The 112,302-nt window shown below is 71.6% G+C and carries 105 protein-coding genes, 1 tRNA gene, 1 pseudogene and 1 riboswitch (1 of these 108 running past the window's edge); of the genes and pseudogenes, 58 read left to right on the plus strand and 49 right to left on the minus strand.

The features are described 5' to 3' along the window. Positions 1-14 precede the first annotated feature (14 nt). A complete protein-coding gene (locus N4G70_RS20215; RefSeq protein ID WP_261714081.1) occupies positions 15-986 on the minus strand; it encodes a zinc-binding dehydrogenase in 972 nt (323 codons plus the stop codon). A gap of 263 nt (positions 987-1,249) precedes the next feature. Here N4G70_RS20215 and N4G70_RS20220 point away from each other — a divergent pair, with 263 nt between their 5' ends. From N4G70_RS20220 to N4G70_RS20235, 4 genes are all read left to right on the plus strand, one after another. Then, positions 1,250-1,636: a hypothetical protein gene (locus N4G70_RS20220; protein WP_261714082.1), complete on the plus strand. Its 387-nt coding sequence runs from the start codon at positions 1,250-1,252 to the stop codon at positions 1,634-1,636. Positions 1,637-1,762: 126 nt separating this feature from the next. After that, positions 1,763-2,176, plus strand: a complete 414-nt coding sequence (locus tag N4G70_RS20225; RefSeq protein WP_261714083.1) for a helix-turn-helix domain-containing protein — start codon at positions 1,763-1,765, stop codon at positions 2,174-2,176. A 23-nt stretch (positions 2,177-2,199) separates the two neighbouring features. After that, entirely contained in the window at positions 2,200-2,811 is a 612-nt protein-coding gene (locus tag N4G70_RS20230) for a hypothetical protein (RefSeq protein ID WP_261714084.1), read from the plus strand. 145 nt (positions 2,812-2,956) lie between these two features. Next, positions 2,957-3,301, plus strand: a complete 345-nt coding sequence (locus N4G70_RS20235; protein ID WP_261714085.1) for a DUF2516 family protein — start codon at positions 2,957-2,959, stop codon at positions 3,299-3,301. 43 nt (positions 3,302-3,344) lie between these two features. Here the strand turns inward: N4G70_RS20235 and N4G70_RS20240 are convergent, their stop codons facing one another. The 3 genes from N4G70_RS20240 to N4G70_RS20250 all read right to left on the minus strand — a co-directional run bounded on the left by N4G70_RS20240 (position 3,345) and on the right by N4G70_RS20250 (position 7,117). Beyond that, complete coding sequence (locus N4G70_RS20240) at positions 3,345-4,595, minus strand: PP2C family protein-serine/threonine phosphatase (RefSeq protein WP_261714086.1); 1,251 nt, start codon at positions 4,593-4,595, stop codon at positions 3,345-3,347. A 250-nt stretch (positions 4,596-4,845) separates the two neighbouring features. Beyond that, positions 4,846-5,904 carry an NlpC/P60 family protein gene (locus N4G70_RS20245; protein ID WP_261714087.1) on the minus strand — a complete coding sequence of 353 codons (1,059 nt, stop codon included), beginning with the start codon at positions 5,902-5,904 and terminating at the stop codon, positions 4,846-4,848. 400 nt (positions 5,905-6,304) lie between these two features. Continuing rightward, positions 6,305-7,117, minus strand: a complete 813-nt coding sequence (locus tag N4G70_RS20250; protein WP_261714088.1) for a class I SAM-dependent methyltransferase — start codon at positions 7,115-7,117, stop codon at positions 6,305-6,307. A 254-nt stretch (positions 7,118-7,371) separates the two neighbouring features. Between N4G70_RS20250 and mshA the strand changes: the two genes are divergently transcribed. After that, positions 7,372-8,715: a D-inositol-3-phosphate glycosyltransferase gene (mshA, locus tag N4G70_RS20255; RefSeq protein ID WP_261714089.1), complete on the plus strand. Its 1,344-nt coding sequence runs from the start codon at positions 7,372-7,374 to the stop codon at positions 8,713-8,715. 134 nt (positions 8,716-8,849) lie between these two features. Continuing rightward, on the plus strand, positions 8,850-9,338 hold the full coding sequence (locus tag N4G70_RS20260; RefSeq protein WP_261714090.1) for a YbjN domain-containing protein: 489 nt from the start codon (positions 8,850-8,852) through the stop codon (positions 9,336-9,338). Between the two features lie 24 nt (positions 9,339-9,362). Here N4G70_RS20260 and N4G70_RS20265 read toward each other — a convergent pair whose 3' ends face one another. Beyond that, positions 9,363-10,643: an MFS transporter gene (locus N4G70_RS20265; RefSeq protein WP_261714091.1), complete on the minus strand. Its 1,281-nt coding sequence runs from the start codon at positions 10,641-10,643 to the stop codon at positions 9,363-9,365. 212 nt (positions 10,644-10,855) lie between these two features. Between N4G70_RS20265 and N4G70_RS20270 the strand changes: the two genes are divergently transcribed. Both N4G70_RS20270 and N4G70_RS20275 read left to right on the plus strand, forming a co-directional pair. Next, positions 10,856-11,617 carry a phosphoglyceromutase gene (locus N4G70_RS20270; RefSeq protein WP_261714092.1) on the plus strand — a complete coding sequence of 254 codons (762 nt, stop codon included), beginning with the start codon at positions 10,856-10,858 and terminating at the stop codon, positions 11,615-11,617. A gap of 324 nt (positions 11,618-11,941) precedes the next feature. Continuing rightward, positions 11,942-12,352, plus strand: coding sequence for a hypothetical protein (locus N4G70_RS20275; protein WP_261714093.1), 411 nt, complete (start codon positions 11,942-11,944; stop codon positions 12,350-12,352). A 390-nt stretch (positions 12,353-12,742) separates the two neighbouring features. On the opposite strand, the gene phoU is transcribed toward N4G70_RS20275, so the two are convergent. Next, complete coding sequence (phoU, locus tag N4G70_RS20280; protein WP_261714094.1) at positions 12,743-13,420, minus strand: phosphate signaling complex protein PhoU; 678 nt, start codon at positions 13,418-13,420, stop codon at positions 12,743-12,745. Positions 13,421-13,619: 199 nt separating this feature from the next. Between phoU and N4G70_RS20285 the strand changes: the two genes are divergently transcribed. Together N4G70_RS20285 and N4G70_RS20290 are read left to right on the plus strand one after the other, a co-directional pair. Next, positions 13,620-14,900 carry a cell wall metabolism sensor histidine kinase WalK gene (locus N4G70_RS20285; protein WP_261714095.1) on the plus strand — a complete coding sequence of 427 codons (1,281 nt, stop codon included), beginning with the start codon at positions 13,620-13,622 and terminating at the stop codon, positions 14,898-14,900. Next, positions 14,897-15,577 carry a response regulator transcription factor gene (locus N4G70_RS20290; RefSeq protein WP_017242433.1) on the plus strand — a complete coding sequence of 227 codons (681 nt, stop codon included), beginning with the start codon at positions 14,897-14,899 and terminating at the stop codon, positions 15,575-15,577. Before N4G70_RS20285 ends, N4G70_RS20290 begins: the two co-directional genes overlap by 4 nt. Before the next feature lie 118 nt (positions 15,578-15,695). On the opposite strand, the gene N4G70_RS20295 is transcribed toward N4G70_RS20290, so the two are convergent. Beyond that, complete coding sequence (locus tag N4G70_RS20295; protein ID WP_261714096.1) at positions 15,696-16,364, minus strand: DUF461 domain-containing protein; 669 nt, start codon at positions 16,362-16,364, stop codon at positions 15,696-15,698. 614 nt (positions 16,365-16,978) lie between these two features. Here N4G70_RS20295 and N4G70_RS20300 point away from each other — a divergent pair. The 7 genes from N4G70_RS20300 to N4G70_RS20330 all read left to right on the plus strand — a co-directional run bounded on the left by N4G70_RS20300 (position 16,979) and on the right by N4G70_RS20330 (position 23,593). Then, positions 16,979-17,461, plus strand: coding sequence for a CarD family transcriptional regulator (locus N4G70_RS20300; protein WP_120722213.1), 483 nt, complete (start codon positions 16,979-16,981; stop codon positions 17,459-17,461). A gap of 265 nt (positions 17,462-17,726) precedes the next feature. Then, positions 17,727-18,488 (plus strand): 2-C-methyl-D-erythritol 4-phosphate cytidylyltransferase, encoded by a 762-nt coding sequence (gene ispD / locus N4G70_RS20305; protein WP_261714097.1) that lies wholly within the window; start codon positions 17,727-17,729, stop codon positions 18,486-18,488. Continuing rightward, the gene (gene ispF, locus N4G70_RS20310; RefSeq protein ID WP_261714098.1) at positions 18,478-19,011 is read left to right on the plus strand and encodes a 2-C-methyl-D-erythritol 2,4-cyclodiphosphate synthase; all 534 of its coding nucleotides are present in this window, start codon (positions 18,478-18,480) and stop codon (positions 19,009-19,011) included. Before ispD ends, ispF begins: the two co-directional genes overlap by 11 nt. Positions 19,012-19,077: 66 nt before the next feature. Beyond that, a complete protein-coding gene (locus N4G70_RS20315; protein WP_261714099.1) occupies positions 19,078-19,482 on the plus strand; it encodes a PPOX class F420-dependent oxidoreductase in 405 nt (134 codons plus the stop codon). A gap of 80 nt (positions 19,483-19,562) precedes the next feature. Then, positions 19,563-20,960 (plus strand): cysteine--tRNA ligase, encoded by a 1,398-nt coding sequence (cysS, locus tag N4G70_RS20320; RefSeq protein ID WP_261714100.1) that lies wholly within the window; start codon positions 19,563-19,565, stop codon positions 20,958-20,960. A 107-nt stretch (positions 20,961-21,067) separates the two neighbouring features. Next, positions 21,068-22,024: a 23S rRNA (guanosine(2251)-2'-O)-methyltransferase RlmB gene (rlmB, locus tag N4G70_RS20325; RefSeq protein WP_120722210.1), complete on the plus strand. Its 957-nt coding sequence runs from the start codon at positions 21,068-21,070 to the stop codon at positions 22,022-22,024. Positions 22,025-22,099: 75 nt separating this feature from the next. Beyond that, positions 22,100-23,593, plus strand: coding sequence for a DoxX family membrane protein (locus N4G70_RS20330; RefSeq protein ID WP_261714101.1), 1,494 nt, complete (start codon positions 22,100-22,102; stop codon positions 23,591-23,593). A 433-nt stretch (positions 23,594-24,026) separates the two neighbouring features. Here the strand turns inward: N4G70_RS20330 and N4G70_RS20335 are convergent, their stop codons facing one another. The 3 genes from N4G70_RS20335 to N4G70_RS20345 form a co-directional block, all read right to left on the minus strand. Next, positions 24,027-24,758 (minus strand): nucleotidyltransferase family protein, encoded by a 732-nt coding sequence (locus N4G70_RS20335; protein WP_261714102.1) that lies wholly within the window; start codon positions 24,756-24,758, stop codon positions 24,027-24,029. A gap of 33 nt (positions 24,759-24,791) precedes the next feature. Continuing rightward, a complete protein-coding gene (locus N4G70_RS20340) occupies positions 24,792-25,199 on the minus strand; it encodes a hypothetical protein (RefSeq protein ID WP_053728175.1) in 408 nt (135 codons plus the stop codon). Between the two features lie 210 nt (positions 25,200-25,409). Continuing rightward, positions 25,410-26,546: an ABC transporter ATP-binding protein gene (locus tag N4G70_RS20345; RefSeq protein ID WP_261714103.1), complete on the minus strand. Its 1,137-nt coding sequence runs from the start codon at positions 26,544-26,546 to the stop codon at positions 25,410-25,412. A 231-nt stretch (positions 26,547-26,777) separates the two neighbouring features. Here N4G70_RS20345 and N4G70_RS20350 point away from each other — a divergent pair. The 3 genes from N4G70_RS20350 to N4G70_RS20360 all read left to right on the plus strand — a co-directional run bounded on the left by N4G70_RS20350 (position 26,778) and on the right by N4G70_RS20360 (position 29,666). Next, a tRNA-Thr gene (locus N4G70_RS20350) sits at positions 26,778-26,851 on the plus strand. Between the two features lie 146 nt (positions 26,852-26,997). Then, on the plus strand, positions 26,998-27,411 hold the full coding sequence (locus N4G70_RS20355) for a hypothetical protein (protein WP_261714104.1): 414 nt from the start codon (positions 26,998-27,000) through the stop codon (positions 27,409-27,411). A gap of 116 nt (positions 27,412-27,527) precedes the next feature. Then, positions 27,528-29,666 carry a restriction endonuclease gene (locus N4G70_RS20360; RefSeq protein ID WP_261714105.1) on the plus strand — a complete coding sequence of 713 codons (2,139 nt, stop codon included), beginning with the start codon at positions 27,528-27,530 and terminating at the stop codon, positions 29,664-29,666. 583 nt (positions 29,667-30,249) lie between these two features. Here the strand turns inward: N4G70_RS20360 and N4G70_RS20365 are convergent. After that, complete coding sequence (locus tag N4G70_RS20365; RefSeq protein ID WP_261714106.1) at positions 30,250-31,638, minus strand: FAD-binding oxidoreductase; 1,389 nt, start codon at positions 31,636-31,638, stop codon at positions 30,250-30,252. Between the two features lie 191 nt (positions 31,639-31,829). On the opposite strand from N4G70_RS20365, the gene N4G70_RS20370 reads away from it, so the two are divergent. Beyond that, on the plus strand, positions 31,830-32,597 hold the full coding sequence (locus N4G70_RS20370) for a DsbA family protein (protein ID WP_261714107.1): 768 nt from the start codon (positions 31,830-31,832) through the stop codon (positions 32,595-32,597). Positions 32,598-32,638: 41 nt separating this feature from the next. On the opposite strand, the pseudogene N4G70_RS20375 reads toward N4G70_RS20370, so the two are convergent. Next, positions 32,639-33,295: pseudogene (locus N4G70_RS20375) on the minus strand (rhomboid-like protein); the annotation flags it as partial. 217 nt (positions 33,296-33,512) lie between these two features. Here N4G70_RS20375 and N4G70_RS20380 point away from each other — a divergent pair. After that, a complete protein-coding gene (locus N4G70_RS20380; protein WP_261714108.1) occupies positions 33,513-33,992 on the plus strand; it encodes a GNAT family N-acetyltransferase in 480 nt (159 codons plus the stop codon). 139 nt (positions 33,993-34,131) lie between these two features. Then, a complete protein-coding gene (locus N4G70_RS20385; RefSeq protein ID WP_261714109.1) occupies positions 34,132-34,815 on the plus strand; it encodes a pentapeptide repeat-containing protein in 684 nt (227 codons plus the stop codon). Between the two features lie 9 nt (positions 34,816-34,824). Here the strand turns inward: N4G70_RS20385 and N4G70_RS20390 are convergent, their stop codons facing one another. The 3 genes from N4G70_RS20390 to N4G70_RS20400 all read right to left on the minus strand — a co-directional run bounded on the left by N4G70_RS20390 (position 34,825) and on the right by N4G70_RS20400 (position 38,116). Then, the gene (locus tag N4G70_RS20390) at positions 34,825-35,325 is read right to left on the minus strand and encodes a hypothetical protein (RefSeq protein WP_261714110.1); all 501 of its coding nucleotides are present in this window, start codon (positions 35,323-35,325) and stop codon (positions 34,825-34,827) included. A gap of 740 nt (positions 35,326-36,065) precedes the next feature. Next, entirely contained in the window at positions 36,066-36,710 is a 645-nt protein-coding gene (locus N4G70_RS20395) for a response regulator transcription factor (protein WP_261714111.1), read from the minus strand. Further along, on the minus strand, positions 36,707-38,116 hold the full coding sequence (locus tag N4G70_RS20400) for a sensor histidine kinase (RefSeq protein ID WP_261714112.1): 1,410 nt from the start codon (positions 38,114-38,116) through the stop codon (positions 36,707-36,709). The genes N4G70_RS20395 and N4G70_RS20400 overlap by 4 nt, the downstream gene beginning before the upstream one ends. A 379-nt stretch (positions 38,117-38,495) precedes the next feature. On the opposite strand from N4G70_RS20400, the gene N4G70_RS20405 reads away from it, so the two are divergent. Both N4G70_RS20405 and N4G70_RS20410 read left to right on the plus strand, forming a co-directional pair. Next, entirely contained in the window at positions 38,496-39,017 is a 522-nt protein-coding gene (locus N4G70_RS20405) for a heme-binding protein (protein WP_261714251.1), read from the plus strand. 140 nt (positions 39,018-39,157) lie between these two features. Further along, entirely contained in the window at positions 39,158-40,597 is a 1,440-nt protein-coding gene (locus tag N4G70_RS20410) for a M1 family metallopeptidase (protein WP_399036170.1), read from the plus strand. 34 nt (positions 40,598-40,631) lie between these two features. Here N4G70_RS20410 and N4G70_RS20415 read toward each other — a convergent pair whose 3' ends face one another. Both N4G70_RS20415 and N4G70_RS20420 read right to left on the minus strand, forming a co-directional pair. Further along, the gene (locus tag N4G70_RS20415) at positions 40,632-42,134 is read right to left on the minus strand and encodes a M4 family metallopeptidase (protein ID WP_261714253.1); all 1,503 of its coding nucleotides are present in this window, start codon (positions 42,132-42,134) and stop codon (positions 40,632-40,634) included. A gap of 508 nt (positions 42,135-42,642) precedes the next feature. Beyond that, positions 42,643-43,218, minus strand: a complete 576-nt coding sequence (locus tag N4G70_RS20420) for a TerD family protein (protein ID WP_261714113.1) — start codon at positions 43,216-43,218, stop codon at positions 42,643-42,645. Between the two features lie 177 nt (positions 43,219-43,395). Here N4G70_RS20420 and arfB point away from each other — a divergent pair, with 177 nt between their 5' ends. Next, on the plus strand, positions 43,396-43,830 hold the full coding sequence (arfB, locus tag N4G70_RS20425) for an alternative ribosome rescue aminoacyl-tRNA hydrolase ArfB (RefSeq protein WP_261714254.1): 435 nt from the start codon (positions 43,396-43,398) through the stop codon (positions 43,828-43,830). Positions 43,831-43,939: 109 nt separating this feature from the next. Here the strand turns inward: arfB and N4G70_RS20430 are convergent, their stop codons facing one another. Then, positions 43,940-44,506 carry a flavin reductase family protein gene (locus N4G70_RS20430; protein ID WP_261714114.1) on the minus strand — a complete coding sequence of 189 codons (567 nt, stop codon included), beginning with the start codon at positions 44,504-44,506 and terminating at the stop codon, positions 43,940-43,942. Positions 44,507-44,914: 408 nt separating this feature from the next. Here N4G70_RS20430 and cdgB point away from each other — a divergent pair, with 408 nt between their 5' ends. Beyond that, positions 44,915-46,588: a diguanylate cyclase CdgB gene (cdgB, locus tag N4G70_RS20435; RefSeq protein WP_261714115.1), complete on the plus strand. Its 1,674-nt coding sequence runs from the start codon at positions 44,915-44,917 to the stop codon at positions 46,586-46,588. Between the two features lie 110 nt (positions 46,589-46,698). After that, positions 46,699-47,703, plus strand: a complete 1,005-nt coding sequence (locus N4G70_RS20440) for a CBM35 domain-containing protein (protein ID WP_261714116.1) — start codon at positions 46,699-46,701, stop codon at positions 47,701-47,703. A gap of 99 nt (positions 47,704-47,802) precedes the next feature. On the opposite strand, the gene N4G70_RS20445 is transcribed toward N4G70_RS20440, so the two are convergent. The 3 genes from N4G70_RS20445 to N4G70_RS20455 all read right to left on the minus strand — a co-directional run bounded on the left by N4G70_RS20445 (position 47,803) and on the right by N4G70_RS20455 (position 50,974). Continuing rightward, positions 47,803-48,723 (minus strand): 1-phosphofructokinase family hexose kinase, encoded by a 921-nt coding sequence (locus tag N4G70_RS20445; RefSeq protein WP_261714117.1) that lies wholly within the window; start codon positions 48,721-48,723, stop codon positions 47,803-47,805. Positions 48,724-48,800: 77 nt separating this feature from the next. Further along, a complete protein-coding gene (gene nagA / locus N4G70_RS20450; protein ID WP_261714118.1) occupies positions 48,801-49,946 on the minus strand; it encodes an N-acetylglucosamine-6-phosphate deacetylase in 1,146 nt (381 codons plus the stop codon). Further along, the gene (locus N4G70_RS20455) at positions 49,946-50,974 is read right to left on the minus strand and encodes an ROK family protein (protein WP_261714119.1); all 1,029 of its coding nucleotides are present in this window, start codon (positions 50,972-50,974) and stop codon (positions 49,946-49,948) included. The genes nagA and N4G70_RS20455 overlap by 1 nt, the downstream gene beginning before the upstream one ends. Positions 50,975-51,257: 283 nt before the next feature. Between N4G70_RS20455 and N4G70_RS20460 the strand changes: the two genes are divergently transcribed. From N4G70_RS20460 to otsB, 3 genes are all read left to right on the plus strand, one after another. Then, complete coding sequence (locus N4G70_RS20460) at positions 51,258-52,475, plus strand: extracellular solute-binding protein (RefSeq protein ID WP_261714120.1); 1,218 nt, start codon at positions 51,258-51,260, stop codon at positions 52,473-52,475. A 583-nt stretch (positions 52,476-53,058) separates the two neighbouring features. After that, positions 53,059-53,292 carry a DUF3263 domain-containing protein gene (locus N4G70_RS20465; RefSeq protein ID WP_261714121.1) on the plus strand — a complete coding sequence of 78 codons (234 nt, stop codon included), beginning with the start codon at positions 53,059-53,061 and terminating at the stop codon, positions 53,290-53,292. Positions 53,293-53,370: 78 nt separating this feature from the next. Continuing rightward, positions 53,371-54,210: a trehalose-phosphatase gene (otsB, locus tag N4G70_RS20470; protein WP_261714122.1), complete on the plus strand. Its 840-nt coding sequence runs from the start codon at positions 53,371-53,373 to the stop codon at positions 54,208-54,210. Positions 54,211-54,730: 520 nt separating this feature from the next. Here the strand turns inward: otsB and N4G70_RS20475 are convergent. Together N4G70_RS20475 and N4G70_RS20480 are read right to left on the minus strand one after the other, a co-directional pair. Then, entirely contained in the window at positions 54,731-56,251 is a 1,521-nt protein-coding gene (locus N4G70_RS20475; protein WP_261714123.1) for a trehalose-6-phosphate synthase, read from the minus strand. 182 nt (positions 56,252-56,433) lie between these two features. Continuing rightward, complete coding sequence (locus N4G70_RS20480; protein WP_261714124.1) at positions 56,434-57,480, minus strand: glucosyl-3-phosphoglycerate synthase; 1,047 nt, start codon at positions 57,478-57,480, stop codon at positions 56,434-56,436. A gap of 133 nt (positions 57,481-57,613) precedes the next feature. Beyond that, positions 57,614-57,760: riboswitch (SAM riboswitch) on the plus strand. Between the two features lie 17 nt (positions 57,761-57,777). Between N4G70_RS20480 and thrC the strand changes: the two genes are divergently transcribed. The 8 genes from thrC to mycP all read left to right on the plus strand — a co-directional run bounded on the left by thrC (position 57,778) and on the right by mycP (position 66,758). Then, the gene (gene thrC / locus N4G70_RS20485; RefSeq protein ID WP_399036180.1) at positions 57,778-59,130 is read left to right on the plus strand and encodes a threonine synthase; all 1,353 of its coding nucleotides are present in this window, start codon (positions 57,778-57,780) and stop codon (positions 59,128-59,130) included. A 96-nt stretch (positions 59,131-59,226) separates the two neighbouring features. Beyond that, the gene (locus N4G70_RS20490; RefSeq protein ID WP_119103018.1) at positions 59,227-59,502 is read left to right on the plus strand and encodes a MoaD/ThiS family protein; all 276 of its coding nucleotides are present in this window, start codon (positions 59,227-59,229) and stop codon (positions 59,500-59,502) included. Positions 59,503-59,904: 402 nt separating this feature from the next. Further along, positions 59,905-60,108, plus strand: a complete 204-nt coding sequence (locus tag N4G70_RS20495; protein ID WP_005315736.1) for a cold-shock protein — start codon at positions 59,905-59,907, stop codon at positions 60,106-60,108. Positions 60,109-60,734: 626 nt separating this feature from the next. After that, positions 60,735-62,357 (plus strand): chaperonin GroEL, encoded by a 1,623-nt coding sequence (gene groL / locus N4G70_RS20500; protein WP_120722186.1) that lies wholly within the window; start codon positions 60,735-60,737, stop codon positions 62,355-62,357. A gap of 265 nt (positions 62,358-62,622) precedes the next feature. Continuing rightward, positions 62,623-63,390 (plus strand): DUF4097 family beta strand repeat-containing protein, encoded by a 768-nt coding sequence (locus N4G70_RS20505; protein WP_261714125.1) that lies wholly within the window; start codon positions 62,623-62,625, stop codon positions 63,388-63,390. 127 nt (positions 63,391-63,517) lie between these two features. Continuing rightward, complete coding sequence (locus N4G70_RS20510; protein WP_261714126.1) at positions 63,518-64,027, plus strand: hypothetical protein; 510 nt, start codon at positions 63,518-63,520, stop codon at positions 64,025-64,027. Further along, complete coding sequence (locus N4G70_RS20515) at positions 64,027-65,511, plus strand: translation initiation factor IF-2 (protein ID WP_261714127.1); 1,485 nt, start codon at positions 64,027-64,029, stop codon at positions 65,509-65,511. The genes N4G70_RS20510 and N4G70_RS20515 overlap by 1 nt, the downstream gene beginning before the upstream one ends. 29 nt (positions 65,512-65,540) lie before the next feature. Continuing rightward, positions 65,541-66,758 carry a type VII secretion-associated serine protease mycosin gene (gene mycP, locus N4G70_RS20520; protein ID WP_261714128.1) on the plus strand — a complete coding sequence of 406 codons (1,218 nt, stop codon included), beginning with the start codon at positions 65,541-65,543 and terminating at the stop codon, positions 66,756-66,758. Positions 66,759-66,766: 8 nt separating this feature from the next. Here mycP and N4G70_RS20525 read toward each other — a convergent pair whose 3' ends face one another. From N4G70_RS20525 to N4G70_RS20540, 4 genes are all read right to left on the minus strand, one after another. Beyond that, positions 66,767-67,345 carry a Uma2 family endonuclease gene (locus N4G70_RS20525; protein WP_261714129.1) on the minus strand — a complete coding sequence of 193 codons (579 nt, stop codon included), beginning with the start codon at positions 67,343-67,345 and terminating at the stop codon, positions 66,767-66,769. A gap of 56 nt (positions 67,346-67,401) precedes the next feature. Continuing rightward, entirely contained in the window at positions 67,402-68,307 is a 906-nt protein-coding gene (locus N4G70_RS20530) for a hypothetical protein (protein WP_399036187.1), read from the minus strand. Between the two features lie 328 nt (positions 68,308-68,635). After that, positions 68,636-68,971 carry a DUF397 domain-containing protein gene (locus N4G70_RS20535; protein ID WP_261714130.1) on the minus strand — a complete coding sequence of 112 codons (336 nt, stop codon included), beginning with the start codon at positions 68,969-68,971 and terminating at the stop codon, positions 68,636-68,638. Beyond that, positions 68,955-69,794: a helix-turn-helix transcriptional regulator gene (locus N4G70_RS20540; RefSeq protein WP_261714131.1), complete on the minus strand. Its 840-nt coding sequence runs from the start codon at positions 69,792-69,794 to the stop codon at positions 68,955-68,957. The genes N4G70_RS20535 and N4G70_RS20540 overlap by 17 nt, the downstream gene beginning before the upstream one ends. 115 nt (positions 69,795-69,909) lie before the next feature. On the opposite strand from N4G70_RS20540, the gene N4G70_RS20545 reads away from it, so the two are divergent. Continuing rightward, entirely contained in the window at positions 69,910-70,182 is a 273-nt protein-coding gene (locus N4G70_RS20545) for a hypothetical protein (protein WP_261714132.1), read from the plus strand. Here N4G70_RS20545 and N4G70_RS20550 read toward each other — a convergent pair. Next, positions 70,179-72,485 carry a hypothetical protein gene (locus N4G70_RS20550; protein WP_261714133.1) on the minus strand — a complete coding sequence of 769 codons (2,307 nt, stop codon included), beginning with the start codon at positions 72,483-72,485 and terminating at the stop codon, positions 70,179-70,181. The two genes, N4G70_RS20545 and N4G70_RS20550, sit on opposite strands and share 4 nt — an antisense overlap. Positions 72,486-72,702: 217 nt before the next feature. Here N4G70_RS20550 and N4G70_RS20555 point away from each other — a divergent pair, with 217 nt between their 5' ends. Further along, positions 72,703-73,191, plus strand: a complete 489-nt coding sequence (locus N4G70_RS20555; protein WP_261714134.1) for a hypothetical protein — start codon at positions 72,703-72,705, stop codon at positions 73,189-73,191. A 42-nt stretch (positions 73,192-73,233) separates the two neighbouring features. On the opposite strand, the gene N4G70_RS20560 is transcribed toward N4G70_RS20555, so the two are convergent. The 6 genes from N4G70_RS20560 to N4G70_RS20585 all read right to left on the minus strand — a co-directional run bounded on the left by N4G70_RS20560 (position 73,234) and on the right by N4G70_RS20585 (position 79,411). Beyond that, the gene (locus N4G70_RS20560) at positions 73,234-73,992 is read right to left on the minus strand and encodes a trypsin-like serine protease (protein ID WP_261714135.1); all 759 of its coding nucleotides are present in this window, start codon (positions 73,990-73,992) and stop codon (positions 73,234-73,236) included. A 164-nt stretch (positions 73,993-74,156) separates the two neighbouring features. Beyond that, positions 74,157-74,687 carry a hypothetical protein gene (locus tag N4G70_RS20565; RefSeq protein ID WP_261714136.1) on the minus strand — a complete coding sequence of 177 codons (531 nt, stop codon included), beginning with the start codon at positions 74,685-74,687 and terminating at the stop codon, positions 74,157-74,159. A gap of 104 nt (positions 74,688-74,791) precedes the next feature. Next, on the minus strand, positions 74,792-76,654 hold the full coding sequence (locus N4G70_RS20570; RefSeq protein WP_261714137.1) for an alpha/beta hydrolase family protein: 1,863 nt from the start codon (positions 76,652-76,654) through the stop codon (positions 74,792-74,794). A gap of 4 nt (positions 76,655-76,658) precedes the next feature. Continuing rightward, positions 76,659-77,093 (minus strand): hypothetical protein, encoded by a 435-nt coding sequence (locus tag N4G70_RS20575; protein WP_261714138.1) that lies wholly within the window; start codon positions 77,091-77,093, stop codon positions 76,659-76,661. 376 nt (positions 77,094-77,469) lie between these two features. Continuing rightward, positions 77,470-78,399: an N-acetylmuramic acid 6-phosphate etherase gene (gene murQ, locus N4G70_RS20580; protein ID WP_261714139.1), complete on the minus strand. Its 930-nt coding sequence runs from the start codon at positions 78,397-78,399 to the stop codon at positions 77,470-77,472. Positions 78,400-78,493: 94 nt separating this feature from the next. Beyond that, positions 78,494-79,411, minus strand: a complete 918-nt coding sequence (locus N4G70_RS20585) for a MurR/RpiR family transcriptional regulator (protein ID WP_261714140.1) — start codon at positions 79,409-79,411, stop codon at positions 78,494-78,496. A gap of 105 nt (positions 79,412-79,516) precedes the next feature. Here N4G70_RS20585 and N4G70_RS20590 point away from each other — a divergent pair, with 105 nt between their 5' ends. The 3 genes from N4G70_RS20590 (at position 79,517) to N4G70_RS20600 (ending at position 80,754) form a co-directional block, all read left to right on the plus strand. Next, entirely contained in the window at positions 79,517-79,921 is a 405-nt protein-coding gene (locus N4G70_RS20590; RefSeq protein WP_261714141.1) for a hypothetical protein, read from the plus strand. Next, positions 79,918-80,184 (plus strand): DUF4031 domain-containing protein, encoded by a 267-nt coding sequence (locus N4G70_RS20595; RefSeq protein WP_261714142.1) that lies wholly within the window; start codon positions 79,918-79,920, stop codon positions 80,182-80,184. The genes N4G70_RS20590 and N4G70_RS20595 overlap by 4 nt, the downstream gene beginning before the upstream one ends. A gap of 366 nt (positions 80,185-80,550) precedes the next feature. Beyond that, positions 80,551-80,754 (plus strand): cold-shock protein, encoded by a 204-nt coding sequence (locus N4G70_RS20600; protein ID WP_053724154.1) that lies wholly within the window; start codon positions 80,551-80,553, stop codon positions 80,752-80,754. 155 nt (positions 80,755-80,909) lie between these two features. On the opposite strand, the gene N4G70_RS20605 is transcribed toward N4G70_RS20600, so the two are convergent. From N4G70_RS20605 to N4G70_RS20615, 3 genes are all read right to left on the minus strand, one after another. After that, positions 80,910-82,115: a Cmx/CmrA family chloramphenicol efflux MFS transporter gene (locus N4G70_RS20605; RefSeq protein WP_261714143.1), complete on the minus strand. Its 1,206-nt coding sequence runs from the start codon at positions 82,113-82,115 to the stop codon at positions 80,910-80,912. Between the two features lie 487 nt (positions 82,116-82,602). Then, on the minus strand, positions 82,603-83,118 hold the full coding sequence (locus N4G70_RS20610) for a GNAT family N-acetyltransferase (protein WP_261714144.1): 516 nt from the start codon (positions 83,116-83,118) through the stop codon (positions 82,603-82,605). A 46-nt stretch (positions 83,119-83,164) separates the two neighbouring features. Further along, positions 83,165-83,812, minus strand: a complete 648-nt coding sequence (locus N4G70_RS20615; protein WP_261714145.1) for a hypothetical protein — start codon at positions 83,810-83,812, stop codon at positions 83,165-83,167. Positions 83,813-84,487: 675 nt separating this feature from the next. Between N4G70_RS20615 and N4G70_RS20620 the strand changes: the two genes are divergently transcribed. Next, the gene (locus N4G70_RS20620; protein ID WP_261714146.1) at positions 84,488-85,366 is read left to right on the plus strand and encodes a sigma-70 family RNA polymerase sigma factor; all 879 of its coding nucleotides are present in this window, start codon (positions 84,488-84,490) and stop codon (positions 85,364-85,366) included. A 149-nt stretch (positions 85,367-85,515) separates the two neighbouring features. Here the strand turns inward: N4G70_RS20620 and N4G70_RS20625 are convergent, their stop codons facing one another. Continuing rightward, a complete protein-coding gene (locus N4G70_RS20625) occupies positions 85,516-87,819 on the minus strand; it encodes a cation-translocating P-type ATPase (RefSeq protein ID WP_261714147.1) in 2,304 nt (767 codons plus the stop codon). Between the two features lie 233 nt (positions 87,820-88,052). On the opposite strand from N4G70_RS20625, the gene N4G70_RS20630 reads away from it, so the two are divergent. Together N4G70_RS20630 and N4G70_RS20635 are read left to right on the plus strand one after the other, a co-directional pair. Next, positions 88,053-88,961 (plus strand): hypothetical protein, encoded by a 909-nt coding sequence (locus N4G70_RS20630; RefSeq protein WP_261714257.1) that lies wholly within the window; start codon positions 88,053-88,055, stop codon positions 88,959-88,961. A gap of 66 nt (positions 88,962-89,027) precedes the next feature. After that, a complete protein-coding gene (locus N4G70_RS20635; protein WP_261714148.1) occupies positions 89,028-89,717 on the plus strand; it encodes a copper homeostasis protein CutC in 690 nt (229 codons plus the stop codon). A gap of 62 nt (positions 89,718-89,779) precedes the next feature. Here N4G70_RS20635 and N4G70_RS20640 read toward each other — a convergent pair whose 3' ends face one another. Then, complete coding sequence (locus tag N4G70_RS20640; RefSeq protein WP_261714149.1) at positions 89,780-90,247, minus strand: ATP-binding protein; 468 nt, start codon at positions 90,245-90,247, stop codon at positions 89,780-89,782. Positions 90,248-90,416: 169 nt separating this feature from the next. Here N4G70_RS20640 and N4G70_RS20645 point away from each other — a divergent pair, with 169 nt between their 5' ends. Continuing rightward, complete coding sequence (locus N4G70_RS20645) at positions 90,417-91,379, plus strand: helix-turn-helix transcriptional regulator (protein WP_261714150.1); 963 nt, start codon at positions 90,417-90,419, stop codon at positions 91,377-91,379. Continuing rightward, positions 91,376-91,684: a DUF397 domain-containing protein gene (locus N4G70_RS20650; protein ID WP_261714151.1), complete on the plus strand. Its 309-nt coding sequence runs from the start codon at positions 91,376-91,378 to the stop codon at positions 91,682-91,684. The genes N4G70_RS20645 and N4G70_RS20650 overlap by 4 nt, the downstream gene beginning before the upstream one ends. Here N4G70_RS20650 and N4G70_RS20655 read toward each other — a convergent pair. After that, the gene (locus N4G70_RS20655; RefSeq protein ID WP_261714152.1) at positions 91,621-92,817 is read right to left on the minus strand and encodes an MFS transporter; all 1,197 of its coding nucleotides are present in this window, start codon (positions 92,815-92,817) and stop codon (positions 91,621-91,623) included. The genes N4G70_RS20650 and N4G70_RS20655 overlap by 64 nt on opposite strands. Positions 92,818-92,952: 135 nt before the next feature. Here N4G70_RS20655 and N4G70_RS20660 point away from each other — a divergent pair, with 135 nt between their 5' ends. After that, complete coding sequence (locus N4G70_RS20660; protein WP_261714153.1) at positions 92,953-93,309, plus strand: helix-turn-helix transcriptional regulator; 357 nt, start codon at positions 92,953-92,955, stop codon at positions 93,307-93,309. On the opposite strand, the gene N4G70_RS20665 is transcribed toward N4G70_RS20660, so the two are convergent. Beyond that, positions 93,306-95,288, minus strand: coding sequence for an ATP-binding domain-containing protein (locus N4G70_RS20665; RefSeq protein ID WP_261714258.1), 1,983 nt, complete (start codon positions 95,286-95,288; stop codon positions 93,306-93,308). The genes N4G70_RS20660 and N4G70_RS20665 overlap by 4 nt on opposite strands. Before the next feature lie 668 nt (positions 95,289-95,956). After that, a complete protein-coding gene (locus N4G70_RS20670) occupies positions 95,957-96,862 on the minus strand; it encodes a sigma-70 family RNA polymerase sigma factor (protein WP_261714154.1) in 906 nt (301 codons plus the stop codon). A gap of 261 nt (positions 96,863-97,123) precedes the next feature. Here N4G70_RS20670 and N4G70_RS20675 point away from each other — a divergent pair, with 261 nt between their 5' ends. Then, positions 97,124-97,330 carry a hypothetical protein gene (locus N4G70_RS20675; protein ID WP_261714155.1) on the plus strand — a complete coding sequence of 69 codons (207 nt, stop codon included), beginning with the start codon at positions 97,124-97,126 and terminating at the stop codon, positions 97,328-97,330. Positions 97,331-97,378: 48 nt separating this feature from the next. After that, the gene (locus N4G70_RS20680; protein WP_261714156.1) at positions 97,379-98,605 is read left to right on the plus strand and encodes a glycosyltransferase 87 family protein; all 1,227 of its coding nucleotides are present in this window, start codon (positions 97,379-97,381) and stop codon (positions 98,603-98,605) included. Here N4G70_RS20680 and N4G70_RS20685 read toward each other — a convergent pair. Continuing rightward, entirely contained in the window at positions 98,563-100,206 is a 1,644-nt protein-coding gene (locus tag N4G70_RS20685; RefSeq protein WP_388730189.1) for a DNA repair helicase XPB, read from the minus strand. The genes N4G70_RS20680 and N4G70_RS20685 overlap by 43 nt on opposite strands. Positions 100,207-100,435: 229 nt before the next feature. On the opposite strand from N4G70_RS20685, the gene N4G70_RS20690 reads away from it, so the two are divergent. Both N4G70_RS20690 and N4G70_RS20695 read left to right on the plus strand, forming a co-directional pair. Beyond that, a complete protein-coding gene (locus tag N4G70_RS20690) occupies positions 100,436-100,687 on the plus strand; it encodes a hypothetical protein (protein ID WP_261714260.1) in 252 nt (83 codons plus the stop codon). 41 nt (positions 100,688-100,728) lie between these two features. Continuing rightward, positions 100,729-101,922, plus strand: a complete 1,194-nt coding sequence (locus N4G70_RS20695) for a flotillin family protein (protein ID WP_261714157.1) — start codon at positions 100,729-100,731, stop codon at positions 101,920-101,922. A 328-nt stretch (positions 101,923-102,250) separates the two neighbouring features. On the opposite strand, the gene N4G70_RS20700 is transcribed toward N4G70_RS20695, so the two are convergent. After that, on the minus strand, positions 102,251-104,884 hold the full coding sequence (locus tag N4G70_RS20700; protein ID WP_261714158.1) for a helicase C-terminal domain-containing protein: 2,634 nt from the start codon (positions 104,882-104,884) through the stop codon (positions 102,251-102,253). A gap of 202 nt (positions 104,885-105,086) precedes the next feature. Here N4G70_RS20700 and N4G70_RS20705 point away from each other — a divergent pair, with 202 nt between their 5' ends. Both N4G70_RS20705 and N4G70_RS20710 read left to right on the plus strand, forming a co-directional pair. Beyond that, the gene (locus N4G70_RS20705; RefSeq protein WP_261714159.1) at positions 105,087-106,208 is read left to right on the plus strand and encodes a hypothetical protein; all 1,122 of its coding nucleotides are present in this window, start codon (positions 105,087-105,089) and stop codon (positions 106,206-106,208) included. 397 nt (positions 106,209-106,605) lie between these two features. Further along, positions 106,606-107,229, plus strand: coding sequence for an HAD family hydrolase (locus N4G70_RS20710; protein ID WP_261714160.1), 624 nt, complete (start codon positions 106,606-106,608; stop codon positions 107,227-107,229). 59 nt (positions 107,230-107,288) lie between these two features. Here N4G70_RS20710 and N4G70_RS20715 read toward each other — a convergent pair whose 3' ends face one another. After that, entirely contained in the window at positions 107,289-107,543 is a 255-nt protein-coding gene (locus tag N4G70_RS20715) for a hypothetical protein (RefSeq protein WP_261714161.1), read from the minus strand. Positions 107,544-107,711: 168 nt separating this feature from the next. On the opposite strand from N4G70_RS20715, the gene N4G70_RS37045 reads away from it, so the two are divergent. Beyond that, entirely contained in the window at positions 107,712-108,095 is a 384-nt protein-coding gene (locus N4G70_RS37045; protein WP_315904273.1) for a cold-shock protein, read from the plus strand. Positions 108,096-108,145: 50 nt separating this feature from the next. Here the strand turns inward: N4G70_RS37045 and N4G70_RS20725 are convergent, their stop codons facing one another. The 4 genes from N4G70_RS20725 to N4G70_RS20740 form a co-directional block, all read right to left on the minus strand. Then, positions 108,146-109,123 (minus strand): 1,4-dihydroxy-6-naphthoate synthase, encoded by a 978-nt coding sequence (locus tag N4G70_RS20725; protein WP_399036216.1) that lies wholly within the window; start codon positions 109,121-109,123, stop codon positions 108,146-108,148. Then, entirely contained in the window at positions 109,113-109,844 is a 732-nt protein-coding gene (locus N4G70_RS20730) for a futalosine hydrolase (RefSeq protein WP_261714162.1), read from the minus strand. The genes N4G70_RS20725 and N4G70_RS20730 overlap by 11 nt, the downstream gene beginning before the upstream one ends. Before the next feature lie 17 nt (positions 109,845-109,861). Next, positions 109,862-110,356, minus strand: a complete 495-nt coding sequence (locus N4G70_RS20735; protein ID WP_261714163.1) for a DUF2771 domain-containing protein — start codon at positions 110,354-110,356, stop codon at positions 109,862-109,864. Between the two features lie 129 nt (positions 110,357-110,485). Then, entirely contained in the window at positions 110,486-111,841 is a 1,356-nt protein-coding gene (locus N4G70_RS20740) for an MFS transporter (RefSeq protein WP_261714164.1), read from the minus strand. A 338-nt stretch (positions 111,842-112,179) separates the two neighbouring features. Between N4G70_RS20740 and N4G70_RS20745 the strand changes: the two genes are divergently transcribed. Continuing rightward, positions 112,180-112,302: the beginning of a DUF3027 domain-containing protein gene (locus N4G70_RS20745; RefSeq protein ID WP_261714165.1), read on the plus strand. Its footprint extends 789 nt past the window's final position; only the first 123 of its 912 coding nucleotides appear in the window; it begins with the start codon at positions 112,180-112,182; its stop codon lies beyond the right edge, outside the window.

Here is a 112,302-nt window from a genome sequence, read left to right on the forward strand (position 1 = left end):
GGCCCGCCCGGCGATCACGGGGTGAGCAGCACCTTTCCGACCAGGCCGCGTCCCTCGATGGCGCGGTGGGCGTCGGCGGCGCGGGCCAGCGGGAACACCCCGCCGATCACCGGGCGCAGCCGGCCGGCCGCCGCCTCGCGCAGGGCCCGGTCGAGGAGCGCGGTGCGGCGCTCGGCCGTGACCTGGATGTCGCCGATGCCGAGCAGGGCGATGTCGCGGCGCCGGGCCTCGTCGGGGTCGACGGCGGCGAAGCCGGTGCCGGAGGGGGCGCCGTGCGCGGAGAAGCGTCCGCCGTCGGCCGTCAACGCGAAGGCGTCCCGGCCGAGTTGGCCGCCGACGCCGTCCAGGACCAGATCGGCGCCGCCCTCTCCCAGCGCGGCCCGCGCGCGCCGCCCCCACTCCTGCTCGCCCGCGTCGATGACGAGATCGGCCCCCAACTTCCGCACCAGCGCGGTCTTTTCGGGCCCGCGCGCCACGCCCGCCACCCGCGCGCCGAGCCCGTGCGCCAACTGGACGAGCAGGGTGCCCATGCCGCCCGAGGCGCCGGTGATCAGTACGGTCTCGCCCGGCTTGAGCGCGGTGTTCTCCAGGAGCGCGAGGGCGGTCACCGCGTCGTGGACGAGCGAGGCCGCTTCACGCGGGCCGACGCCGTCGGGGACCGGGGAGAGCCGCGCGGCGGGTGCCGTCACGAGCTCGGCATAGGTGTCGTCGATGCCGGACACGGCCACCCGGCGGCCGACCCAGGCCGCGTCCACGCCGGGTCCGGCGGCGGCGACCGTGCCGGAGACGCCGCCGCCGGGCACATAGGGCGGCTCGATGCCGAAGAACTCGCGGAAGCCTCCGGCGCGGATCTGGGTCTGCACGAAGAGGGTGTCGATGTGGTCCACCGCCACGACGACCTCGCCGGCCCCGGCGACCGGGTCCACCACCTCCACCGGCACCAGTACCTCGGGCCCGCCGAACTCCCGCACCTGTGCGACACGCATGACAGCCACCGTTCCCACCCGTTGTCCGCGCCGGTGCGCGGCCGATGGCCCGAGTCTTCAACCCGAAGCGCACTTGAGGTCAAGGGTGATTCGAGGGGGCCGCGATTTTCCACGACCCTGCCGGTCGGCGGGCACGCGTCGGGGCGGGGGTGGGAGTGCGTGCGGCTGCGCCCCTCGGCGCAGGGGGCGTAACCCATGATCACGCGCGGCGTTGTGTCGGCGGGGACCGCCCGGCTCCCGCCGACACACGTGAGGGCACCGTCATGCACGAGATCACCCGAAGAATGGCCACCGGAGCGGCGGTGGCCGCGACCGCACTGAGCTGCGTGATCGTCGCGGGGCCGCCCGCGGCGGCGTCCGGCAAATGGTGCAACAACGCGGTCTGCATCGAGACCTACGACAACGGCGACTACCTGGGCCGGGTGGAGGTCTCGGTGATCAACACCAACCAGCCGCACCGCATCCACGCCCGCGTGTGGACCACGAACGGGTGGAGCGCGAACACGAAGGTGGAGGACGTCTCGAAGTTCCGCACCTACCGCGACCAGGCCTACCCCCAACGCCACTTCCCCCCGGGCACCCGCCTGTGCGCGGAGGGCTTCCGGGGCGGGGAGAGCGTTGGGCTGCCTTGCGTGACGATCACGGCGTAGGGGGGAGGAGCGGGGGCCGTGGCCTTGGCTGCTGAGCCGGGCTCCCGGCCCCCCCTCCGGGTGGCGTGGCACACTTTTGCAAGCGGGCGCTTGCAAAAGTTAGCAAGGGGGGTGCACCATCGGGGCATGGCATCGCTCAACGTCGGCAATCTCGGCGAGTTCCTGCGCGAGCAGCGGCGCACCGCGCAGCTTTCGCTGCGGCAGCTCGCCGATGCCGCCGGGGTGTCCAATCCGTATCTGAGCCAGATCGAGCGCGGGCTGCGCAAGCCGAGTGCGGACATCTTGCAGCAGCTCGCGAAGGCGCTGCGGATCTCGGCCGAGACGCTGTACGTACAGGCCGGGATTCTCGACGAGCGGTCTCCCGAGGCCGCCGGGACGCGCAGCGTGATTCTTGCCGACCCCTCGCTCAGTGAGCGTCAGAAGCAGGTTCTGCTCCAGATCTACGAGTCCTTCCGCAAGGAGAACGGGCTCGACGACGACACGGACACCGACAGCGCCGCCGACGGCAGTGATGCCGACCACCCTCAAGCGAGCAACTGAGTAACTGATCCGGGAGGACAGACATGGCCATCACCGATGACCTGCGCAAGACCCTCACCGACCCCACCCCCCTCTACTTCCTCGCCGGGACGGCGGACCTCGCGGGGCAGCAGGCCAAGAAGGTGCCGGCGCTGATCGAGAAGATCCAGGCCGAGGCGCCCGAGCGCATCGAGGCCGTGCGCCGTACCGACCCGAAGGTCGTGCAGGAGAAGGCCGCCGCTCGCGTCAAGGAGGTCCAGACCGCCGTCACGACCCGCGCCACCGATCTCCTGGGCGCCATCGACGGCGACTTCAAGAAGCTGGGTGAGAACGCCCAGGACCTGGCGCTGCGCGGGGTCGGCGTCCTCGCCGAGTACGCCGTCAAGGCGCGCGAGGGCTACGACTCCGTCGCCGAGCACGGCCAGGAGGTCGTCAGGCAGTGGCGCGGTGAGGCCGCCGACGAGATCGTCGAGATCGCCGGCGCCGTCGAGGGCGACGCCCCGGCCAAGGACGTTCCGGCCCAGGCCGAGCCCGTCGAGTCCGTCGAGTCCGTCGAGCCCGTCGTGGGCGCGGACGCGGCCGACCAGCCCGCCGCCAAGAAGACTGCCCCGCGCAAGGCCCCGGCGAAGAAGCCGACCGCCAAGTCCGCGGAGTAGCGTTCGCCGGGCGTCCCCCAGCGACGCGCTGAGCCATCCCGCGGTGCGGGCACTTCCGGGGTGCCCGCGCCGTTGGACCAGTACCGTGGCCGCGAGCGCTCTCGGGGCTCATCACTCATCAGGACTTATCTAGGCGGTGCACGGCATGTTGCTCACGGGATTCAGCCTCTTCACCTCGCTGCTCAATCTCGCGATGCTCGTCATCGCCGTCGTGGCGTTCGTCTTCGCCGTCATCGCCCGCGAGGACGCGTACCGCGCGGCCGGCAAGCAGACCAAGCCGTTCTGGCTGATCATCCTCGGCATCACGGTCGTGGTGAACCTGGTCGTGCCGGTCCTGTTCCTCCAGCTCGCCGGGCTCGTCGCCTCGATCGTGTTCATGGTGGACGTACGGCCCGCGCTGCGGCAGGTCTCCGGCGGTGGCCGGGGTGGCCGCCGCGGCGGCGGCTCCAGCAGTGACGGTCCTTACGGGCCCTACAACGGCGGGCGTTAACCCCTGCCACCCGGGGCGGCGGCCCCCGGAGAGCCGGTCCTCCTCAGGCGGGCCGGCTCTCCGGGCGTTTGCGCTCCAGGAGGACCACCGCCACGTCGTCCGTCAGCTCGCCCCCGTTGAGTTCGCGGGCCCGGGTCACGGCCGCCTCCAGCAGGGCCTCGCCGCGCAGCCCCGACGCGAGCTGATCGTTGATCATGTCCAGCATGCCGTCCTGGCCGAGCCGCCGGCTGCCCTCGCCGGTGCGGCCCTCGATCAGGCCGTCGGTGTACATCAACAGGCCCCATTCGCGGCCGAGTTCGACCTGCCGGCGCGGCCAGCGGGCCCGGGGCAGCAGACCCAGGGCCGGGCCGCTGTTCTCGTACGGGAGCAACTGGGCCCGGCCGTTCAGCGCGATCAACGGCGAGGGGTGGCCCGCGAGGCAGAGGCCGGCCCGGCGGCCGTCGGGCGCGATGTCCACCGTACACAGCGTCGCGAATATCTCCTCGCTGTCCCTCTCGTGCTCCAGGACCTGCTGAAGGGTGGAGAGCAGCTCGTCCCCGCACAGGCCCGCGAGCGTCAACGCCCGCCAGGCGATGCGGAGTTCGACCCCGAGGGCCGCCTCGTCGGGGCCGTGGCCGCAGACGTCGCCGATCATCGCGTGGACGGTTCCGTCGGGGGTGCGCACCGTGTCGTAGAAGTCGCCGCCGAGCAGCGCGCGCGAGCGGCCGGGCCGGTAGCGGGCCGCGAAACGCAGGTCCGAGCCGTCAAGGAGCGGCGTCGGGAGCAGCCCGCGCTCCAGGCGGGCGTTCTCCTGGGCGCGCAGCCGCGACTCCGCCAGCTTGTACTGGGCGGTGTCCGCGCGCTTGCGCTCCACCGCGTACCGGATGGCGCGGCTCAGCAGCCTGCCGTCCAGCTCGTCGCGGAACAGATAGTCCTGCGCGCCCACCCGGACCGCCTCCGCCGCCCGCTCGGCGTGCGTGGACGGGGTGAGGGCCAGCACGGCGTGGCGCGGGGCGAGGCGGAGCAGATGGCGCAGTGCCGCGAGCTCGTCGTCGGGGTCCCGGCCGGGCAGCGCCAGGTCCAGGAGGATGCAGTGGATGTCGTCGGTGAGCAGCCGCTCGGCCTCGGTGAGGTTGCGGGCGGTCCGGATGCGGACCCGGGTGCCGGCCTCGTCGAGCAGCTCGTGCACGGTGAAGGTGCCCGCCGGGTCGTCCTCGATGACCAGCAGATTGAGCGGGCCGTCGACGGCGCCGCCCGTCTGGGCCTCCGGGGCGGCGCGCTGGTGCGGTACGGGTACGTGCTGGGATGCGGGCATCGTCGGTTCCGGAATCCTTCCCTCCCCCCGAGGGTGCGGATGGAGCGCCGGTCGGCGCCCCACCAGCCGGGACCCTAGCCTCATCCACCGGCGCGGCGGAATGGCGATGGGTCGTTCATCACTGAACCCCGGTTGGCATATGCCTCATGCCCGATTTGTCGGGGCCCCAGGAAGTTGCGGAGTGCCCGTCGCGACGGCTCGGAGGCGCCCCCGCACGCCCGGGCGCTCCCGCGAGGCAGGGGCGTACGGGCTACTTGTCCGGCCGCACGACCCCGAGGATCGGCATGGAACCCGCTCCGGTGATCGTCACGGTCCGGCCGGGCCGCGGGGCGTGCACGATCGCGCCGTCGCCGATGTACATCCCGACATGGGTGGCGTCGGCGAAGTAGATGACGAGGTCGCCGGGGCGCATGTCCTTGATCGCCACGTGCGGCAGTCGCGCCCACTGCTCCTGCGAGGTGCGCGGGACGGGGTGCCCGGCCGCGAGCCAGGCCTGGGAGGTGAGCCCCGAACAGTCGAAGGTGTCGGGACCCGCGGCGCCCCAGATGTACTTCTTGCCGATCTGGTCGGTGACGAACTTCACGGCCTTCCTGCCCTGCTCGCTCGCGCTGCCGTTGATGTCCTTCAGGACGCCGGTGCTCAGCCAGGCCGTCTGCGAGTCGAACTCCTTCTTGCGCTCCAGCTCGGCCAGGCGCTCGCGCTCCTGCTCCTTGAGCTGGGACTGGAGCTTCTCGGCCGCCGCGATCTTCTCGGTGATGTCCTTCTTCGCGGCTTCCTTCTTGACCCGGTTGGCCTCCAGGTTCTTCCACTGGGCGGTGGCGTCCGCGCTGTACGCCGCCAAGTCGGCCTGGGTTCTGTTCAGTTCGCCGAGCAGGCCCTGGGCCGCCTGCTGGCCCTGGCGCAGCGCGCCGGCACCGTCCAGGAAGCCCTCGGGGTCGCCGCTGAGCATCATCTGCGCGCCGGGCGGAAGGCCGCCGTTGCGGTACTGCATGCGCGCGGTTGCGCCCGCCTGGTCCTTCAAGCGCTTGATCTTCTCCTGGCCCTTCACGATGTCCTGGGCCAGCCGCACGATCTGCGCGGACTGCTCCTTGGTCTGTTCCTCGGCGAGGTTGTACGCGTCGGTGGCCGCGGCCGCCCGGCGGTACAGGTCGTCGATCTGCCTGCTCACCTCGTCCAGCGTCCTGGGCCGGTCCGGCGCCGTGGTCGACGGCGTCGGCACCGGATCGGCGAACGCCGTGCCCGGAGCGGCCACCGCGGTCAAGGCGCACACCAGGGCGATGGCGATCGCCAAACGTCGCGTCTTCGGCACTGAGAACTCCCCCTCCAGTCAGCTCCGGCCCCACACCGGAAACACCGGGCCCTTCGCCCGGATCGCCGGACCCCGCGCCCGGACCACCGGGCACCTCGCCCGGAACGCCGGTCACTTCGCAGGTGATTTACCGTCAGTAACATCACACAGTGACCGCGATGCTGCCACGCCCGCCGCCAAAACGACAGGGGCGCCAAGGCACCGGACGGGGCACATCCCCTTGCGTGTGCCGCCCTCCGTCCCCTCCCGTCTGACGAACCTCGCCCTCCACGCGTTCCAGCCGCCACGGGAGTTCACTCGTTGGACGACGCGCGCAAGCCTGCTCGGGTCGGGGCGGAAGCTCTCGGTGTGCCGCCTGCCAGGGTGGGACGCGGGCCTCGGCCGCACGGCGGCCCGGCCCTCAACGAGGCGCCAGCGCCGACCAGTTGACCGTGACCTCGCCCTGCCGCCAGCGCCGTACGCCGTCCACGACGGGCCAGTCCGCCGCCAGTTCCCGTACGGACTTGATCCAGCGCTGGCGTGCGCCGAGCGAGGCGTAGGGGGCGGACGCCGCCCAGGCCCGGTCGAAGTCGCGCAGGAAGGAGTGGACCGGCTCACCCGGAACGTTGCGGTGGATCAGCGCCTTGGGCAGGCGTTCGGCCAGGTCGGAGGGGCGCTCCAGGGAGCCGAGCCGGGTCGCGAAGGTCACCGTGCGGGGGCCGTCCGGGCCGAGCGCGACCCAGACGTGGCGTCGGCCGATCTCGTCGCAGGTGCCCTCGACGAGCAGTCCGCCGGGCGCGAGCCGTGCGCACAGCCGCGCCCAGACGGCCGCCACCTCGGCCTCGTCGTACTGGCGCAGTACGTTCGCCGCGCGGATCAGCAGCGGCGGTTCGGCCAGCGGCACCTCGAAGCCGCCGTGCCGGAAGACCAGGCCCTCGCGTTCGTACGGTTTGGCCGCGGCCACCCGGGCGGGCTCGATCTCGATGCCGACCACCGAGACGGCGGGGGCGGTGGTGCGCAGGCGCTGGAGCAGTTCCACCGCGGTCCAGGGGGACGCCCCGTACCCGAGGTCTACGGCGACCGGCGCGTCGGCACGGCGCAGCACGGCCCCGTGCACGTCCGCGATCCAGCGGTCCATGCGGCGCAGCCGGTTCGGGTTGGTGGTGCCGCGGGTGACGGTGCCGACGGGGCGCCTGGCGGGGGCGCGCTTGGCGGGCGGGGCGGGTGGAGCCATAGGACGAGGGTAGGCGGCGGGCGGCCGGGGGCGGGCCGGGCCCAGCGGCGCCGATTCGGGCGGGGCTCAGCGCTTCCTCCCCCGCCCCGGCCCGCGCGACGGGCCGTGCCTGCCGCCCCCCCCGGCCCGTCCGGCAACATTTTGGCAAAGTGGAAATGAAAGGACGGATTCCGGTGTTCGGGGCTTTGGAGAGGCGTGCCCGTATGCCCGCTCCGCGTCCGAAGGCAGTGCCCCGAGCCGAGGAGGGCCTCGACGTGAGCCAGTACGTGTCCCGGTTCGCCGGCACCCTGGCGGGGCCGCCCAGGCTCCGGCTGCCCGGGGGTCACCGCAAGCCGCGCCGGGTCGCCATGCTCAGCGTCCACACCTCCCCGCTGCACCAGCCGGGGACGGGCGACGCGGGCGGCATGAACGTGTACATCGTCGAGCTGGCCAAGCGCCTCGCCGCGATCAACATCGAGGTCGAGATCTTCACGCGGGCCACCACGGGCGGGCTCGCGCCGACCGTGGAGATGTCGCCCGGGGTGCTGGTGCGCCACATCGACGCGGGGCCGTACGAGGGGCTCGCCAAGGAGGAGCTGCCCGCCCAGCTCTGCGCCTTCACGCACGGGGTCATGCAGGCCTGGGCGCACCACCGGCCCGGCCACTACGACCTGGTCCACTCCCACTACTGGCTCTCCGGGCACGTCGGCTGGCTCGCCGCCCAGCGCTGGGGGGTGCCTCTGGTCCACGCCATGCACACCATGGCCAAGGTCAAGAACGCCGCGCTCGCCGAGGGCGACACCCCCGAACCGGCCGCGCGGGTCATCGGCGAGACGCAGATCGTGAACGCGGCGGACCGGCTGATCGCCAACACCGCCGAGGAGGCCGACGAACTCGTCCGCTTCTACGACGCGGACCCGGGCACCGTCGCCGTCGTCCACCCCGGTGTGAACCTCGACCGCTTCCGCCCGGCCGACGGCAGGACCGCGGCACGCGACCGGCTCGGGCTGCCCCGGGACGCGTTCATCCCGCTCTTCGCGGGCCGCATACAGCCGCTCAAGGCGCCCGACATCCTGCTGCGCGCTGCGGCCGAACTCCTCGACCGGGACCCGTCGTTGCGCTCGCGCATGATCGTGCCGATCGTGGGCGGCCCGTCCGGGAGCGGCCTCGCCAAGCCGGAGGGCTTGCAGAAGCTCGCGGCCAAGCTCGGCATCTGCGACGTCGTACGGTTCAAGCCGCCCGTGGGCCAGGACCGGCTCGCGGACTGGTTCCGGGCGGCGTCCGTCCTGGTCATGCCCTCGTACAGCGAGTCGTTCGGCCTGGTCGCCATCGAGGCGCAGGCGACCGGCACACCGGTGGTCGCGGCGTCGGTGGGCGGGCTTCCGGTGGCGGTGCGGGACGGCTCGACGGGCTTCCTCGTCCAGGGCCACGACCCCAAGGACTACGCGAGCGCCCTGCACCGCTTCGTGGCGGACCCGGCCCTGGTACGCCGCATGGGCGACGCGGCCGCCCGGCACGCGCAGTCCTTCGGCTGGGGGACGGCGGCATCGGCGACGGCGGACGTGTACACGGCGGCGATGCACGAGCACCGGCGGCGGATGCGGTCGCACCACGGCTGAGCGGTACCGCCGCGGCATGGGCGGGGCCCCGCCGCGGCGCGGGTGAGGCGTCCCGTGCCGCGGCGGGCCCGGGGCGCCTCCGGACGTGCCCGGCTCCCTCGGCCGGGCCGCGCCGCTTCGCGTAGGCTCGCGGCATGGCTGACGTGCGGCAGGTCATCGAGGCGGCCCTCAAGGACGCGGAACTCTCGTGGGAGTCCCCTGAGCCCGGCGCGTACGTGGTGACGCTGCCGGGCACACGCAAGCTCTCCACCACCTGCTCCCTGCGGGTCGGGCGGCACTCCCTGTCCGTGAACGCGTTCGTGGTGCGCCACCCCGACGAGAACGAGCCGGCCGTCCACCGCTGGCTCCTGGAGCGCAACCTCCGCCTGTACGGGGTGAGTTACGCGGTCGACCGGCTCGGGGACGTGTACCTGGCCGGCAAGCTTCCGCTCTCCTCGGTGACGGCGGAGGAACTCGACCGGCTTCTCGGCGTCGTCCTCGAGGAGGCGGACGGGTCCTTCAACACCCTGCTGGAGCTGGGGTTCGCGTCGGCCATCCGGCGGGAGTACGCGTGGAGGGTGTCCCGGGGCGAGTCCACGGCGAACCTGGCGGCGTTCGGGCATGTGACGGGTGGGGCGGGGTAGGGGGCACACCCGCCTACCCCCGCCTCACACCCCCGAGTCCGCCCGAACCTTGACCCGGTCCCGAGCCGCGCCCGAAGGCCCACCTGGGCCCGCCACTCCCGGCTCGCCCGCCAACCCCCGCATCAGCGCCCAGTACCCCACCGCCGTCGCCGTTCCCAGTACCGCGCAGGTGCCCCACAGCCAGCCCGCGCCGAAGTGGTCGATGACGTAGCCGGACATCAAAGGGGCCACCAGGGCCGCCACCGACCAGGACATCGTGTAGACGCCCTGGTAGCGGCCGCGGCCGTGGAGGGGGGAGAGGCGGACGACCAGGCCGGTCTGGGTCGGGGCGTTGACGATTTCCGCCAGGGTCCAGACGCAGATCGTCAGGGCGTACATCGCGACCGAACCCGCGAACGCCGTCAGGCCGAAGCCGTAGCCCGCGAGCAGGGCCGAGACGATCAGCAGGTGGCGCGGGTCGCGGTGCTGGGTGTAGCGGGTGATGGGGAGTTGGACCGCCACGATGAGGATGCCGTTGACGGCGATCGCCAGGCCGAAGTCCGAGCTGGAGAAGCCGTCCGTGCCCATGGCGATCGGCAGACCCACGTAACCCTGCTGGAAAATAAGGGAGATGAGGAAGGACAGGCCCACCACGCCCATGAAACGGCCGTCCCTCAGCACCGTACCGATGCCGACGCCCGGTTCCGCCACCTTCTCCTCGGCCGTGCGCACCGGGCGCGACTCCGGGAGCTTGAGGAACACCACGACCGCGCAGACCAGCGTGAGCGTCGCCTCGCCGAGGAAGCCGGCCAGATAGCTGTACTGCGCGATGAAGCCGGCCGCCATCGACGAGACGGCGAAACCCAGGTTGATCGCCCAGTAGTTGAGGGAGAACGCGCGCACCCTGTCCTCGGGCTTCACGATGTCCGCCATCATCGCCTGCACGGCCGGCCGCGAGGCGTTGCTCGCCATGCCGACGAGGAAGGCGACGCCCACGATCGCCACCGGATCCGTCATGAAGCCGAGCAGCGCGACCGAAAGGGCCGTCGAGGTCTGGGCGATGACCAGGGTGGGCCGGCGTCCGAGGCGGTCGGTCATGACACCGCCCGCGATCGAGGAGATGACCCCGCCGAGCCCGTGCACCGAGGCCACGAGTCCCGCGTACGAGGCCGAGTAGCCCCGGTCGAGGGTGAGGTAGAGCGCCATGAAGGTGGCGACGAAGGCCCCGAGCCGGTTGATCAGGGTGCTGGTCCACAGCCACCAGAACTCCCGGGGCAGACCCGAGACCGTTTCTCGTGCGGCGCGTCTCAACATGGCGATGGACATGACGATTTCCCCCGGAAGCAGTGGCACCGGTACGCGGCACGGCGGTCTGTGCCTGTAAGTGGTGCCTGTAAGTGGTGCAGCCGATGTCCGCACGTTACAAGCGGGCCGCTTCCGGGGGCCAGCGAATTGACGGCGTCCGTCAATCGAGACGCCCCCGGGACCTTGGTCCCCGGGCGCGCGAGGGCCCCGGAACGTCGATTAGGCTCGGTGGCATGGCCGACGCACCGTACAAGCTGATCCTGCTCCGCCACGGCGAGAGCGAGTGGAACGAGAAGAACCTGTTCACCGGGTGGGTGGACGTCAACCTCACGCCGAAGGGCGAGAAGGAGGCGGCGCGCGGCGGTGAGCTGCTCAAGGACGCCGGCCTGCTCCCCGACGTGCTGCACACCTCCCTCCAGAAGCGCGCCATCCGCACCGCCCAGCTCGCGCTGGAGTCCGCGGACCGCCACTGGATCCCGGTGCACCGCAGCTGGCGCCTGAACGAGCGCCACTACGGCGCGCTCCAGGGCAAGGACAAGGCGCAGACCCTGGCCGAGTTCGGCGAGGAGCAGTTCATGCTGTGGCGCCGCTCGTACGACACCCCGCCGCCCGCCCTCGAGGACGGCACCGAGTTCTCGCAGAGCGCCGACGCCCGTTACGCGACGATCCCGCCGGAGCTGCGCCCGCAGACCGAGTGCCTCAAGGACGTCGTGACGCGCATGCTGCCGTACTGGTACGACGGCATCGTCCCGGACCTCCTCGACGGCAAGACCGTCCTGGTCGCCGCCCACGGCAACTCGCTGCGCGCGCTGGTCAAGCACCTCGACGGCATCTCCGACGCCGACATCGCGGGCCTGAACATCCCGACCGGCATCCCGCTGGTGTACGAACTCGACGCCGACTTCAAGCCGGTCAAGCCGGGCGGCACCTACCTGGACCCGGACGCGGCGGCCGCCGCGATCGAGGCCGTGAAGAATCAGGGCAAGAAGAAGTAGCCCTCCGTCGAACCCCCTGGCGCCGCATCCCCGGTGTCAGGGGGTTCGCGTTTTCCGGGTGCCGGGTGCCGGGTGCCGGGTGCCGGGTGCCGGGTGCCGAATGGCAGATGGCAGATGACAGATATCGGATGGTGATGGCTGACCGGCGACGGCGGGCACGGTCACGCTCTGCCACGGTCGCGCCACTCTCCGGTCGCCGTCGCCTCCCTCCCTGGCTAGCCTCGAAAGGTGCATTTCGCCCGACATGCATCGCGCCCCGCGTGCGTCCCGCCCGACGTGGCGATCCGCGTGCCGGGGGAGTCCGCCAAGACGGGAGACCAGAACGTGAGTACCACCCTGCGCAGCCGCTGTGTCCGTACCCTCGCCGCGGGCGCGCTGTCCGCCGCCCTGCTGACCGCCGGGGCCGTCGGCACCGTTGCCTCGGCCGCGACTCCCAAGCCGAGTCCTTCCGCGTCCAAGACGGCCGCTTCGATCACCGTGAAGGCCTCGTCGACGTCGGTGAAGGCCGGCGACAAGGTGACCTTCACGGGCCGCACCAAGGGCCTGCCCATAGGCACCAAGCTGGTGCTCCAGCACAAGAAGGGCAACAAGTGGACGACGTTGCAGGCCAGCACCGTCGTCAAGCAGGGCAGCAGCTACTCCCTGGACGCCAAGCTCAACGACAAGGGCAAGCAGGACCTGCGGATCAAGTACGACGAGGTCGTGTCGCCGACGGTCAGCGTCACCGTGAAGTGACCCCCGGCGCGCGATGAGCCGCGAGGTGCCCCGCCCGAAACCGGGCGGGGCACCTCCTCATGCCGGGAACCGCGTCGTCAGGAACAGCCGCCGCACTGGCACGGCGCGCCCGACTGGCAGCCGCAGCCGCAGCTCGATCCGCAGCCGCACGCGCCGAGCAGCGGCAGTCGGACCACTTCCACAGGTGTCGCGGGTGCTTCCTGGCGTGGTTCGGTCATGGGCGAATCGGCCATGGGTCCCTCCCGGGGGTAGGCAGACGCGTGGAGCCTTCGCCCATTGCATGCCCACGGGGACGGGCGCATCAACGGCGCATGCGCGCAAGCTTCAACTGCCCGCGCCCACATGGCGGTTGGGGGCCGCCCTTCGGGGACGGGCCCCCGTGTGGAGCGCTCAGGCTCCCTCGGGCTGCGTCGGCGGCTGGAGTTCGTCGGCGTGCTCGCCCGTGACCAGGTAGACGACGCGCTTGGCGACCGACACGGCGTGGTCCGCGAACCGCTCGTAGTAGCGGCCGAGCAGCGTCACGTCGACGGCCGTCTCGATGCCGTGCTTCCAGCGGTCGTCCATCAGGTGCTGGAACAGCGTGCGGTGGAGCAGGTCCATCTCGTCGTCGTCCTGCTCCAGTTGGAGGGCCAGGTCGACGTCCTTGGTGATGATGACCTCGGCCGCCTTCGCCATCAGGCGCTGGGCGAGCTGGCCCATCTCCAGGATGGTGGCGTGCAGGTCGTGCGGTACGGCGCGATCCGGGTAGCGCAGCCGGGTCAGTTTGGCGACGTGCTGGGCCAGGTCGCCCGAGCGCTCCAGGTCGGCGCTCATGCGCAGCGACGTCACCACGATCCGCAGATCGGTGGCGACCGGCTGCTGGCGGGCCAGCAGGGCTATCGCGCGGGCTTCCAGGTCGTGCTGGAGATCGTCGACCTTCTGGTCGGCCGCGATCACGCTCTCGGCGAGCTTGAGGTCGGCGTCGAGCATGGCCGTGGTGGCGCGCCCGACCGCCGACCCGACGAGCCGGGCCATCTCGACCAGGCCCTCGCCGATCGAGTCGAGTTCCTCGTGGTACGCGTCCCGCATGGGTGTCCCTCTCTCAACGGTCTCCGGGGGGCCGGGGGTGCCTTCGGCCCCCACGCTTCCACGTTCCGTCCGTTACGCGTCCGGTTCGGCCATAGGAAGTGAACCGTCCCTATCACCTCGGTGAACTCTGGGCGACGAACGTTCGGGCTGCCACCCATTTGGCTGGGAGAGTGTCGGTGACCCCGCATAACCTGGGTGCATGGACGTGAACGCGGCAGTCGCCGCATTGGCAGCGATCGCCGGCGTGTGCACCGGCGTCATCGCCATGCTGGCGTTCCGCTGGAGCGAGCGCGACCAGGCGCGGCCCACCCGGTCGTCCCTGCACACGGACGCGGTCCTGCCCCCGGGCGTGGACACGGTGCTTTCCGTACTGCGCTCCTCCGCGGTCGTCCTCGACGAGAGTGACTCAGTGGTCAAGGCCAGCTCGGCGGCGTATGCGCTCGGCCTGGTCCGGGGCGGCAAGCTGGCCGTCGAGCCCATGCTGCACATGGCCCGTGACACCCGGCGCGACGGCGAGATACGCCAGGTCGAGCTCGACCTGCCCCGGCGCGGCACCGGCCGGGGCGAGGCCCTCGCGGTCTCGGCCCGGGTGGCCCCGCTCGGCTCCCGGCTCGTGCTGCTCCTGGTGGAGGACCTCACCGAGGCCCGCCGCATCGAAGCCGTGCGGCGCGACTTCGTGGCCAACGTCAGCCATGAGCTCAAGACCCCGACCGGGGCGCTCTCCCTGCTCTCCGAGGCCGTCATGGACGCCTCGGACGACCCCGAGGCGGTCACCCGTTTCGCCGGCCGGATGCAGATCGAGGCGACCCGGCTCACCAATCTGGTCCAAGAGCTCATCGACCTCTCGCGCGTCCAGAACGACGACCCGCTGGAGGACGCGGAGCCGGTCCGCGTCGACGAACTCGTCGCCGAGGCCGTGGACCGCTCCCGCCACCCCGCCTCGACCAAACAGATCACCATGGCCTCGGGCGGCACCGCCGACCTGTACGTCTGGGGCAATCGCGGCCAGCTCGCCGCGGCCCTCGGCAACCTGGTCGAGAACGCGGTCAACTACTCCCCGGCCAGGACCCGCGTCGGCATCGCCGCGCGGCGCATCGCGGCGCCGGGGGGCGACTTGATCGAGATCGCGGTGACCGACCAGGGCATCGGCATCTCCGAGAAGGACCGCGAGCGCGTCTTCGAGCGCTTCTACCGGGTGGATCCGGCCCGCTCCCGTGCCACCGGCGGCACGGGCCTCGGCCTCGCCATCGTCAAGCACGTGGCCGCCTCGCACGGCGGGGAGGTCACGGTGTGGAGCTCCGAGGGACAGGGCTCCACCTTCACCCTGCGACTGCCGGAAGCCGGCGCCGTCCGCGACCGCTCGTCGGCCCGGCGCGGGCCGGCGGCGGTGGACGAGGACGACGACGTCCCGTACGAGACCTTCAGTTCCGCTGTGCCTCACTCACCAGCCATAGTTCCTGCCCCGGAGGTCCTTCCGTGACCCGAGTGCTCGTCGTCGAGGATGAGGAATCCTTCAGCGACGCCCTGTCCTACATGCTCCGCAAGGAGGGCTTCGAGGTCGCGGTGGCGGCCACCGGGCCCGACGGCCTGGACGAGTTCGAGCGCAACGGCGCCGACCTGGTGCTGCTCGACCTGATGCTGCCCGGCCTGCCGGGCACCGAGGTCTGCCGTCAGCTGCGCGGGCGGTCCAATGTGCCGGTCATCATGGTGACCGCCAAGGACAGCGAGATCGACAAGGTCGTGGGCCTGGAGATAGGGGCCGACGACTACGTCACCAAGCCCTTCTCCTCCCGCGAGCTGGTGGCCCGCATCCGCGCCGTGCTGCGCCGTCGCGGCGAGCCGGAGGAGGTCACACCGGCCGCCCTGGAGGCGGGCCCGGTCCGCATGGACGTCGACCGCCACGTGGTCACCGTCTCGGGCGGCAAGGTGGACCTTCCGCTCAAGGAGTTCGACCTCCTGGAGATGCTGCTGCGCAACGCGGGCCGCGTCCTGACCCGTATGCAGCTCATCGACCGGGTCTGGGGCGCGGACTACGTCGGCGACACCAAGACCCTCGACGTCCATGTGAAGCGGCTGCGCGCCAAGATCGAGCCGGACCCGGGCGCGCCGCGCTATCTGGTGACGGTCCGGGGCCTGGGCTACAAGTTCGAGCCGTAGGCCGACATGGCCGGCGGGTCGGACACATGACCCGCCGGACGGAGACATGAAAGGAGGGCGGGCCCGATCCGGGCCCGCCCTCCTTCGTCTGTCTTGTGTGCCGTCCGCCTGCGCCGGGTCAGTGACCCGTCGTCGCGGTGTGCGAGGGCGAACCGGAGCCGGCGGGCTTGCCGCTGGCGGTGCCCGTGTTCGGGGAGGCCGAGTTGGAGGCGCCGGCCTCGGGGGAGCCGCTGGCCTTGCCGGTGGGGCCGGCCTCGGGGCTCTCCTTCGCCTTCGGCACCTCGCTGGGGCCGACGCCCGCGAAGTAGCTGGTGGCCGGGACGACGAAGGCCTGGAGGCTCACGGCGCCGGCCTTGCTGAACTGGAAGGTGACCTTCTGCGCGTCGCCGTTCTTGGCGGCCTCACGGCCGTTGTCGACGACCGCGGAGGCGTTGTCCTTGCCGCCGAGCACGACCGAGCCGTGCGCCGGGACGGTGATCGCGCCGGTGCCCTTGGCGGGGGAGAGCTTGACGGTGGCGCTGCCGACCTGGACGGAGTCCAGCGTCTGCGGGTCCGCGCCGTTGTTGAACAGGGTCGCCGCGACGACGGCCGGGCCCTCGGCGTCGGCCTTCGGCTGGGTGACGACCGTCGCGTTTTGGACCTTGATGTCGCCGACGGTGACGTAGGCGTTGTCCGCCTTGACTCCGAGCGTCTGGGCCCCGTTGCCCGCCGCGCAGGCGGAGAGGGAGGCGAGCGAGAACGCGATGGCAGAAGCGGCGAGGGCGCCGCGTCGAAGGCTGCGGCTCACGGCGGCGGCAACTCCTTGGACGTACGGGACGGACTGGCTTCGGACGGGCTGAGCGTCGGCCGGCCGCATGCCTGAGGGCCGGCTAAGGGTGTGTCAGCGGGCCTAGATTACCGAGCCGTCCCACCCGTCCCGCACCCGACCCGCCCCTACGGACGACGGGCCCGTCCCACTCGGGTGGATCACGGGCGGATCTTGGTCTTTCGGGTGCCGTTCCCATATCGGCGGGTGATCAATTCCCGCGGCCGCCACACATTCCTTACGGAAAATCCTCCGGAGCGATCCGGCGGGGTCGTTCGTTGATCAATTCCGGAAAGAATCCCGCACGCCCGAACGGGTGAACGGGCGCCGAACGGAGTAGATGAAGTTCACCGTCCGGAAGGCGACAAACCGGGACGTTCGGCCGTCCGGGGCCCCGATCGAGGGTGCGTACCGTAGTGGTTTTGCAGCCCCTTCGCAGCTACTCCGACCTGCGAATACCGCCTTCCGCAAGGCCTCCGCAGCACGTTCCTGGCGCTGTTGTCAAGCCCCGAGATATGCCCTGACCTGCGAAAACGCCATTCAGAAGAAGCCGTATCCGTGTTACCCTGGATAGCCACGGAAGGGGTACCTGTCACATGACGTTCAAGGTTGGCGACACCGTGGTCTATCCCCATCACGGGGCCGCGCTGATCGAGGCTATCGAAACTCGCCAGATCAAAGGCGTGGACAAGACCTACTTGGTGCTCAAGGTCGCCCAGGGCGACTTGACTGTGCGCGTGCCCGCGGACAATGCGGAGTTCGTCGGCGTTCGCGATGTAGTTGGGCAGGATGGGCTGGACCGGGTCTTCGAGGTGCTGCGCGCGCCGTTCGCGGAGGAGCCCACGAACTGGTCCCGTCGCTACAAGGCAAATCTCGAGAAGCTCGCCTCCGGCGATGTCATCAAGGTCGCGGAAGTGGTGCGTGACCTGTGGCGTCGTGAGCGCGAGCGTGGACTGTCCGCAGGTGAGAAGCGCATGCTCGCCAAGGCGCGCCAGATCCTGGTGAGCGAGCTGGCCCTCGCGGAGAACACCAACGAAGACAAGGCCGAGGCCCTTCTCGACGAGGTTCTCGCGTCCTGACGCCGTTGGTTCCGGGGCTCGCCCCGGGACGTCCGGCATTGCCGCGGTGCCCGCTGACCAGCAGTGAAAATTGCTGTGTCGCCGGGCGCTGCGGCATGTTCGTATCCCCTGCCCCAACGCCCGCACCCTATGCGTGCCGGGCCCGGGCGGCTGCCTGACCAGTCGTCACGGAAGGGCCGGTCAGGGCATCGCGCCGGGCACTCCCCGGGCTCCAGGAGCCAGGGGCACCCCCAGGCCATACCCATGTCGTTTGAGGACACAAACCTTGTCTGACGAATCGCGCACGTTCCGCACCGCCGCGGTGATTCCAGCGGCCGGTCGCGGTGTGCGGCTCGGCCCGGGTGCCCCCAAGGCGCTCCGCGCGCTGAACGGCACCCCCATGCTGATCCACGCCGTCCGGGCGATGGCCGCGTCCCGCGCCGTCTCGCTCGTCGTCGTGGTGGCCCCGCCCGACGGGGAGACCGAGGTGAAGAACCTCCTCTCCGAGCACGCGCTGCCCGGCGGCCCGCCCGGGAGCAGCTGGGGCCGGACCGAGTACCTCGTGGTGCCCGGCGGCGAAACCCGCCAGGAGTCGGTGAAGCTGGGTCTGGACGCGCTGCCGCCCGGCTTCGACGCCGTACTGGTCCATGACGCGGCCCGCCCGCTCGTCCCCGTCGACACCGTCGACGCGGTCATCGAGGCGGTCCGTGACGGGGCGCCCGCCGTGGTGCCCGCGCTGCCGCTCGCCGACACCGTCAAGCAGGTCGAGCCGCGCACCGACGGCTCGCCCGAGCCCGTCCTCGCCACCCCCGACCGGGCCACGCTGCGCGCGGTGCAGACCCCGCAGGGCTTCGACCACGACACGCTCGTACGCGCCCACGCCACGGTCACCGAGGGCGTCACGGACGACGCCGGCATGATCGAGCGGCTCGGCCTGCCCGTCGTGGTGGTGCCCGGCCACGAAGAGGCGTTCAAGGTGACCCGCCCCCTCGACCTCGTACTCGCCGAGGCCGTACTCGCACGACGGAGGGCCAACGATGGCTTCTGACGCGTCCGTCCAGGGGGAGCGGCCCGGTCCTCTCCCCGTGATCCCGCTGGTCGGGATCGGCACCGACGTCCACGCCTTCGAGCGCGGGCGCGAGCTGTGGTGCGCCGGACTGCTGTGGGACGGCCCGGGGGACGCGGAGTACGGGCTCGCCGGGCACTCGGACGGCGATGTCGCCGCCCACGCCGCCTGCGACGCGCTGTTCTCCGCGGCCGGCGTCGGAGACCTCGGCGCCCACTTCGGCACCGACCGCCCCGAGTGGTCCGGCGCCTCGGGCGTGACCCTGCTCGCCGAGGCGGCCCGGATCGTGCGCGCCGAGGGCTTCGAGATCGGCAACATCGCGGTGCAGGTCATCGGCGTACGCCCGAAGATCGGCAAGCGGCGCGACGAGGCGCAGAAGGCGCTGTCGACCGCGGCCGGGGCGAGCGTCGCCGTCTCCGGCACCACCACCGACGGGCTCGGGCTGACCGGCCGGGCGGAGGGACTCGCGGCGATCGCCACGGCGATGGTGTACCGGGTGCAATGAAAAAGGTCCGGATTGGGGTAGTAGAGGAGGCACCCGTTCCACCTCCGCTCCGGAAGGACCGCACCTGTGTCTGCTGAGCTCAGCGACAAGCTCAAGGAACTGCTCGACAGCCCCGTCTTCGTCAACATCGCGACCATCCAGCCCGACGGAAGCCCCCAGGTCTCCCCGGTCTGGGTGAAGCGGGACGGCAACGACGTGCTGATCTCGACGACCGTGGACCGGCGCAAGGAGAAGAACCTGCGCCGCGACCCGCGGGTCAGCGTGCTCCTCCAGCGCTTCGACTCGCCCTACGAGTACGCCGAGATCAGGGGCACCGCCGAGCTCACCACGGAGGGTGGCCAGGAGCTGATCGACGAACTGTCGATGAAGTACTCCGGCAAGAGGTACCGGGAGTTCAACCCGGCCTCGGTCGACGACGCCCCGCGGGTCGTGGTCCGGATCACGCCCCGCAAGATCGTCGGAATGCTCTGACACCCAACAGTCGCCAAATTGTGTGCCCCGAGGCCCGGAAGGGTCGCGGGGCACTGGTATTGGGCCACTACCCTGGTGTGGTGACCATTCGCCTGTACGACACCAGCGCCCGGCAGATTCGTGACTTCGTCCCGCTCACGCGGGGTTGTGTCTCGATCTACCTGTGTGGTGCCACCGTCCAGGCGGCTCCGCACATCGGGCACATCCGGTCGGGGCTGAACTTCGACATCATGCGCCGCTGGTTCGAGTACCGCGGCTACGACGTCACGTTCATCCGCAACGTCACCGACATCGACGACAAGATCATCAAGAAGTCGGCCGAGCAGGGCCGCCCGTGGTGGTCGATCGGCTACGAGAACGAGCGGGCGTTCAACGACGGCTACCGCGCGCTCGGCTGCCTGCCGCCCACCTACGAGCCGCGGGCGACCGGCCACATCACCGAGATGGTCGAGATGATGCGCGGCCTCATCGAGCGCGGCCACGCCTACGAGGCGGACGGCAGCGTCTACTTCGACGTGCGGTCCTTCCCCGAGTACCTGGCGCTGTCCAACCAGGACATCGACGACCTGCGCCAGCCCGACGAGGGCGTCTCCGGCAAGCGTGACCCGCGCGACTTCGCGATGTGGAAGGCCTCCAAGCCGGGCGAGCCCGACTGGGAGACGCCCTGGGGGCGCGGCCGTCCCGGCTGGCACCTGGAGTGCTCGGCGATGGCCCACAAGTACCTGGGCAGCGCCTTCGACATCCACGGCGGCGGCCTCGACCTGATCTTCCCGCACCACGAGAACGAGATCGCCCAGGCCCAGGCCTTCGGTGACGCCTTCGCCTCGTACTGGGTGCACAACGCCTGGGTGACGATGTCCGGCGAGAAGATGTCGAAGTCGCTCGGCAACAGCGTGCTGGTCTCCGAGATGGTCAAGCAGTGGCGCCCGATCGTGCTGCGCTACTACCTGGGCACCCCGCACTACCGCTCCATGATCGAGTACAGCGAGGACGCCCTGCGCGAGGCCGAGTCGGCGTTCGCGCGCATCGAGGGCTTCATCCAGCGCGTGGTGGAGAAGGCGGGGGGCGTGGTCGAGCCCGCCGCCGAGGTGCCGCCCGCGTTCGCCGAGGCCATGGACGACGACCTGGGCGTGCCCGGGGCCCTCGCGATCGTCCACACCACGGTCCGCCAGGGCAACAGCGCCCTCGCGGCCGACGACAAGGAAGCCGCCACCGAGCGCCTGGCCGAGGTGCGCGCCATGCTGGGCGTGCTCGGCCTGGACCCGCTGGACCCGCAATGGGCCGAGGAGGGCGAGCGGGGCGAGGACCTGCACGGGGCCGTCGACACCCTCGTACGCCTCGTCCTGGAGCAGCGCGAGGCCGCCAGGTCCCGCAAGGACTGGGCCACCGCGGACGCGATCCGCGACCAGCTCACCCAGTCCGGCCTGGTCATCGAGGACAGCCCCAGCGGCCCCCGCTGGACCCTCGGCCCGCGCTGAGCGGCCTGATGTGCCGCCCGGGCGATCGGGCGGCACACTTCATATACGTACGTACACGATCTGCATCCGCATGTGGATCGCGGATTCACTGAGGAAATAGGTAGGTCATGGCCGGGAACAGCCAGCGCAGGAACCGCCGCACGTCCAACAAGAAGGGCGCGACGGTCGGCAGCGGTGGCCAGCGGCGCCGGGGTCTGGAAGGCAGGGGCCCGACGCCGCCCGCCGAGGCCCGCAAGAAGCACAAGAAGAACCGCATCGCGACCGCCAAGGCCAAGCAGGCCGCGACCCGTCGCCCCGCGCCCCGGCGCGGCGGTGCCAAGGGCGCGTCCGAGATGGTCGTGGGCCGCAACCCCGTCTTCGAGGCGCTGCGCGACGGCGTCCCGGCGACGACGCTCTACGTCCAGCAGTACATCGACAACGACGAGCGGGTCCGCGAGGCCCTCCAGCTCGCCGGTGAGCGCGGCAACATCAACCTGATGGAGGCCCCGCGCGCCGAGCTCGACCGGATGACCAACGGCCTCAACCACCAGGGCCTGGTCCTCCAGGTCCCGCCGTACGAGTACGCGGAGCCGCAGGACCTCACCACGTTCGCGTACGACAACGGCGAGGACCCGCTGATCGTCGCGCTGGACGGCGTGACCGACCCGCGCAACCTCGGCGCGATCGTCCGCTCCACGTCCGCCTTCGGCGGCCACGGCGTGGTCGTGCCCGAGCGGCGCGCGGCCGGCATGACGGCGGGCGCCTGGAAGTCGTCGGCGGGCACCGCGGCGCGTACGCCGGTCTCCCGGGTCACCAACCTGACGCGCGCGCTGGAGGCCTACAAGAAGGAAGGCCTCACGATCGTGGGTCTCGCCGCCGACGGCGAGCACACGGTCGAGGAGCTGGAGCAGATCGGCGGCCCCGTCGTCATCGTGATCGGCAGCGAGGGCAAGGGACTTGGCCGACTCGTCGGCGAGACCTGCGACTACCGCGTGCGGATCTCGATGCCGGGTGGCGCCGAGTCCCTCAACGCGGGCGTGGCGGCGGGCATCGTGCTCTACGAGGCGGCCCGCCGACGCGCCTGAGCCGGGTGATCTTGACGGGTCTCGGACAGATTCGGGCCCGTCAAGCAGTGTCCTAAGCACCCATCACTCGGTTAGATGAGTGTGGACACCAGAACGCCCCGGCCCGGGTTCGACGACCAGCCTGCCTTGAGCATGGCCAAGGTGGACTGCGACCCCGCGCAGGTCATCGTCAACCACGCGAGTTTCCGGGTGCAGCTTGCACCCAAGTCGCTGCCGAAGCCCGTCATTTCGGGCACCTCGGTGCGCCGCAGGGCGCCCGTGGTGTGGAGCGGAAAGTCGGCACCGGGGGCGAGCGGCCTCTTGCAGGCGGTCCGTGCCACCTCGGTCGCCGGCGCCGGCGACGGCTATGAAACCGGCGCGACGCAGACCATCCCGCGGGTCGCCGTCGACGACACGAGGCCCACCCCGCTGATCCCCGGCGCCGGTTCGGGCCCGGAGACCGCGCTGCTCCCGCAGATGCGTACGCCCTACGGTGAACAGGCTTACGCCCAGGGCGAGTTCGAGGACTTCGACGGCCTCGACGGCGACCCGGACGACGGTTCGCCCGCCAAGCGGCGCGGGGCCGATCCGGTCCGGCACGCCTACTACCCCGGCCGCCGGATGAACCTCGGCGTGGTGCTGCTCCCGCTGCGCGTCTTCCTCGGCTTCATCTCGGTCTACGCGGGGCTCGGCAAGCTGTGCGACCCCGTGTACTTCGACGGCGGCGAACGCGGCTCGATGGTCAAGTGGCTGCATTCGCTGCACCCTTGGGCGCTCGCCGAGCCCCTGCGCGACTTCGCCCTCCAGCACCCCGTGGGCGCCGGCCTCACCGTCGCCTTCCTCCAAGTCGTCGTCGGCGTACTGACGATGCTCGGCCTGTGGCAGCGGGTGGCCGCCGTGTTCGGGGCGTTGCTCTCCGGGGCCCTGCTCGTGACCGTGAGCTGGCAGACCGTACGCGCCTATGACGCGCCCGACATCATCTACCTCGCCGCCTGGTCCCCGCTGATCATCGCCGGCGCCCCGGTGTACTCGCTCGACGCGCGGCTCGCGGGCGAGGCCTGGCGCAAGCTCGGCCCGCGCTCCGAACTGTGGGAGCTGCGGCGGCGGGTGCTGCGGCGCGGCCTGGTCATGACGACCGTCGTCGTCGGCCTCACCCTGACCACCGGCGCGCTGCTCGGCGGCGCGGTGCGCTCCACCACCGTGGTGACCGTGCCGGGACCCGACGACGACCCGACCAACTACCTGCCCGGCACCCCGCTCCCGAGCGAGACCGGCCCGGCGCTCGCGCCCCGTACGACGCCCACGGCCGTCAAGCCGTCGGCCAAGCCGAAGAGTTCGGTGAGCCCGTCCGCGAAGGCGTCCAAGAAGCCGAAGGCGCACCAGAGCGCCACGGCGGGCACCACCGGCCGCCCGAGCCACTCCGCCGGCACCGGCGGCCAGCCCCCCACCCGCCACCACACGGCCCCGCAGGCCCCGCCGTCCACGAGCGCGGGACCGACGTCCTCGGGCGGCACGGGGTCCGGTGGGTCCGGTGGGGGTGGCGGGGGTGGTGGGGGCAACCGCAACCCGATCGGGGGGTTGCTGGGCTAACGCGGCCGCGCGGGCGGCGCACGGGCACGGATGAGGGGGCCGGAACATTCCGGCCCCCTTCGCATGCCGCGGCCCCCGCCTTCGCCTGCGGGGCGTGCGTGGCTTTTTTGCGCAGTTCCCCGCGCCCCTAGCCCCTCTCGATCCTGCGGGCCGTGGTCGCTTTTTGCGCAGTTCCCCGCGCCCCTCAGGAACCCGCCTTCGCCCGCGGGCCGTGGTCGCTTTTCGCGCAGTTCCTCGCGCCCCCAAAACCATCGGTCGTGTGCGGACCGTGGTCGCTTCCCGCGCAGTTCCCCGCCCCCCTTAACTACTCGGTGCTGGGGCACCTTCAGCCCGTCCGGCGTTTGAGGACGAGCGCCCTTAAGGCGCGATACGGGGTCTGGGGCGGAGCCCCAGAGGTCCCGGAACCCACCAACCCTGCGCTTACGGGCGGGCGTCAGCTGCGGTGTGTGGCGAGTTCCTTGGCGGCCTCCGTGAGGTCCTTCGCCGTGTCGATGGCGCGCCAGTACGCCCCGTGCGGCAGCGGAAACCCGGCCAGGCGCCGCTCCCGGGCGAGGCGGGGGAAGGTGGTGCGCTCGTGGTCGCCGATGTCCGGCAGCATCGCGGTGAAGGCCGCGGAGAAGACGTACACGCCCGCGTTGATGAGGTACGGCGAGGGCGGCGACTCGATGAAGTCGGTGATGTGGCCGAAGGCGTCGGTCTCGACGGCGCCCCAGGGGATGCGGGGGCGGGCCAGGGCGAGGGTGGCGGTCGCGTCGCGCTCGCCGTGGAAGGAGGCCATCTCGCGGAGCGAGAAGCGCGTCCAGATGTCGCCGTTGGTGGCGTACCAGGGCCGGTCGGGGTGGGGCAGCGAGGCCGCCGCGTACTTGAGGCCGCCGCCCCGGCCCAGCGGTTCGTCCTCGACGACCGTGGTGACGCGCAGCGGAAGGTCGGCCTTCGCCAGCCAGTCCTTCAGGACGTCGGCGAGGTGGCCGCAGGAGACCACGGCGTCAGTGACGCCCTCGGCGGCCAGCCAGGAGAGCTGATGGCCGATGATCGGGACCCCGGTGCCCGGGATCTCGACCATCGGCTTGGGGCGGTCGTCGGTGTACGGGCGGAGTCGTGAGCCCTGGCCGCCCGCCAGGACCACGGCCTGGGTCGGGAATGTCGCAGTCGTGCTCGCAGTCATGCGGTGAACGATAGGCGTCCCCGCAGCGGGGCGTCACCGCTCCTGGGCCACGCCGGAGGCGAAGGAGGTGTCGCAGACGGGGCGGGAGTACGACTGCGCCTTCACGGGGCCGTAGTGCTCCACGGCGGCCCTGCCGAGCGCGCGGGCGATGGACATGCAGTGCTGGGCGAGCGAGGGGCGGTGCTCGACCTCGCGCTGGAGGTGGGTCAGCGCGGTGCCGGGGTCCTTTTCCTGGAGCTCGGTCAGCAGCGCGTCGCGCAGAACGTCCTGCGGGGCGCGGGACTTGGCGCGTACGGAGACGTTCTCCGAGGAGGCGGTCAGGATCTGCGATTCGTTCCCGGCCCAGTTGACCCGGGTGACCGCGAGCGTCCCGGAGAGGACGAGGACGACGGGCAGGACGAGGGCGAGGGTTCGGCCGATTCGGCGGGCTGTGTGCGTCACGGAGGCGAGCGTAGCGGGGGGTAATGATTTGGCGACATTTAGTCACCCTGTCGGGGGATGGTTCGATGTCACTTTTCGAGTCACGTGTTGACGAACATGATTCGAAATGGGCGGTGTGCCGGGGTATTTGTCGACAACGGGCAGCGGCCCCGCACGGGCGTGCGGGGCCGCTGTCGCCGTAGACCCGCTGGTCGCGGCCGCCGTACGGACTCAGTCTGTGAGGCGTTCGCCCGTAGAGGTGGAGAACACGTGGGTCTCACCCGGACGCGGGACGACGTGGAGCTGTGTGCCCTTGTCCGGCACCGCGCGGCCGTTCACGCGGACCACGAGGTCCTTGGTCTCGCCGCCGACCTCGGCGGAACCGTACACATAGCCGTCGGCGCCGAGTTCCTCGACGACGTTGACCGTGACGGCGAGGCCGGCCGGGGCGTCCGCGGACTCCTTGGTGAGGGTCTGCGCGGCGGCACCGCCCTGCTCGACGATGTCGAAGTGCTCGGGACGGACGCCGACGGTGACCGTGCGGTCGCCTCGGTCGGCGGCGGCGGTCAGCGCCTCGCGGCTGACCGGCACCACGCTGTTGCCGAACTTCACGCCGCCGTCGGTGATCGGGACCTCGACCAGGTTCATCGCGGGCGAGCCGATGAAGCCGGCGACGAAGAGGTTGGCCGGACGGTCGTACATGTTGCGCGGCGAGTCGATCTGCTGGAGCAGACCGTCCTTGAGGACCGCGACGCGGTCGCCCATCGTCATGGCCTCGACCTGGTCGTGCGTGACGTACACGGTGGTGATGCCGAGCCGGCGCTGGAGCGAGGCGATCTGCGTACGGGTGGAGACGCGGAGCTTGGCGTCGAGGTTGGAGAGCGGCTCGTCCATGAGGAAGACCTGCGGCTCGCGCACGATGGCGCGGCCCATGGCGACGCGCTGGCGCTGACCGCCGGAGAGGGCCTTCGGCTTGCGGTCCAGGTACTCGGAGAGGTCGAGGATCTTCGCCGCCTCCTCCACCTTCTTGCGGATCTCCGCCTTGTTCACGCCCGCGATCTTGAGCGCGAAGCCCATGTTGTCGGCGACCGTCATGTGCGGGTACAGCGCGTAGTTCTGGAACACCATCGCGATGTCCCGGTCCTTGGGCGGCAGATGCGTGACGTCCCGCTCACCGATGCGGATCGCACCGCCGTTGACGTCCTCCAGGCCCGCGAGCATGCGCAGGGAGGTGGACTTTCCGCAGCCGGAGGGGCCGACGAGCACGAGGAACTCGCCGTCCTCGATCTCGATCTCCAGCCCGTCGACGGCGGGCTTGGTGGAACCCGGGTAGATCCGGGTCGCCTTGTCGAACGTGACAGTAGCCATGACTGATGTGTCCCTTCACCGGCAGGAACGTGCCGGACGATCCGAGTAGAGGGAGAAGTGGTGTAGTCCACCTGAGTGGACTGGGTCAGGACGCTACCCCGGGGGTGTCCGGCTTGTCAGCAGTCCGGAGACGGGAACTTGCCGGGCCCGCGCCCCGGCTCTGCCCCCGCCCGCCCACCCCACCGAATTTCCGGCCGCGCCCGCGCGCGGGTTGGTTACACTTCACGGGTTGCCTCCTTAGCTCAGTTGGCCAGAGCACCGCTCTTGTAAAGCGGGGGTCGTCGGTTCGAACCCGACAGGGGGCTCTTGGGTGGAGGGCCCCAGCCGATCTTGGCTGGGGCCCTCCGGTTTTCGGGGGTGCACGACCGTGGGGGAGAGAGTGGCCGGCGGGTTTGAGTTCCGGTGGGCTCTGACGGGGTCCGGGTGGGCGACGTATCGGATCAGTGACGGGGTGTCGGAGCACGAGGACACTCCCAGCTACTGCACCCACGCTCTCGCCGATCTGCTCACCGGGGTGGCGGGGCTGTACGGCGCGGACGCCGCGCGGCGGGTTTCCTTCGACATGGAGCCGCCCGAGGTGAGGTGGGTCCTGCGGGCCGGGGGGAAGACCGTCGGGATCGACATCTACTGGTTCCCCGACCTGCACGAGAGCTTCCGTCTGCCGGACGGCGACGGCGAGCTGAGGTGGAGTTCGGTCCAGCCGCGCCGCGTCGTCGCCCACGCCGTTCTGGAGGCGGCGCAGGGCGTTCTGGACAAGCACGGTGCGAAGGGTTACCGGAAGCAGTGGGGGGATGAGCCCTTCCCGGCCGCGGAGCTGGGTGAGCTCCGGCGCCTCCACGAGGAGCGCGACAACTGCGCCCACTGACGGCCTGCCCGCCGGGCTCCGCTCCGACTCCGGTCAGGACGAACCTGCGGGGTCGCCCGCCCCTCGGGTCCGGGACACTTGTCGTTCCGGGGTGTGGGGAGAAAGGCAGAGATCGTATGAGCCGGCGTTCCAGTGGGGTGGCTGGGGTTTGGGCCGAGGCGCAGCGGCAGCAGCAGCGGCAGCGGGAGGCGCAGCAGCGGGCGGTCGTGCAGGGGGAGCGGCAGCGGCGGGCCTACGAGCGTGATCTCGCACGCATGCAGCGCGAGCAGCAGGCGGCGTACCGGCAGGGGCGGGAGGCGGACGCCCGGCTGCGTACGGAGGAGCTGGAGGCTCAAGTCGCCTCGATGGGCGCGCTGTTGGCCGAGGGGTGCCGTGCGGCGCCGTTCCGGGTGGCGGCGCTGACCCGGCCGGAACGGGTCGCGCCGTTCGAGCCCGGTCCGCTCGCCCAGCCCGTGGCGATGCCCGATCCCGCGCACTACCAGGCGCAGGGCGGCTGGACGGCCGGGCGGCGGGCGCAGGCGCAGCAGGAGGCGCAGGCCAGGTACCAGCACGACTGGCACGCGGCGCAGGCCGCCGAGGCGCACCGGGTGCGGCAACTCGCCGAGTACCGGGCGCAGTACGACGCGTGGGCGGCGCAGCAGCTCGCCGAAGTGCGTGCGCACAACGCCGGGCTCGCCCAGCTCGTGGACGCGCTGCGCGCCGGCGACCCCGGTGCGGCCGTCGACTACTTCACGGCCGCGCTGTACGCGTCGGGCGCCTGGCCCGAGGGGTTCCCCCGGCAGGTGACGGCCGCCTTCGACCGGGGCGCCCGCCAGCTCGTACTCGACTGGGAGCTGCCTGGCATCGAGGTGGTGCCCGAGGTCAAGTCCGTTCGCTATGTGGCCAGTTCGGACCAGGAGAAGGAGACCGCGCGGCCCGTCACGCAGCGGCGTGCGCTGTACCGGGACGCGCTCGCGCAGTGCGTGCTGCTCGTGCTGCGCGATCTGTTCGCGGCCGACGAGTACGGGGTGCTCGACTCGGTCGTCCTCAATGGCTTCGTCGATGACGTGGATCCCGCCACCGGGCGGCGCGCGGAGATCTTCCTCGCGTCGGTGAGCGTGCCGCGCGCCGGCTTCGCGGAGTTGAACCTCGGGCAGGTCAGCGCGGTGGAGTGCCTCGTGGAGGCGCTGCGCGGGCAGCTCTCCGCCCGGCCCGACCAGCGCGCGGCCGTACGTCCGGGGCGCCGGCCCGCCGACGTCGGCACCGGTGTCGTGTCGCACGGAGGTGGCGGCGAGCCCGACCTGTTCACGATGGACCCCATCGAGTTCGAGGGGCTGGTCGCCGAGCTGTTCCGGGCCCGGGGGATGCAGGCGCTCACCACGCAGCGCTCCAACGACGGCGGCGTCGACGTCGAGGCGCTCGATCCGGACCCGATCAGCGGCGGCCGGATCATCGTGCAGGTCAAGCGCTACCGCAACACGGTCCCGCCGACGGCGGTGCGCGATCTGTACGGCACGGTGCAGGCGGCCGGGGCCAACAAGGGCGTCCTGGTGACGACTTCGGGCTTCGGCCCCGGGTCGTACGGGTTCGCCGAGGGCAAGCCGCTGACGTTGGTGTCGGGGGTGGAGCTGGTGGAGCTGCTGCATCAGCACGGGTTGCGGGGGCGGCTGGGGGAGGGCGGCTCCCCGGTGCCGGCTCAGCGGGCCGGGTCGGGGTCGGGACCCGGTGCCGGTGTCGGTGTCGGTGCCGGTACCGGGGACGCCGAGGGGGTGGGGGGCTCCGAAGACTCCCGTGACTTCAATCTGCTGGGCATGACCTGGGCCGGGTCGGTGTCGCTCGACGTGTGCGCGTTGGTGTGCCGGGGCGGGCGGGTCCTTGGTGAGGAGCACTTCGTGTTCTTCAACAACCCCGAGAATCCCGGGAGTTCCGTACGAATGGTGCCGGGGGTGGGGGGTGACCGTACGGCGGTGCGGGTCGTCTTCGACGCGCTGCCCGAAGGGGCGGACCGGCTGGTGCTGGTGGCCGCGGTCGACCCCGAGGCGGACCCCGGGCAGGATCTGGCCGGGTTCACGCATGCGGCGATCTGTCTGCGGGACGGGGTGGGGCGGGAGCTGGACCGGTTGCCCGTTTCCGACGGGCGGGCGGGGGAGACGGCGCTGGTGCTGGGGTCGTTTCGGCGTCGGGCGGGTGGGGACTGGGACTTTGTGCCGGGGGGTGCGGGGTATCGGGGTGGGCTGGCCGAACTGGTCGCCCAGTTCGGCATCACGGTCGCCTGACCCCCCCACTTCCCTGGGGCTCCGCCCCAGACCCCGTTCGCGCCTTAAGGGCGCTCGTCCTCAATCGCCGGACGGGCTGAGGTGGCCGCTGCGGGCCGGCACCGGTGCCGCACTTCTGGGGCTCCGCCCCAGACCCCGTATCGCGCCTGAACGGCGCTCGTCCTCAAACGCCGGACAGGCTGAAATGCCCGGTGCAGGCCGGCACCGACCCCGCCAGGGGCGCGGGGAACTGCGCGAGCACCCCGCACGGTCCGCGGATGAAGGGCCGCCCTGGGGCTCCGCCCCAGACCCCGTTCGCGCCTGAACGGCGCTCGTCCTCAAACGCCGGACGGGCTGAGGTGGCCGCTGCGGGCCGGCACCGAGTAGCCAGAGGCGCGGGGAACTGCGCGAGAAGCGACCACGGCCCGCAGGCCGAAGAGGGTTTCAGGGGCGCGGGGAACTGCGCGAGCACCCCGCACGGGCCGCGGGTGGAAAGGGAGTCGGGGGCGCGGGGAGGTGCGCGAGCACCCCGCACGGGCCGCGGGGGAAGGGGAGTTGGGGGCGCGGGGAGCTGCGCGGGCGGCTTTCGCGGGTGGGGGCCTCGCTATCTGCCCGCCACCCGATCCGCCACCTTCGCCACCCGATCCGTGGCCGGCCGGGGCCGCCGGAGCTCTCTGAGGTCCGCGGCGCGGTACGCCGCATACATCCCCCGCACCCCCAGCCACCGCAACGGCTCCGGCTCCCACCTGCGGACCTTGTGGTCCACCCACGGCAGGGTGGTCAGCTCCGTGGGGCCGGCCTGGCCGGAGTCCTGTTGGATCAGGTCGCGCAGCGTGCGCGCCGCGAGGTTCGCCGTGGCGACGCCCGAGCCGACGTAGCCGCCCGCCCAGCCGAGGCCCGTCGTGCGGTCCAGGGTGACCGAGGCGCACCAGTCGCGCGGTACGCCGAGCACGCCCGACCAGGCGTGGCTGATCGCCACCCCGGCGAGCTGGGGGAAGAAGCGGACCAGGATCTCCCGCAGCGCCTCGATCGTCGCCGGCTGGGTGCGTCCGTCGTTGTCGGTGCGCGAACCGAAGCGGTACGGCACGCCCCGGCCGCCGAGCGCGATGCGGTCGTCCGCGGTGCGCTGCGCGTACATGTACGCGTGCGCCATGTCGCCGAGCGTCTCGCGGCCCGCCCACCCGATCGCGTCCCACACCTCGGGCCCGAGCGGCTCGGTGGCGATCATGGAGGAGTTCATGGGCAGCCAGGCCCGCCGCTGCCCCTTGAGCGAGGCGGTGAACCCCTCGGTGCAGCGCAGCACATAGGGCGCGCGGACCGTTCCGTACGGGGTGACGGCGTGCTGGGGGCGGATCTCGGTGACCGGGGTCGACTCGTACACGGTCACCCCGAGCGCCTCGACCGCGGCGGCCAGGCCCTTGAGGAGCTTCACCGGGTGGATGCGCGCGCCGTGCGGCGTCCAGGTCGAGCCCACCGCGCCGCTGACCCGTACGCGCTCGGCGGTCTCGCGCGCGCCGAGCAGGACCCGGTCCTTCTCGCCGAAGGCCACCTCGGCGTGGTGGAAGGCCTTGAGCCGGGCCAACTGGGCCGGACCGTAAGCGACTTCGAGGACGCCGCCCCGGTGGATGTCGGCGTCGACGGACTCCTCGGCGGCGACCCGCACCACCTCCGCCACCGTGTCGTTCATCGCCCGCTGGAGGCGCACCGCGCTGTCCTGGCCGTGCAGCTTGGCGTAGCGGTCGCGGCCCGCGATGCCGTTGTACAGCCAGCCGCCGTTGCGCCCCGAGGCGCCGTAGCCGCAGAAGCGGGACTCCAGGACGGTGATGTCGAGGAAGGGGGCCGCCTTCTTCAGGTAGTACGCCGTCCACAGGCCGGTGTAGCCGCCGCCGACGATCACCACGTCGGCGGTCGTGTCGCCGGGCAGCGGCTCACGGGGTGCGGGGATGCCGTCGGTTGCGTACCAGAAGGAGATTCCGCCGTTGATCGCGCTCATGGGGCTTGTTCGTACACCTGCCCCACTCCCCTGTCCACCCTTGGAATCCGCAGGTGGCGGGCGCGCTGCGGAATTCGTGGGACCAACGGCGGCGTGGGGCGGGACCTTTGGCGGGCGGGAGGGCGGGGGCGGGTGTTTAGTGTCGAAGGTCAGGTGGTTTCGCGGGGTTTGTACCGAAGGGTTGGGTCGTCATGGGTGTCCGCAGTTTCCGTCGTGCCGCCGTCGCGGTGGTGGCGGCCACCGCCCTCGGCCTGTCGGCGGCCGCCTGCTCGTCCGGCTCCGGCTCCGGCGGCTCCGGTGCGGGCGAGGGCTCCCGCGTCACCGGCTCGGACGTGGCCTCGCGGGCGGAGCTGAACGTCAGGACCTCCCCGGACGCGGCCACGCTGGCGAAGCTGCCCGCGAAGGCCGAGGGTGCGGAAATCGTCGTCGGCGATCCGAAGGCGCCGCACACCGTGTCGGTGTACGAGGACCCGCGCTGCCCGTACTGCAAGCACTTCGAGGAGGGCGGCGCCAGGGCCGTCGCCCGGCTCGCCGCCGAGGGCAAGGTCAAGATCCGCTACACGATCGCCTCGTTCCTCGACGCCAACCTCGGCGGGGGCGGCTCGAAGCGGGCCGTGAACGCCATGCGGGCCTCGGTCGAGCGGGGGAAGTTCGCGGAGTTCCACGCGGCCGTCTTCGCCAGCCAGCCGCAGGAGGAGACGGACGACGCCTTCACCGCCGACAACCTCCTGAAGATCGCCGACAAGGTGCCGGGCCTGCGCGGGGCCGCCTTCGACCGGGCGGTCCGCGAGAACACGTACCAGGACTTCGTGAAGGCGGCGGAGGCGGCGTTCGAGGACTCGGGCGTCAACAGCAGCCCCGTGGTCCTGATCGACGGCAAGAAGCCGTCCGGTGACGGCCGGGCCATCTTCGACGCGGACGCGTTCAAGAAGGTGCTCGCCGAGTCGGGCGTCTCCTGACGGCGCCACCGGCGAAACCTCCCGCCCAGCCGCCGTCCGGCCGCGCGCAGACTGTCCGCCGGATTCCACGGCGCCCCGCCCCGGCCCCGTGTGAGCGGCCAACAGGCGAGCCCGATGAGCACGGACGCGAAGTGCCCGAGGTCGGTGAAGGTACGGCCACTGAGCAGCGGGGCGCCGTAGAGGACGAGGACGCCGAGCAGATACGCATACCGGTACGGCACGGCGATCACGTACGTGAGCACGGCCACCACCCCCGCCAGCGCGTAACTCACGCCCACATCAAGGGTGTTGACGGCGGAGTGCGGCGCGTGGTCGTGCCGGATCGCCCACAACAGGGCGCCCTCGCTGATGAAGGTGGCGGCCACATGCGTACCGAAGGCGACGACCAGCCAGCGCGGGGTGCCGAGCCGGCGCTCGGCCTGGGCGTGGAAGACGCTGTAGAGCACGGCGTACGGAAGCCAGCCGCCCCCGTCGATCCAGAACGCGCTCGCGATCAACACCCGGCGGGGGTTGCTCGACAGCTCGTGGATGTTGGTGGACCGCTGCCGCAGGAAGTCCGCCTCGAACTCCGGTGACATGTGGTGCATGGCGATGGTGGTGACGAACAACGCCGCCAGCCAGAGGTAGGTGCCGGGTGCGCTGCGGACGTAGCGCACCACGGCACGCACCGGCCGCACGCCGGGAGGGAAGGGCCTCATACCCCGATTCACCCACGGGGGCGGGGCGGGCGGGGGGACCGACATCCCGCCGTGGCCCGCTGCGGCGGACCGCGGTCTCGTTCGGCGGCCGGCGGCCGGTCCCCCCCGTGCCCGTGGTCTCGTACGGCCGGCCGTGGGCTGGTCGCCCCCCGTGCCCGTGGTCTCGTACGGCGGACCGCGTCCCGCGCGCGCCCCTGCCCCGGCCTACCCTTCGGCCATGATTCGCGACGCCGCACCCGCCGACATTCCCGCCCTCCACCAGATGATTCGTGAGCTCGCCGACTACGAGAAGTGCCTTGACGAGGCGCGCGCCACCGAGGAGCAGCTCCACGAGGCGCTGTTCGGCGCGCACCCCGCCGCCTTCGCGCACATCGCGGAGGACGCGTCGGGCGAACCCGTGGGCTTCTCGCTCTGGTTCCTGAACTTCTCGACGTGGCGCGGGGTGCACGGCATCTACCTGGAGGACCTGTACGTACGCCCCGGCGCCAGGGGCGGCGGCCACGGCAAGGCGCTCCTGCGGGAGCTGGCCCGTATCTGCGTGGCACGGGGTTACGAGCGCCTGGAGTGGTCGGTCCTGAACTGGAACACCCCGTCGATCGCGTTCTACGAGTCGCTGGGCGCGCGCCCGCAGGACGAGTGGACGGTGTACCGGCTGACGGACGCGGCGTTGGAGGTGCTGGGGGAGTCGAGGGATTAGGGCGGCGCGGCCGCCGCTCGTGACGGCGCCGCGGCCGGGCGGCCGGAATGTGGTGGGCCCGTGGCGCGAAAGTACGGAGTGGGGGATTCCCCCGTCGCGAGCAGGGGTGATTGTCAGTGCCATGGGTCAGCATGGGGACATGGCAGCGGCTCGGAGTGCGAAGAAGACGGCGGCTAGGGCGGGTGCCCGCAGGGTGGAGGTGCGACTGCCACCGCTGGCGCCGTTCGGCGCGGGTGAGCTGGAACCGGAGGGCGATTACGACGGCCTGGAGTTCCGGGACCTCGATCTGGCGCGCCAGCAGGCACCCAGCGCGCGCTTCCTCGACTGCGGCCTCTACGGCTGCGTCCTGGACGACACACGTCTGACCGGAGCCCGCTTCATCGACTCGGTGCTGTCGGGGATCCGGGGGGTGGGTACGGATCTGGCGCGGGCGAGCCTGCGCGATGTGGAGGTGCGGGATGTACGGATGGGTGGGGTCCAGCTCCACGGCGCGGTGCTGGAACGGGTGCTGGTCAAGGGCGGGAAGATCGACTACCTGAACCTGCGCGAGGCCGAGCTGCGCGACGTCGTCTTCGACGGCTGCGTCCTCGCCGAGCCCGACTTCGGCGGCGCCGGGCTGACCCGGGTCGAGTTCCGGGGCTGCGAGCTGCGCGGGGCCGACTTCACGGGCGTGCGCATGACCGACGTCGACCTGCGCGGGGCGACGCTGCTCGACATCGCCCGCGGGGTGGAACGCCTGGCGGGCGCGGTCATCAGCCCCTCCCAACTCCTCGACCTGGCCCCGGCGTTCGCCGCGCAGGTGGGGGTGCGGGTGGAGCCGTGAGGGGGCCCGCTACGGGATCCTGGGGAAGCGGGCCTGGAGGTCCCAGATGATCGGGTTCTCGCCGAGGTCCTCGTGCATGTCGGTGAGGTCGGCGATCAGATCGTGCAGGAAGTCCCTTGTCTCGCGCCGGAGTTCGGTGTGCGAGAAGGTGAGGGGTTCCTCGTCGCCGGGCATCCAGTCCGCCTCGACGTCCACCCAGCCGAAGCGGCGCTCGAAGAGCATGCGGTCGGACGACTCGGTGAAGTCGATCTCGGCGTACTGGGGCCGTGCGGCGCGGGAGCCCAGGGGGTCGCGGTCGAGCTGCTCGACGGTGTCGCAGAGCGCCCACGCGAAGTCGAGCACCGGCACCCATCCCCAGGCCGTGGACACCTCGCGGTCCGCCTTGGTGTCGGCGAGGTAGACGTCTCCGCAGAACAGGTCGTGACGGAGGGTGTAGACGTCTGCGCGGCGGTAGTCGATGCGGGTGGGGTCGGGGAAGTGGCGGGATAGGGAGTAGCCGATGTCGAGCACGCTCCGATGGTGTCACGACGGCGCGTCCCCTCACCCGGAGCCCCCTGGGGTACTGCCCCCCTGGGGTTCTGCGCCTCGGACCCCCCTCCCTGGGTTCTGCCCCCCTCGGGCCCCCCTCCCTGGGTTCTGCCCCCCTGGGGTTGCTCCCCCTGGCCCCACATCCGGCCGACGACCCGTCTCCCCGCGCCGCCGCCCTGCGGCCGGCCCGCTTTTGCGCAGTTCCCCGCGCCCCCAGGAACCCGTCTTCGTCTGCGGGCCGTGCGTGGCTGGTCGCGCAGTTCCCCGCGCCCCCAGGAACCCGTCTTCGTCTGCGGGCCGTGCGTGGCTGGTCGCGCAGTTCCCCGCGCCCCTGATCCCCGGCCGTCTGCGGACCGTGGTCGCTTTTCGCGCAGTTCCCCGCGCCCCAAAACCCGTTTTCGTCTGCGGGCCGCAGGTGGCTGGTCGCGCAGTTCCCCGCGCCCCTTAGCGGCACCGGTGCTGGCCCGCATCGGGCATTTCAGCCTGTCCGGCGTTTGAGGACGAGTGCCGTTCAGGCGCGAACGGGGTCTGGGGCGGAGCCCCAGAGGTCCCGGAACCCTCCAACCCTGCGCCTACGGGCGGGTGGGTGGGCAAGGGTGCTCGGGGTCTGGGGCGGAGCCCCAGGGTCCCGGAACCAGCCAACCCGCTGCACGGGCGGGTGGGTGGGAAAACCCCCAGGGGGCCCGGGGAGACACCCCGGGTACAGATCGGGGGGCCGCGCGTCAGGGCAGAATCCGCCGCTCCTTCGCCACCGCCACCGCCCCCGCCCGCGTATCAACCCCGAGCTTCTCGTAGATCCGTCCCAGATGCGTCTTCACCGTCGCCTCGCTGATGAAGAGCGCCCGGGCGATCTCCCGGTTGCCGAGGCCGTTGGCGAGCTGGGCCAGGATGTCGAGTTCGCGGGGGGTCAGCGCGGGCCGGCCCGCCCCGCGGAGCTGGTTCATGACCCGGCTCGCCACGGGCGGGGACAGCGTCGTACGCCCCTGCGCCGCCGCCCGGATCGCCGCGAACAGCTCCTCGGGCCGCTCCGCCTTGAGGAGGTACCCCGTAGCCCCCGCCGCGATCGCCCGCGTGATGTCCGCGTCGGTGTCGTACGTCGTCAGGACCAGCACCCGCACCCCGCTTGCGGCGATCCGCCGCGTCGCCTCGACGCCGTCGATGCCGGGCCCGAGCTGGAGGTCCATCAGCACCACGTCGGGCCGGAGCCGGGCGGCCGAGGCCACCGCCTCCTCACCGCTGCCGGCCTCCCCGACGACCTCGATGTCCGGCTCGCTGCCGATCAGCGCGAGCAGCCCCGCCCGTACCACCGCGTGATCGTCGCAGAGCAGGATCCGTACCGGATCGGTCAGGGGCGGGGGAACGGTCATGGCCGGGGCTCCCGGGGATCGAGGGGGATCGCCGCGGACAGGACGGTGCCTTCGCCGGGCGCGGATTCGACGGTCAGGGTGCCGCCGAGCTGCCGTACCCGCGCGTACATCGCGGGCAGACCGTGACCCCGTACGCCTGGGGCCGGCTCCCGTACGCCGAGGGGACCCGGGGTGAAGCCCCGGCCGTCGTCGGCGATGTCCAGGACCACCTGGTCGCCCAGATAGGTGAGGGTGAGCGCGGCCGTGGAGGCACCGGCGTGCTCGCGCACGTTCGCCAGCGCTCCCTGGGCGATGCGCAGGAGGGCCGGGCCGACCCGCTCGGGCAGCGGCGCGTTCGGCGCACCGTCGACATGGCAGCGCACCCGCAACGCCCCCGGCGCACCGGCCCCACCCTCCGCGGCCCCCGCCGCACCGAAGACACCTGCGGCCCCCGCACCCTCTGCGGACCCGGCGGATCCCGCGGGCTGCGTGGGCCGGGTGGACTCAGCACCCCCCACCGCCCCCGCCCACTCCTCCGACTCCCGCGCCGCCAGCACCCGCAGCGCCTCCTCCAGGCTTCCGCCCTCCGCGAGGTCCGCGGGCCCCAGGTCGTGGACGAAGCGGCGCGCCTCGGCGAGGTTGCGTTCGGCGATGGACTCGGCCGTACGGACATGGCGGCGTGCCGCGTCGGGGTCGGCGGCCCACACCCGGTCGGCCGCCTGGAGCAGCATCCGCTGGCTGGACAGGCCCTGCGCGAGGGTGTCGTGGATCTCCATGGAGAGCCGTTGTCGCTCGGCCAGCGTGCCCTCGCGGCGCTCCGTCGCGGCGAGCTCGCGCCGCGTGCGCAGCAGATCGTCGATCAACTGGCGCTGTCCGTCGGTCAGTTCACGCTGCCGCTCGCCCTGGCGCTGCATCTGGACGAACACGGCCGTCGCGATCGCCGCGACGGCGGGCGGCGCGAGTACGAGGTTCGGGTCGAAGCCGTCGGCGGACAGTTCGACCTGGGCGGTGACGACGAACGCCGTCAGCACCCCGACCAGGACCAGCGCGGCGCGCGGCCGCAACGTCCGCAGGCCCGTGTAGAACAGCGGCACCGCGCACCACGCGAAGCTCGGCGCGAGCAGCACCAGAACCATCCAGGTGGCCACGACCCCGCCGAGCCAGCCGAGCCTGCGCGGCGTCGGCCGCGAACCCAGGGCCGGCCCGAGCACGTACAGCAGGGCCAGCGTCGTCGACAGGGCGATGATCCACGGCGTGCGGGGCTCTCCGGGGTGCCGGATCAGGAACCGCGCGAGCGAGGCGCCGAGGAGCAGGAAGAACGCCGCGTGCATGACCACGGGCAGCCACGGCTCGGCGTCGGCCGAGGGAGTTGCCCCCGGCACCCCCGGAGCCCCGCGCACCCCCACCCCGCCGTCGTCGTCCTTCATCCGCCCGCTCCCTCTCACCTGCCCATACACACGCTCACCTGCCCGTACGCAGGCGTCGCGTACCCATCGTTACCCGGCCGGGCCACCCCCGCATCAACCGATCGGCTGACGGACGGGTCCGCCGTACCGGGTCGCGAGGGCAGCCGGTACGTCGAGGTGGAAGGGCCGGTTCCGCCCGGAGGATCGAAGCATGAACCTCACCACGAAGAACTCCCCGAACACCGTCGGCACCCGGAACGAGAACGGCACCCGGAACGAGAACGGCACCCGGAACGAGAACGGCACCCGGAACGAGAACGGCACCCGCAACGGGCCCCGCACCCGGCACAGCCACGGCACCCGGAACAAGAAGCTCGCGCTCACCACCGCCGCCCTCGCCATCGCCGCCGCCGGAACCTTCGGCGTCGTCACCGCCAACGCCGCAACCGGCGCCCCCGCCACCGCCACCACCGGCACCGCGGCCCCGACCACCGCGACCACCGCCGCCAACGGCAACCTCACCACCACCACCCACCTCACCGTGGCCGCCGCCACCCACGCCGCCCAGGCCGCGCTGGACGCCGCCGTGAAGGAGCACCAGAAGGTGTCCGTCGCCGTCGTGGACCGTGACGGCAACACCCTGGTCACCCTGCGCGGCGACGGCACGGGCCCGCAGTCGCCCGAGTCGGCCGTGCGCAAGGCGTACACCGCCGTGTCCTGGAACGCGCCCACCTCCGAGCTCGCCAAGCGGCTCGCCCAGGCCCCGAACCTCAAGGACATCCCCGGCACGCTGTTCCTGGCGGGCGGCGCCCCCGTCCAGGCGAAGGGCGCCCCGGTCGCGGGTGTCGGCGTCGCCGGGGCTCCGAGCGGCGACCTCGACGAGAAGTTCGCGCAGGCCGGCGTCGCCGCCCTCGGGAAGTAGGCCACCGGCGCACGTAGCCCACCGGCGCAAGTAGCCCACCGGCGCGAGCAACGACCCCGTGCAAGTGGCCCACCTGCGGGGGAAGTCGGGATTCCGGAAGCGGTCGGCCCCGCCGCCCGGCCGCCCGTAGGATCACAGACGTGGACAAACGACCGGCCCGGCGGACGGCGCCGAAAGGGCGCGGGAGCCGCGGTACCCGCCTCGCCGCCGCCCTGTTCGCCGCCCTCGCCGCCACCTCCTGCACCGGCGGCGTGACCGGCGGCCCCGGCGCGGCCGGGGTGCGCGACCCGCTCTTCCCCCGGCTCGGCAACGACGGCTACGACGTCCAGCACTACGCCCTGGACCTCGACTACGACCCAGGGACCGGGCGGCTCAAGGGGGGCGTCACCATCGTGGCGAAGGCCGTCGAGGACCTCAGCGCCTTCGACCTCGACTTCGCCGGCATGGACGTGGAGTCGGCCACCGTCGACGACGAGCCCGCCGCCGTCAACCGGGCCGGCGACGAACTCACCCTGCGCCCCGAGGAAGATCTCACGCGGGGCGAGACGTTCACGGCGTATGTGCGCTACTCGGGGCGCCCGCGGACCATCACCGATGTCGACGGCTCGGAGGAGGGCTGGCTGCGCTCGCCCGGCGGTCGCGTGCTGGCGCTCGGCGAACCGACGGGCTCCATGACCTGGTTCCCGTCCAACAACCACCCGAGCGACAAGGCCACGTACGACATCAGGATCACCGTGCCCGACGGTCTCCAGGCGGTGTCCAACGGCGAGTTGGTGTCGCGGACCGTCAACGGGGGCCGGGCGACGTTCAGTTGGCGGACCCGGGATCCGATGGCGACCTATCTGGCGACCGTCGCGATCGGCCCCTACGAGATCGACCAGGGCAGGACCGGCTCCGGCATCCCGATCTACAGCGCCATCGATCCGGAGGTGCGCAAGCAGACCGCCGATGTCGTGGCACGGCTGCCGGAGATGATCGCCTGGGAGGAGAAGGAGTTCGGGCCCTATCCGTTCTCGTCCACCGGGGTGATCGTGGCGCCCGCGAAGGCCTCGGGCTACGCACTGGAGACGCAGAACCGCCCGGTGCTGCCGCTGGACCACTTCGACGCCACCACCCTGGTGCACGAGTTGGCGCACCAGTGGTTCGGCGACTCCGTCACCCCCGCCACCTGGCGCGACATGTGGCTGAACGAGGGCTTCGCGCAGTACACGGAGTGGCTGTGGAGCGAGGACCACGGAGGTCCGAGCGCTCAGCAGATCTTCGAGGGGGAGTACGCCAAGGGCGACGGCGACGACATCTGGGCCTTCCCGCCGGCCGAACCGCCCACCGCCGCCGATGTGTCGGGGCGGCCGGTGTACGTGCGTGGCGCCATGGTCGTCCACAAGATCCGCGAGGCCCTCGGCGACGAGCGCTTCCACGCGCTCGTCCGGGACTGGGTACGCGAACACCGCCATGGCAACGCCTCGACCAAGGACTTCGTCCGCTTCGTGGACGATGAGGCCGGGCGCCGGCTCACGGCGGTGTGGGACACCTGGCTCTACGGGGACGGGAAGCCCGAGGCTTCCGAGAACTCCCCGTAGAACCAGGTGGGTTGAGGCTGCTACTGCACGTCGGTCACTTCACGTTGATGGCGGTCCAGGCGGCCGCCACCGTCTTGTACTCGGTGCTGGTCGTGCCGTACAGGTCGCCCGCCGCCTTCAGGGTCGCGGCGCGCGCGGCCTTGTAGTTGGTGGTCGAGGTCATGTACGTCGAGAGCGCCTTGTACCAGATCTTGTACGCCTTGACGCGGCCGATCCCGGTGACCTTGGAGCCGTCGTACGTGGGCGAGTTGTAGCTCACCCCGTTGATCGTCTTCGCGCCGCTGCCCTCGGACAGCAGGTAGAAGAAGTGGTTGGCCGGACCGGACGAGTAGTGCACGTCCTTGTTGCCGACGCCGCTCGACCAGTAGTCGGCCGACCCGCCGTCCTTGCTGGGCTTGTCCATGTAGCGCAGCGGCGTGCCGTCGCCGTTGATGTCGATCTTCTCGCCGATGAGGTAGTCGCCCTTGTCGGAGGCGTTGTTGGCGAAGAACTCGACCGACGTGCCGAAGATGTCGCTGGTCGCCTCGTTGAGGCCGCCGGACTCCCCGCTGTAGTTCAGCTTGGCGGTGGCGGCGGTGAGGCCGTGGCTCATCTCGTGACCGGCCACGTCGAGCGCGGTGAGCGGCTTTTTGTTGCCCTCGCCGTCGCCGTACGTCATGCAGAAGCAGCTGTCGTCCCAGAACGCGTTGACGTACGCGTTGCCGTAGTGGACCCGCGAGTAGGCGGCCTTGCCGTTGCCCGCGATGCCGTTGCGGCCGAGCTCGGTCTTGTAGAAGTCCCAGGTCTCGGCGGCGCCGTAGTGGGCGTCCACGGCGGCGGTCTCGCGGTTGGACGGCGAGCCGTTGCCCCAGGTGTCGGTGGACTTGGTGAAGAGCGTGCCCTTGCCGGAGCTGCCGCCCTTCAGGTCGTACGTCGAGTGTCCGCCGCGCGACGCGTCGGTGAGGCTGTAGGTCGAGCCGCTCTTGGTGGTGCCGAGCGTGACCGTGCCGGAGTACTCGCTGGTGCCGGTGCCGGTCTCGATCTCCTCGTGGGAGTAGAGCTCGGCGCCGGTGGCGGCGTCCGTGACGATGTCGCGGCGGCTCGGCGTGCCGTCCGGCTGGGTGCCGGTGACGGTGCGCTCGTACGCGAGGACCGGCTTGCCGGAAGCGGCCCAGACGACCTTGCGGGAGCCGGTGGGGGCGGCCTTGAGCGAGGTGGTGGTGGCGACGGATATCTTCGCGTCCGTCGCCTTGTTGACGCCCTTGAGGGCGCCGTCCTTCGAGGAGTGCACGACGAGGTCGCCACCGAGGACGGGCAGGCCGTCGAAGGTGCGCTCGTAGCGGGTGTGGACCGTGCCGTCGGCGTCCTTGATCACGTCGCGGACGACGAGCTTCTCCTTGGCGCCGAGCCCGATCCGCTGGGCGGTGGCGGGCGCCGTGTCCTGCGCCGCGGCCAGGGCGTCGGAGCGCTGGGCGCTGGTGAGGTCGAGGGCGGTGGCGCCGGCGGCGCGGTCGGTGGCGCCGGCCGTCGAGCCGGACTGTACGCCGACGACGACCATGGCGGCGGATGCTGCAAGAGCGGCGGCACGCAGAGTGGTTCGCACTCGGTGTTCTCCTTCACTCGTTCCGTGGGGGCGAGTTGGAGACTGCCAGTGGATGACCACTCGTTGACAGAGACGCGACAAGTATTTGACCTGATCGTGTCCGAAAGGTGGGTGCGAATGTCCGCTGACCGATCAATTCCGGCCGTATGCACCGGAGTTGATGGTTCCCTTTGAGGGCCTGGTTCACCGGGGCGGCCCGGTGTTCCGTCGGCCCGGCGGTTCCGTGACCCGTTGATCCGCTGGTCAGGTGGGGCTACGACCCGGTGACGTCCCGGCCGGGAACGCGCGGGCGCCCCCGGCCGGAACGCGAAGGTGCCCCTGGCGTTCCCGCCGGGGGCACCTTCGCGTCAACGGTCGCTGGACGATGGTCGTCAACCGTCGCTGGACGATCGTCGCCGATCGTCGCCGGACGAACCGCGCCGATCGTCACGGACGGTCGTTGCCGAACGATCGTCGCCGAACGTCAGACGCTCACGCCGAAGTCCTGCGCGATGCCGACCAGGCCCGAGGCGTAACCCTGGCCCACGGCGCGGAACTTCCACTCGGCGCCGTTGCGGTACAGCTCGCCGAAGACCATCGCGGTCTCCGTCGCGGCGTCCTCGCTCAGGTCGTAGCGGGCGATCTCGGCGCCGCCGGCCTGGTTCACGATCCGGATGTAGGCGTTGCGCACCTGGCCGAAGTTTTGCGAGCGCGCCTCGGCGTCGTAGATGGAGACCGGGAAGACGATCTTGTCGATGTCGGCGGGCAGGCCGGCCAGGTTGACGTTGATCGCCTCGTCGTCGCCCTCGCCCTGGCCGGTGGTGTTGTCACCGGTGTGCACGATGGTCTGGTCCGGCGTCGACTTGTTGTTGAAGAAGACGAAGTGCTTGTCGGAGTAGACCTTGCCCGTCGTGTTCACGGCGATGGCCGAGGCGTCGAGGTCGAAGTCGGTTCCGGTGGTGGTGCGGACGTCCCAGCCGAGGCCGACCGTGACGGCGGTCAGGCCCGGGGCCTCCTTGGTGAGCGAGACGTTGCCGCCCTTGGACAGGCTTACAGCCATGGGATGTGTCCCCTTCGTCTTGGTGTGCGGGCTCCGAGCCGTCCCGAAGCTACCGTCATCCCCCATAACGTCGGCAGGGGACCGAGAGGTTCCATCCCGCTTTGCTTTCTTTGCCAAGAGCGACATGTGGCACATCCGCGGGAAAAGCGGGTGACGCGGTGCCGCGCACCCGGCACCATGGATGTCATGTCCGGGCCCTATGTCATCCGCGGCTCCGTCTCCCTCCCGGAGGCCGAGCTGATCTGGCGTTTCTCCAGGTCGTCAGGGCCCGGCGGCCAGCACGTCAACACCAGCGACTCCCAGGTGGAGCTCCGCTTCGACCTCGCCAGGACCGAGGCGCTGCCCGAGGTCTGGAAGGCCCGCGCCCTCGAACGGCTCGCGAGCCGTCTGGTGGGCGGTGTCGTCTCCGTACGCGCCTCCGAGCACCGCTCACAGTGGCGCAACCGCGAGACGGCCGCCGTCCGGCTCGCCTCGCTCCTCGCCGAGGCGACCGCCCCACCGCCCAAGCCGCGCCGCGCCACGAAGATCCCGCGCGGCATCAACGAGCGCCGGCTGCGCGAGAAGAAGCAGCGCGCCCAGACGAAGAACGGCCGCTCGGGCCGCGACTGGTAGGTCGCGCCCCTTCAGCCGCGATCCCCTCGCGCCCCTTCGACCGCGACCGCCACTTCACGCCCCTTCGGCCGCGACCGGCACGTCGCACGGCTTCGGCCGCGCCCCCTGGTCACCCCAACTGCCGGTACCGCCCCCGGAAATACGTGAGCGGGCCGCCCTCGGAGCTCGGCAGGTTGGCCGTCAGGACGCGGCCGATGGCCAGGGTGTGGTCGCCCGCCTCCACGCGCTGCTCGGTACGGCACTCCAGGGTGGCGAGCGCCCCGGCGACCAGGGGCGCGCCGCTTGCCTCGCCCCTGCTGTACGGGATGTCCTCGAAGAGCAGGCGGTCGCTGATCCGGCCCTTCATCGCGAACCGGCCCGCGATGTGCCGCTGGCTCTCGGAGAGGATCGACACCGCCCACAGCGGCTGTTCGGCGAGGAGGTCGTCCATCCGCGAACCCTCCCGCAGCGAGACCAGGACGAGCGGTGGGTCGAGGGAGACCGAGAGGAAGGCCGTCGCGGTCATGCCGACATCCTCGCCGCGCGGCCCGTCGTCGCTGTCGTGCGCGGTCACCAGGACCACGCCCGCGGCCAGTCGGGACATCGCGGCGCGGAACTCGTCATTGGTCACCCCCTCAGGATGAGGGGTCGCCGCGGCAAGTGCGGAAAGGGCATCGGTAAGGGGTGTCTGCAACACAACCGGAACGCTAGTCTCCTGCCACCGCGGGCCGCATCGGACGCTGGGACCAGCCGGGACCTAGGTCTCCCGGCCGAGGCGTCCCGTCGCGTCCGGTGAGCCTTCGCGGCCCTCGACTGCTTCTCGATCCGCTGTCGGTCCGATGTCGATCCGCTGTCGGTCCGATGTCGATCCACTGTCGGTCCGCTCCTGGCCCGTTCTCAGTTTGCGTTCAGGAAAGGTAGGGGGCAAAGACGGAAAGAACGGCCAACCCCCCATTATCCGCTGTGACTTGAGTCACAGAAGGCACTATTTGTTGACCCTGTGTACCGGCTAGACAGCTCGCTGTGATTCAGTGGCGGGACAGTGCGAAAAGGAATGTCGATCTAAAGCCAGGAGTTGCTGTCGAGGTCTCGGGGAGAGCGAGCAATGGAGACCGAGTCGGAGCCCTACGTCCGTCTTGCGACCCTGCGGCAGCTGCACCAGGTGGTCGGGGAGCTCAATACGGCCCGCAGCCTCGCGGACACGTTGCAGACCGTCGCGGACGGCGTCATCGCGGGGCTGGGCTACGAGCTGGCCTGCGTCAATCTCGTACGCCCGGACGGTGACCTGGTCGTCGCCGCCTTCGCGGGCAACGCCGCCGCAGAAGCCCTGATCACGGGCCGGGTCGGCTCGCGCACCTCCTGGGAGCGCCGCCTGTCGATGGGCGAGGACTGGGACGGGCTGCGCTTCATCCCGCACACCGAGGGCTGGGTGCTCCTGGAGGACGACGTCCCCCAGTGGTACACCGAGGGCCCCGACCCGCGCTTCGAGGACGAGTGGCATCCGCAGGACCGCCTGTACGCCCCGATGTACTCGGCGGGCGGCACCCAGGAACTTCTCGGCGTCATCTCTGTCGACAAACCCCGCAACGGCCGCAAGCCCGGCGCCTGGGGGCGGGAAGCCCTCCAGATGTATGCATCGCAGTCCGCCATTGCGATCAGCAACGCCCGGCTCCGCGCAAACATGCAGCGTGCCCTGGTCCGCCTGGAGCGGGAGCAGCAGGCGCTGCGCGCCAGTGAGGAAAGCTTCCGCCAGGCCTTCGAGTACGCGCCCTCGGGCATGGCCGTCGCCGAGATGGGCGGCGACCAGCACGGCCGCCTCCTGCGGACCAACGACGCGCTGTGCCGGCTGCTCGGCCGGCCCGCCTCCGTCATGCGGCGCTACTCCTTCGCCGACCTCGTGCACCCCGAGGACATAGGGACGCTCCTGCGCACCTCCGCCGAGGGCGGCCGCGCCGAACTGCGGCTCGGGCGGCGCGACGGCAGCTACGTCTGGGTGTCCCTGCGCAACTCCGTGGTCGCCGACACGGCCGACGGGCCCCGCTTCCTGCTCACCCACGTCGAGGACATCGAGGACCGCAAGCGCCACGAGCTCCAGCTCGCCCACCGCGCCTCGCACGACGCCCTCACCGGCCTGCCCAACAGTGCCGAGCTGCGCGCGAGACTCTCGGCCCGGCTCTGTCCCCGGCCGCACTCGGTCGGTCCGGTCGGCGCGGCCGAGTCCCTCGACGCGGCCTACGACCGGGCGCCCGCACACGCCGAGGCCGAGGCCCACGGGCACGCCTTCCGCGCCGACGGCTTCGACTTCGAGGCGCTGCCGGGCGGCGGACCGTACGACCACCACGTCCACACCGTGGCCCCCGACAGTGAGATCGACGACGGTACGAAGGGGCTCGCGGTGCTCTTCTGCGACCTCGACGGGTTCAAGTCGATCAACGACAGGTTCGGCCACCACACCGGCGACGCCGTCCTCATCGAGGTCGCCCGCCGCCTGAACACCGGCGTCCGCGACGGCGACACGGTGGCCCGGCTCGGCGGCGACGAATTCGTCGTGCTCGCCGACGGGCTCGGCGCGGCGGACGCCGCCGACCTGGCGGTTCGGCTCCGCAACGCGATCATCCCGCCCATCCGGGTGGACGGCCGGGCGGTCCGCGTCGGGGCCAGTTTCGGCATCGGCTGGGCCAGCTGCGGGATGTCCGTCGAAGAGGTCCTGCGCTCCGCCGACCAACGGATGTACATCGAGAAGCGCTCCCGCGCCAAGGTCCACCGCCGGGCGGGCTGAGCGGTACCGGGCCCGGCGGGCGTGTGGTCGGGGCCAGATCGGGCAGTGGTCCGTTCGGGGTAGGCTCGGCCGGTCGGCGACGGCTGGCGGACAGTGAGGAGTGACCCCGGATGACGACGCCCGGCAACAACGGCGCGAACACCCCCGAGGACGACGATCCGTTCGGCTACCTGTACGCGGACGGGCAGGCCACAGGCAACCCGGCCCGCAGCGGTGGCGGCTACGGCTACCCGAATCCGACGGCGGGGCAGCAGCAGCCCGGAGTCCCCAGGACGTCGTACAACCAGGTGCGCACGGTCGGTGAGCGCCAGTACGGCCAGATCCCGCAGCAGCAGTACCAGGGCCCCCCGCAGCAGTACCAGGGCCCGCCCCAGCAGCACCAAGGGCCTCAGCAGCAGTACGGGCAGCCGACCGCCCAGTACGCGGCGCCCGAGACCTACCCCGGCGCCACCCCGCCCCGGCAGGGACCGCCCCCGCAGCAGACCGGCGGCGGTGGCCGCGGGCCCAACACCAAGGGCCTGCTGATCGGCGCGGTCGCGGTGGTCGCGGCGGTCGTCATCGGCATCGCCGTGGCGCTGGCCAGCAACAGCGACGACAAGGACAAGAAGGACGACGCGGCCAAGCCCGACAAGTCCGCTTCCAGCCAGTCCCCGTCGCCGAGCACCGACCCGTCGTCGTCGCCCTCCGCCCCGGCGGACCTGCCCAAGGGTGACGCGGCGACGCTGACGCTCGGCGGTGCCGCGCAGGTCGGCACGAACGTGCCGGGAGCCAAGGGCACCGGCGGGGCCTTCGTCGGCAACTTCAACACCGTCGGGTCCTCGGTCACCTGGAAGCCCACCCTCTCCAAGGGCGGCTCGTACAAGCTGAACCTGCGCTTCGGCGTGCCCGGCGCGGACGCCAGCGCGACGATAACGATCAACGGCAAGCGCGAGTCGCGCCCGATGAACATGAAGAACTTCGCGCACTCCCCGGCCGGGGACTGGGCCAAGGGCTGGCAGAGCACCTACGCCATAGTCCAGCTCGGCAAGGGCTCCAACGAGATCAAGTTGTCCTGCGAGACGGGCGACCAGTGCAACGCCAACCTCGACCAGTTCTGGCTGACACCGGCCTCGTAAAGGGACCGTCGGGCGGCCGATGGTCGATGCCCCTTCTGAGGGGGCTCGTCGGCCGGCGCCCGCCTCCGTAAGGAGGCAGTCGTTCGCAGAGCGCTCGGTTCAGTGCGCGTGCTCGGTCACGCGCACCGAGCCGAGCGTTTTCTCGTACGCCTCCGCGTCGAACTCGCCCGCCGCGGGCGCCAGTACGGTCGCCGCGGACAGGGCCACCGCCCGGGTCAGGCGCCCCGGCCAGTCCAGGCCCTCGACCAGGCCCGACAGCAGTCCGGCCACCGCCGAATCGCCCGCACCCGTCGGATTGCCGCGCACCGCGGCCGGCGGAGCCGCCTGCCACAGGCCGTCGGGGGAGGCCGCGAGCAGCCCCTCCGCGCCGAGCGAGGCCACCACCGTGTGCGCGCCACGCCTGCGCGCGTCCCGCGTCGCTTGCAGCGGCTCGCGCGAACCCGTCAGCTGGGCCAGCTCGTCGGCGTTGGGCTTGACCAGGTCCGGCCGGGCCGCGATGCCCCGCCGCAGGGCCTCGCCACTGGTGTCCAGGAGCACGGGCACCTTCGCGGTACGCGCCTGGCGCACCAGCTGTGCGTACGCCCCGACGGGCAGGCCCGGCGGCAGACTCCCGCACAGGGCCACCGCGTCCGCGCCGTCGAGCAGCCGCTCATACGCGGTGAGAAAGGCGTCCCATTCCGCGGACGACACCACCGGGCCCGGCTCGTTGAGCTGCGTGGTGTCACCGGTCGCCGTGTCCGTCACGGCGATGGTGCGGCGGGTGGCGCCCCGGATGGGGACGAGCTCGTCGACGGGTGCGAGCTTCGCGAGCAGGGCGCGCAGCACCTCACCGCTCGGGCCGCCCACGAACCCGGTGACGACCGCCTCGTGGCCGAGCGCGGCGAGCACCCGGGCGACGTTGAGGCCCTTGCCGCCGGGGCGCTCCGTGACCTCGTCGACGCGATGACTCGCGTGCGGTACGAGGGCGGGGACGCGGTAGGTGATGTCCAGTGCGGTGTTCAGCGTGACGGTCAGAATCACGGGGTGATCATGCCAAACGGACGGCGGCAGGCCCAGACCCCGAAACCGGTCGCCGTGCCCTCGGCGCGCCCGCGTGCTCAGCCGAGCTGCGGCTCGACGACCCAACTGCCCTTGCGCAGAACGCCCTTGACGGTGAAGTCGGCGTCCAGGACCACCAGGTCGGCGTCCTTTCCGGGTTCGAGGGAGCCCACCGTGTCGTCGATGCCGAGGAGCCGGGCCGGGTTGGCCGAAAGCGCGCGCACGGTGTCCTCGACCGAGAGACCGTCGACCGTCACCGAGCGCTTGAACGCGCGGTCCAGGGTCAGCGTGGAGCCCGCGATGGAACCGCCCTCGACGAGCCGCGCCACCCCCTCCTTCACCTCGACCTCCAGCGGGCCCAGGTGGTAGAGCCCGTCGCCGAAGCCGGCCGCGTCCATGGCGTCGGTGATGAACGCGACGCGGTCCGCGCCCTTGTGGTGGAAGGCGAGTTCGAGGGCGGCCGGGTGCAGATGCGTACCGTCGTTGATGAGCTCGACGGTGATCCGCTCGTCCTCCAGGAGGGCCGCGATGGGCCCGGGCTCGCGGTGGCCGAGCGCGGGCATCGCGTTGAACAGGTGGGTGGCGACGGTGGCGCCCGCGTCGATCGCCTCGACGGTCTGCTCGTACGAGGCGTCGGTGTGGCCGATCGCCGCGATCACGCCGTGCTCGGCGAGCAGCCGTACGGAGTCGAGGCCGCCGGGCAGCTCGGTGGCGAGCGTGACCATCTTCGCGGTGCCGCGCGCGGCGTCCATCAGCTTGCGGACCTCGGCCGGGTCCGGGTGGCGCAGCAGGTTCTCGCTGTGCGCGCCCTTGCGGCAGGGCGAGATGAACGGGCCCTCGAAGTGGATGCCGGCCAGATCGCCCTGCTCGACCAGCTCGGACAGCAGCCCGGCACGCTGGGCGAGCACGTCCATCTCGCCGGTCACCGTGGAGGCGACCAGGGTGGTGGTGCCGTGCAGCCGGTGGGTGTGCACGCCCTTGAGGACGTCCTCCACCGTGCCGTTGCTGAAGGAGGCGCCGCCGCCGCCGTGGTTGTGCATGTCGACGAAGCCCGGCACGACCCAGTGGCCCGACAGGTCCAGCGGGGCGGCGCCGGCCGGGGCGGACCCGGCGATCGAGGTGCCGTCGACGATCACGCGTCCGTTCTCGACGACCCCGGTCGGGAGGACGACACGGGCGCCGGAGAGAACTTTCGATGCGGCCATCAGACGGTTACCTCACTGGAGTCGGGGTCGGAGCCGGGATGCGGGTGGGGAGCGGTGCGGGAGCCGGTTCCGGTGGTCTGGGCGACGAGGTCCCAGGCGAGCAGGCCCGCGCCCAGGCATCCGGCGGTGTCCCCGAGGGCCGCCGGAATGATCTCGGGCAGCTTCTGGAACGTCACCCGCTCCTCGACGGCGGCCCGGAGCGGTACGAACAAGGTTTCCCCGGCTTCGGCGAGTCCGCCACCGATGATCAGTACGCGGGGATCCAGCAGGGTGAGCGCGGTGACCAGGCCGTCGGCCAGCGCCTCGATCGCGTTGCGCCACACGGCCAGCGCACGGGGGTCGCCGGACTCGACGGCCTTGGCGCAGTCGGCCGCGTCCGCGTCGGGATCGCCGCTCGCCTCGGCCCAGGCCAGCGTCACCGCGGAGGCCGAGGCGAGCCGTTCGAGACAGCCCCGCTGGCCGCACGGGCAGGCGATGCCGCCGGGGCGTACGACGATGTGCCCGATCTCGCCGGCGAAGCCGTGCGCGCCCGGTTCGACCCGGCCGTCGATGCCGATGGCGCCCGCGATGCCGGTGCCCAGCGGTACGAACAGGAAGCGGTCGGTGCCGTTGCCCGCGCCGATACGGCCTTCCGCGAGGCCCCCCGTGCGTACGTCGTGGCCGAGGGCGACCGGTACGCCGTGCAGCCGCTCGCTGAGCAGCCGGCGCATCGGCACGTCGCGCCAGCCCAGGTTGGCGGCGTAGGTGGCGATGCCGTTCTCGGCGTCGACGATGCCGGGCACGGCGACGCCCGCCGCGACGGCGCTCTCGCCGAAGTGCTCCTCCCCGTACGCCCGCAGGTCCGCGGCGAACGCGAGGATCGACTCGACGACGGCGTCCGGCCCGCGCTCCCGGCCGGTGGGCCTGCGCGCCTCGTGGAGCAGCTTGGGGGGGCCGGGGGGATTCCCTGCGGACAGCGCGGTCTCCGCCCCGACCAAGGCGGCCTTCATCCCGGTGCCGCCCACATCCAGGGCGATGACGTGTCTCACGGGGGACAGTCTCGCGCCAACACCCACTAAAGGTCTAGTCCACTCGCCGGATGGAGCAGAAAGCGCTTTCTTCCCAGAAACTTCCCCAATGTACTCTTGCACCGGGCGTTGCGGAAGCGATATGCGACTGGTGTAGACCTCATACCCCCGGATGAGGGAACATCGCAGCTCAATACAGGACGTCACGGGGGACCGACTGGATCCGCCAGGATCAACGACGAGGGTGGGATAGCGCGTGCGCAGGCGCTTCTTGGGCTTGACCGCGGCGGTTGCCGCATTCGGCATGACGGCAGTGCTCTCGGGATGCGGCGGGGAGAGCGGGTCCGGCGACGTCACGCTCAAGCTGGTGGCCGCCGACTACGACATAGCCGGCGGCAGCAGCACGAAGACGTACTGGCACAACGTTGTCGAGGACTTCGAGAAGAAGAACCCGAACATCAAGGTCGACGTCCAGATCTTCTCCTGGGACGTCGTCGACGCCAAGGTCGCCGAGATGGTGAAGGCGGGCAACGCCCCCGACATCGCGCAGATCGGCGCGTACTCCGACTACGCGTCCAGCGGCAAGCTCTACAGCGTCGACCAGCTCCTCTCCATCCCCGTCGAGGCCAACTTCCTGTCGCCGCTCGCCGACGCGGGCAACGTCAAGCGCGTCCAGTACGGCATGCCGTTCGTCGCCTCCACCCGGCTGCTGTTCTACAACCAGACGCTGTTCGAGCAGGCACACATCAAGCCGCCCACCACCTGGGCCGAGATCGCCTCGGACGCCAAGGCGCTCAAGGCCAAGGGTGTGAAGACCCCCTTCGCGCTGCCGCTCGGCAGCGAGGAGGCGCAGGCCGAGACCATGATGTGGATGCTCAGCGACAACGGTGGCTACACCAACACCGTCGACGGCTACGACATCGACTCACCCGAGAACATCCAGGCCTTCGACTGGCTCAAGGCCAACCTGGTGGAGCCCGAACTGACCGGCCCGGTCGCGCCCGGCAAGCTCAACCGGCAGGACGCGTTCGACGCGTTCGCGAAGGGGGAGGTCGGCATGTTGAACGGCCACCCCTCGCTGATGGAGGCGGCCAAGAAGAAGGGCGTCAAGTTCGGCATGGTCCCGCTGCCCGGGCAGAACGGCCAGGCCAAGGCGGCGATGGGTGTCGCCGACTGGATCATGGGCTTCAAGCAGGGCGGGCACCGGGCGCAGATCGGGAAGTTCCTGGACTTCACCTTCTCCGACGAGAACGTGCTCAAGTTCGCCGACCAGTACGACCTGCTGCCGTCCACGGTGACGGCGTCCTCCGCGATGGCCGCGGACCCCAAGCACAAGGAACTCAAGCCGTTCCTGGCGGCCCTTCCGACGTCCGAGCTGCCTCCGGTGGGCAAGACGTCGTGGCCGAAGGTGAGTGAGACGGTGAAGAAGAAGATCGGGTCGGCGGTGGCGCCGGGGGGGTCTCCGAAGTCGGTACTTCAGGACATCGCGAAGGTGGCGATGGACGCGGAGAACGCCGAATAACCCGGGGTTCCTTGGGGCTCCGCCCCAAACCCCGGGGGTGTTTTCCCACCCACCCGCCCGTGCGGGGGGTTGGTTGGCCCCGGGCCCCTGGGGCTCCGCCCCAGACCCCGGCCCTTTGCCCACCCGCCCACCCGTGCAGGGGGTTGGCTGGCTCCGGGCCCCCTGGGGCTCCCGCCCCAGGCCCCGGGCATCTTTGCCCATCCGCCCACCCGTGCATCGGGGTTGGAGGGTTCCGGGACCTCTGGGGCTCTGCCCCAGACCCCGTTCGCGCCTGAACGGCGCTCGTCCTCAAACGCCGGACGGGCTGAAATGCCCGATGCGGGCCAGCACCAGTAGCGCTAAGGGGCGCGGGGAACTGCGCGAGTAGCGACCACGGTCCGCAGGCCGAAGGCCTTTAGGGGCGCGGGGAACTGCGCGAAAAGCGACCACGGTCCGCGGGTGGAGGCGGTTGTTTGGGGCGCGGGGAACTGCGCAAGACGCGGGCACGGTCCGCAGGATCGAGAGGATCAGGGGCGCGGGGAACTGCGCGGGAGGTGGGTCGGCGGGGGCCGTACCGGGACGCGAGGCCGTTACCGTGGATCGCATGGCAGAACACGACCTGGACGCCCGCGCCCGCGCCGTACTCCACCTGGAGACCCGCCCGTGGCCCACCCCCGGCGCCAAGGAACGAGCCATCCGGGAGGAGCTGGGGGTCTCCCCGACCCGCTACTACCAGCTTCTCAACGCCCTCCTCGACGACACCCGCGCCCTCGCCCACGACCCCGTCACGATCAACCGGCTGCGCCGCGTCCGCGAGGAACAGCGAGGCCGACGATGACGTACGCGCCCGTGCTCCCGCCCTTGCGCCATACGTGCACCCACCCCTGCCCCGCCGGAGCCCTATAGGGTCGGTGTCATGGGAAACCGACCGGAACCCCTGCCGACCCCCGTCACCCAGTACGGCCGTGACGGCCTCGCCGCGATCCTCGCGCGACCGGAGCGAGCCGTGATCGCCGTCGACTTCGACGGCACGCTCGCCGAGATCGTCGCCGATCCCGAACAGGCCCGCGCCCACCCCGACGCCGTACCCGCGCTGGCCGCGCTCGCCCCGCACGTGGCGTCCGTCGCCGTGGTCACCGGCCGGCCGGCCGGGGTCGCGGTCCGCTACGGAGGCTTCGCGGGCGTACCGGGCCTGGAGCACCTCGTGGTCCTGGGCCACTACGGAGCGGAGCGCTGGGACGCGGTCACCGGCACCGTCCACACCCCCGACCCGCACCCGGGCGTGGCCGCCGCCCGCGCCGAACTCCCCGGATTCCTGGAGGCCCACGGCGCGTGGCGGGGCACCTGGGTGGAGGAGAAGGGGCAGGCCGTCGCGGTCCACACTCGGCGGGCCCAAGACCCCCAGGCCGCCTTCGAGGCCCTGCGCGCACCCCTCACCGACCTGGCGGCCCAGCACGGACTGGTCATCGAACCCGGCCGGATGGTCCTGGAGTTGAGGCCCCCCGGCATGGACAAGGGGGTGGCGCTCACGGCGTATCTGCGCGAGGTGGGCGCGGAGTCGGTGCTGTACGCGGGCGACGACCTGGGCGACCTGCCCGCGTTCGGGGCGGTGGAGAAGTTGCGGTCGGAGGGCGTGCCGGGTCTGTTGGTGGCCGCGGACACGGTCATCGAGGAACTGGCCGAAAGGGCGGACCTGTTGCTGTCGGGCCCCGCGACTGTGGCGACCTTCCTGAAGTCCCTGTCGACCCACCTGTAACCCGTCGGCCGGGCGCGGGCCCCCATCCCCGCGCCCCCAACCCGCCCCGCCCTTGCGGCCGCGCCCACGCCTTGCGCAGTTCCCCGCGCCCCTAGACCCTCTCGATCCTGCGGACCGTGCCCGCCTCTGCACAGTTCCTCGCGCCCCAAAAGAACCCGCCTTCGTCTGCCGACCGTGCTCGCTTTTCGCGCAGTTCCCCGCGCCCCTAAAAGCCCTTCGGTCCGCGGACCGCGGTCGCTTCTCGCGCAGTTCCCCGCGCCCCTTAACTACTCGGTGCCGGCCAGCGCAGGGCACCTCAGCCCGTCCGGCGATTGAGGACGAGCGCCCTTAAGGCGCGAACGGGGTCTGGGGCGGAGCCCCAGGGTTCCCGGCACCCTCCAACCCTGCGCCTACGGGCGGGTGGGTGGGAAAACGCCCCGGGGTCTGGGGCGGAGCCCCAGGGTGCCGGAACCATCCAACCCGCTGCACGGGCGGGTGGGTGGGAAAACACCCCAGGGCCGGGGGCGGAGCCCCCAAGGGCTTACGGGGCCAGCGCCTTGAGCTGGCTCAGGAACCAGCCCCGCGGGGGCAACGCCGTCCCCGCCGCCGCCAACCGCTTCGTCCGCTCCCCCCGCTCCCCCTCCCCCATACTCAGCGCCGCGTGCAACGCGGAAGCCGTCCCCGTCACGTCGTACGGGTTCACGACCAACGCGTCCTGCCCGAGCTCCTCGTACGCCCCCGCCTCCCGCGACAGCACCAGCACGCACCCCGCGTCCGACACGACCGGCACCTCCTTCGCGACGAGGTTCATCCCGTCCCGGACGGGGTTCACGAGGGCGACGTCCGCGAGCCGGTACGCGGCGAGCGAGCGCGCGAAGTCGTCCTGGACATGCAGCACGACCGGGGTCCAACTCTCCGTACCGTACGAGGAGTTGATCTCTGCGGCGACCCGCGCGACCTCCTCCGTGTACTCCCGGTAGACCGCCAGATCCTGCCGGGAGGGGTACGCGAAGGCGACGTGCACGACCCGCTCGCGCCACTCGGGGTGCTCATCGAGGAGGTGCCGGTAGGCGAGCAGACCCCGCACGATGTTCTTGGACAGCTCGGTGCGGTCGACCCGCACGATCGTCTTGCGGCCCGCCCCGATCTGCTCGCGCAGCGCGGCCATCCGCTCCTCGACGTCGGGCTCGTGCGAGCGCCGCCGCAGGAAGTCTCCGTCCGCCCCGAGCGGGTGGACGGCGATCTCCGTCTCGCGCGAAGGCAGTGACCCGGCAGGCGCGTGCCGGAAGAAGGCCCGCCCGGCCCCGCCCTGCCCCCCGGCCCCGGCCCCGGCACCGTCCCCGGCGCCCCCCATGGCACTCGAACCGAACAGCTCACCCTCGTCCGCCGGCAGCACCCCCGCCACCGACGCCATGAACGCCGACGCCCACCGCCGGGTCAGGAACCCGAGCCGGTCGGCGCCCAGCATGCCCCGCAGGAGCCGGCGCGCGATGTCGTCCGGCAGCATCCGGAAGTAGTCCACCGGCGCCCACGGCGTGTGCGAGAAGTGACCGATGCGCAGGTCGGGGCGCATTTCGCGGAGCATGCCCGGCACGAGCGCGAGGTGGTAGTCCTGCACCATCACCCGCGCCCCGTCGCCCGCCTCGGCCGCGAGCGCCTCGGCGAAGGCCCGGTTGTACGTCTCGTACGACGCCCACTGCCGCCGGAACTCCGCGTCGAAGACCGGCTCGAGCGGCGTCTGGTACAGCATGTGCTGGACGAACCACAGCACGGAATTGGCGATGCCGTTGTACGCGTCGGCGAACACCTCGGCATCGATGTCCAGCATCCGGACGCCGTTCTCACCGACGCCCCGCCGCACCGCCTCGCGGTCCCCCTCGCCGAGCGCCGCGCACACCCACACCGACTCCACGTCCGAGCCGATCGCGCTGAGCCCGGAGACGAGCCCGCCCCCGCCCCGCTTGGGCTCCAGGGAGCCGTCGTCCTTCAGGGCGTACGAGACGGGGCCTCGATTGGAGGCGAGGAGTACCTGGGCCCGGGGGGCTGCGTGCGTGGTGACCATATTGCGGAACCTAGCCCGCCCCGCGATCCCTCAAACACCCGTGCGCCCACCCCCGTGGACGGGATCCGGCCACGCTGGGCCCCCGAAGGCACCGCAGGCCATGCCACCGCTATGCCACCGGGAAAGCGCCGCCCGCCGTGTCACCGCTATGCCGCCCGAAGGCACCGCCCGCCATGCCCCCGCTATGCCGCCCGGTGGACCGCGTACTCCTCGATCTCCCGCATCGGCGGCCGCTCCTCGGTGTCCACCGCGTAGGTGCGCGGTACGAAGCCGTGCTCGCCGCGCTCGAACTGGGTCAGCTCGGGCCGTACGAGCTGGCCGCGGGCGAGCCGCGACTGCGCGGTGCGGTAGATCGCGGCGGCCATCCGGCCGAGCGCCTGCCCGTCCTGGTGGCGGTGCTTGCGTACGCCCACGTCGACCTGGGCCAGCGCGTCGAGGCCCACCGTGTGCAGCGAGTCGACGAGCAGCGCCAGCTCCACCCCGTACCCGACGGGGAACGGCAGCCGTTCCAGGAGGGAGCGCCTGGCCGCGTACTCGCCGCCCAACGGCTGTACCACTCCGGCCAGTTGGGGCCAGTGCAGATTGAGCAGCGGGCGCGCCACGAGCTCGGTGACCCGCCCGCCCTGAAGCGCACTCCCTCCAGGGCTCCCACCCGGGCCCCCACCCGCGCCCTCACGGATGTCCGCGTTCGCCAAAGGCGCGTCGGCCCCGTCCGACAGGAGCGCGTCGGCCCCGTCCAGGAAGGGGCGGTCGTACATCGCCTTGACGAAGGCCACGTCCGGGTCGGTCAGGAGCGGCCCGACGATGCCGGAGACGAACCCGGCGTCGAAGTCCCTCAGGTCGGCGTCGACGAAACACACGACGTCGCCGCTGGTCACCAGGAGCGAGCGCCACAGCACCTCGCCCTTGCCGGGCAGCGCGGGAACGCGGGGCAGGATCGCGTCGCGGTGCACGACCCGGGCGCCGGCCTCGGCCGCGACCTCGGCGGTACGGTCGCGGGAGCCGGAGTCGACGACCACGAGTTCGTCGACGAGCGGCACCGCGTCGGTCATCAGCTCGCGCCGGATCGTGGCCACGATGGCGCCGACCGTGGCTTCCTCGTCGAGCGCCGGCAACACGACACTGACCGTCGTCCCCGTGCGGTGTTTCGCGGCCAGCATCCGGTCCAGCGGACGCTCGGCCGCGGCCCAGGAACGCCTGCTCAGCCAGCGTTCCACCTCTTCCAGCACGGCTCCTGGCCTCCTTGTGTGATCCATCTCGCGGTTCGGACGTCTATCTCAACCGTCCGGGGCTTCGGTTACAGTCTTGAACAACGCGAGGGACCGTCGCATGCCGGGGGTCCTCACGCCGACAATCAAATACCGCTCATCCAGAGGGGCAGAGGGAAACGGCCCGTTGAAGCCCCGGCAACCCTCCAGTCGGTTCTCGTCGATCAAGACCACGAGGCCACCGGCTAGGGAAGGTGCCAAATCCGTCTCATGGCGAAGTTCGCCCTGAGGAAGATGAGGAGAAAGGGCCTCCCCTCCATGTCTGCACAGACCGTTGAAAGCCGTACCTCCGCCGAGAACACTTCCGGCGCCTCCGGTTCCGCCAACGCCTCCACCCGTGCTTCCGTGAACACTCCCGTGGATCTCGGTCCGGCGTCCGCGCTTTCCTGCCGCGAGTGCGGCCAGCGTTTCGAACTTGGCCCGATCTTCGCCTGCGAACTGTGTTTCGGACCGCTCGAAGTGGCTTATGACCTGCCGCTCGGCGACCCCGAGGCGCTGCGCAAGCGGATCGAGGCGGGCCCGGAGAACATCTGGCGTTACGCGCCGCTGCTGCCCGTCCCCGCCGACGTGGCCGACAAGCCGAACCTGAATCCGGGCTTCACCAAGCTGGTCAAGGCCGAGAACCTGGCGCGCGAGCTGGGCGTCGAGCCGGGCAAGCTGTTCGTCAAGGACGACTCCGGCAACCCGACGCACTCCTTCAAGGACCGCGTCGTCGCCCAGGCCCTCGAAGCCGCCCGCGCCTTCGGCTTCACCACGCTCTCCTGCTCCTCCACCGGCAACCTCGCCGGCGCGGTCGGCGCCGCCGCCGCGCGGGCCGGCTTCCGCTCCTGCGTGTTCATCCCGCACGACCTGGAGCAGGGCAAGGTCGTCATGGCCGCGGTGTACGGCGGCGAGCTCGTCGGCATCGAGGGCAACTACGACGACGTGAACCGCTTCTGCTCCGAGCTCATCGGCGACCCGCTGGGCGAGGGCTGGGGCTTCGTCAACGTCAACCTGCGTCCGTACTACGGCGAGGGTTCCAAGACGCTGGCGTACGAGATCTGCGAGCAGCTCGGCTGGCAGCTCCCGGACCAGCTCGTCATCCCGATCGCCTCGGGCTCCCAGCTCACCAAGATCGACAAGGGACTTCAGGAGCTGATCAAGCTCGGCCTCGTCGAGGACAAGCCGTACAAGATCTTCGGCGCCCAGGCCGAGGGCTGCTCCCCGGTGTCGACCGCCTTCAAGGCCGGACACGACGTCGTACGCCCCCAGAAGCCGGACACCATCGCCAAGTCGCTCGCCATCGGCAACCCGGCGGACGGCCCGTACGTCCTGGACATCGCGCGCCGTACGGGCGGGGCGGTGGAGGACGTCGACGACGAGCAGATCGTGGACGCCATCAAGCTGCTCGCCCGCACCGAGGGGATCTTCGCGGAGACCGCGGGCGGTGTGACGGTCGGCGTCACCAAGAAGCTCATCGAGGCCGGTCTCCTCGACCCCTCGCTCACCACGGTGGTGCTCAACACCGGTGACGGGCTCAAGACCCTGGACGCGGTGGCCGCCACGTCCCAGGCGACCGCGACCATCCGCCCGAGCCTGGACGCCTTCCGCGACGCGGGCCTCGCCCACTGAGCGATCCCTCGCCCGCTGGGCGATGAAGTGGGGCTCACTGGGCCATTGCGCCACTGCCCCATTGAGCCACTGCCGAACGACTAGGAGCACCGAACCATGAGCGTGAACGTCCGCATCCCCACGATCCTGCGCACCTACACCGGCGGCCAGGCCGAGGTCGCCGCCGAGGGCGCGACGCTGGCCGAGGTCATCGCCGACCTGGAGAAGAACCACACCGGCATCGCCGCGCGCGTCCTGGACGACCAGGGCAAGCTGCGCCGCTTCGTCAACGTGTACGTCAACGACGACGACGTGCGCTTCGAGCAGGGCTTGGAGACGGCCACGCCCGACGGCGCCGGTGTTTCGATCATTCCGGCGGTGGCGGGCGGCTGATCGCTCCCGCGTTTGTTTTCGGAATTGCCCCCTCCGCAAGAGAAGCGGAGGGGGCAATTCAACATGGTTGAGCGGGGTACAGTTGGGGAAGCCCCCTCGCTTCCGGCGCCGAGCGCATATGAGAACGCGACAACGTGGGGCCAAAGTATGCGAGCCCTTTGCGCCCTAAGTGCGCTTTTGCCCGGCCCGACTTGCCCCGGAATGTTGAATTGATGGCATTCCGCTCCCCGAGTGCGCCCGGAATTCTCGTCCGATTGACCTGTTGCAGAGGGCAGTTGGGCAGATACATTCAGCCGCGGTCGACGCGTTCCGGCGCACACCCTCTCCTGTCGGAGGGTGCAGGTCTGACCCGGGTCCGCGAAGTGTGGTCCCGTGCAAGGGCCAGTAATAGGGGAGTTAGGCATGGCTCAGGGCACCGTCAAGTGGTTCAACGCGGAGAAGGGGTACGGCTTCATCGCGGTCGACGGTGGTGCGGATGTTTTCGTCCACTACAGCGCGATCCAGATGGACGGTTACCGCACCCTTGAAGAAGGTCAGCGAGTCGAGTTCGAGATCTCGCAAGGCCAGAAGGGTCCGCAGGCGGACATGGTCAAGCTCGCCGTCTGATCTCGGCGCGATCGACCACCGACGCACGCACGCATGAAGGGGGCCACCCACCAGGGTGGCCCCCTCCACGCGTCCCTACCGCCCCCCAAACACCCCGTCCCCAACGGCCGAGATGACCTGTGCTGGCCGCCATCGAGTTACTTAGGGGCGCGGGGAACTGCGCGACCAGCCACGCACGGCCCGCGGCCGAAACGGGGGTTTGGGGGCGCGGGGAACTGCGCACGACCGCGGCCCGCGGCCGAATCCGGGTTTTGGGGGCGCGGGGAACTGCGCGACCAGCCACGCACGGCCCGCGGCCGAAACCGGGTTGAAGGGGCGCGGGGAACTGCGCAAGAAGCGCCCCGCCCCCCAGGGGACCCGCGCCCGCCCCCTCGCCGGGGGGCACCCGACCGAAGCCCCACCCGGCAAGTGAGGCCCCCGGTTCAAGAGACTCGCTTGCACTCGCAGGTACCGAGTGCTAATCATTGGCGTTAGCACTCTCCGAGTGAGAGTGACAGAACTTGGATCGGGTCAGTGAGGCCCGCAGCCCATGTGGGGCAAGGAACCACAAGGGATGCAGGCCGTCCGTCGCGGGCGCCGACGCGGTCCACGAAGAACGCCACCCCTGTCCGGGAGGACCACTTCACATGGCCAAGATCATCGCGTTCGACGAGGAGGCACGGCGCGGTCTCGAGCGCGGGATGAACCAGCTCGCCGACGCCGTCAAGGTCACCCTCGGCCCCAAGGGCCGCAACGTCGTCCTCGAGAAGAAGTGGGGCGCCCCCACGATCACCAACGATGGTGTTTCCATCGCCAAGGAGATCGAGCTCGAGGACCCGTACGAGAAGATCGGCGCCGAGCTGGTCAAGGAAGTCGCCAAGAAGACGGACGACGTCGCCGGTGACGGAACGACCACCGCGACCGTCCTCGCCCAGGCCCTGGTGCGCGAGGGTCTGCGCAACGTGGCCGCCGGCGCCAACCCGATGGCCCTGAAGCGCGGCATCGAGAAGGCCGTCGAGGCCGTCTCCGCCGCCCTCCTGGAGCAGGCGAAGGATGTTGAGACCAAGGAGCAGATCGCTTCTACGGCCTCCATCTCCGCCGCCGACACCCAGATCGGCGAGCTCATCGCCGAGGCGATGGACAAGGTCGGCAAGGAAGGCGTCATCACGGTCGAGGAGTCGCAGACCTTCGGTCTGGAGCTCGAGCTCACCGAGGGCATGCGCTTCGACAAGGGCTACATCTCGGCGTACTTCGCCACCGACATGGAGCGTATGGAGGCGTCGCTCGACGACCCGTACATCCTGATCGTCAACTCGAAGATCAGCTCGGTCAAGGACCTGCTGCCGCTCCTCGAGAAGGTCATGCAGTCCGGCAAGCCGCTGCTGATCATCGCCGAGGACGTCGAGGGCGAGGCCCTGTCGACCCTGGTCGTCAACAAGATCCGTGGCACCTTCAAGTCCGTCGCCGTCAAGGCTCCGGGCTTCGGCGACCGCCGCAAGGCCATGCTCGGTGACATCGCCATCCTCACGGGCGGCACCGTCATCTCCGAGGAGGTCGGCCTCAAGCTGGAGAACGCCGGTCTCGACCTGCTCGGCCGCGCCCGCAAGGTCGTCATCACCAAGGACGAGACGACGATCGTCGACGGCTCCGGTGACAGCGACCAGGTCCAGGGCCGTGTCAACCAGATCCGCGCCGAGATCGAGAACAGCGACTCGGACTACGACCGCGAGAAGCTCCAGGAGCGCCTCGCCAAGCTCGCCGGCGGCGTGGCCGTCATCAAGGCGGGCGCGGCCACCGAGGTCGAGCTCAAGGAGCGCAAGCACCGCATCGAGGACGCCGTTCGCAACGCGAAGGCGGCCGTCGAGGAGGGCATCGTCGCCGGTGGTGGCGTGGCCCTGCTCCAGGCCTCCGCGGTGTTCGACAAGCTTGAGCTCGAGGGTGACGAGGCGACCGGCGCCAAGGCCGTGAAGCTGGCCCTGGAGGCCCCGCTCAAGCAGATCGCCGTCAACGGTGGTCTCGAGGGTGGCGTCATCGTCGAGAAGGTGCGCAACCTGCCCGTCGGCCACGGCCTGAACGCCGCGACCGGTGAGTACGTCGACATGATCGCCGAGGGCATCATCGACCCGGCGAAGGTCACGCGCTCCGCGCTCCAGAACGCCGCCTCCATCGCGGCGCTCTTCCTCACCACCGAGGCCGTCATCGCCGACAAGCCGGAGAAGGCCGCCGCGGCCGCTCCGGGCGGCATGCCGGGCGGTGACATGGACTTCTGATCCCAACGGATCGGTGGTTCACGGCAGTTCGCTGCCAAAGGTGTACGCCGAGGGCGGCATCCCCATCGCTGGGGGTGCCGCCCTCGGCCGTTCGTTCTTCGTGCCGACCGAACCAGACGGCCTACGGAAAACCGAAGGTCGATACGGGTGCTGGCGCCATGGTGCGAGGGCTCGGGTCCGGGCAAGCTTGAGACACAGCGAGGGCCGATGGGACGCCTCGACTGGCATCCACTGGCATCAACTGGCATCAATCCGGGGGACGTTCATGACCACCACACGACTGCGTACCCGCTCCGTCGCGGCCGTGCCACTCACCGCCCTGACCGCCCTCACCGTCCTCGCGGTGGGCGCACTCGCAGGATGCGGCCCGATGATGGACAGCACCACCTTCAAGGACGACGCGACCGTCAAGGACACGATCACGGCGGTACGGATAGACGGGACGTCGGACGGCTTCCGGGTGCGCGGAAAGCAGGGTCTCGCCAAGGCCGCCGTGCACCGCGAGGTCACCTACCGGGGCAAGAAGAAGCCGACGGAACCGACGTACCGCGTGGAGAACGGCGTCCTGGTCCTCGGCGGCTGCGCGGGCCACTGCTCGGTGGACTACGTGGTGGACGTCCCGGCCGGCATCCCGGTCACGGGCTCCACCAGGGCGGGCGGCCTGAGCCTGTCCTCGGTCGGCCAGGTCCAGGTGTCGACGAGTGACGGCGGCGTGAAGGTGCGCGGAGCGACGGGCCCGGTCGACATCCGCACGAGCAACGGCTCGATCGACGCGAACGGCTTGAAGGGCACGGCCACGACGGCCCGCACGTCCAACGGCGCCATCACCCTCACCCCCGCCACGGTGCAGGACGTCACGGCCCAGACCAGCAACGGCAGCATCACGGTGACGGCTCCACGCGCCCCCTACCGGGTCTCGGCCCAGTCCAGCCACGGACACAAGGCCCTCGGCATACCCGACGCCCCCTCGGCCGCCCACCACCTGACCCTGACCACGGCCAACGGCGGCATCACCCTGAAGCAGGCCACATAGCCGCCCCGAACGCGTCATCTCCCGCGCCACATTGGCCAGTTTTGGGCACTGTTCGCACTGGTACGACTGTGAACTGCAATGACCGCTGGCTAGAGTTGTGGGGCAAGGGCTGTACGGGGGAGGGGTTTTGGCAACCAACGAGGACAAGGGCGCGCCGCAGTCGCCGCCCTGGCAGTTCGGCATGCTCGGCCTGGGGGCGGCCGCTGCGGGCGACGTGGTCACCGAACTGTCGTCCTTCACAAACTTCCAGCGGCGGGTCGACGAACTGATCCGCACCCTCAAGGGTTCACCGGCCGGCCCCGGCCAGGTGGGCCAGGAGCGCCTGGCACGAGACCAGTTCGGCGGCGGGGCCGGCGCGTTCACCGAAGCCTCGGGCCTGTTCACCTCGTACGAGACGGTGATCACCGAGCTGGAGAATCTGTCCCGCCTCCTGTCGGACTCCATCGAAGGCATGGGCATCGCGGTGCTGGCCTCCCACAAGGGCTACCAGAACATCGACGCGGACATCCGCGAACGGATGGCCGCGATCAGCGCGGAAGCAAAGAAGCATTACGGGGGCGACTACCACCCCGAGCAGCCGAACCAGAACAAGCCGATGCCGAAGCCGTCGGGCGGCGACGCCGGAGGAACGATCTGATGGGCGGCAGCACGCCCTTCGAGGGCATGAGCCACGAAGCCATGCTGGCCTGGCTGGACCAGGCGAACAGCGGCACCGTGCAGGGCGCCGCCGACCGCCTGGCGGCCGCGGCCAAGGAGATCCGGAAGATCGCGGACGACTTGAAGGTCCGCCCCCAATGGGTCGAGTGGAAGGGCGCGGGCGCGGACGCCTTCCGCACCTGGAGCGCCGACCTGGCCAACGCGACCCTGCGCCTGGGCGACTTCAGCGAAGACTCCTCAAAATGGCTGGGCCACGCCTCCGACGCCATCGCCACGGCCCAGGCCGCCATCCCCCGCGACCAGACGGGCGCACAAGGAAACCTGGCCGCGGCCAAGGCCGCACACAACGACCCGGACGCGTCGATGATCGCCCGCAAGTCGACGTCCGAACTGGCGGCACTGGAAGCCGACAAGGAGAAGGTCCGGCAGGAGGCCGTCGCCCAGATGCGGAAGCTGGGCCAGGCGTACGAGCAGTCTGCGACGCAGATGAACGGCTTGGTACGGCCGAAGTTTCCGCCGCCGCCGGCGACGATTGCGCCGGATAACGACGGTTCTCTCCGTCGTACTGGAGTCGATCTTGACTCAGGCGGTACGGGTCTAGGTACTTCCTCTCCTGGCCACGCCGCCCCAGCAGGGTCCGTGCGTTCAGGAGCCTCAACCTCCGCTGCTCCCAATCCGTCGCAGCAGCCTGATCTCTCCTCACCAGAGCGTTTTGTGCTGGCGGAGGCGCCGCGACCTGCGCGGATGGATGTCGACTCGGTGGCCTCGTTGCCGCCCGCAGTACGGACACCAGGATCTGCCAGGAGCGCGCTGGGACTGACCGTCAGTGAGACGCCGGTAACACGTGTGTCTCCGCCGATTTTCGGCGGAGGGTTGAGCGTGCCATCCACCGCAATTGGCCCGGAGCGGCCGTCGGCCGGGGAGCGATCCCTGGTGGAGCCCCGGCAGAGCCGTTCCAGCCGTAACTCCGTGCGGCTGCCCGGTGGCAGTCCCGGGATCACGGGTGGTCGCCCCGTTCCAGCTCCACAGGGCCGACCGAATGGTGGCATTCCCAAGGGAACAGTCGTAGGGGTAGGGGAAACCGAAGGCCACGGCACGACGAGGCCCATTACCGGAGCGGGTCCTGTCGGGCAGGCAATGGGTCGGCCGGGAGCGGCGCCTGGTCACGCTTCGCTTACGCCACGCAGCGGGGTGAGTGGGGGAAGCACACAGCAGTCGGGGCGCGTTGCCGGCACCCGTGCCGCATCGACTGGTGCAGGAGCGGAACGAGGAGGCGTATCGGGCGGAAGGCCGGTCGTTGGGAATGCGGGCGGTGGAGGCCAGGGTGGCGGGCGACTGCCCAGGGACTCGCAAAGAGGAAAATCACGGCGTGAGGCAGGCGATAACGTCCGCGGCCACCTCGTCGAAGACGACGAGACATGGCTGCGGGACGACCCACGCGTTGTGCCGCCGGTCATCGACTGATGCGTACAAGAAAGGCGCGAGGGAAGCTCATGCCATTGAGCAGTGTTCGGCGCAAGCGTGGGTCCGCAGCCGTATTGGCATTGTGCGGCGTGCTGTTGCTGAGTGCCGCCGCCGCGCCTGCCTGGGCGCAGTCGACACGCGAGAAGCAGTGGTTCCTCGACGCCATGAAGGCCGACGATATGTGGCGAACCAGTACAGGCACGGGCGTCACCGTTGCCGTGATCGACTCAGGCGTCGACTCAAACAATCCCGATCTGCTCGGACAAGTGCTGCCAGGCAAGGACTTCGCACAGGACCAGCCGGGGGACGCACGCGCCGACTATGAGGGTCATGGCACAAGCATGGCCGGGTTGATCGCTGGGACGGGGGCACGCGACGGCGGAGGCGGGGCTTTTGGCCTTGCCCCGGGCGTGAAAATTCTTCCAGTCCGCTTGCCTAAAGCAGGTGACGCCGCCAACCAGGCCGAAGGCGACAAGCGGTTCAACGCGGTTGCGCCCCAGGCGATCCGCTATGCGGCCGACGCAGGCGCGAAAGTCATCAATCTCTCTCTGGGCAGAGCCGCAGGCTCTGCCCAGCTGACCGCAGCGGTGAAGTACGCCCTGAACAAGGGATCGCTGGTGTTTGCCGCGGTCGGGAACAGTGGCGACAGCGACAACCGGGTCGAATACCCGGCCGCCACACCAGGCGTGGTGGGCGTAGGGGCAGTGGGTAAGGACCTTCGCAGGACCGCGTGGTCTGAATACGGCCCCCAGGTGGACATGGCCGCCCCCGGCGCCGAGATGGTCCACCCCTGCGGAGGCAAAACCGGCCTCTGTAAAACCGACGGCACAAGCGACGCCACCGCCCTGGCCTCCGCCTCCGCCGCCCTGATCTGGTCCAAGCACCCGACCTGGACCAACAACCAGGTGCTCCGAGTCATGCTCAACACCATTGGCGCCCCCACCGACGGGTCGAAGCGGAACGACTCGATCGGCTACGGCATCGTCCGCCCCCGGATCGCCCTGGAGAACCCAGGCGACCCGGGCCCGGCCGACGTGTACCCCCTGCCCGACCTCGCGCCGTCGACCGCGCCCCCGGCGCCGAGTCCGGCCGGCACTCCGGCCAAGGCAGAAGCGGTTCAGGCTACCGAGTCTGAGAAGCGGCCAACTGGCGCTGTCATTTGGGGGGTTGGGGCCGCGGGCGCCCTGGTCGTAGCTCTAGGTTTTTGGGCTCTGCGCAAGCGTCGCCAACGAGTCGGCGCCCACTGAGCCCTGGTCTAAAGGGAGTAGTCCTTCAACCCCTCGGTTTCCAGAGTGATGCCCAAGGGGGCCGGGAGGGTGACGGTCGCGCCATACGCGTAGGCGGTGATCTCGGCGTAGCGGCCGTCGCGCGGGGCGCTGTGGACGACAACAGCGTCGGCGTCGCGGTCGATGAGGAGGTAGACGGGTAGCCCGGCCTCTGCGTAGCCGTCGCGCTTCTCGACCCGGTCGCGACGGTCTGTGCCGGAGTCGTGAGAGGTGACTTCCACGACCATGAGAACCCCGGCGGGATCAGCCCATTCGCCTTGCCCGGCGAAATGGCCCACCGGTCCGAGCGACCCGTCGGGCCGAGCGCGCCCATTGCGGTAGGTCCCGACCTTCAGACCCTGCTCGGGGTGCAGATCCAGGTCGGGTCGCGCCTGCATGCACTGTCGAAGCAGCCACATGAAGATCGTGACGTGGTCGCCGTCCGGCACGGGCTTGACCTCTAGCTTTCCGTTGATGAACTCAAGAGTCACCGTCTCGGGAGCATGGCGGGCGAGATCTTCGAAGTCCTCGACGGACATCTGGGGGTGCTCGGCGGTGCTGGGGGTCATGGCGTCGCCTCCTCCCCTCCATCGTGCCCCGCCCGGCGCGCGGATGGGCTGCATGGTCATGCGGGTGTCCTCTCGGCCGGGCGGCCCGCCGCCGCGCGGGCCTCGGCGGCCAGGGCGTGGACCCTGGCCGAGGAGAGGGCCGCGCCGGATGGCCGGGGACCCGGTTCGCCTCGGCAGGGGCCGCATTCCCCGCCTGGCAGAGCCTCCGGGCGGCCCGGGGCGCCGCACTTCGCGCACTCCAGGATGCGCAGTACCGGGCGTGGCGGCGGTGGTTCCGGGGGCAGCTTGTTGATGAGGCGGGTCCGGGTGAGGGCGGCCGGGCTGTGGACCGGGGTCGGGAGGCCGGAGGTCACGGCGCGCAGGATGTCCTGTTCCGTCGCGCCGCGCTCGAACCACGTGGCGGCCAGCGGTGCCAGCTCCGCGCACTCCCGCGCCGAGAGAGAAAGCACCGGCGCGGTACGCCCCAGGGCGGCCAGCAGGATCAACGCCCGGCTCCGCAAAGCCGGTTGAGCCGACGGGGGAGCAGGCTGGGGCGGCGGGGGTGGCGGCGACGGTGAACTGTCGTCGCCACCCCCACGGGTGAATTCCGCCCACCACGCGTCGTCCCGCGCCGTACGCGAGAACCAGGTCCGGGTCACCCAGCGGGCGCTGTCCGAGCCGCGCAGATGTTCCCGCCCCCGGCGTAGGTGGCCCGCGTGCACGAGGCGTTGGAGGGCGGTACGCAGGGCGCACTGCCCGTACGGCAGCACCTGGGCCAGCGTCTTCACGGACATGTCCGCGCCCTCGGGAAGCCGGTCTATGTACCCGGCAACAGCCGCCTCGCGTGGCGGAAGGTGCATGAAGTCGTGATTCGTGCGCGGGCGTTGATCGGGAACGCGCCGTTTTCCGTAGCCCGGACTGGCCATCGGATGCCGGTCCGGATGCGCGGCGAAGGGGTCGGCACTAAAGTGGCTGTCAGCCATCGGATCGCCTAACTCGATCGAGGTGGTCGCACCGCCGGATCGGTCTCTTCGATCTTGCGGTCAGCCCCCGGAGGTGTTCTCAGCACCGAAGGGGGCTATTTGCTGTCTGGGACGCTAGACGCTCGTCACCCTCTGTGGCAAGTCGAACGCGGAAAGTGCCGATCGGCTGTGCTGCGAGCCCAACACGCAGGGTGGGAGGGTGGGTTGAGACCCTCCACCCATTCGATTTCCAGCACGGCTCGACGTCCGGCGCGTGAGCTTCGAGCCGTATGCGCAACGAGCCGGTCACCTCGGGGAGGTGACCGGCTCGTCCTGGCGAACCGCGTTGTCAGTCCGCCGAGTTGGATGCCTTTACATTGTCGATGAAGACCGACCACGTCGCCGCCCGGAACACGAGCGTCGGGCCGTGCGGAGCAGTCTTCGAGTCCCGGACGGGGACGATGTGCGGTACGCCGTCGCGGACTTCGAGGCAGTCGCCACCGCTGCTGCCGCTGTGGGTGGACTTGCGCCAGTGGCCCACTTCGAGGCAGTTGCCGCCGTCTCCACCGCTGTAACTGGACTTCTGCCAACGGGCGACCTCAAGACAATCGCCGCCATCGCCGCCGCTGTAGCTGGACTTGTGCCACGTGGCCTTGCTCAGGTCGTACTCAGGGCTGATCCTCATGGGCGTAATCCTCCGCCACTGATTCGATCAGGGCCAGGGATTGTTGTGGTGGCAGTGCGCTGGCCCCAAGTAGATCGTAGGTCAGTTCGTGTCGGGTAACCGTGGCGGGATCATCCTGGAGCCGTCCCGTTCCGAGTCCCTGGAGGTATGCGAGTGGTGGAGCGCCTTCGAAGCTCATCAACTTAAGGGAGCCGTTGAGCGCCGCATGCCCACCCACCGCAAACGGCAGCACCTGCACGATGATCCGGTGCCGGAAACCGAGGGCCGCCACATGGGCCAGGGCTTCGGCCATGACTGCCGAGCCGCCGACCCGCCGCCGCAGTACCGCCTCATCAAGTACCGCCCACAACAAGGGCGTCGTTGGATCATCGAGCAGGCGGGCGCGGTCCAGCCTGGCGGACACCAGGTCGTCGATGACGGGCTCCGGCGCCGTGGGCTGGTAGGCGCGGAAGACGGCCCGCGCATACGCCTCGGTCTGCAACAGCCCCGGAATTAGCAGCGGCGCATACTCGCGGATCGTCGTCGCCACGGCCTCCGCCTCCGCCGCCTCGGCGAAGTGATCCGGGTATTTCGACTTCGCCGCCGCCACGCAGTTGCGGGTGAAGAAACCGTCCGTGCCCAGGATCTCGTCGATCTGGCGGGCGTATTCGAGGTGCATGCGCCGCGTGCCCGCTTCGAGTTGGCCGATGAAGGAGCCGGAGACGAAGAGGGGCTGGCCGAGTTCGTCCTGGGTGAGGCCGGCCTTTTCGCGGGCGAAGCGGAGTTCGGCGCCGAGGAAGGCGCGGGGAGAGGAGGAGGGGTCGAGGTCCTTGGATCCTGGCATGGGCAACTCCCTGGACAGGCGGGGTTGTTGGGTTGCCGTCGGTAGTCAGGCTAGCGAGATTCGGCCACGCTGGGTGAGGAAAGCAGAACACTCGGTATGCAGGAGGGCAAGGCAGATGGCACTGACCGCAATGGAGCGGGTGCGGGCGGCGGAGGAGGCCGTGGAGCAGCTGCGTACGGAACTGGACCGGGTCGGGGTGGTGCTGCCGTCGCTCAGGATCGACCCGCTGACGTGCGCGGGGCACGTGCTGTTCCCGCTGGTGGACCTGGGGCGCTGCAACATGGACATGGCGCTGCGCCTGGTGGCCGTACTGGCCGGGACGTACAGCGGGAAAGGGGCGCCGCCGATGGGCGACACCCCTTCCCCTTCTCCTGCTGAGCGTTCCTAGCCGAGACCGCCCCGGCGGCGGCGGAGCCAGACCAGGCCGGCGCCCAGGCCTACGAGGGCCAGGGCCGCGCCCGCGATCGTGGCGATCTGGGTGCCGGTGTTGGCGAGGCCGCCGCCGGCGTGCCGGTCACCGGGGGCGGGCCGGTGGCCGCCCTGGCCCGAGGGGGCCGGGGCCGGGGTGGCGGGGCCGCCCGTGTGGGTCGGCGTCGGGGTGGGGCCGCCCGTGTGGCCCGGGGTCGGGGTCGCGGGCGGGGTCGGGGTGTCGCCCGTGCCCGTGTGGGCGGACGTGTTGCCGCCAAGGGCGAGCAGCGCCTTGTTCTCCGCGTCGTCCGTCATCGCCCTGACGGAGATGTCGGTCGTCCGGGGCAGGTGCTGGTGCTCGGCCGTGAACTTCGCCTGCGAGACGTTCTCCTTGGGCGACTTGGAGAAGTCGACGCCGCCCATCACGCAGGTGCCGGGACGGCCGGCCTTCTCACACGGGTAGCTGTAGTCGCCCTGGGTGAAGGACTTCACGTAGTCGTCGTAGGTCTGCTTCGGTGTCCACGAGGCGTTCTTGCCGCGCAGCGGCCAGTCGGTCACCTTGTTGCCGTTGACGATCGCGTGGTAGTCCGTCGGCGACTTGGCGTCCTGCTGGCGGATCCACTCGGCGGCGACCCGGGCGTTGTACACGGTGCGCAGGTCGGCGTATTTGGCGTCCCCGTTCACCTTCTTCTCGATGTCCGGCACGATGATCGCGTCCATGAGCTCCTGGACGCGCTTGTGCTGGGCGGTGGTGAGGTTGCACTGGCCGTTCGGGCTGGGGGTGTTGACCTCCTGCGGAACGGAGTTGACCTTGAGCGGGGCGTCCAGGATGTACAGGCCGCCGTCCTGTTCGCGGACCTCGGCGGGCTTGGGCACGATCCAGTTGCGTACGCCGTGGGTGCAGGGGATGTTCTCCGCCGCGAGCTTGTCGAAGAGTTGCTTGCCTACGCCGGTGCGCGGGTCCATGTCCTTGGCGTAGTCGTGCTTCATCTCCAGGTCGGCCTGGAGCAGGACGCGGCCCGCGTCGGTCCTGCCGAACGTGCTGTCCATGATCCGGTTCGGCTCGTCCGGGTTGAGGTTGACCCAGAACTTGTCCGGGGTCAGGGCGAGCCAGGTGAAGAACGAGTCGGAGATGAGCTCGGCCCGCTGCCGGCCACCGTAGCCGAGGCCCGCGGACTCGTCGACCTTGTTGGCGGAGAAGGAGTAGTTGAGGCCCTGTCCCTTCACCGGCTTGCCGACGTAGCGCAGCTCCAGGGTGGAGAAGTCGACGCCGCCGGGGCCGCGCACGCGCAGGCCCGTCGGGTCGCCCGCCCGGACGCGCTCCATCTGCCGCGCCATGTCGGCCGGGCTGGGCGGCGACTGGCGGATGACGTCGGCGCCGCGGCCGATGCTGCGCGCGGTGTCCTGGGCGGTGTACTTGCCGGGCTTGAACTGCGCCTCCGGGGTGGAGACGTGCTCGTACGTGGTGACCCGGCCCTGACCGCCGAGCTTCTTGAGCCCGTCGGTGTAGCGGGCGGTATCCCCGCTCTGCGGCTGCCCGAAGGCGTACCGCAGTTTGTACTCCTTGTACTTGGGGTCCTTCAGGAACGCGCGGTCCTTCGGAGCCTGCGAACTGTCGTGATTTCCGCCGGACTTGACCTCAAGAACCTCCTTGGTCTTGTGGTTGACCGCGTCGAAGCGCCGCTTGTACGGCGTCTTGGTGTCCGGGTCGGTGACGTCGAGGGTCTCCTCGCAGATCCAGTCGGGACCGAGAAGCCCGAGGTCCTTCACGACCTTGCCGTGGAAGGCCTCGCCGCGCGGGTTGCGCCCGTACACCTCGATGTACGCCTCGTTCAGCCAGTTGCCGAAGCCGCCGTACTTGGCGTCGGTGTTGCCGTTGCGCGACAGGTAGTCCTTGTACGTGGCGTAGACCCGCTCGGGCGTGCCCTCCGCGTACTTCTTGTACGGGAGGGTGAGTTTGCCGAGGATCTTGTCGCGCTCGGCGGGGTCGTCGGGCAGGGTCAGGCCGTCCATGGCCTGGCGCTGGTTGGGGAAGCCGTAGGAGTCCCAGTCGGTCTCGGGCCGTACGGCGTCGCCCTTGGCCCACGGCAGTTTGCCGGGGTCGGTCGGCTTGCCCTTGAGCTTGAACATCTGCTCGCAGGGCATCGCCTTCACTGCCGCTTCGGCCGTGCCCTGGAGCTGTGGCAGGCCGCTTGCGGAGAGGATGCCGACGGTGGCCAGCGCGACCGCGGCGCGCGCCCACAGGTGCTGTCGGCGCGTCGATCTGGTCGATATGGAAGACATCGGATGGTTCACGCGAACATGTCTTTCCCCGGGAGCCCAGAGAAGTGGGCGTGGAGCATGTGCTGCGACACCAGGGGCCCCCGTTGCTCAATGGCGTCGCGCAACACCACACGCTAGCCGTCCGGGTCACAGGAGACCCACAGTTTTCTCGGCCCCCCAAACTCCCAACTCGCCATCTCCACAACCCTCTTACACCCCTCCCGTACGCTCGGACCCCATGAGCGAGCAGCAGTGGACGGACCACCCCCGGCTCAGGGCCTGGCTGGCGAAGCAGGAGGCGGCGTTCGGGGAGTGGGCCGCCGCGCACCCGGGCGACTGGGACTTCTCCACGGCCTCCGTGGACGCGCTGGAACGCGCGGTACGGGCGGACTTCGCCGCGTCCACGTGGGAGGACGTGCGGGCCGCCCAGCACACTCCCCGGGTGACGGCGCCCGCGTGGTACCTCGGCGAGGTGTGCGTACGGGCGGGGGCGGTGTGGAAGGTGAACCCGGCCTCGGACTTCACCCTCTGGGACGGCCCCTTCGTGGGCGTCCCGGGCGATCCGATGGAGGACCCGGACCACGAGGACCTGTACGAGGACGACGACTACTACCCGGCGGCCGTCCCCGTCCCCGAACTCCGCGACATGTTCCTCAAGGACCCGCCGTGGCGGCTGCGGAACGTGGTGGCCGAGTTCGAGGAGTGGGGGAGGGAGCGCAGGGGCTGACGGGATCGTCCCCCGCGCGGGCGCCCTCGTGAACTGGGCGTATTACAGCCCGAGTTCGGGGGCGACCGTGCTCGCCTTGGTGAAGACGGAGACCGGGTGCTGGGTGTCGCAGTACTTGTTCCCCGTCGAGACGATGCCGATCAGAACGCCGTTCTCGACGAGCGGGCCGCCGGAGTCACCGGCGCAGATGCTGTCGGTGGTGCCCTTGGTGGGTACGCCGCAGACGCGCAGGGACGGGTCGGCGCCGGGTTCCGTGAACGGCTCGCAGGCGGACAGCGGGGCGAGCTTGAGCGTGGCCTGCTTGAGCTTCTGGCCCAGGGTGTTGGTGGCGGTCATGCCCCAGCCGTAGACGGATGCGGTACGCCCGTTCTCGTACAGCGCGGCGTCCTTCTTGGTGGCGACGCGGACCGGCTTGTACGGGAGCGGCTTGTTCAGGGTGAGGACGGCGGCGTCGTGGTCGAGGGTGCCGATGTCGAACTTCGGGTCCACCGTGATCGCCTTGACGCGGCGGACGCGGCCGGTGTCCGTGGTGAGGTCGGTGCGGCCACCCGTGACGGTGAGGGCCATCGGGTCCGGCGAGTTCCGCACGCAGTGCCCGGCGGTCAGCACCTTGTCCGGCGCGATGAGCGCCCCGCCGCACCACTGGGAGCCGTCGGGGTTCTCCAGCACCACCATGAACGGGTGGGCGCCGGTGCTGGTGACCGTCCCGCCGTGCACGGCGGCGGCGGGGGAGGCGGCGAGCGCCACGAGTCCGGCACCGGCGAGGAGGGTGGTGGTGAGGCGGGGGGTGGGCTTGGGCATCGGTCACTCCGGGAGCGTCGGCGGTTGGTCGGTGACCGAACTGTGCGCCGCCGTCCGTCCCACCCGCCAGGGCCGCCGCCCCATCCGGGACGCTGGAATGGTTGCGACCCCTTTGACCTGGGCGGATGTGAGGGGGTGGAACGGGGTTCCGGGATGGGGTGTTGTCAGGGGGCGGGTGCGGTGGGTGCGGTGGTGGGCGGGGTGGTGGCGGACCAGAAGGCGTCGTGGATGTACGGGCGCGGCAGGGGCTTGCCGCCCTCGTAGGCAGGGGTGTTGGTGTCCACGTTGGACGGCGCGGTGGGCTTTGCCACCGGGGACGTTGCGGCGCAGGGGCTGGTGACGCCGAAGCGGAACTGACCTTCACCACCCACAGCCACCTCCAGACGGAAGCCGTCGGGGGTCGACGCGAAGATCGCGGGGAACTGGGCGTCCGACCGCACATTGGTCACGGTGAAGCCGCGGGCCTTCCAGTCGCGCTCGACGACCCCGAGGAGCCCGCCTCGACGTTGGGGAGACACGATCGTCATCACCATGAGCCCACGGTTGACGTAGCCGCCTCCGGTCTCGGTGTTCTTCCAGTCCGTGCAACTGTTCTGGCCCGGTGCCTCGTGGACCCAGCGCAGCCCTGGGTTGATCCTCGCGACGGTGTCCTGGAGAACGGCGTCGGCCCTGTCGGCGGCCTGCTGCATGTTCATGCTCGGTGACTTTCCTGTGCGGTTGCCCGTGGAAGCGTGTGAGGTCAGGCCACACCCGGTCATGGTCAGCAACAGGAGCAGACCGCAGGCGCGGCGGAGGTATGTCATCGGGGCTCCTGGGAGGTGACCAGTTGGGGCTGTCCCGCGACGATCGCGGCGATGTTGGCCGCGGAGACCGGGTCGTCGTCGAAGTAGTTCGAATGGGCCGGTACGGGCCCCTGCCCGTCGATGAAGGGGCGCGGACCGTCGCCGACCTGGAATCGATGGGCTCCGAAAGCGTGGTTCGCGGGATCGGTACCGAAGTAGATCTGGGAGGGGTCGCTCGCCGCGTCTCCGAGTATGTAGCCCTCCAGGGCGCCTTCCGCGGCACCCAGGATCGGCCCCCCGGGCACCGGCACGACGAACCCTCCGAGCGCCCCGACGGCCGCTCCGCCCAGGACACCCGTCGCCTCCTTCTTGTTCGGCAACATGGTCACGGGATCATTCTCGGCTGCGCCCACATAGACATGGTCGCGTCCCACCCCGAGGTCGTCGGCGGTTTTCGCCTCCGTGCCCGGGCTCCCGACGAGGATGATGTCGTCGGCGCCGGGAATGCCGCCGGCCTGCTGCGCGGCCAGGCCGACGGTGAGCGAACCGTAGGAGTGGCCGATGGCGGTGATGTGCGGATCGGCGTTCTGGTTCGTCACGTGGATGCCGTCCATGAAGTGGTTGTACGCCGTCGCGCCCACCGCGGCATCGTGTGTTCCCATGACGGCCAGGTCGTCGGTGATCTGCTCGGCCGGTAGCTGAGGAGCGTCGTAGCCGAGCCAGACGATGGATGCACTGGAGTGGTCCAGGAAGGCAGCGGACTTGGCGGTCGCGCGGGCACGCTCGATGTCGCTCGTCGCGAAGTGCTCACTCAACTTGGTGCAGAGTCCCGGGACGTATGCGGAGACATTGCGGGCGGCATCGGGATCACCGAAGGAGACGATCGCGCGGCCGTTGTTGTGGTCTCCGATCCCGAGCAGGTACATAGGGGGCACACCAGGTTCCGGAACGGCGCTCAGCTGCTTGTCTATGGACAGCAGTCCGGCCAGCTTCGTCTTCGACGCCTCGTCGTCCGCTCCCGCCAGCTTTCCGATCAACACCTGCAAATTGTCCCGGTTCGCCGCATCCCGTACCGCGCTCGGAATGCCGTCCAGGTTCCCGATGATGTCCGGGTAGGCCGCCAGGTACTCCTCGCGTTCCTTGTCCGTGAGGTAGGTCCACCAGGCCTTGCGTTCGGCGGGGGACTTGTCCGTGGGGATGTCGTTCTTCAGGTACTGGTCGGCGACCTCGCGGACCGCCGCCGCGTCGGCCGCCATGTCCTGCCAGGTCGCGGTGGCCACGCTGAGGCCGGGCTCGGCCTTGAGGCGGGCGAGGGTCGTGCTGAAGCGCTCGTCGACGCGGCGGGCTTCCTGGAGTGCCGCGAGGATCTGGTCCGCTATGGCCTGGGCCTTGACGTGGTGGGGGTTGGTGTCGGTGAAGCCGGGCGGGGTTCGGGTGAGGGCGGGTGGGCGGGACAGCAGGGGCGATCCGCCCGTCGCGCTGCCGCCGGGGAGGGGCTGGTTCGAGATCAGGTTCTGCCCGCCGGGCGGATAGCTCACGGAGCCGTCCGCGCCGACGGCGAAGTCCAGCGCCGCCGCCTCGTCCAGTGCGTCCCTCAACTTCCGCTGGGGGCCCATCAGTTCATAGGTGAGTGAGTCCAGGTCCGTGCGGATCAGACCGCACTCGATGTGGATGTAGTCGTAGTTGCGGTCCAGGCCCCGCAGGCGCACGGCCGCGCTGTCCGCCGCGTTGCTCGTCTGGGACTTCTCGATCGCGCCGAGCATCTCGTTGCTGAGCCGGTCGCGGGCCGCGGCGGCGTGGCGGCTGACGTCGCCCCAGCCGTCGGCCGCGCTCTGGAGGCCGGTCGGCCGCAGGTCGCGGAGCTGTTGCCAGGTGAGCACGCCGTCAGCGCCCCTTCTCGTCGGTGGGGGCGGGGTCGGCGTAACCGGCGATGGAGGACCGGACGGCGTGGTCGGTGCCGCCCATCGTGCGGGCCACTTCGCGCAACTTCGGTTCCAGGGCGCCGCATTCGTCGCGTACGGCCGCGAGCCGTTCCTCCCACGACGTTAGTACGGTCCTGAGCACGGTGGCGCTCAGGAGGCCGGCGGTCCCCGTGTCGATGCCGGAGTGGGCCGTGGTCAGTCCGGACCTGGCCGTGTCGGTGTCGGTGCGCAGCGAGTGCGCGGCACCGGCGGCGTCGTTCCAGGGTTTGGGAGTGTGCTGGAGGTCGCCGCCACTCGGCGGGGCCGGGGCCGACGCCAGGTGCAGAGAAGGGGCCGGCGGCGGTCCCGCCTGGTCGAGCAGCCGCTGCCAGCTCTCCGGATATGCCGCAGTTCCCATGCCCCCAGGCCCCCGCTCCCCGTGCGGCGCGACACTCATGTCCCCCGCGCCCTCGTTCCCCGTGCGACCTGTGCGCCGCCCGTACAAAGTTAGGCATGTGGATCTTGGGCCGGGCAAGTGCCCGCGGTGCGTCGGCCGAAAATGGCGTCGCGTCGCGTAGCAGGGGGCGTACGGCCCGCGCAAGAGTGATCGGCCTTAAGGATCGGGCGGGATCGGGCGGGGAGGGGGCAGGGGCCCGGGCGCCCGGGGCGTGATGGCACCTACGTCATCGGCTACGTCAACGGCTACGTCATCGGCACGGCGGGCGCCGCCGAGCACGCCCCGAGAGGGGCACGGCCGCGGCGCCGACGTGGTCGAGAGAGCGGGCTGCGCCCGGTCAGAGGGCCGCGTGCAGGGCCGCGCGCAGATGGCCCTGGGAGTCGGCGAGGAGGCGGGCGGCCGTGGGGCCCTCCACGCCGGCCACGATGACCAGGATCGCGTTCTTCACCTCGCCGTCCGTGGCGGCCAGCGCGGCCTCGATCTCCGCGTCACCCGCCCCCGTGGCCAGTGCCACGATGCGGCGCGAGCGGGCGCGGAGCTTCTCGTTGGAGGCCCGTACGTCGACCATCAGGTTCCCGTAGGTCTTGCCCAGCCGGATCATCGTGATCGTCGAGATCATGTTGAGGACCAGCTTCTGGGCCGTGCCCGACTTCAGCCGCGTCGACCCCGTCAACAGCTCCGGGCCCACCACGACCTCGATGCCGTGCTCGGCCGCCGCCGCGAGCGCGCTGTCCGCGTTGCAGGACAGGCCGATCGTGAGGGCGCCGAGCCCCCGCGCGTGCTCGACCGCGCCGACCGCGTACGGGGTGCGGCCCGAGGCCGAGATGCCGACGACGGTGTCGAGGGCGGTGAGGCGCAGTGCGTCCAGGTCCTCGGCCGCCAGGAGACGGGAGTCCTCGGCGCCCTCCACCGCCTTGACCATCGCGGAGGGGCCGCCCGCGATCAGGCCGACGACCTCGGAGGGGTCCGTGTTGAAGGTGGGCGGGCACTCGCTGGCGTCCAGGACGCCGAGCCGTCCGGCCGTGCCGGCGCCCGCGTAGATCAGCCGTCCGCCGCGGGCCATCCGGGCGGCCGTGGCGTCGATGGCCGCCGCGATCTCCGGGAGCCGCTCGGCCACCGCCGCCGGGACCGTGGCGTCCTCGCCGTTCATGATTCGTGCGATCTCGGCGGTCGGCAGCTGGTCGATCTCCGCGAGTTCGGGCCGGAACGCCTCGGTGGTGAGGGTGGCCAGCTCGGCGCGGAGCTCGGCGTAGTCCTGGGTGGTCATGGTGACGGCGGCTCTTTCTCTGCGGACGGCTCTGGCGGGTGCGGGTGCGGGTGCGGGTGCAGGTGCGGGTGCGGGTGCGGGGTTGGTGGTGGCTTCAGCGGGTTCGGGGGTTGCGGCGGTGGGCCAGGGCCTCGTACGAGGCGGCGAGGGCCGGGGCCGCGGTCTCGTAGGTGCGCTGGGCGACACCGATGAACAGGCAGTCCACGACGAGGAGTTGGCTCGTGCGGGACGACATCGCGGCCGGGCGCAGCTCGCTCTCGCGGGCCGCGGAGGTGGTCAGGACGTGATCGGCGTACTGCGAGACCGGGCCGTCCGGGCGGCCGGTGATCGCGATGGTGGTGGCGCCGTGGTCGAAGGCGACCCGCAGGGGCTCGATGACGTCGCCCGTCGAGCCGGAGTGGGTGATGGCGACCGCCGCGTCCCCCGAGCGCAGTTGCACGGCGTTGGTGACGGCCAGGTGCGGGTCGGTGTGGGCGTGGGCGATGAGACCGATGCGCAGCAGCTTCTGTGCCAGGTCCTGGCCGACCAGGGACGAGGCGCCGACGCCGTAGATGTCGATGCGCCGGGCGACCGCCAACGCGCCGACCGCGGCGCCCAGTTGGACGGTGTCGAGGGCGGCCGCGGTGTCGGCGAGGGTCTGCTGCTCGTCGTAGGCGAGCTTGGCGACGACGTCCGCGATGGGGTCGTCCACGGCTATGTCCGCGGTGACGGCGGGGGCCCGGCCCGACTGCTGCTGGGCGGCCAGGCCCGCGAGCGCGAGGCGCAGGTCGCGGTAGCCGGGGTAGCCCAGGAGGCGGGCGGTGCGCACGACGGTGGCCTCGCTGGTGCCGGTGAGCTCGGCGAGACCGGTGACCGTGAGGGCCGCGCAGCCGGCCGGGTCACCGGCGACGGCTTCAGCGACCCGCTGCATGGAGCGCGTCATGGACGGCGCGAGCGTGCGCACCTTGGCCGCGAGGGCGGCCGGCGCGGGCGGGGCACCTCCACTGAAACTTTCCTTCACGTCATTGGTCACCTCTGAAAGATATTTTCGGGTCCGGGGTGCGGTCAACCCCCTCGGTGCGCCCGCCGGACCCGGTCGCCCGGTGACGGTGGTGCGGCTGGGGTGACAATGGAGGGCATGGACGACGTACAACCCATACAACCCCTCGAACAAGCCCTGCACGCCGCCCGCGCCCTGGTCCTCGCCGATCTCGCGGCGCGCGACGTGGCGCACGCGGACGTCGTCTCGATGGTTGAGGACGCGGTCACCCACCGGCGCTGGTGGGTGGAGCAGTGGCCGGAGGGCACGGAGTACGTCGCCGGCCTGGTCGCGCAGGACGTCCAGGACGCGCTCCTCGAGCGGTACGGACGCTGGCCGCTGTGCCCGGTGTGCGACGGCGGCGAGCCGCACGCGCTCGACGTGGAGCCGGAGCTCGGACCCGACCCGCACTGGGTGTGCGGCAAGGCGGGCGTGGTGGTGTCCCGCGTCGGTGGTCTCGGCGGGCTCGGCGCACCCGGCGGACCCGGTGGGTCGGGCGGATGACCCTCTACATCGACCCGCCGACCTGGCCGGGACACGGCCGGATGTGGTCGCACCTGGTCAGCGATGTGTCGTACGAGGAGCTGCACACGTTCGCCGCGTCCATCGGCTGCCCTCGGCGTGCCTTCGAACGTGATCACTACGACGTGCCGTCCCACCGGTACGCGGACGCGGTGCGGGCGGGCGCGGTGGAGATCGGCTCGAAGGAGCTGGTACGCCGTCTGACGGAGGCGGGACTCAGACGCCCGAAGGGGCGACCGGCCTGAGCCCGGGTGCGGCCGGTCTGAGCCGGGGGGCGACCGGCCTGAGCCCAGGTGCGGCCGGATCGGCCGCGTGGGCCCCCGGCCCGGTCGTGGGGCCCGCCCGCCCGTGCCGTCACCCGTCCCGCCGTCCTTTCTGCGCCGGACGGAGGACTCCGGGGGCCGGAACTTGTCCCCGGTTCGGCTGCGGCCCGTAGCCAGACGACTGCGGATCGGCTAACTTCCTTGCCAGTAGTCGTGGTTCCGAAGTCTCAGCGCCCGCGGTTTACGCCGTGGGCGTTTGCTGTGCAGCAATGTCCGAGGACCAGGGCGATCACCTCACCCAGGGGTACTGACAAGCCAGTACCCCGCGATCCTCGACAGGGGAAACACATGGCAACCGGCACCGTGAAGTGGTTCAACGCCGAAAAGGGCTTCGGCTTCATCGCGCAGGACGGCGGCGGCCCGGACGTTTTCGTCCACTACTCCGCGATCAACTCCACCGGCTTCCGCGAGCTCCAGGAGAACCAGCAGGTCAACTTCGACGTCACCCAGGGTCCCAAGGGCCCGCAGGCGGAGAACGTCACCCCCGCCTAGTCGGTGACTCGCTGATTCGATGACCCCGGCTCCGGCCGGGGGAACGACACGGACGCCCCGCACCCGAGGAATGGGTGCGGGGCGTTTTGTCGGTGGGCCGGGCCGGGCCGGGCCCGCAGGCCGGTTCGCGTGCGGGTCAGGCCTCCACGTGCGGCTCAGGCCTCCACGCAGGCCGCCGCGGGCGCCCGCTCCGCCGAGCGGGCCACCACGCGGGACTGCGAGCGGTGCAGGCGCAGGGAGGCGGTGACCAGGACGAGGGCCAGGACCGTCATCGCGGCGCCCGCCCAGGCCGTGGCGGCGAAGCCCAGGTTGGCGCTGATCACCAGGCCGCCGAGCCAGGGGCCCGCGGTGTTGCCCAGGTTGAACGAGGACGTCGTGGTCGCGCCGGCCAGCGTCGGGGCCGCGCCGCCCACGTTGAACATCCGGGCGTTGAGCGCCGGGGCGGTGAAGAACGCCGACAGGCCGATCAGGAACGACAGGGTGACCGCGACGGCGGGCGTCGAGGCGAACAGGGCCAGCGCGACCAGGAACACCGTCGAGGCGGTGATGCCGCTGAGCAGCACGCCGAACAGGTGCGCGTCGGCGACCCGGCCGCCGATCGTCGTACCGATGAGCGCGCCCACCCCGAACAGGCCGAGCACGGCCGGGACCCAGCCCGCGTCGACGTGCGCCACGTCCGTCAGGAGCGGCTTGAGGTAGCTGAACGCGCAGAACACGCCGCCCGCGGCGAGCGCCGTGACGGCCACCGAGAACAGCACCTGCGGGTCGCGGTAGATCCGCAGCTCCTGCCTGAGCCGGGGCTTGTCGGCGGGCAGCGGGATGCGCGGGATACGGGTCAGGATGCCGACCAGGGCGATCGCGGAGGCGGCGCCGACCGCCCAGAACGCCGAGCGCCAGCCCAGGCCGTCACCGAGCAGCGCGCCCAGCGGCACGCCCAGGACGTTCGCGATGGACAGGCCGCCGATCATGACGGCCATCGCGCGGGCCCGCGCGTTCACCGGCACCATCGCGATGGCGACCGCGGCGCCGACCGCCCAGAACCCGGCGCAGGCCAGCGCGGACACGATCCGGGAGGCGAAGAGCAGGGCGTAGTTCGGGGCGAGCGCGCCGGCGACCTGGCCGAGGCCGAACACCGTGATCAGCGCGATCAGGGTGGTGCGGCGGGGCGGCCGCAGCGTGGCCACCGCGAGCAGTGGCGCGCCCACGACCATGCCGATGGCGAAGGCAGAGATCAGCAGGCCGGCCCGGGGGATCGACACGTTCATGTCGTCCGCGATGGCCGGGAGCAGCCCGGTGAGCATGAACTCGCTCGTGCCGAGCGCGAAGACGGACAGGCCGAGGATGTAGACGGCGAGCGGCATGCGGGCCCCTTGGGCGGGGGGCGTGGGGGTGGGGGTGGGTGCGGGCACGGGCGTGGGTATGGGCTCGGCGGGCATACCGGTTCCCAACGCCGGCCGCCCCGTCCACATTCCCCGGGGCTCCGCCCCAGACCCCGTTCGCGCCATGCCCGCGCCGGCCGGCATCAGTCCTGCCGGGGGCGCGGGGAACTGCGCGAGACGCGGGCACGGTCCGCGGACGAAAGGACCTGGGGCTCTGCCCCAGACCCCGTTCGCGCCTTAAGGGCGCTCGTCCTCAATCGCCGGACGGGCTGGGGTGGCCTCTGCTGCCGGCATCGAGTAGTTACAGGCTGAGGTGGCCTGTGCGGGCCGGCATCGAGCAGTCACGGGCTGAGGTGGCCCGTGCGGGTCGGCATCGAGTGGTTAGGGGCGCGGGGAACTGCGCGAAAAGCGAGCACGGTCTGCACGCAAGGGCGGGGTTTTCGGGGCGGGCCCCGGAGGGCATCCGCGTTCAGGCCCGGCCCCGCTCGAAGAGGTACTGGAACGGCCGACACCCGATCGTGCGTGGGGTGTCGCCGACGCGCGTGAAACCCGCTCGGTTCAGGACGCGTTGGGACGCCGTGTTGTCCTCGTCCGTCGTCGCGTACACCGTCTCCACGCCGGGCTGCGCCAGCGCCCAGGCGGTCAGCGCGGCCAGGGACTCCGTGGCGTACCCCTGGCCGCGTGCGGACTCCGCGAGGTCGTAGCCGATCTCGACGCGGCCGTCCTCGGGCGGCCCGTGGAAGCCGATGCCGCCGATCGCCCGGCCGTCCTCGGCGCGGACCATGACGTACGCGCCCCAGCCCGTGCGGTGGCGGCCGGTCTCGATGCCCGCGAGCATCTTCGCGGCGGCGAAGCGGCTGCCCTCGTGGGGACCGCCGGGCGCCCACTCCCAGCCGCCGGAGCCGCCGTCCTGGAGTTCCGCGGCCGAGGCGCGGGTCAGCTCGAAGAGGGCGATGCGATCGGCCTGGACTGTCACGGGGAGCACGCGGGACACCTGCCTTGTGTCGGGGCGAGCGGTGGGCTCGGCCCGATTATGCGGTGAGCAGGGTCAGTTCCGCCTCGAGATTCTCCCGGGCCGGTCCCTCCCATTCGCGTACCCCGTGCGGAGTGCGGAACAGGGCGGGCAGCGCGAGCAGTTGGGCCAGCACCTCGCCGCGGCCGGCGCGGAACGCCTCGTCCGGCACGAAGGCGTACTCCTCGCGTACGGCGGCGGCGTACGCGGCGTACGCGTCCGGGGCGGCGGCGAGGATCGCGAGGTCGGCGTCGCACAGCACGGCGCCGTTCGCGTCGCCCTCCTCGGGCGCGTGGGTGACGGTGAGGCGCACCAAGCGGGCGACCTCGGCCGTGTCCTCGGGGCTCAACCCGGCCTCCGGCAGGGCCCGTTCGGCGAGCCGCGCCGAGCGCTCCTCGTTCTCGGAGCGGTCCGGAAGGTACACGGCGTCGTGGAACCACGCGGCCAGGCGTACGAGGTCGGGCTGGTCGGCGTAGCGCTCCAGTACGTCGATGTGGTCCAGGACCGCGGTGAGGTGGGCGGTGTCGTGGTAGCGGCGCTGCGGTTCCGCCCAGCGGGCGAGCAGGTTCTCCCCGTAGGGGGCGGGGTCCACGGGGCTGTCCGCGGCGGAGCGGGTCGCGAGGATCGTTCGGTGCCAGCGGAGGCGGAGGTCGTCGGGGTGGGGCATGCGGCCGAGGGTAGCGGGGTGGGGGTCTGAACGGGGGCCCTCCGGGGGCCGCCCTGCGCCCCCGGGCCCCTGCGCCCCGCGTCCCGCGTCCCGTGCGGACCGTGCTCGCGTCTCGCGCAGTTCCTCGCGCCCCCAACCCCTCTCGATCCTGCGGACCGTGCCCGCGTCTCGCGCAGTTCCCCGCGCCCCTAAAAACCCGTCTTCGTCTGCGGGTCGTGCTTGCTTCTCGCGCAGTTCCTCGCGCCCCTAAAAACCCGTCTTCGTCTGCGGGTCGTGCTTGCTTCTCGCGCAGTTCCCCGCGCCCCTAAAAACCCGTCTTCGTCTGCGGACCGTGCTCGCGTCTCGCGCAGTTCCCCGCGCCCCTGGCAGGACTGATGCCGGGCAGCACAGGCCACCTCAGCCTGTAACTACTCGGTGCGGGCCAGCAGAGGCCACCTCAGCCCGTCCGGCGTTTGAGGACGAGCGCCCTTAAGGCGCGAACGGGGTCTGGGGCGGAGCCCCAGGAGGGGCGGAACCAGCCAACCCCGGTGCACGGGCGGGTGGGTGGGCAAAGGTGCTCGGGGTCTGGGGCGGAGCCCCAGGGGGCCCGGAGGGGCGCCCTCTGTCACATCGGAGCGCCCGTGGGCGTCAGCGCGGTGACGGAGCTGGTGGAACCGGTGTGAGGAGACGTGGGAGATGCGCGGGGACGAGTACCTGGCCGAGCGGTTCGAGGGGCATCGGGGGCATCTGCGGGCAGTGGCCTACCGAATGCTCGGCTCGCTGCACGAGGCCGACGACGCCGTGCAGGAGGCCTGGTTGCGGCTCAGCCGGTCCGACACCGGCTCGGTGGCCAATCTGGGGGGCTGGCTGACCACCGTCGTGGGGCGGGTCTGCCTCGACATGCTGCGCGCCCGGACCTCGCGCCGCGAGGACCCGCTCGGGCTGCGGGTGCCCGACCCGATCGTCACGGGCGCGGACGGCACGGGCCCGCAGGACGAGGTGCTGCTCGCCGACTCGGTGGGGCTCGCGCTGCTCGTCGTCCTGGAGACACTGGGCCCGGCGGAGCGGCTCGCCTTCGTGCTGCACGACCTGTTCGCCGTGCCGTTCGACGAGATCGCCCCCATCGTCGGGCGCACCCCCGCCGCCGCCCGTCAGCTCGCCTCCCGGGCGCGGCGGCGGGTCCGGGGTGGCGCCCCGGCCTCCGACATGGATCCGGCGGGCCGCCGCGAGGTGGTCGAGGCGTTCATGGCGGCGGCCCGCGAGGGCGACTTCGACGCGCTGGTCGCGGTGCTCGACCCGGACGTGGTGGCCCGCTCCGACGGCGGGGAGCTCCGGCCCGGCGGGGTGCTGCGCGGCGCCGAGGCGGTCGCGGGCGGCGCGCTGTTCGGGGCGCGGCTCGCCGAGTTCACCATCCTGGTGCTGGTCAACGGCAGCCCGGGGCTCGTCTCGCTGACCGAGGGGCGGCCGCTGTCGGTGATGGCCTTCACCATCGCCGGGGGACGGATCGCCACCATCGACATCCTGGCCGACCCGGAGCGGCTCGACGCGCTCGATCTGACCGTACTGACGACCTGACCCCCCGGGGGCCTGCTGACGAGCTGACCCCCCGGGGCCTGCTGACGACCCGCCCCCGGGGACGCTGCCGACGACCTGCCCCCCCGGGACGCTGCCGACAACCCGAACCCCCGCGCGGTGCACGGGGGGTTCAGTGATCGGCGGCCCGGTCAGTCGGTGGCCTGGAACCCCCGCAGGCGCAGGGAGTTGCCGACCACGAAGACCGAGGAGAAGGCCATCGCGGCGCCCGCGATCATCGGGTTGAGGAGGCCGGCCGCCGCGAGGGGCAGGGCGGCGACGTTGTAGGCGAAGGCCCAGAACAGGTTGGACTTGATGGTGCCGAGCGTCTTGCGGGAGAGCCGGATCGCGTCAGCCGCCGCCCGCAGGTCGCCGCGGACCAGGGTCAGGTCGCCGGCCTCGATGGCGGCGTCCGTGCCCGTGCCCATCGCGAGCCCGAGGTCGGCCTGGGCGAGGGCGGCCGCGTCGTTGACGCCGTCGCCGACCATGGCGACCGAACGGCCTTGTGCCTGAAGGGACTTGACCACGTCGACCTTGTCCTGCGGCATGACCTCCGCGTACACCGTGTCGATGCCGACCTCGGCCGCGACCGCCTCGGCGACGGCCCGGTTGTCGCCGGTGAGCAGGATCGGGGTGAGGCCGAGCGCGCGGAGGCGCCTGATGGCCTCGGGGCTGGTCTCCTTGATGGCGTCGGCGACTTCGAGGACCGCGCGGGCCTCGCCGTCCCAGGCGACCGCGATGGCGGTGCGCCCCGCCGCCTCGGCGTCCGCCTTCGCCTTCTTCAGGGCGGGGGTGAGCTCCATCGACCTTCCCCAAGCTCTCCACTCCGGTCGAGCAGGGGAGACCCCCATGGCGAGCAGCTTCTCGCGGCCGACCAGCACGGCGTGACCCTCGACGACGCCCTGGACGCCGAGGCCCGCGATGGTGGCGAAGTCCTCGGGGGTGGGCAGTGGGCCGGCCTTGGCGGCGGCGCCGTCGGCGACCGCGCGGGCGATGGGGTGTTCGGAGGAGTGCTCCAACGCCCCTGCCAGGCGCAGGACTTCGGCCTCGTCGGTGGTGTCGGTGGTGTGGACGGCGAGCAGGGTCATGCGGCCGGTGGTCACCGTGCCGGTCTTGTCCAGGACGATCGTGTCGACCTTGCGGGTCGTCTCCAGGACCTCGGGGCCCTTGATCAGGATGCCGAGCTGGGCGCCCCGGCCGGTGCCGACCATGAGGGCGGTCGGGGTGGCCAGACCCAGGGCGCAGGGGCAGGCGATGATCAGTACGGATACGGCGGCGGTGAACGCGGCGGTGAGGCCGGAGCCGTTGCCGAGCCAGAACCCGAGGGTGGCCAGGGCGAGGCCGATGACGACCGGCACGAAGACGGCGGAGATCTTGTCGGCGAGCCGCTGGGCGGCCGCCTTGCCGTTCTGGGCGTCCTCGACGAGCCTGGCCATGCGGGCGAGCTGCGTGTCCGCGCCGACCCGGGAGGCCTCGACGACGAGCCGGCCGCCCGCGTTGAGGGTGGCGCCGGTGACGGCGTCGCCGGGGGCCACCTCCACCGGTACGGACTCGCCGGTGAGCATGGAGGCGTCGACGGCGGAGGAGCCCTCGACGACCGTGCCGTCGGTGGCGATCTTCTCGCCGGGCCGCACCAGGAACCGGTCGCCGACCTTCAACTCGCCGGTGGGCACGGTCAGTTCGCTGCCGTCGGCCCGCAGGACGGTGACGTCCTTGGCGCCGAGTTCGAGCAGCGCCCTCAGGGCCGCGCCCGCCTTGCGCTTGGAGCGGGCCTCGAAGTAGCGCCCGGCGAGGATGAAGGCGGTGACCCCGGCCGCGGCCTCCAGATAGATGTTGCCCGCGCCGTCCGAGCGCCCGATGGTCAGCTCGAAGGGGTGGGTCATGCCGGGGGTGCCGGCCGTGCCGAAGAACAGCGCCCACAGCGACCACAGGAACGCGGCCGAGGTGCCGACGGAGATCAGCGTGTCCATGGTCGCCGCGCCGTGCCGGGCGTTGGTCCAGGCGGCCCGGTGGAAGGGCCAGGCGGCGTAGGTGACGACGGGCGCGGTCAGGGTCAGCGAGAGCCACTGCCAGTACTCGAACTGGAGGGCCGGGGCCATCGCCATCGCGATGACCGGGACGGCCAGAACCACCGCTGTCAGCAGGCGCTGGCGCAGTGGCCGCAGCTCGTCGCCGGTCTCGCCACTCTCGCCCTCGGCGGGGCCACCGCCGGATTCGGTCCGTACCGGCGCGGGCCCCTTGGCGGTGTAGCCGGTGGCCTCGACGGTGGCGATCAGGTCGGCGACGGAGACGTCCTCGCGGAAGGTGACCTTCGCCTTCTCGGTGGCGTAGTTGACGGTCGCCTCGACCCCGTCCATGCGGTTGAGCTTCTTCTCGATCCGCGCCGCGCACGAGGCGCAGGTCATGCCGCCGATGGCGAGTTCGACGTCGGCGGCGCCCGGTGTGGTGGTGGTCATGACTGCGGCTCCTCGTACGAAATGCGACGTGCGGTGAGGTGCGGTGGGGCGGTGGGACGGGACCCACGGGGTCTTCCGATACCCCCTGGGGGTACAGCAACAACGTCATGTATACCCCCGGGGCGTACGCGACGCAAGGCGGATCCCACCTTGACTTGGTACCCCCTGGGGGTATGTTGACGTGGTCGGTCCGTCCGGAGAGCGTTCGTAGGGAGTACGTCATGAAATTCGTCATGGGCACAGGACTGAAGATCACCGCCTTCGCCGCCGCGCTCGCCGCGACCTTCGGCACCGCCTACGGGGTCGGCAAGGGCGTCGATCCGGTCGTCGCGCGGCCCGCCGGGCACGCCGCGCACGGGGAGCCCGCCGCGCGGGGCGGGACGGAACACGGCGGACACGGGGAGGAGGGCGGCGCGGCCGAACTGCCCGGCGGCCTCCAGGTCGCCGAGGGCGGATACGCCCTCGACCTCAGGACGCCCCGCCTCGCAGCGGGCCGGGCCGCCGAGATCAGGTTCGTGGTGACGGGCCACGACGGGCGCCCGGTGACCGCGTTCCGCGGCGAGCACGGCAAGGAGCTGCACCTCGTCGTCGCCTCCGACGACCTCGCCGTCTACCGCCATCTGCATCCGGTACGCGCCACCGACGGCACCTGGTCGGTCCCGGCCGAACTGCCCGAGGCTGGGGGCTACCGGGTCTTCGCCGACTTCACGCCCGGCGACACCAAGGACGCCAAGAACCTGGTGCTCGGCGCCGACCTCGCGGTCTCGGGCGCCTACGCGCCGAAGGAACTGCCCGCGCCGGCGGCCACGGCTCAGGTCGAGGGCGGCTACGAGGTGAGCCTCGCGGGCGGTCTGGCGCCGGGCCGGACCGGCGAGCTGAAGCTGTCGGTGACCAAGGACGGCAGGCCCGTGACCGATCTGGAGCCGTACCTCGGAGCGTACGGACACCTCGTGGCGCTGCGCGCCGGTGACCTCGCCTACCTCCATGTGCACCCCAATGAGGGCGGCCCCGGGCCGGTCGTCTCGTTCAGCGCGACGCCGCCCAGTGCCGGTACGTACCGTCTGTTCCTGGACTTCCAGCATGGCGGAAAGGTCAGGACCGCCGCGTTTACCGTCGCCGCGGGTGGGCATCTCGCCGCGTAGGCTGGTCAATGGACTAGACCTATTGGGGCCCGATACCGGGCCCGGGTTACGGAGGAATGGGGTCAGATGAGCAACCGCGCACTGCTTGAGGTGATCGCGCTCGACGCGCAGGACGCCATCGCGGCCCAGGCCGGCGGGGCGGACCGCCTGGAGCTGGTGACCGACATGGCGGCCGACGGCCTGACCCCGTCCCGGGAGACCTTCGCGGCGATCCGCGAAGCCGTCGACATCCCGCTGCGCGTGATGCTCCGCGCGCACGACGGTTTCGCGGTCGGCGACGTAGAGGCGCTCCTGCGGGACGCCGAGGCGCTGCGGGTCGAAGGCGCGGACGAGTTCGTCGTGGGCTTCCTCGACGAGACCGGCGGCCCCGACCTGGCCGCCCTGCGCGCCCTCGCCCCCGTGCTCGCCGACTGCCGCTGGACCTTCCACCGGGCCGTCGACCGGGCCGCGTCCCGCGACGCCCTCCGCAAGGAGCTCTCCGGCCTCGCGGGCCTCGACACCTACCTCACGGCCGGGTCCCCGCTCGGCGTCGACGACGGCCTGCCGGTCCTCCTCGCGGAAGCCGCGCGCCACGGCGAGCCCGGCTACGAGCCGCGCATCCTGGTGGGCGGCGGCCTCCAGCTCTCCCACCTGCCGGTGCTGCGGGACGCGGGGATCGACGCGGTGCACATCGGCGGCGCGTCCCGCCCCGGCGGATGGAGTGAGCCGGTCTCCCCGGCCGCCGTCGCGGAGTGGCGCGCGGCGCTCGACGCGTAGCGCTCCCTCGGCGCCGGGGGTGGGGCGCGCGGCCGCCCCACCCGTCGCCGTCCGCCGTGCCGTCAGAGTCGACGGAGGTTGGTCAACTCGCCCTCCTGGAGCGACAGTTGGGCCCACACCGTCTTGAGCGGGGTCGGCCCCTCCACCGTCCCCCAGCGGTCCGCGAACGCCTGCACCAGAAGAAGCCCCCGCCCCGATTCGCAATCGGCGGACGGGGCCGAGGCCACCACCGGCAGCGCCTTGTCCGCCCGGGTGTCCGTCACCTCGATGCGCAGGACGCCGTCCTCACGCAGCGCCACCCCCACCTCGAAGCCCCGCCCCGACACATAGGCGTGCAGCACCGCGTTCGCGGCGAGCTCCGCCACGAGCAGCGCCGCCGTCCGCGACACCTCGCTCTCCGGCGCGATGCCCCAGGCGGCCAACTGCCCCTGCGCCAGCCTGCGCGCCAGCCCCGCCGCCCGCCGCGTCGACGCGAACCGCTTCCTGAACGCACAGACGGTAGCCGGGAGTTGGTCGGCTCGGGGTTCCATGTCGAGATGCATAACCCCAAGGTGGGGGCGCCGCAGCACTCACCACCAGGCCTCGACCGCGTACGCTGCGCGAGCGTACGCGTACAGGGTGTAGACGGTACGCCGCTCGTGCCGTAACTCTGGGTGAGTTGCGAACGCGGGGCGATCGTTCACCTGGAGGTGGCCGCCGATGCCATGGGACCACGAGGACCACGACGAACACGCGGACCTGGACGATCACGCGGGCCGGGAATCCGAGGATTCCTCCGCGTGCCAGGAGGGGTGCGAGGAGTCGGAGGAGTCGGAGGAATCTGAGGAATCGGAGGAGTGCGAGGGGCGGGACGGGGAGCCCGAGGCCTCCGACAGCCTGCGGACGTTCGGTGCGGTCGTCCAGGCCCTGCGTGAACACGCCGGCCTCAGCCGCGCGCAGCTCGGGGCGATGGTCGGCTACTCCAAACACACGGTCGCCTCTGTGGAGTTGGGCCGCCGCATGCCCGACCCGGCGTTCGTCGAGCGCGCGGAACGCGCCCTGGGCAACACGGGGGCGCTGACCGCTGCGGCTCGCCACCTCAGCCGCCAGCCGGGGCTCGCGTCCTGGTTCCGCCGGTGGGCCCGTTTTGAGCGCCACGCCGTCAGCCTCGATACGTACGAGTGCCGCATGGTGCCGGGGCTGCTCCAGACGGAGGGCTACATGCGGGCGCTCTTCGACAACCGGCTCCCGCCCCTGTCGGACGCGGAGATGACGGCACGGCTCGCGGCGCGGGTGGAACGCCAGAAGTTGCTGCGTGGGCGGCCCAACACCTCGTACAGCTTCATCCTCGACGAGGCTGTACTGGCGCGACGGCTCGGGGGGCCTGAGGTGACGCGGGAACTCTTCGACCGCATCCTGGACGTCACGTCCCTGCGCAACGTGGACCTCCAACTCATGCCGCTCCACTGCCAAAGGCACGCGTGCCTCGCCGGGGCCCTGCAACTGCTCGTTACCCCGGAGGGTCGGCGCCTCGCCTACTCCGAAGGGCAGCAGAATGGACGGCTGATCATCGACCCGAAGGAGGTCTCTCTCCTAGCTCAGCGGTATGCGACACTGCGCTCGCAGGCTCTCACGCCCGAGGAGTCACGGGGTCTGCTGGAGCGAATGCGAGGAGCCCTATGAGCACATCCCAACTCGCCTGGTTCAAGAGCAGCTACAGCAGTGCAGAGGGTGACTCCTGCGTCGAAGTCGCCCTCGGCTGGCGGAAGTCGACGTACAGCGGGAGCTCCGGCGACGACTGCGTCGAAGTCGCCGAATGCTGGAGCAAGTCCAGCTACAGCAGCGGCGACGGTGACGACTGCGTCGAGGTGGCCGCCACCCCCGCCGTGATCCACGTCCGGGATTCCAAGGACAAGGCCGGTCCTCAGCTCACGCTTTCGCCCAGTGCCTGGGGCGAGTTCGTCGGGTACGCGGGCGGGCGGGGCTGAGTTTCGCGCGTCGTCGCGTACGCCACCGCCAGGGACAGCAGGGTCAGGGCGGTCGAGGCGAGGGGGAACCACCTCGTGCCCAGGATCGCCATGGCCGTGCTGCCCGTGACGCCTCCTCCCGCTATGCCCAGGTACAGCGCGGTGGAGTTGAGGGACAGGAGGAGGGGGGCGCTGGGCGGGTCGAGGGAGACCAGGCGGGCCGGGAGGGCGACCGCCACGGTCCAGCCGGCGAGCGGGTTGAGCACGGAGGCGATGAGCGCCGTGGCCATGGACTGCATCAGCCAGGGCAGGGCGAGGCTGATGGCCGCCGTCAGGGTGCCCGCGGTGAGCACGACGAACGTCGGGTCCCACCGGTCGACGACGCGGCCGCCCAGGTTGCTGCCCACTACGGAGAAGACGCCGGAGACCAGCAGGAGCAGGGTCAGCCGGGACTGGTCGCCGCCGGTCGCGGGGGCCGAGGCGACCGTGTAGTAGATGTAGACGGTCTGGAACGCGAGGAAGAACAGGAACGTCGTGGCCGTCCCGCCGAGGACCCGGCGGTCGGTGAGCGGGGCGAGCCGGGTCCGCAGGGAGACGCCGGGCGCGGGTGCCGGAAGGTCGCGGAGCAGCAGGGCGAGACCGCCGAGCGCGATCGCGCCGAGGGCGGTGACCAGCCACATCGTGAGTCGCCAGTCGGAGCGGCCGAGCCAGGTGCCCAGGGGTACGCCGAGCGCGGTGGCCACGGTGATACCGCCCATGACGGTGGCGATGGCGCGGCCTCGGCGCTCCGGCGGTACGAGTGCGGTGGCGGCGGCGCTGGCAGTCGGCGTGTAGAGGGCGGCACCGACGGCGGCCAGGACCCGGGTCAGGAGCAGCGTCCCGAGGGTGGGGGCGAGCGCGGACAGGGCGTTGGCCAGCGTGAAGACGGTGAGGGCCAGGAGCAGGGTGCGGCGACGTGGCCACTTCGCGGCCAGCGTGGCGAGGACGGGGGCGAGCACCGCGTACGAGAGCGCGAAGACGGTGATCATCTGGCCGGCGGCCGAGATCGAGACGTCCAGGTCGTGGGCGATGAGACCGAGGATGCCGGCGATCACCATCCCGTCCGTTCCGACGGCGAAGGTGCCGAGAGCGAGCAGGATCAGGCGGAGGCGCATGGGTGGTCCCCTTCCACGGGCAGCGCGAGGTGATGCCAGAATGGTTTGATGGACATCAAACAAACCGAGGCGACTTGAATCCTAGGGATTGTTTGATGGTTGTCAAACACTTCTGGGGGAAGGGAGAGTGCGGCCATGGAGACGGACAAGGGCCGATCGCCGGAGCCGTGGGACGAGGGCGAGCAGCTCCCGCAGCCCGAGACGGCCGACATCGAGCTGGTCAAGGTGCTGCACGCGCTGGGCGACCCGGTGCGGCTGTGGCTGCTCAAGGTGTACTCGGAAGAGGGCCAGTACAGCTGCAAGCCGGGGGCGCTCGGCCTGGACCACCTGCACAAGTCGACCGTCTCCCACCACATGCGCATCCTGCGTGAGTCCGGGGTCACCTCGACGCGCGTCGTCGGGCGCAACCGCTATGTGCGGCTGCGCCGCGAGGACTTGGAAGCCCGCTTCCCCGGGCTGCTCGACGCGCTCGTCACCGCCCTTCCCTACTAGGCGAGTTGGGGAGGCAGGGTGCTCGCGTGGACGATCGTCAGGCCCGAGACCGCTCGGGTGAGGGCCACGTACAGGCGGCGCAGGCCGGTGCGTTCGTCGGGTTCGCCGTCGACCACGGCGGCGGGTTCGTCGAGGACCACGTAGTCGTACTCCAGGCCCTTCGCAAGGGACGCGGGCACGAGGGTGAGGCGGGACGACGCCGTGGTCTCCTCGCCGGGGTCGAGATGGGGGAGCCCCGCGGCCTCAAGTGCCTTGGCCAGTACGGGAATGCGGGCATCGGCGGCGATCAGGCCGATCGAGCCCTCGTGGGCGAGGGACTCCTCGCAGGCCGCCACCACGGCCGCGTCCAGCTCGGCCGGTGTGCCCGTCGCGCGCACGTCCAGGGAGCCCGGCGTCTCACGGACCGACTCCACCGGGGCCAGGCCGGGTGAGATCGAGGGCAGCAGCTTCGAGGCGTACGCGATGACCTCGCGCGGTACACGGAAGCCCGCCGTGAGCTCCTCCACCACCGCGTCTCCCTTGCCGAGATGACGCAGCGCCTCGGCCCAACTCGCCGTCGCCCAAGGCGTGGTGCCCTGCGCCAGGTCGCCGAGGACGGTCGCCGAACCCGTCGTGCAGCGGCGGCCGACCGCCCGGTACTGCATGGGGGAGAGGTCCTGGGCCTCGTCGAGCACCACGTGGCCCAGCGAGTGGGTGCGGGCGACCAGGTCGTTCGCCTCGTCGACGAGCACCGCGTCCGCCGCCGACCACTTCGCCGCCTTCACGCTGCGGGCGGGCTTGGGGGCGAGGATCGCCTTCTGCTCGTCGGCGGTGAGGACGCCCTCCGCGTGCGCGGCCAGGAAGTCGGGCTCGTTGAGCAGGCGCAGTACCAGCTTCGCGGGGTCCACCGGGGGCCAGATCGCCTTCACGGCCGCCTTGACCGCCGTGTTCCGCGCCACCGCGTCCTGCACCCGGTCGTCGGGGGCCTCGCCCGCCTGCTCCATGCGGACGAGCACCGTGTGCGCGATCCGCTGCGGCAGCGCCTCGCGCGCGGCACCGTAACGGATGTCCCGGTCCCTCAACTGCTCGACGATCTCGGCGAGTTCGTACGCCGGGACCCGCCAGCGCCGCGAGCCGCGCACCACTACCAGGGGCTCGGTGGGGGTGGTCACGTGCGACCAGACGGCGCGCCGCAGTACCTCGGCCATGCGGGCGTCGCCCTTGACCACGGCCGCCTCGGCGGGGTCGGCGCCCCGCACCTCGACACCCGCCGTGGCCACCAGGTCGTCGACGGTCGCCTGCTTGACCTCCAACTCGCCCAGGGCGGGCAGGACTTGCTCGATGTAGTGCAGGAAGGACTTGTTCGGCCCGATGACGAGCGTGCCGGTGCGGGCCAACCGGTCCCGGTGCGCGTACAGGAGATACGCGACCCGGTGCAGGCCCACGGCGGTCTTGCCGGTGCCGGGACCTCCCTGCACACACACGCTGCCGCTCAGGCCCGACCGGACGATCTCGTCCTGCTCGGGCTGGATGGTGGCCACGATGTCCCGCATCGGGCCCACGCGGGGGCGCTCGATCTCCGCCTGGAGCAGTTTGCTCGTCCGGGCGGTCTCCGTGGCGTCCATCAGGTGCTCGTCCTCGTACGCCGTCAACTCACCTCCGGTGTAACCGAATCGGCGGCGCAGGGCGACGTCCAGCGGGTCCTTCTTCGAGGCGCGGTAGAACGGCTGCGAGACCGGGGCGCGCCAGTCGATGACCATCGGGTCGCCGTCGGCGTCGTGGACGTGCCGGCGCCCGATGTAGAACCTCTCGCCCCCGGCCCCCTCGGCGAGGTCCGCGCCCGGGGCGTGCAGATAGTCCAGGCGGCCGAAGAAGAGGGGGGTGTGGGAGAGGTCGGCGAGGGCCTTGATGCGGTCGTCGATCTGGCGCTGGAGGACGGCGGCGTTCACCCAGTTCGCGGTGACGTCCTTGATGTCCAGGGCCTGGACGTCCTCGCGCATCGCGCGGAGGGCGGCGCGGGAGTCTGTGAGGTGGGTGCGTTCGTGGTCGAGGGGGTTGGGGGTGGGGGCGTGCGCGGGCACGGGTTGCCTCCGGCGGGGGTGGGCGCGGGTGGGGTGGGGGCGGGGCCGGGTTCGGGGCCCTTGCCGGGTGCCTCCCGGTTTCCGGCCGGGGGGCGGCGCTCCAGGGGGAGGCCGGGGGGAGGGGGATTCTAGCGAGGGGGTGGGGGTGGGGCGAATGGTTTTTCCCCCACCCCGCCCCTTCCCTTGACCCTCCGGGGGTGTCGCTCGGCACGCGGCCCGTGCCGGGCTGGTCGCGCAGTTCCCCGCGCCCCTGACCCCTCGCGATCGTGCGGGTCGTGGTCGCTTTTCGCGCAGTTCCTCGCGCCCCTAACCCGCTTTCGGCTGCGGGCCGTGTGTGGCTGGTCGCGCAGTTCCTCGCGCCCCTTAACTGCTCGGTGCTGGGGCACCTTCAGCCCGTCCGGCGATTGAGGACGAGCGCCGTTCAGGCGCGAACGGGGTCTGGGGCGGAGCCCCAGGAGGGCCCGGAGCCAGCCAACCCCGCCGCACGGGCGGGTGGGTGGGCGACGTGGCTCGGGGTCTGGGGCGGAGCCCCAGGGGGCCCGGGACCAACCCACCCGCTGCACGGGCGGGTGGGTGGGAAAACACCCCTACACCCCCAGCGCCGCGAGGTCCAGGCCGCGGAGCCGGGCCGGGTCGGCCAGGATGTTGAGCTCCGTGATGCGACCGTCCGCGCCCAGCGAGAACGCCAGAACCGCGAGCGCCCGCCCCTCCGACGCCGCCAGAATGCCCGGCACCCCATTGACCAGGACCACCCGGTTGAGCGCCGCCAACTTCCGGAAGGTGGCCGCCTGTTCGGCCACCGCCCGCGCCCCCCGCAACAGCTTCGTCGTCGGCAGCGCCCCCGCGTCGGCCCGCAGCACCACGTCCGGGTCGAGCAGCGCGAGCAGCGCCTCGAAGCCGCCTCCGCGCGCCGCCGAGATGAACGCGTCGACCACCTCGCGCCGACGGGCACGGTCGGGCGAGGGCGAGGGCGACGGCACCCGCCCCTGCACCCGCCGCCGCGCCCGGCTCGCGAGCTGACGCGTCGCCGCCGGCGTCTTGTCGACGATCGGCGCGATGTCCTCGAACGGCACCGCGAACATGTCGTGCAGCACGAAGGCCAGCCGCTCGGCGGGCGCCAGCGTCTCCAGGACCACCATCAGCGCCAGGCCCACCGAGTCGGCGAGCAGCACCTCCTGCTCCGGGTCGGCCACGTCCACCGGGCCGAGCACCGGATCCGGCACGTGCACGTACTCGTACTCCTCGACGTCGAGGGCCGCCTCGCGCCGGGTGCCGCGCGCCCGCAGCATGTTGAGGCAGATCCGCGCGACGATCGTGGTCAGCCAGCCGCCCAGGTTGTCGACCGCGTCGCTGTCCGCGCGGCTGGCCCGCAGCCAGCCCTCCTGGACGGCGTCCTCGGCCTCGCTGAGCGAGCCCAGCATCCGGTACGCCACCGCGCGCAGGTGACCTCGGTGCTCCTCGAAGCGCCGCGCGAGGTATTCGTCGTCGACCATCTCTGCTGTTCCTCCGTCGCGTTGCGTGGTGGCACTGCTCTGACACGGGAAAGGGGGGTGGTGTGACAGGGGCACGGGACTTCTGCCGTGCTTCGGCGGGGGGCCCTGGTCCCGGATGCGGGGGAGGCGATGGTCCCGCCCTCGGGGGGCCCTGGCTCATACCCGTAGGGGACGGGCTCGGACCAGAGGACTACGTGGGGGGCGGCGAGGTTCAACCCCGGGGTCGATGTGCCTGGGTTGTCCGAAATCCATCATGGATACATGAGTACAGCGACCTACACCCCAGCCCCTTCCGCCCGCCCCGGCGCCCCGTGCGGTGCCACCGCCTCCGGCGCCGCCCCTCACCGTACCCACAAGATCGGCAACGCCGTCCGCGCCGCCAAGGTGCTCGCCGGTGCCGCGTTCAGCGTGGTGGTGATGGGCGAGTTCGCCGAGGAGGCGGGCGTCCGCCGACGCCATCAGCGCTGACCGGCCGCCCCGCGAAACTCACGCGCCGTACCGCTAGGGTCACTTGGCGTGACCGTTCGTTCGCCGCGCGCCACCACCACCCGGGCCCTCGCCCTGCTCGGGCTCTCGCTGGCCGCGCTCGCCGTGCTCTGTGCCGTCCTGCGCATCCCCATGGCGGACCTCCTGGTCTACCGGGCGGAGGGCGCAGCCGTCGCGCACGGCAGACCGCTGTACGGGTTCACCGTCACGGCGTGGCACCTGCCCGCCACCTACCCGCCGTTCGCCGCCCTGCTGTTCCTGCCGACCGCCTTCGTGCCGCTGTCCGTACTCAAGGCGGTCTTCTGCGTGGCGAACGTCGCGCTGCTCGCCCTCCTCGTGCTGCTGTCCTGCCGCTTCGCGCGCATCGGGGCCCGCCCCGCGCACGTCCTCGCCGCCACCGCGCTCGGGCTGTGGCTCGAACCCGTCTTCCAGACCCTGATCTTCGGGCAGGTCAACCTCGCCCTCGTCTGCCTCGTGCTCTGGGACGCGTCCCGGCCGGAGGGCGCCTTGGGGAAGGGGTTCGCGGTCGGCCTCGCCGCCGGGATCAAGATCACGCCACTGTTCTTCGTGCTGCATCTGCTGGTACGGGGACGCGTCCGCGAGGCCCTCACCGCGCTGGCCGGATTCGGGGCGACCGTGGTGGTCGGAGCGCTCGTACTCCCGTATGACACCGTCGAGTTCTTCACCAGCCGACTCTTCGAGACCGGCCGGGTCGGCAAGGCGTGGATCGTCGACAACCAGTCCTTGCAAGGGGCGCTCGCGCGGCTGCTGCACACGCCCGAGCCGGGTGCGGTGTGGGTGGCGGCCGCGATCGTCGTCGGCGCCGCCGGGCTGTGGACCGCCCGCCGCGACGCCGACGAACGCCGGGCTCTGCTGGTGAGCGCCTTCACCGCGCTGCTGATCTCGCCCATCAGCTGGTCGCACCACTGGGTGTGGTGCGTCCCGCTGATCGCCGTGGTGGTCGCCGAGGGGCGGACGGACGGGGCCCTCGCGGGGCGGACGCGTGCGGCCGTCGTGCTCGGGGTCGTCTTCGCGGTCGTCTTCACCGCCCGCACCCTCTGGCTCGTACCGCACGCGGGCGATCGCGACCTCCAACTACCGCTCTGGCAGCAGCCGTTGGCGTCGCCCTATCCGCTCGTCGGGCTCGCGGTGCTGGGATGGGCGGCCCGGCGCGCCACTCGGCGGGCCGCCCCAGCGGAGCTCGACGCCGACGCTCAGTTGCCCGCCAGGAGTTCGTCCGCGTCCATGATCCGGTAGGCGTAGCCCTGCTCGGCCAGGAAGCGCTGGCGGTGGGCCGCGAAGTCCTGGTCGATGGTGTCCCGGGCCACCACCGAGTAGAAGTGCGCCTGGTGGCCGTCCGCCTTCGGGCGCAGCACGCGGCCCAGGCGCTGGGCCTCCTCCTGGCGGGAGCCGAACGTACCCGACACCTGGATGGCGACCGTCGCCTCCGGCAGGTCGATCGAGAAGTTCGCGACCTTGGACACCACCAGGACGCTGATCTCGCCCTCGCGGAACGCCCCGAACAGCTTCTCGCGCTGCGCGTTGGTCGTCTCACCCTTGATGACGGGCGCGTTCAAGTGCTCGCCCAGCTCGTCGAGTTGGTCGATGTACTGGCCGATGACGAGGATCTGCTGACCCGCGAACTTCCGTACCAGCGCCTCGGTGACCTTGCGCTTGGTCGCGGTCGTCGCACAGAAGCGGTACTTCTCCTCGGTCTCGGCGGTCGCGTACGCGAGGCGCTCGCTGTCCGTGAGGTTGACCCGCACCTCGACGCAGTCGGCGGGCGCGATGTAGCCCTGCGCCTCGATCTCCTTCCACGGCGCGTCGAACCGCTTCGGCCCGATCAGCGAGAACACGTCCGACTCGCGGCCGTCCTCGCGCACCAGCGTCGCCGTCAGACCGAGGCGGCGGCGGGCCTGGAGGTCAGCGGTGAACTTGAAGACCGGCGCGGGCAGCAGATGCACCTCGTCGTAGACGATCAGGCCCCAGTCCCGGGAGTCGAACAGCTCCAGGTGCGCGTAGACGCCCTTACGGCGGGTGGTGAGCACCTGGTACGTGGCGATCGTGACCGGGCGGATCTCCTTCTTCGTCCCGCTGTACTCGCCGATCTCGTCCTCGGTCAGGCTGGTCCGCTTCACCAGCTCGTGCTTCCACTGGCGGGCCGAGACCGTGTTGGTGACCAGGATCAGCGTGGTCGCCTTCGCCTCGGCCATCGCCCCGGCGCCGACCAGCGTCTTGCCCGCGCCACAGGGCAGCACGACGACACCGCTGCCGCCGTGCCAGAACCCCTCGACGGCCTGCCGCTGGTACGGGCGCAGCGCCCAGCCGTCCTCGGCCAGCTCGATCGGGTGCGCCTCGCCGTCCACGTACCCGGCGAGGTCCTCGGCGGGCCAGCCCAGCTTCAGGAGCGTCTGCTTGATCTGGCCGCGCTCGGAGGGGTGCACGGCGACCGTGTCCGCGTCGATCCGGGCGCCGACCAGCGGGGCGACCTTCTTGGACCGCAGGATCTCTTCGAGCACGGGCCGGTCGGTGGAGGTCAGCACCAGGCCGTGGGTGGGGTGCTTGCTCAGGGTGAGCCGGCCGTAGCGGTCCATCGTCTCGGCGATGTCGACGAGCAGCGCGTGCGGGACGGGGTAGCGCGAGTACTCGACCAGCGCGTCGACGACCTGCTCCGCGTCATGCCCGGCGGCCCGCGCGTTCCACAGCCCCAGCGGCGTCAGACGGTAGGTGTGGATGTGCTCGGGGGCCCGCTCCAGCTCCGCGAAGGGCGCGATGGCGCGACGGCAGGCGTCGGCCCGCTCGTGGTCGACCTCCAGGAGCAGGGTCTTGTCGCTCTGGACGATGAGTGGTCCGGTCACCTGGGGCATGTCCTTCCGGCGGATCGCCACCCGGGCAGGGCGGGCAAACTTCCAGTCTGCCGCATTCGGGGCTCCGGTGGGGCACCCCCGCCCGGGGCGGAGGGTCCGGCAGAGCGGGGGGCAACACAGGGCGGCCCGAGGATAGGCGGCTGATCCCCTCAGGTCTAAGGTCGGGAATCCAGGACCAGAACGATGGCGAACGATGGCGAACGACGGGGGGCGCAAGGGCGTGGAACAGGACGAGGCCGTCATCGGCTGCCCCGGAGTGCTGCACGTCGCCACCCGCGGAACCGCCGGGCCCGGCGAGGTCGTGGTGAGTGTCAGAGGCGGCACGGAGGCCTTCCTCGCCTGGTCGCAGGAGCCCCTGCCCAAGGGGGCGACCGTGCTCGTGATCGGATCCCGTGGCACCCGTCAGGTGGACGTCATCGAGTGGGCCGATCCGCTGGACGCGTTGGGCGGTCCTTCCGCCGACGCCGGCTAGACGTCGTTTCCAGGGAGACGTCGTTTCAAAGGAGACAAAGGATGTTCGGTTACCGGGTGCCCGCCCCCGACGAGGCGATGCTGATCTCGGGTGGCAGGCGTGGTCTCGGGGGAGCCCCGTTCCGCGTAGTGACCGGCCACGGCAAGTTCGTCCTGCCGGTTTTCCGCAAGACCCGATTCCTCACGCTCTCGATGTGTGAGGCCGAGGTCACCGAGACATGTGTGACCAAGCAGGGCATCGCGCTGCATGTGCGCGCGGTGATCGCGTTCAAGGTCGGCAACGACACCGAGTCCATCGTGAACGCCGGCCAGCGCTTCCTGTCCGACCAGGACCAGATGTCCGTCCTGACCGGCCGGATCTTCGCCGGTCACCTGCGGTCGATCATCGGCTCGATGACCGTCGAGGAGATCGTCACCGAGCGGCAGAAGCTCGCGGCGGAGGTCCTGGAGACCTCGAAGACCGAGATGGCGAAGATCGGTCTGATCGTCGACTCGCTCCAGATCCAGTCGATCGACGACGGCGACGTCGGCTACATCGACGCGATGTCCGCGCCCCACAAGGCCGCCATCCACCGGGCCGCGCAGATCGCGCAGGCGCAGGCCACCCAGGCCTCGGTCGAGGCCGAGCAGGTCGCGGCGCGCAACCAGGCCGAGTACGCGCGGCAGACCGCGGTCGTCAAGGCCGAGTACTCCGCCGAGGTCGACCGCGTCCAGGCGCAGGCCGCCCAGGCGGGCCCGCTCGCCCAGGCCCACGCCCAGCAGGAGGTGCTCGCGGCCCAGACCGAACTCGCCCAGCGCGCGGCCGAGTTGCGCCAGCAGCAGCTCGTCGCCGAGATCGTCAAGCCGGCGGAGGCCGAGGCCGAGCGCATCAAGGTGCTCGCGATCGCCGAGGCCGAGCGCATGAAGATCCAGGCGGAGGCCGCGGCGTCGTACGACCGGGTGGCGCTCGACCGGATGCTCATCGACCAGCTTCCGTTGATCGTCAAGGAGGCGGCGGGGGGTCTGGCGGGGGCGAACGTCAATGTCCTCAACGGGGCGGACGGGTTGGGGGAGATCGCGGCGGGATTGGTCGGGCAGGGCCTGACGATCCTCGACTCGGTCCGCCAGAACCTGGGCGGCTCGGACCGCCAGGACCGCCCTTCGGGCAAGGATGCCCAGCTCTCGCTGCCCGGGTTGGCTTCGCGCTCCGGGTCGGGAGGCGCGGCGAAGGGGGACGGGCCGGTGGGCCTCGACTAGCGGGGGCCTTTTATGCGCAGTTCCCCGCGCCCCTGAAACCCCGTTTGCGCCTGCGGACCGCAGGTGGCTGGTCGCGCAGTTCCCCGCGCCCCTGAAACCCCCTTCCACCTGCGGACCGTGGTCGCTTTTCGCGCAGTTCCCCGCGCCCCTTAACAGCGCCGATGCTGGGGCACCTTCAGCCCGTCCGGCGTTTGAGGACGAGCGCCGTTCAGGCGCGAACGGGGTCTGGGGCGGAGCCCCAGGAAGGCCCGAACCATCCAACCCGCTGCACGGGCGGGTGGGTGGGCAAAGGTGCTCGGGGTCTGGGGCGGAGCCCCAGGGGGGTGGGTCACGCGGGGTCGTCGGAGAGTTCGGCCACGCCGGTGATGCGGTGGAGGGCGTACGTGCGTACCTCATCCGCCGTATGGTCGTACGCCGTCACAAACCCCCCTTCCACCCGCACCGGCGCAATGACCCGCTGACTCGCGGAGCCCTCCGCGTTGACGTACCCGATCCACACCACCGACCCCGTCATCGCCGCCGCCTGCACCGTGGCCAGCGTCTCCGCGGAGGAGGTGCGCGGCAGGGCCCCGCGGGCGGCCTCGGGCTGCTCCTTGCGGACGACGGTCGCCGCCGTGTCCCCCGCCCGGATCGCCCGTACCGCCGCGTCGAGCAGCGTCTCGTCGGGCCGAGGCGGCCCGTCCGGTACCGGCGCGGGTGCCGTACGGCGCGGAGTGCGGCGCGCGTCGGCCCGGGTGATCAGGACGTCGCCCTCGGCGGACTCGGCGGCCGGGGCGTACCCCATCGACCGCAGCCCGTCGAGCAGGGCGGCCGGCTCGGCCGTGGTGGCAAGCACCGTGGGGGCCAGGCGGCGCAGCCTCAGCGGCTGGCTGCGCTTGTCGGCGAGGATCTCGCCCAGCATCGCCTCGTCGTCGCAGCGTACGTACGCCGAGGCCGCCCCCACCCGCAGGTGCCCGTGCCGGCGGGCCACGTCGTCGATCAGATAGCTGAGCGGCTGCGGCACCGGCGTACGGCTGTGCTCGGTCAGGAACGCCTGGAGGTCGGCGGCGGTCTGCCCGGCGTCGAGCGCGCGGCGCACCGAGCCGGCCGTGAAGCGGTAGACGGTGGCGCCGCCCTTGGACTCGATGTCGGCGAGCACCCCGAGCATCGCCGCGAGCGGCCGCCGCAGCGGCCCCGGTGCGACCGCCGTCAGATCGGCCTGGAGCAGTACGTGGTCGACGGGCTCGGGCAGATGCGGGGCCAGCGCCTTCGCGGCGAGCAGGCCGAGCGCCTCGCGGTCGGCGGCGCCGGAGGCCGGGGCCAGCAGGGTGCGGCCGTGTGTGGTGAGCGCGCCCCGGCCGGTCACCCCCAGCAACTCGGCCTCGGACAGCGTCCATTGGGCCAGCCGGGGGCGCAGGTCCTCGGGGCCGCTGCGGGCCGGGTGCTCCCAGCGCAGCCGGGCGAGCAGCGAACCGGGGTCCGCCGAGGTGGCCTCCGGCAGGGTGGTGAGGAGGGTCAGCACACGGTGGCGGACCTCGGGCGTCGGGGAGCGGTCGAGGTCGGGGCCGAGCGCGGAGAGCGTGCGGCCCTTGGCGTCCTGCTCGCCGACGAGACCGGCGGTGCGGGTGGCCGTCAGCCAGGCCACCGCGAGCCGCGCCCAGCGCTCGGCGGGCGGCAGGTCGAGCCACTCGTCGTAGTCGGGGGTCGGCGCGTACCGCTCGTCCGCCTCGCCGTCGGACGCCAACAGGCCTGCCGCATAAGCGAGTTCGAGCCAGAACGCGGCGATCTGCTCCGAGGTGTCGAGGGCGGCAGCGGTGCGCTTGAGGTCGCGTACGGACAGACCGCCGGCGCGCAGCACGGCGGGGCCGCCCTCGTTCCACTCGGCGAGCAGGTCCTCGACGGTGGTCAGCGCGGTGAACGCCTGGCCCGCCGCGGCCGCGTCCACAACCTGTGGACGGTACTCGCGCAGCGGCGCGACGGCGGGCGGCACCGGCTCGGTGGTGCGGTGCGCGCGCCCGGCGCGCAGATGCAGGGCGACCTCGCGCGGCAGCACCACGGTGCGGGCCGACGCCGGAAGCAGCAGACCGTGATCGCGCAGCCAGCGCACCGGCGGCGGCGGATCGGCCGACACCTCGCCGTACGGCGGGCCCCACACCAGGCGGTCCAGGACCGTCAGCGCCTCGGTCGGGGCGGTGTCGAGCAGGTCGGCCATGCGGGCGCGGTCGGTGAACAGGGAGGTCAGGGCGGCGACCGCGGACACCGGATCGTGTGTCGCGGGCAGGCCCGCGGCCTGAAGGATCTCCTGGACCCGGCCCGGCGACATCCCCGCCGTCGCCTCGGCGACCGTCGGGCCGAGACCGGTCGGGGAGGGGTGGTGGGGCGAGGGGGCGAGCAGTTCGCGGGCGGTACGCACCAGGCGCAGCCGGTCGTCCCCGCCCCACACCAGGGCCTGCTCGCGCAGCGCCGCGAGCGTGCCGGGCAGCGCCGCCTCGACCGCCGGGTCGCCGTCGTCCCCGACGAGCAGAGCGCGTACGGCGTCGTACGGAGCCGGCTCCGGGGCCACGGCCAGGACCTGCGCGGTCTGCGACGCGAACGTGTCGAGCCGCTCCAGGGCCCGCACCACCGAGGCCCGGGTGCCGGCCCGGGTGGCGAGCTGGGTGAGGTCGCTCGGCACCGGATTGAGCAGATCGGGCCTGATCCGCAGCAGCGCGGCGAGGGACTCGTCGGAACGGGCACGCAGGGACTCGGCGAGGGTGCGGGGTGCCGAGGCGGCGGCGGTGCGGTCCGCTGTCGCGGGGGTGCCGGGTGCCGTGGCGGCGGTGTGGTCCGCCGTGTCGGCGGCGCGGTCGGCCGAGGCGGCGGTGCGGTCGGCCGTGTCGGCGGCGCGGTCGGCCGAGGCGGCTGGGCGCGCGGCAGCCCGGTTCGTCGCGCCGGTCGTTCCTTCGGACACGTGCGCCTCCTGATTGCGCTCGCCGGTCCCCATCCGCCCCACGGTAGCCCGTGCGCGCTACCGTCAGGACCCGGAGCCGGTGTCCGAAACGCGACCGGACCGCCGGACGGCGGCTCCCGGTGAGCCCGAGGGTCCTCTCCGCGCCTTGAGAGCCCGGGCGGGGGGTACCCCCTGGCTTGAGGGTTCGCGGGCTTGAGGGTTCGGGGCGGGCGGGGCCCGTGGAGGGGAAACACGCGTGGGGATCGAGAGCGACCAGCTGGTCTACGACTATCTGAGCCGGGTCGGAGACCTGGCCCAGCAGCGGCAGTTGCCGTCCGGCGACCGGATGCGCCTGGTGTCGTCGCTGCGCAACGAGATCGACAAGCAGCGGGCCAAGTACGGGACGGAGACCCCGGCGACGGTACGGCGCGTACTCGGGCGGTTCGGAACGCCGGAGGAGGTGGTGGACGCGCTGGCCTCCGGCACGGCGTCGGGCGTCGGGGCGCCCCGACCGCCCGCCCCGGACCCCGCCGTACCGGTACAGCGCGACCGGCCGTTCCCCGGGCGGAGCAAACGCGTTCCGCGCCCCCGCCCGCGTCGCTCGGCCGAGACACCGCCGCCCGCGGCCCCGTCGCTGCCGGCGCCACCGCATCTGGCGGGCATGGACGAACTGGGCCGCCAGGGCGACGAACCCGACTGGTGGCGCCTCGGCCCACCGGGCGCGCCCGGTTCACCCGGCGCGCCCGGGCTGCTCGGGGGCGACTCCGTCGCGGGGTTCGTGGGCGGGGTCGAGATCCCCGAGATGCTGCGGCCCCGGGGGGACGAGGAGGAGTCCGGGGAGGCGGAGGAGGGCGCGGGCAAGGGTGCGGGGGGAGGGGAGCGGGAGCGCGAGCGCGGGGGTGGGGTCGCTGAGGACGAGGACTCGGAGGATGCCGGGGGCTCGGAGGACGAGGACCTGGTCGAGGTCGTTCCCGTCAGGCGCCGTCTGCCGCGTCTGGGCCGACGCCGTCGTCACCCGGACGAGGCGGGGGCCCGTCCCGGCTTCTCGAACCCGCTCCTCCTGCTCGCCGCGGCGCTGCTCGTGACGGGTGCGGTGTTCGGCCTGTGGGTGGCGCTGGGAGCGGGCTGGCTCCTCGCGTACGCGTCCCGCAGGCTGACCCGGGCGGAGTCGAAGTGGGCCGTCCTGGGCATGCCCGGCCTGACGCTGCTCGGGGGTCTGGTGTGGCTCTGGGGCCGCCAGGACGGGCGGTGGGGCGAGCCGGTCGCGCAGGGGGAGATGGGGGTGGCGCTGGCGGGGATGTGGCCGTGGTTGGTGCGGGTTGCGGCGGTGTCGTCGGCGGGGTTTTTGGTGTGGCGTGCGCGGAGGGGTGGGCGGTGATGGGTTTTTCCCCCCACCCCGCCCCTCCCCGAAACCCTCCGGGGGATGTCGGCTCGGCTGCGGTCCGTGCTCGCTTCTCGCGCAGTTCCCCGCGCCCCCAAAACCATCGGTCGTGTGCGGGCCGTGCGCGCTTCTCGCGCAGTTCCTCGCGCCCCTAACCCCGCTCGATCCTGTGGGTCGTGGTCGCTTTTCGCGCAGTTCCTCGCGCCCCTTAGCGGTGCTGGTGCTGGCCCGCATCGGGCATTTCAGCCTGTCCGGCGTTTGAGGACGAGCGCCGTTCAGGCGCGAACGGGGTCTGGGGCGGAGCCCCAGGAGGCCCGGAACCAACCAACCCCCCGCACGGGCGGGTGGGTGGGCGAAGGGCCCGGGGTCTGGGGCGGAGCCCCAGAATGGGGGGATGCTTCATGACGTGCTTACGGTCGGCTTCGACCTGGACATGACCCTGATCGACTCCCGCCCCGGCATCCGCGCCGTCTACCAGGAACTTTCCGCCACCACCGGCACGTACATCGACGCCGACCAGGCCGTCGGCAGGCTCGGCCCCCCGCTCGACTGGGAGCTGCGGCACTGGTTCGCCGAGGAGCACATCGCCGCGATGGTCCTCAAGTACCGTGAGATCTACCCCACACGCGCCATCCTGCCCACCCCCGCCCTGCCCGGCGCGGCCGCCGCGGTGCGCGCGGTTCAGGAGCTCGGCGGGCGGGCCGTCGTCGTCACCGCCAAGAACGCGCCGCAGGCCACCCTGCACCTGGACCACCTCGGCATCACCCCGGACGCGGTTGTCGGCGGCCTCTGGGCCGAGGCCAAGGCGACCGCGCTGCGCGAGCACGGCGCCTCGGTGTACGTCGGCGACCACCTCGGGGACGTGCTCGGAGCCCGCGCCGCGGGCGCCCTCTCGGTCGCGGTCCCGACCGGCCCGATCGGCGCCGCCGAACTGCGCGAGGCCGGCGCCGACATCGTCCTCGACGATCTGACGTCATTTCCGGCCTGGTTGAAGGATTACGCCGCGCAACGCGCTTGACGGCGCCCACGACCCGTACGCGCGGAGGAACTGCCGGCCGGGGCGCCGCCCCGACCGGTTCAGGCGCGGGCCGCGCGCCGCTGCTCGGAGATGGTCAGCAGCACGCCCGCCCCCGCGACCAGGAAGCCGACGCCCATCAGCATGCAGACCAGGTAGGCGACGGACGGGAACGGGTCGGTGTGCAGGAACAGCGGCGCCACGGTGACCAGTGTGGCGAGCGCGCCGACGAAGAACACGACGACGCCGATACGAACCAGCCGATCACCGGTGGTGGGGGCGGTGCGGTCGGCCTTGGCCTGGGTTTCGGTACTCACCCCGCCAGGGTAGTTCCCTGCTCGTAAGGACTGCCCGGGCCGTCTTGTCAGCAGCCCCAGGACCATTAGCCTTGATGTCGGCGGGTCGGCAGGCGACCCGCTGCAGTGCTATCCAGAGCCGTTTTCGGCGCCCCGCACCCAACGACGAGTACGAGGACGAGGACAGACGTGCCTACCGGCAAGGTCAAGTGGTTCAACAGCGAGAAGGGCTTCGGCTTTCTCTCCCGCGACGACGGCGGCGACGTCTTCGTCCACTCCTCCGTGCTCCCCGCAGGGGTCGACGCACTGAAGCCCGGCCAGCGCGTCGAGTTCGGCGTCGTCGCCGGACAGCGCGGCGACCAGGCCCTCTCCGTCACGGTCCTCGACCCGGCCCCCTCGGTCGCCGCGGCCCAGCGCCGCAAGCCCGACGAACTGGCCTCGATCGTGCAGGACCTGACGACGCTCCTGGAGAACATCACGCCGATGCTGGAGAAGGGCCGCTATCCCGACAAGTCCTCCGGAGGGAAGATCGCGGGCCTGTTGCGCGCGGTCGCCGACCAGCTCGACGTCTAGGTCCAGGTCCAGGTCCAGGTCCAGGTCCGGATTCAGGTTCAGGTTCAGGTTCAGCGGAGGAATTCCAGCGCGTCGCGGCCCAGGGGCGGGACGAGTCCCTCGGCCGCGGCGCGGGTCAGCAGTCCGCGTACCGCCGCATAGCCGTCCTCGCCGAGGTCGGCGGTGAACTCGTTGACGTAGAGCCCGATGTGCCGGTCGGCCACGGTCGGGTCCATCTCCTGGGCGTGCTCCCGCACATACGGCCGGGACGCCTCGGGGTCCTCCCAGGCGAGCCGCACCGAGGCGCGGGCCGAGTCGGCCAGCAGCCGCAGGGTGTCCTCGCCCAGCGAGCGCTTGGCGATGATCGCGCCGAGCGGGATGGGCAGGCCGGTGGTCTCCTCCCAGTGCCGGCCCATGTCGGCGAGGCAGTGCAGCCCGTAGTTCTGATAGGTGAACCGGGCCTCGTGGATGACGAGTCCGGCGTCCACCTTGCCGTCGCGCACCGCGGGCATGATCTCGTGGAACGGCATGACGACGACCTCGCCGACCCCGCCCGGCACGACATCGGCGGCCCACAGCCGGAACAGCAGATACGCCGTCGACTTCTCGCTCGGCACGGCGACCGTCGCGCCCGTCAGTCCCCCAAGCTCTCGGCTTCGCTCGGGCAGGGAGGTGCCCCCATCCCCGGGTTCGCGGGTCAGGACCAGTGGGCCGCAGCCACGTCCCAGCGCGCCGCCGCAGGGCAGCAGCGCGTACTCGTCGAGCACCCACGGCAGCACCGCGTACGACACCTTGAGCACGTCGAACTCCCCGCGCTCCGCCATGCCGTTGGTGATGTCGATGTCCGCGAAGGTCACATCGAGGGCGGGCGCGCCCGGCACCCGGCCGTGCGCCCACGCGTCGAAGACGAAGGTGTCGTTCGGGCAGGGGGAGTAGGCGATCTTCAGCGGCGCCGGTTCCGTACTCGCGGCCTTCGCCACCGGTTCCGTGCCCGGGGTCTTCGCCACCGGTTCCGTGCCCGGGGTCTGCCGCGCCGGTTCAGTGCTCATGGGACGTCCAACTCTCCAGTACGGGCGGGAGTTTGCCGAATGCGTCGGTGAGGGCGGCGAGCGCGTCGCCGATCCGCCAGGCCGAACGGTCGCGCGGACCAATGGAGTTGGAGACCGCGCGGATCTCCAGCGCCGGTACGCCGTACTGGTCGGCGGCCTCGGCGACACCGAAGCCCTCCATCGCCTCGGCCACCGCCGAAGGGTGCCGGGCGAGGAGTTCGGCCGTGCGCCGCGCCGTGCCGGTCGCGGTGCTGACGGTGAGGACCGGTCCGCTCCGGGCGCCCAGCGCCTCGGCGACGGCGCGGCACAGCGCGGCCGGCGGGGTCAGGGTGTCGCGCCCGAAGCCGAGCGCGGTGACGGGCAGGAAGCCCTCGGGGGAGTCGGCGCCCAGGTCGGCGGCGACGATCTCGGACGCCACCACCAGGGTGCCGAGCGGGGCGACGGGGGCGAAGCCGCCGCCGATGCCGGCCGAGACGACCAGATCGTATGGGGCTCGGCCGAGCGCGATGGCGGTGGCGGCCGCGGCGGCCGCCGGACCGACCCCGGCGGGCAGCACGTTCATCTCGTGCCCGCCCGCGCACAGGCGGGCCAGCGGCTCAAGGGGTTGCGCGGTGCCGGGGCGTACCGGAGCGGGGCCCGGCGACACGTAACCGGCACGGGCGAGACCGGCGGCGACGGAGTCCGCCTCCGCCGCCACCGCGGTCACCACCAGCACACGCATCAGGCGGGGCCCGCTCGTCAGGAGGTGCGCTTGAGGGTGAAGCTCCAGACCGACGCGGGCTTGTTGTCCTTGTCGACCTGCACGATGCTGACCTTCTTCTCCTTCGGCGCGGCGCCCTGCCCGCCGGTGGAGAAGACGTCGGCGCCGGGGAAGCTGCGGTAGGTCTGGGAGGAGGCCTCGGTGATGGGGCTGCCGTCGAGCAGCGCGATCCACTTGTGGCCGTCCTCGACGACATCGGGGTCGACGCCGAGACGCAGCGTCGAGCCGGGCGCGTAGTCGATGGACTTGGCGTCCTTGACGCCGCTGAGGCAGCCGGTCAGCTTGGCCTCGGCGAGCGGCTTGCCACCCTCGCCGCGGCAGGACGCCTCGGCGTTGACGGAGTTCGTGCCGACCGTCACGGTCGCGAGAGGCGTCGGCTTGTCGCAGGCGGAGAGGACGAGGAGTCCTGCGGAGGCGGCGGCGAGTGCGAAGCCGGCCCGGCGGGTCCTACCGGAAATGAACGCAACGGTCATGAAGCGAAGGCTATCGGTCGTCCCGAGCCACGCCGCGCGGGGGTGCGGCGTGCCGGTGTGGCGCGCCCCACCGGAGCCGGGCGCGGGCGACGCCCGTACCTGCTGTGGCGCGCCCCAGCCGGGCCGGGCTCAGGCGACCCGCGGCCGTGGTGCTCCCCGGCGGGCCGCGCCGAGCAGGCCCCGTACCGAGATGGCCGCGCCGAGCGCCAGCAGGCCCGCGGCCACCGACATGCCGAGGACGCCGTTGAGCGGGAGCGCGATGCCGATCGCTCCGCCGAGCACCCACGCCATCTGGAGCAGGGTCTCCGAGCGCGCGAACGCGGACGTACGGACCTCCTCCGGCACATCGCGCTGGATCATCGCGTCCAGGGACAGCTTGGCCAGCGCCTGGGTGAGCCCGGCCGTCGCGCCCAGCACCGCCACCATCACCCCGCTGAAGAACACGGCGGACAGGGCCGCGACGCCGAGCGCGATCGTCAGCATCGTCACGATCAGCACCTCGGGCCCGCGCGCCCGCAGCAGCGAGCCGACCGCCGTGCCCAGCGCGTTGCCGACGCCCGCCGATACGCCCACGATGCCGAGCGAGACGGCCGCGCTCTGCCCCGACAGGGGGTGCTCGCGCAGCAGGAACGCCAGGAAGAAGATCAGGAAGCCGGAGAGCGCGCGCAGCGAGGCGTTGGCGTACAGGCCGTTCTGCACGGACACGCCGACCGTCCGCAGACTGGGCTTCGGCTCGCCCCGGTCGGAGAGCCGGGCCTTGGTCTCGCCCTTCGCCGAGTCGACCTTGGGGTCGAGCGAGAACGCGAGGAACATGCCCGCCACGAAGACACAGAACGCCCCGTAGAGCGGCCATTCGGGCCCGATGCGCGAGAGACCCGCGCCGATCGGGGCGGCGGCCCCGGTGGCGAGCAGACCGGCGAGGGTGACCCGCGAATTCGCCTTCACCAGCGAGAAGCGCGGTGGCAGCAGGCGGGGCACGACGGCGCTTCTGACCACCCCGTACGCCTTCGAGGCGACCAGGACGCCCAGGGCCGCGGGGTAGAGCTCCAGGCCGCCGGTGGCGACCGCGCCGGACATGGTCAGCGCGAGCAGCGCGCGAGCCACCATCGCGCCGGCCATCGCGGCGCGCCGGCCGTGCGGCATGCGGTCGAGCAGCGGGCCGATCACCGGCGCCAGGAGAGTGAAGGGCGCCATCGTGATCGCCAGATAGAGGGCGACGCGGCCGCGTGCCTGGTCGGTCGGCACGGAGAAGAAGACGGTCGACGCGAGCGCCACGGTGATCATGACGTCCCCGGCGCCGTTCACCGCGTGCAGCTCGATCAGTTTGCCGAGCCCCGACTCACCGGCGCCGTGCGCGTGCGTGGCTTTTCTGATCGAACGGGCCGTCCCCGTGAACGGCAGATGCAGGGCGCGGCCGACCGTCCGGCCTGCCCTGCGCAGGCGGCCGGACTCGTCCGCGGAACCTGACGACCTTGCGGTTGCCACCCCGCCATAGTGCCCCAACCCCGTCCGACCCGAACCAGGATTCGGACGCGCAGGTGGGCCGGGGGCCACGAAGGGGGTAGCGTGACAGGCGCGCCGCCCGCGGCTGCCCAAGGCCGCGCGCCTCTCCGCGATCCCGCAGAATGGATCGTAGAAGGTGCGCCTCCACGCTCATACGGAGCAGGGGGGACCCCCTTGGTCAGTGAAACTGGACAGTCGCTGGGCAGTTGATCGCCCGGGCGCGGACGTTGACGCGGCCCCCTGGTCCGCTCCGCCCGCCGCCCGTACGCAGTCGGCTCCCCGGCGTACCCGTGAGACGGCGTAGGAGAGAAGCGAGACCTGTGAGTGCTGCGACGACGCGAAGCCGTACCCCTGACCGCCTGTGCGCCGAGGCGGTCGACCTAGCCCGCGAGGCGGCGGAGGAAGCCGCCGCGCCCGGTGTGGTCGGCGAGCATGTGACCCTC

Origin of the sequence: Streptomyces sp. ASQP_92 (assembly GCF_025399895.1) — a bacterium.
GTDB lineage: Bacteria > Actinomycetota > Actinomycetes > Streptomycetales > Streptomycetaceae > Streptomyces.

Coding starts and splice junctions, on each gene's coding strand:
- N4G70_RS20695 (WP_261714157.1), top strand. CDS start 100,729: ATGTTCGGTTACCGGGTGCCCGCCCCCGACGAGGCGATGCTGATCTCG.
- N4G70_RS20675 (WP_261714155.1), top strand. CDS start 97,124: ATGAGTACAGCGACCTACACCCCAGCCCCTTCCGCCCGCCCCGGCGCC.
- N4G70_RS20615 (WP_261714145.1), bottom strand. CDS start 83,812: ATGCCCCACCCCGACGACCTCCGCCTCCGCTGGCACCGAACGATCCTC.
- N4G70_RS20625 (WP_261714147.1), bottom strand. CDS start 87,819: ATGACCACCACCACACCGGGCGCCGCCGACGTCGAACTCGCCATCGGC.
- N4G70_RS20525 (WP_261714129.1), bottom strand. CDS start 67,345: ATGACCCCCAGCACCGCCGAGCACCCCCAGATGTCCGTCGAGGACTTC.
- N4G70_RS20640 (WP_261714149.1), bottom strand. CDS start 90,247: ATGGAACCCCGAGCCGACCAACTCCCGGCTACCGTCTGTGCGTTCAGG.
- N4G70_RS20260 (WP_261714090.1), top strand. CDS start 8,850: ATGGCTGACGTGCGGCAGGTCATCGAGGCGGCCCTCAAGGACGCGGAA.
- N4G70_RS20655 (WP_261714152.1), bottom strand. CDS start 92,817: ATGCGCCTCCGCCTGATCCTGCTCGCTCTCGGCACCTTCGCCGTCGGA.
- N4G70_RS20360 (WP_261714105.1), top strand. CDS start 27,528: ATGAGCCGGCGTTCCAGTGGGGTGGCTGGGGTTTGGGCCGAGGCGCAG.
- N4G70_RS20700 (WP_261714158.1), bottom strand. CDS start 104,884: ATGGGGACCGGCGAGCGCAATCAGGAGGCGCACGTGTCCGAAGGAACG.
- N4G70_RS20635 (WP_261714148.1), top strand. CDS start 89,028: ATGAGCAACCGCGCACTGCTTGAGGTGATCGCGCTCGACGCGCAGGAC.
- mycP (WP_261714128.1), top strand. CDS start 65,541: ATGCCATTGAGCAGTGTTCGGCGCAAGCGTGGGTCCGCAGCCGTATTG.
- ispF (WP_261714098.1), top strand. CDS start 18,478: ATGGCTTCTGACGCGTCCGTCCAGGGGGAGCGGCCCGGTCCTCTCCCC.
- N4G70_RS20735 (WP_261714163.1), bottom strand. CDS start 110,356: ATGACCGTTGCGTTCATTTCCGGTAGGACCCGCCGGGCCGGCTTCGCA.
- N4G70_RS20230 (WP_261714084.1), top strand. CDS start 2,200: ATGGCCATCACCGATGACCTGCGCAAGACCCTCACCGACCCCACCCCC.
- N4G70_RS20725 (WP_399036216.1), bottom strand. CDS start 109,123: ATGAGCACTGAACCGGCGCGGCAGACCCCGGGCACGGAACCGGTGGCG.
- N4G70_RS20590 (WP_261714141.1), top strand. CDS start 79,517: ATGGACGACGTACAACCCATACAACCCCTCGAACAAGCCCTGCACGCC.
- N4G70_RS20385 (WP_261714109.1), top strand. CDS start 34,132: ATGGCAGCGGCTCGGAGTGCGAAGAAGACGGCGGCTAGGGCGGGTGCC.
- N4G70_RS20215 (WP_261714081.1), bottom strand. CDS start 986: ATGCGTGTCGCACAGGTGCGGGAGTTCGGCGGGCCCGAGGTACTGGTG.
- N4G70_RS20270 (WP_261714092.1), top strand. CDS start 10,856: ATGGCCGACGCACCGTACAAGCTGATCCTGCTCCGCCACGGCGAGAGC.
- N4G70_RS20665 (WP_261714258.1), bottom strand. CDS start 95,288: ATGCGCGAGGACGTCCAGGCCCTGGACATCAAGGACGTCACCGCGAAC.
- arfB (WP_261714254.1), top strand. CDS start 43,396: ATGGATGTCATGTCCGGGCCCTATGTCATCCGCGGCTCCGTCTCCCTC.
- N4G70_RS20380 (WP_261714108.1), top strand. CDS start 33,513: ATGATTCGCGACGCCGCACCCGCCGACATTCCCGCCCTCCACCAGATG.
- N4G70_RS20285 (WP_261714095.1), top strand. CDS start 13,620: ATGGACGTGAACGCGGCAGTCGCCGCATTGGCAGCGATCGCCGGCGTG.
- N4G70_RS20475 (WP_261714123.1), bottom strand. CDS start 56,251: ATGGTCACCACGCACGCAGCCCCCCGGGCCCAGGTACTCCTCGCCTCC.
- N4G70_RS20335 (WP_261714102.1), bottom strand. CDS start 24,758: ATGACTGCGAGCACGACTGCGACATTCCCGACCCAGGCCGTGGTCCTG.
- N4G70_RS20345 (WP_261714103.1), bottom strand. CDS start 26,546: ATGGCTACTGTCACGTTCGACAAGGCGACCCGGATCTACCCGGGTTCC.
- N4G70_RS20710 (WP_261714160.1), top strand. CDS start 106,606: ATGCTTCATGACGTGCTTACGGTCGGCTTCGACCTGGACATGACCCTG.
- N4G70_RS20330 (WP_261714101.1), top strand. CDS start 22,100: ATGAGTGTGGACACCAGAACGCCCCGGCCCGGGTTCGACGACCAGCCT.
- N4G70_RS20220 (WP_261714082.1), top strand. CDS start 1,250: ATGCACGAGATCACCCGAAGAATGGCCACCGGAGCGGCGGTGGCCGCG.
- N4G70_RS20505 (WP_261714125.1), top strand. CDS start 62,623: ATGACCACCACACGACTGCGTACCCGCTCCGTCGCGGCCGTGCCACTC.
- N4G70_RS20415 (WP_261714253.1), bottom strand. CDS start 42,134: ATGGTCGTCGTCGGCGTACAGTCCGGCTCGACGGCCGGCGCCACCGAC.
- N4G70_RS20550 (WP_261714133.1), bottom strand. CDS start 72,485: ATGTCTTCCATATCGACCAGATCGACGCGCCGACAGCACCTGTGGGCG.
- N4G70_RS20300 (WP_120722213.1), top strand. CDS start 16,979: ATGACGTTCAAGGTTGGCGACACCGTGGTCTATCCCCATCACGGGGCC.
- N4G70_RS20465 (WP_261714121.1), top strand. CDS start 53,059: ATGGCAGAACACGACCTGGACGCCCGCGCCCGCGCCGTACTCCACCTG.
- N4G70_RS20250 (WP_261714088.1), bottom strand. CDS start 7,117: ATGGCTCCACCCGCCCCGCCCGCCAAGCGCGCCCCCGCCAGGCGCCCC.
- N4G70_RS20605 (WP_261714143.1), bottom strand. CDS start 82,115: ATGCCGCTCGCCGTCTACATCCTCGGCCTGTCCGTCTTCGCGCTCGGC.
- N4G70_RS20400 (WP_261714112.1), bottom strand. CDS start 38,116: ATGAAGGACGACGACGGCGGGGTGGGGGTGCGCGGGGCTCCGGGGGTG.
- N4G70_RS20595 (WP_261714142.1), top strand. CDS start 79,918: ATGACCCTCTACATCGACCCGCCGACCTGGCCGGGACACGGCCGGATG.
- N4G70_RS20395 (WP_261714111.1), bottom strand. CDS start 36,710: ATGACCGTTCCCCCGCCCCTGACCGATCCGGTACGGATCCTGCTCTGC.
- N4G70_RS20490 (WP_119103018.1), top strand. CDS start 59,227: ATGAGCGTGAACGTCCGCATCCCCACGATCCTGCGCACCTACACCGGC.
- N4G70_RS20265 (WP_261714091.1), bottom strand. CDS start 10,643: ATGTCCATCGCCATGTTGAGACGCGCCGCACGAGAAACGGTCTCGGGT.
- N4G70_RS20440 (WP_261714116.1), top strand. CDS start 46,699: ATGACGACGCCCGGCAACAACGGCGCGAACACCCCCGAGGACGACGAT.
- N4G70_RS20225 (WP_261714083.1), top strand. CDS start 1,763: ATGGCATCGCTCAACGTCGGCAATCTCGGCGAGTTCCTGCGCGAGCAG.
- N4G70_RS20515 (WP_261714127.1), top strand. CDS start 64,027: ATGGGCGGCAGCACGCCCTTCGAGGGCATGAGCCACGAAGCCATGCTG.
- N4G70_RS20560 (WP_261714135.1), bottom strand. CDS start 73,992: ATGCCCAAGCCCACCCCCCGCCTCACCACCACCCTCCTCGCCGGTGCC.
- N4G70_RS20240 (WP_261714086.1), bottom strand. CDS start 4,595: ATGCCCGCATCCCAGCACGTACCCGTACCGCACCAGCGCGCCGCCCCG.
- phoU (WP_261714094.1), bottom strand. CDS start 13,420: ATGCGGGACGCGTACCACGAGGAACTCGACTCGATCGGCGAGGGCCTG.
- N4G70_RS20530 (WP_399036187.1), bottom strand. CDS start 68,307: ATGGCTGACAGCCACTTTAGTGCCGACCCCTTCGCCGCGCATCCGGAC.
- N4G70_RS20630 (WP_261714257.1), top strand. CDS start 88,053: ATGGGCACAGGACTGAAGATCACCGCCTTCGCCGCCGCGCTCGCCGCG.
- N4G70_RS20575 (WP_261714138.1), bottom strand. CDS start 77,093: ATGGGAACTGCGGCATATCCGGAGAGCTGGCAGCGGCTGCTCGACCAG.
- N4G70_RS20555 (WP_261714134.1), top strand. CDS start 72,703: ATGAGCGAGCAGCAGTGGACGGACCACCCCCGGCTCAGGGCCTGGCTG.
- N4G70_RS20730 (WP_261714162.1), bottom strand. CDS start 109,844: ATGCGTGTGCTGGTGGTGACCGCGGTGGCGGCGGAGGCGGACTCCGTC.
- N4G70_RS20545 (WP_261714132.1), top strand. CDS start 69,910: ATGGCACTGACCGCAATGGAGCGGGTGCGGGCGGCGGAGGAGGCCGTG.
- nagA (WP_261714118.1), bottom strand. CDS start 49,946: ATGGCCGCATCGAAAGTTCTCTCCGGCGCCCGTGTCGTCCTCCCGACC.
- N4G70_RS20565 (WP_261714136.1), bottom strand. CDS start 74,687: ATGAACATGCAGCAGGCCGCCGACAGGGCCGACGCCGTTCTCCAGGAC.
- N4G70_RS20645 (WP_261714150.1), top strand. CDS start 90,417: ATGCCATGGGACCACGAGGACCACGACGAACACGCGGACCTGGACGAT.
- N4G70_RS20650 (WP_261714151.1), top strand. CDS start 91,376: ATGAGCACATCCCAACTCGCCTGGTTCAAGAGCAGCTACAGCAGTGCA.
- otsB (WP_261714122.1), top strand. CDS start 53,371: ATGGGAAACCGACCGGAACCCCTGCCGACCCCCGTCACCCAGTACGGC.
- N4G70_RS20460 (WP_261714120.1), top strand. CDS start 51,258: ATGACGGCAGTGCTCTCGGGATGCGGCGGGGAGAGCGGGTCCGGCGAC.
- N4G70_RS20540 (WP_261714131.1), bottom strand. CDS start 69,794: ATGCCAGGATCCAAGGACCTCGACCCCTCCTCCTCTCCCCGCGCCTTC.
- N4G70_RS20600 (WP_053724154.1), top strand. CDS start 80,551: ATGGCAACCGGCACCGTGAAGTGGTTCAACGCCGAAAAGGGCTTCGGC.
- thrC (WP_399036180.1), top strand. CDS start 57,778: ATGTCTGCACAGACCGTTGAAAGCCGTACCTCCGCCGAGAACACTTCC.
- N4G70_RS20535 (WP_261714130.1), bottom strand. CDS start 68,971: ATGAGGATCAGCCCTGAGTACGACCTGAGCAAGGCCACGTGGCACAAG.
- N4G70_RS20620 (WP_261714146.1), top strand. CDS start 84,488: ATGCGCGGGGACGAGTACCTGGCCGAGCGGTTCGAGGGGCATCGGGGG.
- N4G70_RS20495 (WP_005315736.1), top strand. CDS start 59,905: ATGGCTCAGGGCACCGTCAAGTGGTTCAACGCGGAGAAGGGGTACGGC.
- N4G70_RS20235 (WP_261714085.1), top strand. CDS start 2,957: ATGTTGCTCACGGGATTCAGCCTCTTCACCTCGCTGCTCAATCTCGCG.
- N4G70_RS20420 (WP_261714113.1), bottom strand. CDS start 43,218: ATGGCTGTAAGCCTGTCCAAGGGCGGCAACGTCTCGCTCACCAAGGAG.
- rlmB (WP_120722210.1), top strand. CDS start 21,068: ATGGCCGGGAACAGCCAGCGCAGGAACCGCCGCACGTCCAACAAGAAG.
- N4G70_RS20660 (WP_261714153.1), top strand. CDS start 92,953: ATGGAGACGGACAAGGGCCGATCGCCGGAGCCGTGGGACGAGGGCGAG.
- N4G70_RS20370 (WP_261714107.1), top strand. CDS start 31,830: ATGGGTGTCCGCAGTTTCCGTCGTGCCGCCGTCGCGGTGGTGGCGGCC.
- murQ (WP_261714139.1), bottom strand. CDS start 78,399: ATGACCACCCAGGACTACGCCGAGCTCCGCGCCGAGCTGGCCACCCTC.
- cdgB (WP_261714115.1), top strand. CDS start 44,915: ATGGAGACCGAGTCGGAGCCCTACGTCCGTCTTGCGACCCTGCGGCAG.
- N4G70_RS20670 (WP_261714154.1), bottom strand. CDS start 96,862: ATGGTCGACGACGAATACCTCGCGCGGCGCTTCGAGGAGCACCGAGGT.
- groL (WP_120722186.1), top strand. CDS start 60,735: ATGGCCAAGATCATCGCGTTCGACGAGGAGGCACGGCGCGGTCTCGAG.
- N4G70_RS20365 (WP_261714106.1), bottom strand. CDS start 31,638: ATGAGCGCGATCAACGGCGGAATCTCCTTCTGGTACGCAACCGACGGC.